This is a genomic window from Pseudomonas sp. EYE_354, from assembly GCF_023148575.1.
Taxonomy (GTDB): domain Bacteria; phylum Pseudomonadota; class Gammaproteobacteria; order Pseudomonadales; family Pseudomonadaceae; genus Aquipseudomonas.
This window is the reverse complement of sequence record NZ_JAHXNQ010000013.1, coordinates 57,672-173,014: the sequence shown is the minus strand read 5'-3', so window position 1 is coordinate 173,014 and position 115,343 is coordinate 57,672. Positions and strand designations below refer to the sequence as shown.

The 115,343-nt window shown below is 60.0% G+C and carries 99 protein-coding genes (1 of these 99 only partly in view); 50 read left to right on the top strand and 49 right to left on the bottom strand.

Annotation, left to right across the window (positions count from 1 at the left end; genetic code table 11):
- A protein-coding gene (locus KZX66_RS18885; protein WP_248082072.1) for an HAD family hydrolase crosses the window boundary here: on the top strand, positions 1–355 show its 3' portion. The gene continues 257 nt to the left of window position 1, outside the view; the window shows 355 of its 612 coding nt (coding positions 258–612); its start codon lies beyond the left edge, outside the window; the stop codon is at positions 353–355.
- A gap of 117 nt (positions 356–472) precedes the next feature.
- Here the strand turns inward: KZX66_RS18885 and KZX66_RS18880 are convergent, their stop codons facing one another.
- The 8 genes from KZX66_RS18880 to dnaA all read right to left on the bottom strand — a co-directional run bounded on the left by KZX66_RS18880 (position 473) and on the right by dnaA (position 13,074).
- Positions 473–2,317: a TniQ family protein gene (locus tag KZX66_RS18880; protein WP_248082070.1), complete on the bottom strand. Its 1,845-nt coding sequence runs from the start codon at positions 2,315–2,317 to the stop codon at positions 473–475.
- 81 nt (positions 2,318–2,398) lie between these two features.
- Positions 2,399–3,340, bottom strand: a complete 942-nt coding sequence (locus tag KZX66_RS18875) for a TniB family NTP-binding protein (RefSeq protein ID WP_248082068.1) — start codon at positions 3,338–3,340, stop codon at positions 2,399–2,401.
- Positions 3,337–5,292, bottom strand: coding sequence for a DDE-type integrase/transposase/recombinase (locus KZX66_RS18870; RefSeq protein ID WP_248082066.1), 1,956 nt, complete (start codon positions 5,290–5,292; stop codon positions 3,337–3,339). The genes KZX66_RS18875 and KZX66_RS18870 overlap by 4 nt, the downstream gene beginning before the upstream one ends.
- Positions 5,273–5,911: a Tn7 transposase TnsA N-terminal domain-containing protein gene (locus tag KZX66_RS18865; RefSeq protein WP_248082064.1), complete on the bottom strand. Its 639-nt coding sequence runs from the start codon at positions 5,909–5,911 to the stop codon at positions 5,273–5,275. Before KZX66_RS18865 ends, KZX66_RS18870 begins: the two co-directional genes overlap by 20 nt.
- Positions 5,912–6,865: 954 nt before the next feature.
- Positions 6,866–9,283, bottom strand: coding sequence for a DNA topoisomerase (ATP-hydrolyzing) subunit B (gene gyrB, locus KZX66_RS18860; protein ID WP_248082062.1), 2,418 nt, complete (start codon positions 9,281–9,283; stop codon positions 6,866–6,868).
- A gap of 4 nt (positions 9,284–9,287) precedes the next feature.
- Positions 9,288–10,391 (bottom strand): DNA replication/repair protein RecF, encoded by a 1,104-nt coding sequence (gene recF / locus KZX66_RS18855; protein WP_248082060.1) that lies wholly within the window; start codon positions 10,389–10,391, stop codon positions 9,288–9,290.
- A gap of 20 nt (positions 10,392–10,411) precedes the next feature.
- On the bottom strand, positions 10,412–11,515 hold the full coding sequence (gene dnaN, locus KZX66_RS18850; RefSeq protein WP_248082058.1) for a DNA polymerase III subunit beta: 1,104 nt from the start codon (positions 11,513–11,515) through the stop codon (positions 10,412–10,414).
- Between the two features lie 38 nt (positions 11,516–11,553).
- Positions 11,554–13,074, bottom strand: coding sequence for a chromosomal replication initiator protein DnaA (dnaA, locus tag KZX66_RS18845; protein WP_248082056.1), 1,521 nt, complete (start codon positions 13,072–13,074; stop codon positions 11,554–11,556).
- Positions 13,075–13,660: 586 nt separating this feature from the next.
- Between dnaA and rpmH the strand changes: the two genes are divergently transcribed.
- From rpmH to glmS, 21 genes are all read left to right on the top strand, one after another.
- A complete protein-coding gene (gene rpmH / locus KZX66_RS18840) occupies positions 13,661–13,795 on the top strand; it encodes a 50S ribosomal protein L34 (RefSeq protein WP_003213577.1) in 135 nt (44 codons plus the stop codon).
- Positions 13,796–13,811: 16 nt separating this feature from the next.
- Positions 13,812–14,216, top strand: a complete 405-nt coding sequence (rnpA, locus tag KZX66_RS18835; RefSeq protein WP_010565857.1) for a ribonuclease P protein component — start codon at positions 13,812–13,814, stop codon at positions 14,214–14,216.
- Positions 14,209–14,454 carry a membrane protein insertion efficiency factor YidD gene (yidD, locus tag KZX66_RS18830; RefSeq protein WP_010207715.1) on the top strand — a complete coding sequence of 82 codons (246 nt, stop codon included), beginning with the start codon at positions 14,209–14,211 and terminating at the stop codon, positions 14,452–14,454. Before rnpA ends, yidD begins: the two co-directional genes overlap by 8 nt.
- A gap of 2 nt (positions 14,455–14,456) precedes the next feature.
- Positions 14,457–16,160, top strand: a complete 1,704-nt coding sequence (gene yidC, locus KZX66_RS18825; protein WP_248082054.1) for a membrane protein insertase YidC — start codon at positions 14,457–14,459, stop codon at positions 16,158–16,160.
- Between the two features lie 79 nt (positions 16,161–16,239).
- Positions 16,240–17,610, top strand: coding sequence for a tRNA uridine-5-carboxymethylaminomethyl(34) synthesis GTPase MnmE (mnmE, locus tag KZX66_RS18820; RefSeq protein ID WP_248082052.1), 1,371 nt, complete (start codon positions 16,240–16,242; stop codon positions 17,608–17,610).
- Positions 17,611–18,163: 553 nt separating this feature from the next.
- Positions 18,164–20,056 (top strand): tRNA uridine-5-carboxymethylaminomethyl(34) synthesis enzyme MnmG, encoded by a 1,893-nt coding sequence (mnmG, locus tag KZX66_RS18815; protein ID WP_248082050.1) that lies wholly within the window; start codon positions 18,164–18,166, stop codon positions 20,054–20,056.
- The gene (gene rsmG / locus KZX66_RS18810) at positions 20,053–20,697 is read left to right on the top strand and encodes a 16S rRNA (guanine(527)-N(7))-methyltransferase RsmG (RefSeq protein WP_248082048.1); all 645 of its coding nucleotides are present in this window, start codon (positions 20,053–20,055) and stop codon (positions 20,695–20,697) included. Before mnmG ends, rsmG begins: the two co-directional genes overlap by 4 nt.
- Before the next feature lie 18 nt (positions 20,698–20,715).
- Positions 20,716–21,513: a ParA family protein gene (locus tag KZX66_RS18805; protein ID WP_150295431.1), complete on the top strand. Its 798-nt coding sequence runs from the start codon at positions 20,716–20,718 to the stop codon at positions 21,511–21,513.
- 9 nt (positions 21,514–21,522) lie between these two features.
- Positions 21,523–22,395: a ParB/RepB/Spo0J family partition protein gene (locus tag KZX66_RS18800; RefSeq protein WP_248082046.1), complete on the top strand. Its 873-nt coding sequence runs from the start codon at positions 21,523–21,525 to the stop codon at positions 22,393–22,395.
- Between the two features lie 148 nt (positions 22,396–22,543).
- Positions 22,544–22,951, top strand: a complete 408-nt coding sequence (locus tag KZX66_RS18795) for a F0F1 ATP synthase subunit I (RefSeq protein ID WP_248082044.1) — start codon at positions 22,544–22,546, stop codon at positions 22,949–22,951.
- 16 nt (positions 22,952–22,967) lie between these two features.
- Positions 22,968–23,837 (top strand): F0F1 ATP synthase subunit A, encoded by an 870-nt coding sequence (atpB, locus tag KZX66_RS18790; protein ID WP_248082042.1) that lies wholly within the window; start codon positions 22,968–22,970, stop codon positions 23,835–23,837.
- Between the two features lie 133 nt (positions 23,838–23,970).
- Positions 23,971–24,228 carry a F0F1 ATP synthase subunit C gene (gene atpE, locus KZX66_RS18785; protein ID WP_002555987.1) on the top strand — a complete coding sequence of 86 codons (258 nt, stop codon included), beginning with the start codon at positions 23,971–23,973 and terminating at the stop codon, positions 24,226–24,228.
- A gap of 57 nt (positions 24,229–24,285) precedes the next feature.
- Positions 24,286–24,756, top strand: a complete 471-nt coding sequence (locus KZX66_RS18780; RefSeq protein ID WP_015886647.1) for a F0F1 ATP synthase subunit B — start codon at positions 24,286–24,288, stop codon at positions 24,754–24,756.
- 12 nt (positions 24,757–24,768) lie between these two features.
- Positions 24,769–25,305: a F0F1 ATP synthase subunit delta gene (locus KZX66_RS18775; RefSeq protein ID WP_248082040.1), complete on the top strand. Its 537-nt coding sequence runs from the start codon at positions 24,769–24,771 to the stop codon at positions 25,303–25,305.
- Between the two features lie 21 nt (positions 25,306–25,326).
- Positions 25,327–26,871, top strand: coding sequence for a F0F1 ATP synthase subunit alpha (atpA, locus tag KZX66_RS18770; protein ID WP_065953332.1), 1,545 nt, complete (start codon positions 25,327–25,329; stop codon positions 26,869–26,871).
- 50 nt (positions 26,872–26,921) lie between these two features.
- Complete coding sequence (gene atpG, locus KZX66_RS18765; RefSeq protein ID WP_003195829.1) at positions 26,922–27,782, top strand: F0F1 ATP synthase subunit gamma; 861 nt, start codon at positions 26,922–26,924, stop codon at positions 27,780–27,782.
- A gap of 27 nt (positions 27,783–27,809) precedes the next feature.
- The gene (gene atpD, locus KZX66_RS18760; protein ID WP_003177062.1) at positions 27,810–29,186 is read left to right on the top strand and encodes a F0F1 ATP synthase subunit beta; all 1,377 of its coding nucleotides are present in this window, start codon (positions 27,810–27,812) and stop codon (positions 29,184–29,186) included.
- Positions 29,187–29,230: 44 nt separating this feature from the next.
- Positions 29,231–29,647 carry a F0F1 ATP synthase subunit epsilon gene (locus KZX66_RS18755; protein ID WP_248082038.1) on the top strand — a complete coding sequence of 139 codons (417 nt, stop codon included), beginning with the start codon at positions 29,231–29,233 and terminating at the stop codon, positions 29,645–29,647.
- Positions 29,648–29,770: 123 nt separating this feature from the next.
- Entirely contained in the window at positions 29,771–31,138 is a 1,368-nt protein-coding gene (glmU, locus tag KZX66_RS18750) for a bifunctional UDP-N-acetylglucosamine diphosphorylase/glucosamine-1-phosphate N-acetyltransferase GlmU (protein ID WP_248082036.1), read from the top strand.
- A gap of 162 nt (positions 31,139–31,300) precedes the next feature.
- On the top strand, positions 31,301–32,071 hold the full coding sequence (locus KZX66_RS18745; RefSeq protein ID WP_248082115.1) for a DeoR family transcriptional regulator: 771 nt from the start codon (positions 31,301–31,303) through the stop codon (positions 32,069–32,071).
- Between the two features lie 10 nt (positions 32,072–32,081).
- Positions 32,082–33,914, top strand: coding sequence for a glutamine--fructose-6-phosphate transaminase (isomerizing) (gene glmS, locus KZX66_RS18740; protein ID WP_248082034.1), 1,833 nt, complete (start codon positions 32,082–32,084; stop codon positions 33,912–33,914).
- Between the two features lie 51 nt (positions 33,915–33,965).
- On the opposite strand, the gene pbpC is transcribed toward glmS, so the two are convergent.
- From pbpC to KZX66_RS18695, 9 genes are all read right to left on the bottom strand, one after another.
- A complete protein-coding gene (gene pbpC / locus KZX66_RS18735) occupies positions 33,966–36,263 on the bottom strand; it encodes a penicillin-binding protein 1C (protein ID WP_248082032.1) in 2,298 nt (765 codons plus the stop codon).
- Complete coding sequence (locus KZX66_RS18730; protein WP_248082023.1) at positions 36,244–42,051, bottom strand: alpha-2-macroglobulin; 5,808 nt, start codon at positions 42,049–42,051, stop codon at positions 36,244–36,246. Before KZX66_RS18730 ends, pbpC begins: the two co-directional genes overlap by 20 nt.
- A gap of 93 nt (positions 42,052–42,144) precedes the next feature.
- Positions 42,145–42,345 (bottom strand): DUF3077 domain-containing protein, encoded by a 201-nt coding sequence (locus KZX66_RS18725; RefSeq protein ID WP_248082021.1) that lies wholly within the window; start codon positions 42,343–42,345, stop codon positions 42,145–42,147.
- A gap of 406 nt (positions 42,346–42,751) precedes the next feature.
- On the bottom strand, positions 42,752–43,684 hold the full coding sequence (locus KZX66_RS18720) for a phosphatidate cytidylyltransferase (RefSeq protein WP_248082019.1): 933 nt from the start codon (positions 43,682–43,684) through the stop codon (positions 42,752–42,754).
- A gap of 1 nt (position 43,685) precedes the next feature.
- Positions 43,686–44,306 (bottom strand): lysophospholipid acyltransferase family protein, encoded by a 621-nt coding sequence (locus KZX66_RS18715; protein WP_248082017.1) that lies wholly within the window; start codon positions 44,304–44,306, stop codon positions 43,686–43,688.
- A gap of 9 nt (positions 44,307–44,315) precedes the next feature.
- Positions 44,316–44,759, bottom strand: coding sequence for a hypothetical protein (locus KZX66_RS18710; RefSeq protein WP_248082015.1), 444 nt, complete (start codon positions 44,757–44,759; stop codon positions 44,316–44,318).
- Positions 44,749–46,047 carry a phosphatase PAP2/dual specificity phosphatase family protein gene (locus KZX66_RS18705; protein ID WP_248082013.1) on the bottom strand — a complete coding sequence of 433 codons (1,299 nt, stop codon included), beginning with the start codon at positions 46,045–46,047 and terminating at the stop codon, positions 44,749–44,751. The genes KZX66_RS18710 and KZX66_RS18705 overlap by 11 nt, the downstream gene beginning before the upstream one ends.
- A 2-nt stretch (positions 46,048–46,049) precedes the next feature.
- A complete protein-coding gene (locus KZX66_RS18700) occupies positions 46,050–47,804 on the bottom strand; it encodes a bifunctional alpha/beta hydrolase/class I SAM-dependent methyltransferase (RefSeq protein WP_248082011.1) in 1,755 nt (584 codons plus the stop codon).
- Positions 47,805–47,814: 10 nt separating this feature from the next.
- A complete protein-coding gene (locus KZX66_RS18695; protein WP_248082009.1) occupies positions 47,815–48,432 on the bottom strand; it encodes a CDP-alcohol phosphatidyltransferase family protein in 618 nt (205 codons plus the stop codon).
- Positions 48,433–48,617: 185 nt separating this feature from the next.
- On the opposite strand from KZX66_RS18695, the gene KZX66_RS18690 reads away from it, so the two are divergent.
- From KZX66_RS18690 to cfaB, 8 genes are all read left to right on the top strand, one after another.
- Positions 48,618–50,543, top strand: coding sequence for a protease modulator HflK (locus tag KZX66_RS18690; protein WP_248082007.1), 1,926 nt, complete (start codon positions 48,618–48,620; stop codon positions 50,541–50,543).
- 9 nt (positions 50,544–50,552) lie between these two features.
- Positions 50,553–51,542, top strand: a complete 990-nt coding sequence (locus KZX66_RS18685; RefSeq protein WP_248082106.1) for a protease modulator HflC — start codon at positions 50,553–50,555, stop codon at positions 51,540–51,542.
- A complete protein-coding gene (locus KZX66_RS18680; RefSeq protein WP_248082006.1) occupies positions 51,539–52,573 on the top strand; it encodes a protease modulator HflK in 1,035 nt (344 codons plus the stop codon). The genes KZX66_RS18685 and KZX66_RS18680 overlap by 4 nt, the downstream gene beginning before the upstream one ends.
- Positions 52,570–54,456 carry a cation-translocating P-type ATPase gene (locus KZX66_RS18675; RefSeq protein WP_248082004.1) on the top strand — a complete coding sequence of 629 codons (1,887 nt, stop codon included), beginning with the start codon at positions 52,570–52,572 and terminating at the stop codon, positions 54,454–54,456. Before KZX66_RS18680 ends, KZX66_RS18675 begins: the two co-directional genes overlap by 4 nt.
- A 117-nt stretch (positions 54,457–54,573) precedes the next feature.
- Complete coding sequence (locus KZX66_RS18670) at positions 54,574–54,825, top strand: hypothetical protein (RefSeq protein WP_248082002.1); 252 nt, start codon at positions 54,574–54,576, stop codon at positions 54,823–54,825.
- Positions 54,826–54,889: 64 nt separating this feature from the next.
- A complete protein-coding gene (locus tag KZX66_RS18665; RefSeq protein WP_248082001.1) occupies positions 54,890–55,735 on the top strand; it encodes a DUF692 domain-containing protein in 846 nt (281 codons plus the stop codon).
- Positions 55,726–56,514: a DNA-binding domain-containing protein gene (locus KZX66_RS18660; protein WP_248081999.1), complete on the top strand. Its 789-nt coding sequence runs from the start codon at positions 55,726–55,728 to the stop codon at positions 56,512–56,514. The genes KZX66_RS18665 and KZX66_RS18660 overlap by 10 nt, the downstream gene beginning before the upstream one ends.
- A gap of 87 nt (positions 56,515–56,601) precedes the next feature.
- Positions 56,602–57,786, top strand: a complete 1,185-nt coding sequence (gene cfaB, locus KZX66_RS18655) for a C17 cyclopropane fatty acid synthase CfaB (protein ID WP_248081997.1) — start codon at positions 56,602–56,604, stop codon at positions 57,784–57,786.
- A 60-nt stretch (positions 57,787–57,846) separates the two neighbouring features.
- On the opposite strand, the gene cls is transcribed toward cfaB, so the two are convergent.
- Positions 57,847–59,286, bottom strand: a complete 1,440-nt coding sequence (gene cls, locus KZX66_RS18650) for a cardiolipin synthase (protein ID WP_248081995.1) — start codon at positions 59,284–59,286, stop codon at positions 57,847–57,849.
- 130 nt (positions 59,287–59,416) lie between these two features.
- On the opposite strand from cls, the gene KZX66_RS18645 reads away from it, so the two are divergent.
- Positions 59,417–59,938, top strand: coding sequence for a DUF3617 domain-containing protein (locus tag KZX66_RS18645; protein WP_065886672.1), 522 nt, complete (start codon positions 59,417–59,419; stop codon positions 59,936–59,938).
- On the opposite strand, the gene KZX66_RS18640 is transcribed toward KZX66_RS18645, so the two are convergent.
- From KZX66_RS18640 to folE2, 7 genes are read right to left on the bottom strand one after another with little or no spacing between them, the layout of a single operon-like run.
- A complete protein-coding gene (locus tag KZX66_RS18640) occupies positions 59,935–61,272 on the bottom strand; it encodes a dihydroorotase (protein WP_248081993.1) in 1,338 nt (445 codons plus the stop codon). The two genes, KZX66_RS18645 and KZX66_RS18640, sit on opposite strands and share 4 nt — an antisense overlap.
- 3 nt (positions 61,273–61,275) lie before the next feature.
- The gene (locus tag KZX66_RS18635; RefSeq protein WP_003231797.1) at positions 61,276–61,836 is read right to left on the bottom strand and encodes a DapH/DapD/GlmU-related protein; all 561 of its coding nucleotides are present in this window, start codon (positions 61,834–61,836) and stop codon (positions 61,276–61,278) included.
- Complete coding sequence (gene hisI / locus KZX66_RS18630; protein WP_017528642.1) at positions 61,833–62,246, bottom strand: phosphoribosyl-AMP cyclohydrolase; 414 nt, start codon at positions 62,244–62,246, stop codon at positions 61,833–61,835. The genes KZX66_RS18635 and hisI overlap by 4 nt, the downstream gene beginning before the upstream one ends.
- Positions 62,243–63,121 (bottom strand): metal ABC transporter substrate-binding protein, encoded by an 879-nt coding sequence (locus KZX66_RS18625; protein ID WP_248081991.1) that lies wholly within the window; start codon positions 63,119–63,121, stop codon positions 62,243–62,245. Before KZX66_RS18625 ends, hisI begins: the two co-directional genes overlap by 4 nt.
- A gap of 11 nt (positions 63,122–63,132) precedes the next feature.
- Positions 63,133–63,999, bottom strand: a complete 867-nt coding sequence (locus KZX66_RS18620) for a metal ABC transporter permease (RefSeq protein WP_248081989.1) — start codon at positions 63,997–63,999, stop codon at positions 63,133–63,135.
- A complete protein-coding gene (locus KZX66_RS18615; RefSeq protein WP_248081987.1) occupies positions 63,999–64,667 on the bottom strand; it encodes an ATP-binding cassette domain-containing protein in 669 nt (222 codons plus the stop codon). The genes KZX66_RS18620 and KZX66_RS18615 overlap by 1 nt, the downstream gene beginning before the upstream one ends.
- Entirely contained in the window at positions 64,664–65,554 is an 891-nt protein-coding gene (folE2, locus tag KZX66_RS18610; RefSeq protein WP_248081979.1) for a GTP cyclohydrolase FolE2, read from the bottom strand. The genes KZX66_RS18615 and folE2 overlap by 4 nt, the downstream gene beginning before the upstream one ends.
- 129 nt (positions 65,555–65,683) lie before the next feature.
- Here folE2 and KZX66_RS18605 point away from each other — a divergent pair, with 129 nt between their 5' ends.
- The gene (locus tag KZX66_RS18605; protein ID WP_248081977.1) at positions 65,684–66,895 is read left to right on the top strand and encodes an N-acetylmuramoyl-L-alanine amidase; all 1,212 of its coding nucleotides are present in this window, start codon (positions 65,684–65,686) and stop codon (positions 66,893–66,895) included.
- On the opposite strand, the gene KZX66_RS18600 is transcribed toward KZX66_RS18605, so the two are convergent.
- A complete protein-coding gene (locus tag KZX66_RS18600; RefSeq protein ID WP_248081976.1) occupies positions 66,892–67,260 on the bottom strand; it encodes a glutamine synthetase in 369 nt (122 codons plus the stop codon). The two genes, KZX66_RS18605 and KZX66_RS18600, sit on opposite strands and share 4 nt — an antisense overlap.
- A 126-nt stretch (positions 67,261–67,386) precedes the next feature.
- On the opposite strand from KZX66_RS18600, the gene dksA reads away from it, so the two are divergent.
- From dksA to KZX66_RS18580, 4 genes are read left to right on the top strand one after another with little or no spacing between them, the layout of a single operon-like run.
- Complete coding sequence (dksA, locus tag KZX66_RS18595; protein WP_248081974.1) at positions 67,387–67,791, top strand: RNA polymerase-binding protein DksA; 405 nt, start codon at positions 67,387–67,389, stop codon at positions 67,789–67,791.
- 27 nt (positions 67,792–67,818) lie between these two features.
- Positions 67,819–69,024, top strand: coding sequence for a zinc metallochaperone GTPase ZigA (zigA, locus tag KZX66_RS18590; protein ID WP_248081972.1), 1,206 nt, complete (start codon positions 67,819–67,821; stop codon positions 69,022–69,024).
- The gene (locus KZX66_RS18585; RefSeq protein ID WP_248081970.1) at positions 69,024–69,668 is read left to right on the top strand and encodes a DUF1826 domain-containing protein; all 645 of its coding nucleotides are present in this window, start codon (positions 69,024–69,026) and stop codon (positions 69,666–69,668) included. The genes zigA and KZX66_RS18585 overlap by 1 nt, the downstream gene beginning before the upstream one ends.
- 44 nt (positions 69,669–69,712) lie before the next feature.
- Positions 69,713–70,675: a CobW family GTP-binding protein gene (locus KZX66_RS18580; RefSeq protein ID WP_248081968.1), complete on the top strand. Its 963-nt coding sequence runs from the start codon at positions 69,713–69,715 to the stop codon at positions 70,673–70,675.
- Here the strand turns inward: KZX66_RS18580 and KZX66_RS18575 are convergent.
- Positions 70,669–71,064, bottom strand: a complete 396-nt coding sequence (locus KZX66_RS18575; protein ID WP_248081966.1) for a DUF3301 domain-containing protein — start codon at positions 71,062–71,064, stop codon at positions 70,669–70,671. The two genes, KZX66_RS18580 and KZX66_RS18575, sit on opposite strands and share 7 nt — an antisense overlap.
- A gap of 117 nt (positions 71,065–71,181) precedes the next feature.
- On the opposite strand from KZX66_RS18575, the gene pdxY reads away from it, so the two are divergent.
- Positions 71,182–72,054, top strand: a complete 873-nt coding sequence (gene pdxY, locus KZX66_RS18570) for a pyridoxal kinase PdxY (RefSeq protein ID WP_248081964.1) — start codon at positions 71,182–71,184, stop codon at positions 72,052–72,054.
- A gap of 36 nt (positions 72,055–72,090) precedes the next feature.
- Here pdxY and KZX66_RS18565 read toward each other — a convergent pair whose 3' ends face one another.
- On the bottom strand, positions 72,091–72,576 hold the full coding sequence (locus tag KZX66_RS18565) for an acyl-CoA thioesterase (RefSeq protein ID WP_248081962.1): 486 nt from the start codon (positions 72,574–72,576) through the stop codon (positions 72,091–72,093).
- A 290-nt stretch (positions 72,577–72,866) separates the two neighbouring features.
- Between KZX66_RS18565 and KZX66_RS18560 the strand changes: the two genes are divergently transcribed.
- Positions 72,867–74,630, top strand: a complete 1,764-nt coding sequence (locus KZX66_RS18560) for a cation:proton antiporter (RefSeq protein ID WP_248081960.1) — start codon at positions 72,867–72,869, stop codon at positions 74,628–74,630.
- A gap of 20 nt (positions 74,631–74,650) precedes the next feature.
- Here the strand turns inward: KZX66_RS18560 and KZX66_RS18555 are convergent, their stop codons facing one another.
- The 3 genes from KZX66_RS18555 to uvrD form a co-directional block, all read right to left on the bottom strand.
- A complete protein-coding gene (locus tag KZX66_RS18555) occupies positions 74,651–75,058 on the bottom strand; it encodes an SMI1/KNR4 family protein (protein ID WP_248081958.1) in 408 nt (135 codons plus the stop codon).
- A gap of 135 nt (positions 75,059–75,193) precedes the next feature.
- Positions 75,194–76,063, bottom strand: a complete 870-nt coding sequence (locus KZX66_RS18550) for a Tim44 domain-containing protein (RefSeq protein WP_248081956.1) — start codon at positions 76,061–76,063, stop codon at positions 75,194–75,196.
- A gap of 189 nt (positions 76,064–76,252) precedes the next feature.
- On the bottom strand, positions 76,253–78,436 hold the full coding sequence (gene uvrD, locus KZX66_RS18545; protein ID WP_248081948.1) for a DNA helicase II: 2,184 nt from the start codon (positions 78,434–78,436) through the stop codon (positions 76,253–76,255).
- Between the two features lie 277 nt (positions 78,437–78,713).
- Between uvrD and KZX66_RS18540 the strand changes: the two genes are divergently transcribed.
- The 3 genes from KZX66_RS18540 (at position 78,714) to KZX66_RS18530 (ending at position 82,946) form a co-directional block, all read left to right on the top strand.
- On the top strand, positions 78,714–81,587 hold the full coding sequence (locus KZX66_RS18540; RefSeq protein ID WP_248081946.1) for a GGDEF domain-containing phosphodiesterase: 2,874 nt from the start codon (positions 78,714–78,716) through the stop codon (positions 81,585–81,587).
- 162 nt (positions 81,588–81,749) lie between these two features.
- On the top strand, positions 81,750–82,616 hold the full coding sequence (gene hexR / locus KZX66_RS18535) for a transcriptional regulator HexR (RefSeq protein WP_003177007.1): 867 nt from the start codon (positions 81,750–81,752) through the stop codon (positions 82,614–82,616).
- Between the two features lie 132 nt (positions 82,617–82,748).
- The gene (locus KZX66_RS18530) at positions 82,749–82,946 is read left to right on the top strand and encodes a hypothetical protein (RefSeq protein ID WP_248081939.1); all 198 of its coding nucleotides are present in this window, start codon (positions 82,749–82,751) and stop codon (positions 82,944–82,946) included.
- On the opposite strand, the gene KZX66_RS18525 is transcribed toward KZX66_RS18530, so the two are convergent.
- Positions 82,876–83,850, bottom strand: a complete 975-nt coding sequence (locus tag KZX66_RS18525) for a LysR family transcriptional regulator (RefSeq protein WP_248081938.1) — start codon at positions 83,848–83,850, stop codon at positions 82,876–82,878. The genes KZX66_RS18530 and KZX66_RS18525 overlap by 71 nt on opposite strands.
- Positions 83,851–84,046: 196 nt before the next feature.
- Here KZX66_RS18525 and KZX66_RS18520 point away from each other — a divergent pair, with 196 nt between their 5' ends.
- A complete protein-coding gene (locus KZX66_RS18520) occupies positions 84,047–85,462 on the top strand; it encodes an acetyl-CoA carboxylase biotin carboxylase subunit (protein WP_010565910.1) in 1,416 nt (471 codons plus the stop codon).
- Between the two features lie 11 nt (positions 85,463–85,473).
- Positions 85,474–87,282, top strand: a complete 1,809-nt coding sequence (oadA, locus tag KZX66_RS18515; protein WP_248081937.1) for a sodium-extruding oxaloacetate decarboxylase subunit alpha — start codon at positions 85,474–85,476, stop codon at positions 87,280–87,282.
- Between the two features lie 81 nt (positions 87,283–87,363).
- Here the strand turns inward: oadA and KZX66_RS18510 are convergent, their stop codons facing one another.
- The 3 genes from KZX66_RS18510 to KZX66_RS18500 form a co-directional block, all read right to left on the bottom strand.
- Positions 87,364–88,674, bottom strand: a complete 1,311-nt coding sequence (locus KZX66_RS18510) for an autotransporter outer membrane beta-barrel domain-containing protein (protein ID WP_248081936.1) — start codon at positions 88,672–88,674, stop codon at positions 87,364–87,366.
- Between the two features lie 159 nt (positions 88,675–88,833).
- A complete protein-coding gene (locus KZX66_RS18505; protein ID WP_248082104.1) occupies positions 88,834–89,604 on the bottom strand; it encodes an amino acid ABC transporter permease in 771 nt (256 codons plus the stop codon).
- Between the two features lie 32 nt (positions 89,605–89,636).
- Positions 89,637–90,458, bottom strand: a complete 822-nt coding sequence (locus KZX66_RS18500; protein ID WP_248081935.1) for an ABC transporter substrate-binding protein — start codon at positions 90,456–90,458, stop codon at positions 89,637–89,639.
- A gap of 112 nt (positions 90,459–90,570) precedes the next feature.
- Here KZX66_RS18500 and KZX66_RS18495 point away from each other — a divergent pair, with 112 nt between their 5' ends.
- Positions 90,571–91,467: a homocysteine S-methyltransferase family protein gene (locus tag KZX66_RS18495; RefSeq protein ID WP_248081934.1), complete on the top strand. Its 897-nt coding sequence runs from the start codon at positions 90,571–90,573 to the stop codon at positions 91,465–91,467.
- A 3-nt stretch (positions 91,468–91,470) separates the two neighbouring features.
- Here KZX66_RS18495 and KZX66_RS18490 read toward each other — a convergent pair whose 3' ends face one another.
- From KZX66_RS18490 to KZX66_RS18480, 3 genes are read right to left on the bottom strand one after another with little or no spacing between them, the layout of a single operon-like run.
- Positions 91,471–92,148 (bottom strand): GNAT family protein, encoded by a 678-nt coding sequence (locus tag KZX66_RS18490; protein WP_248081933.1) that lies wholly within the window; start codon positions 92,146–92,148, stop codon positions 91,471–91,473.
- A 10-nt stretch (positions 92,149–92,158) separates the two neighbouring features.
- Positions 92,159–92,605, bottom strand: coding sequence for a GNAT family N-acetyltransferase (locus tag KZX66_RS18485; RefSeq protein WP_248081932.1), 447 nt, complete (start codon positions 92,603–92,605; stop codon positions 92,159–92,161).
- The gene (locus KZX66_RS18480; protein ID WP_248081931.1) at positions 92,602–93,240 is read right to left on the bottom strand and encodes an FMN-binding negative transcriptional regulator; all 639 of its coding nucleotides are present in this window, start codon (positions 93,238–93,240) and stop codon (positions 92,602–92,604) included. The genes KZX66_RS18485 and KZX66_RS18480 overlap by 4 nt, the downstream gene beginning before the upstream one ends.
- Before the next feature lie 90 nt (positions 93,241–93,330).
- On the opposite strand from KZX66_RS18480, the gene KZX66_RS18475 reads away from it, so the two are divergent.
- Entirely contained in the window at positions 93,331–94,881 is a 1,551-nt protein-coding gene (locus tag KZX66_RS18475; protein WP_248081930.1) for a PLP-dependent aminotransferase family protein, read from the top strand.
- Positions 94,882–94,896: 15 nt separating this feature from the next.
- Here KZX66_RS18475 and KZX66_RS18470 read toward each other — a convergent pair whose 3' ends face one another.
- The 9 genes from KZX66_RS18470 to aspA form a co-directional block, all read right to left on the bottom strand.
- On the bottom strand, positions 94,897–99,429 hold the full coding sequence (locus KZX66_RS18470; RefSeq protein WP_248081929.1) for a hypothetical protein: 4,533 nt from the start codon (positions 99,427–99,429) through the stop codon (positions 94,897–94,899).
- Between the two features lie 137 nt (positions 99,430–99,566).
- Complete coding sequence (locus KZX66_RS18465) at positions 99,567–100,658, bottom strand: polyamine ABC transporter substrate-binding protein (RefSeq protein ID WP_248081928.1); 1,092 nt, start codon at positions 100,656–100,658, stop codon at positions 99,567–99,569.
- Complete coding sequence (locus KZX66_RS18460) at positions 100,655–101,689, bottom strand: histone deacetylase family protein (protein WP_248081927.1); 1,035 nt, start codon at positions 101,687–101,689, stop codon at positions 100,655–100,657. Before KZX66_RS18460 ends, KZX66_RS18465 begins: the two co-directional genes overlap by 4 nt.
- A gap of 128 nt (positions 101,690–101,817) precedes the next feature.
- Positions 101,818–102,810 carry an AraC family transcriptional regulator gene (locus KZX66_RS18455; RefSeq protein ID WP_248081926.1) on the bottom strand — a complete coding sequence of 331 codons (993 nt, stop codon included), beginning with the start codon at positions 102,808–102,810 and terminating at the stop codon, positions 101,818–101,820.
- Positions 102,811–102,849: 39 nt separating this feature from the next.
- Entirely contained in the window at positions 102,850–103,815 is a 966-nt protein-coding gene (locus KZX66_RS18450; protein WP_248081925.1) for a DUF6396 domain-containing protein, read from the bottom strand.
- A gap of 86 nt (positions 103,816–103,901) precedes the next feature.
- Positions 103,902–105,329: a hypothetical protein gene (locus tag KZX66_RS18445; RefSeq protein WP_248081924.1), complete on the bottom strand. Its 1,428-nt coding sequence runs from the start codon at positions 105,327–105,329 to the stop codon at positions 103,902–103,904.
- A 157-nt stretch (positions 105,330–105,486) separates the two neighbouring features.
- Positions 105,487–106,464, bottom strand: coding sequence for an asparaginase (locus tag KZX66_RS18440; RefSeq protein ID WP_248081923.1), 978 nt, complete (start codon positions 106,462–106,464; stop codon positions 105,487–105,489).
- Between the two features lie 85 nt (positions 106,465–106,549).
- Positions 106,550–107,995 carry an alanine/glycine:cation symporter family protein gene (locus KZX66_RS18435; protein WP_248081922.1) on the bottom strand — a complete coding sequence of 482 codons (1,446 nt, stop codon included), beginning with the start codon at positions 107,993–107,995 and terminating at the stop codon, positions 106,550–106,552.
- A gap of 392 nt (positions 107,996–108,387) precedes the next feature.
- A complete protein-coding gene (gene aspA / locus KZX66_RS18430; RefSeq protein ID WP_017528608.1) occupies positions 108,388–109,812 on the bottom strand; it encodes an aspartate ammonia-lyase in 1,425 nt (474 codons plus the stop codon).
- Between the two features lie 182 nt (positions 109,813–109,994).
- On the opposite strand from aspA, the gene KZX66_RS18425 reads away from it, so the two are divergent.
- The 5 genes from KZX66_RS18425 (at position 109,995) to KZX66_RS18405 (ending at position 113,672) form a co-directional block, all read left to right on the top strand.
- On the top strand, positions 109,995–110,915 hold the full coding sequence (locus KZX66_RS18425; RefSeq protein ID WP_248081921.1) for a LysR substrate-binding domain-containing protein: 921 nt from the start codon (positions 109,995–109,997) through the stop codon (positions 110,913–110,915).
- Between the two features lie 203 nt (positions 110,916–111,118).
- Positions 111,119–111,610, top strand: coding sequence for a 5-(carboxyamino)imidazole ribonucleotide mutase (gene purE, locus KZX66_RS18420; protein WP_003176980.1), 492 nt, complete (start codon positions 111,119–111,121; stop codon positions 111,608–111,610).
- 11 nt (positions 111,611–111,621) lie between these two features.
- Positions 111,622–112,707 (top strand): 5-(carboxyamino)imidazole ribonucleotide synthase, encoded by a 1,086-nt coding sequence (locus KZX66_RS18415; RefSeq protein WP_248081920.1) that lies wholly within the window; start codon positions 111,622–111,624, stop codon positions 112,705–112,707.
- 105 nt (positions 112,708–112,812) lie between these two features.
- A complete protein-coding gene (locus tag KZX66_RS18410; RefSeq protein ID WP_005792540.1) occupies positions 112,813–113,058 on the top strand; it encodes a GlsB/YeaQ/YmgE family stress response membrane protein in 246 nt (81 codons plus the stop codon).
- A gap of 77 nt (positions 113,059–113,135) precedes the next feature.
- The gene (locus KZX66_RS18405; protein WP_041161056.1) at positions 113,136–113,672 is read left to right on the top strand and encodes a DUF3299 domain-containing protein; all 537 of its coding nucleotides are present in this window, start codon (positions 113,136–113,138) and stop codon (positions 113,670–113,672) included.
- 24 nt (positions 113,673–113,696) lie between these two features.
- On the opposite strand, the gene KZX66_RS18400 is transcribed toward KZX66_RS18405, so the two are convergent.
- On the bottom strand, positions 113,697–114,596 hold the full coding sequence (locus tag KZX66_RS18400; protein WP_248081919.1) for a D-hexose-6-phosphate mutarotase: 900 nt from the start codon (positions 114,594–114,596) through the stop codon (positions 113,697–113,699).
- Between the two features lie 57 nt (positions 114,597–114,653).
- Complete coding sequence (locus tag KZX66_RS18395) at positions 114,654–115,058, bottom strand: acyl-CoA thioesterase (protein ID WP_003176975.1); 405 nt, start codon at positions 115,056–115,058, stop codon at positions 114,654–114,656.
- Between the last annotated feature and the right edge of the window lie 285 nt (positions 115,059–115,343).

Sequence of the window (115,343 nt, the reverse complement as noted above, 5' to 3'; positions counted from 1 at the left end):
TCCTGACGGAATTGCTGCTGTGGCGACCCTCCAAGCAGCAGGATTAAAAGTGGCGGTTTGCTCCAATCTCGCTCAACCATATGCATCGGCCATCGAAAGGCTGTATCCGAATCTGGATGGTTACGCCTACAGCTTTTCAGTGGGAGCTATCAAACCATCATTCAAAATCTACCAGCATGTGACGCAGCTCATCGGTACCATGCCTCATGAAACATGGATGATTGGTGATTCGCAAAGGTGCGATTGTGATGGTCCCCTTGGGTTCGGTATGCACGGCTTTTACCTGGATCGGAAAGGTGGAGGTAGCTACACGACCTTGCAAGTATTTGCAGAAGACATCCTCCGCAAAAGCTAATGGCTCTAGCAATGCGATATAAAGTAGCGATTAATCGACCAGAACCAACGAAATGCTACCTAGCCGGGTTAGCGGCATATCGGCACCACGTGCAATACGGCTTAGGCAGTAACCAGCTTACTCAGGTAACCCATACAGCCTTGCAAAAGAAGCAAGATAGGCTGTCAGCTTTTTGCTCCTTCGCCATGCATACTGTCGGCATTTCGCGTGTAATAACGTAGGGCCAACTACAGGAGAAAATCCTTCGTCTCGCAATTGCAGTAAAACATTTCCTCGTGGTATTTCCAAAAGCCGTGCGACTTCAGGGGACAGAATATAATTACGTTTGAAATGTTTTATTGCTGTGGGACTTATAATCTGTGCTGACCGTCTAGAGCATTGAACTTTTTCACTACTAAGACGGCCATGACGTACAAGTGCGTAAGCCACTTCCTCCTTCACGCCCAGCTCTTTTGCTGCATCCGCGACTGACAGTCCTTTGTCCTGCGATGATGAGTGAAGTGTTATTTTCCTCAATAAAAGTTCGCTTTTACTCACTAACCACTCACCAACACACACCGCTTCTGACTCAGCTCTGCAAAATACAGGTATTTCACCATCCTTAATTGCAACAACCAATTCTGTTAAGCCATTTGAAGTAGGAAGGTAGTGCTTTGCGACTTGAGAAATTGTTATGAAATCCACACCGCAGCTTTTCAAAAAAATATTAGGTACTAAAGCCCCTATTGAAGAGTAGTCAATTAACCATCTCTCACCAGCATGCGGGCAACCACCAACGAATTTCAATATACCTGCCTCTATTAATTGCTCGATACGCTTCTTACTCAGGCAAAGCAAACGAGATGTTTCACGTAAGTTAATCGGTTCATGCCGCGATGAGGTGAGCCTGCGAGCGTCTTCTAGATCTACCACTGTGGCAGTTTTACCACAGGTGTAAGTAAACTCTCTCGTGGCAAGCTCGCCGTACATATGCATCCTTCGGAGAAAACTTTCGGGAAGCCCAACTGTTCTCGCTGCCTTTTTGTATGGGAGCCATCGATGGGCAAGTAATGTACACTCACTTAAGCGCCGATTCCTCATAGCCAATGGACCCTCCCAGTATAGAACAACGTATCGTTCAAACTCATCACGAACAAAGTCGTAGCATTCGTCTGTTAACGACAAATACACATCATTGTAAATTCTTCCAAATGCAGAGCCTAACCTCCAAGAAAGGCTAGACTCTCTAAGATCCATAAGATCGTTAAGCAAATCATGAAAGGTTTTTGGCCAACCTAAGAGTATTTTACCCGCAGCAGCAGCCAAGTCAGGAACCACGTTTTTATAAGACTTCGAGGCGATAATCATGTTCATATCATGTGTGCAGCTCAATGCCCTTACAGCAACTCGAATGGCAAAAAAATGAAACTGGGCCAAAGTTAGCGAATCAACTCCTGGCGATAAATTCTTACTACAACCGCGGATTCGCTGCTCGAGTTCGACAGAAATCCACAGTTTTGATTCATCCACCGTCGGCAAGCTTGAACATGCCGTAATAATGGGATGGCCACAGCTGTCGCAGCTCTCCCTAAATAGAATCTTTTGCGTCGCTTTTGCTTGGCAACCGGGACATCTGTACAGGAGCTCACGTTTATGTACAGTGCACACTGTATATAGAGTTAGGTCCCACAACTCTCGCCAATAAAATTCTGAAGCCATACAAACTGGGCAATACTTTGCATTTATTATGGACCATACCTTCTGATTATTAAATTTAGGCGCTCGAATTTCCGCACTCACATCACGCCAACTTGCATGCCTAGCATGCTCACTTAGCCAGTCATATACCAGCTCATCAGAGAGATCTTTGAAAAGCTTAATAACCTCGCCATTCCAGAGACCATTACATCCTCCCAAGCGATGTAGATAACCCGCCAAGCTCTCATCATATTTAGGCGCAGGGTTTACTACTAAACCGAACATAAAACTGTTCCCTCGGAAAACATCGCAACCGTTTAGATTTAAATAATAAAAACCCGATGATTACACCGGGTTTGAATAGCTTTAAGCCGCAATAATGTCGAAGCTTTCAAACGGCTCATGATCTCTGATCAAAGGTTTGAAATCGAACATATCACTAAACGGATTTCGCTCATCAGGTGCTGCACTCCAGACCTCGTCCTTAAAGGCCTCACGAAGTATTTCAAGATTGATGCCTTCGGCTCCTAGATTCTGTACCAACCAAACGGCGCGATCAACAATCTTGATTAGATAGTCAATTAAACCGAATGAGGCCAAATAAAAGCGACGAATCATTTCCTTATCTGTAAAAGTAATGGAAAGGACCGGCAGTAGTTCACGGACGCTTTGAAGCAACATAGCGAACTGTGTCCAACTGGCCTCATTTAGCGTGAATCTGTTGTAATCAACCGTTGCAGAGAATCTTCGTCGCAACTGTTCGTTGGCCCAAAGCAGACCTTCAGTCCGCTTTAGGCCAACGAGGACGAACATAATGCGAGTTTCGTTCATCAGACTTTTGACCCAGTCAGCGGCCTCGTAGGCATCATTACGCTTGTAATCCACGAGATGCTGCGCTTCGTCTAGAACAACAACTTCGACGTTGAGGTTGCTCAAAAGCAAAATGATCCTCGCAAATTTCGTTTCGGCAGAATGGCTACGTGAGTCTGCATAGGGATCTTTCATCGCGGTTAGCATGGCTGTTGCGAGATTTTTTTTAGTAGGCGACGAGGGAATCTCCACAACGAGAACAGAGCGTTTTACCTCCTCGGTTTCTTTCGCAGACTCCAAGCCCCTAACGTACTCTTTGATCAACGTGCTTTTCCCCACACCGCTTGGTCCTTGTATAACAAGCCCCTTGCTAGAGCCTGTGCGTCGTGTGTCTCCATGCACTTCAATTAATCGAGTCAGTGCTCGCTCCGCCTGCGGACTGAGGATGAAGTGGTGACGTAGGGAGAATTGCGCTTGGTTTTCTTGATAACTGCTCATGATTTATTGTCTCCGCTCGGGTCACGAAAAGTTACCTTGTATGGAGTCGCCGTATCTATCGTCATCTCCATATCAAAACAATCCATATCGGCGGATACAACTTGATGCTTCGCTGGTTGAATCTTCCAACCGTTCTTATCTAACTTGGCACGGGCCACCTCCCGACGCTTACGCATCATCTGAGAGCGGCGAGCCTCGTTGATATCCTCGGTTATATCGCGATGCGATTGATGAACTTGTTCGAAACTAGGATTAATGACTCCGCTATCTTTTAGCGCTTTATTAGCTGCTTTCAATACATCACGGCTCAACCCAAGCATGCGCTTGTCTTTTATAGGTACCTGCAAAAATATATTTCTGAAACGATCATGCACCCAAACATGGCCGACCTCATCACGATACCGAACGCTTACTTTTTCTTTAGGTTGCAGCCGCGCTCTCAGCTCGGATAGTTCAGGAGAGTGGTATCCATAGCCTCCTACTTCTATACCGTAGTGATGTATCTGCGCCATACTTCGGCGTGCAAGGATACATTCGAGTGCGTCAAGATCAACGGGAAGCCTAAGCTGTCGGCCTGCCTCGTGGGCGGCCCACACTTGCGCAGGAGTCCTTTTGTTAAGCCCTCGGTGGGATGTTTGGTGGTACACGTCAACAACCCACTTCACAACGCTGGCTTCAAGCTGAGTCAACGTGAAGCAAGCGTGTTTCTCCGATTTGTAATCCCCCTTCTCTTGGATATTGGAAAAAGTTGTTCCTGGTAACTTATGAATCAATCCAATATTCAGGGTACGGAAAAACCTCTCAACTGAACCTTTCATTTCCGGCCCTCGGGATCGAGGGTACATAATCTCGATACCAAGCTCGTTGAAGCCAGCGATCATATCGTCCGCATGGAATTCAGCGGCGTTGTCAGGGACGAGCCGTGCGGGCATTCCATGACAACGCCACTCGTTCTGGACGTTAGGAAAGCGCGCCAAAAGCGCTGCTTTAGGCCGAATGCCGCGCTCGATTACACGAAGCACAGTTTCGGTATTTGGTGCAGATAAATGGAGTAGGTAGCCCATGATCATGCGGGAAAACTTGTCAAGCACTACCGTAATATAGGGGCGCCCAATAACGAATCCTGTTTCTTCGTCAACCAACAACACGTCCAACAGAGTATGGTCAATCTCCCAACGATCCAATATGCTATCAACAACAAGTACTCCGTCCGCGACCCGATGTTTCTTTTTGGCAGCATGTTTACCTATACGATGTACATCAACCTCATACGGATCAAGCTTAGCTATATATCTCCTAATAGTCATTCCACATGGTTTTATTAACTGATCGGAACCCAGACGTGTAGCATTTATCTCTTCCAAGCGCTTTAAATATTCGCCGACTACTACCGAAATTTTTTGACGTTCTAACTGAAGGTATACTCGATTTATAACATCTAGCAACACCTCTTCTAGCTCACCAGATATTACGTTGACCCTTCCTTTAGAAGAATGTTTCGGTACGAGCCTTACAACATTGTTACCCAGAAACTTCGAGCACCACCTCCTAACTGTTGAAATCGAGGGAGTACGCGACTCTCCTAGCGCCTCAGAAATCAATTTTAATTTAGCTCGTAGAGTTTCCTTACTGGGTATCCTTGTATTACCTTCCATTACGCCAGTTATATAGTAACGCCGGCGTAAAGCTTCATCACTGTGCTTTTTTGGAAAACAAGTTAAATCCGGGCTTGCGTTCCTCGCGTAGGGAATTTCACCAAGGAACGGCTGTTCCGCACAGATTTCGATCTCCCGCCGTTCGTAACCGAGATAAAACTCAGACTCAGTTAACTTAGTCGGCTCTCCTAGCTGATCATAAAACAGCAAGCTCCCATTAATGATTCTCCGGTGAAGTGACATCGTTACCCCATTTATAACAACAACGAGTTTCGACTTAAGCAAAAATGTTTGCATGGCGATGTCCTCCGGTTAGAAAGATCGGTGATTTATAACCTAGTGAAACATCAAGGTTGACGCCAATAATGCACAGAGCTAAAAAACGCCAAGCTTCCATCTCTCCAAAAATCGATACCGCTTCCTCAAAACTATGAGGTTGATATTTATTTAATTCGGAACAGGCGTCTGCTTTATCCGATGAAGAAAGCAAAGGGCCACGTCGGTGATATAGAATCTTTTGTAAATTATTTGCTAGTGGCTCCCTCCATATCAAATGATCCGTAACGACAGAAAAATTCCGATTGGTAGCAATGAAATGCATTTTTGCTGCATCAAGTTTTAACTTAACGCTGTTAATTAACAGTCTTTTTTCTGGCTTCACTTCGAACCACCACTCACAACCGTTTTCAAGAAAAACGCGGAGATCGGGAACGTAATCTACAAATGAATCACCTAGTGGAACTCTTTCCCGAGAAGGCTGCACTTCATAACGAACAACGGTCGGGGAGAGCTCCAGGAGCCGAAAAAAACCACCTTCCAACTGGGATTCCCAAGGCACAGAATGGCCATTTTTTAAAGAGGGGAAGTACCCCCGGAAATGACATGAGCTTCGGGTAACTACCTTACGTACTGCCATCGCACACCTCCATAGACGTGCACCGTCGCTGCACCAGGAAGCCTGGTGCAGAGCGGTAATCGAGGGCTACAATCGACAGGCAACACTTTCCCGTCGAGCAGCCTCGATAAAGTCGAAATGATGGGAGGGGATTGACAAGTACTGAAAAAAAGCTGAAATTGCTGACACCACATCTGCAACTCTGCTTCAAATCAGCGCGGTCAAAGCCCCTAGGTTTTGGTCGCGTTTTTACATTTCACACCTCCCGCCTTTCATTTTTCACCCTCTGACTTAATAGATAAACACAATCTAAGTACTGCTTGGTTATACGGACCTGATCTAAACGCGTTAACCTATCCACCTTCTAATTAAAGAGTTTGCTTGAATCACCTTCAGCAACCTTTTGATTTCACTAACGGAATAGTCCAGCGCTCAAAAACTAGATATTAAATAGTATTCCAGCACGTTAGGAAAATCCATGACTTACAGATAAAAATCGACCAATTTTTTTACTTCTCAGCAGCGTATCCGGCAAATTTTTAGAGATAACTAGGTATAATATATTTATACTTATTGAACACTCAGAATATAAATATTAATACCTCCCCTATTACTCTGCTTCACGCTCCAACCATCTAATTACTCTATTTTTTTTTACTCAATCAGATGTCAGGCTCGCCCTATTAGGCGTTCCGTTCCGATTAACTTTCTTGCCTCTCGGGTTGCTGAAGGTATAGATCCACAAGGGTTTCGGTTATTTAACCGTCCAAAAATCCCAACCTAATTAGCACCAATAAATTTTTATTATAGATTCGCTCTCCTGTGCCAAAGTCACCGTCGCGTATCCCACCGTTTTACGAGCAAAAAAAAGCCCGCTATCAGCGGGCCCTCTTCTAAAATGACTGCCTAACCCTAGGGGCTAGTCGAACCATTTATTTGTGAAACGTCGCAACTATTCTGTGAACCTACACCGGATCAGAAGTCCAGGTTGGAAACCGCCAGGGCGTTGCTTTCGATGAAGTCACGGCGAGGCTCGACCGCATCACCCATCAGGGTGTTGAAGATCTGGTCCGCGCCAATGGCGTCTTCGATGGTTACACGCAGCATGCGACGCTGAGCCGGGTCCATAGTGGTTTCCCACAGCTGATCGGGGTTCATCTCGCCCAGACCTTTGTATCGCTGAATGGTATGGCGCTTGGTGCTTTCTGCCATCAGCCAGTCGAGGGCTTCTTTGAATTCCTTGACTTGCTTCTTGCGTTCGCCACGCTGAATGTAAGCACCGTCGTCCAGCAGGGTGCTCAGTTGCGCGCCCAAAGTCACCACGGTCTTGTAGTCATTGCTGCCGAAGAAATCTCGGTTGAACGTGACGTAGTTCGACAGGCCGTGCGAGATCAATTCGACCTCTGGCAGCCATACGTTACGTTCACGGTCTTCACGCAGACTCGCTTTATAGACGAGGCCGGATTTCTCGACGGTACGCAGACGCACTTCGTACTGGGCCAGCCAGTCCTGCATTGCTGCATGATCACTCAGTTGCTCCAGGCTCACCGCCGGCAGGTAGATGAAGTGCTCGGTCAGTTCCTGAGGGTACAGACGCGACAGGCGCTTGAGAGTCTTCATCACCATGCGGAAGTCGTTAACCAGCCGCTCCAGCGCTTCGCCGGAGATGCCTGGTGCTTCGTCGTTCAGGTGCAGGCTCGCATCTTCCAGGGCCGACTGCGTCATGTACTCTTCCATGGCGTCGTCGTCTTTGATGTATTGCTCTTGCTTGCCTTTTTTCACTTTGTACAACGGCGGCTGAGCGATATAGATGTAGCCACGCTCGATCAGCTCCGGCAACTGACGGAAGAAGAAGGTCAGCAGCAGGGTACGGATGTGCGAACCGTCGACGTCAGCATCGGTCATGATGATGATGTTGTGGTAGCGCAACTTCTCAATGTTGTACTCGTCACGGCCGATACCGCAGCCCAACGCCGTAATCAAGGTGCCGACTTCCTGGGAGGAAATCATCTTGTCGAAGCGCGCCTTCTCGACGTTGAGGATCTTACCCTTCAACGGCAGGATGGCCTGGGTGCGACGGTTACGACCCTGCTTGGCGGAGCCGCCAGCAGAGTCACCTTCCACCAGGTAAAGTTCAGAGAGGGCAGGGTCCTTCTCCTGGCAGTCAGCCAGTTTGCCCGGCAGCCCAGCAATATCCAGCGCGCCTTTGCGACGGGTCATCTCACGAGCCTTACGCGCCGCTTCACGGGCGCGCGCAGCGTCGATCATCTTGCCAACAACCAACTTGGCTTCGTTCGGGTTTTCCAACAGGAAGTCGGAGAAGTACTTGCCCATCTCCTGTTCCACCGCAGTCTTCACTTCGGAAGACACCAGCTTGTCTTTGGTCTGGGAGCTGAATTTCGGGTCCGGCACTTTCACCGAAATAATCGCAGTGAGGCCTTCACGGGCATCGTCACCGGTGGTGGCGACCTTATGCTTCTTGGCCAGGCCTTCGGCTTCGATGTAGGTGTTGAGATTACGCGTCAGTGCGGAACGGAAACCCACCAGGTGAGTACCACCGTCGCGCTGAGGAATGTTGTTGGTGAAGCACAACAGGTTCTCGTTGAAGCTGTCGTTCCACTGCAGGGCGATTTCCACGCCGATGCCGTCTTCACGCTGGATGTTGAAGTGAAACACCTGGTTGACCGCAGTTTTGTTGGTGTTCAGGTATTCAACAAACGCACGCAGGCCGCCTTCGTACTTGAACAACTCTTCTTTGCCGCTGCGCTCGTCTTTGAGGACGATACCCACACCGGAGTTGAGAAACGACAGTTCACGAATACGCTTGGCCAGGATGTCCCAGCTGAAATGAATATTCTTGAAGGTATCAGCCGAAGGCTTGAAGTGGATCTGAGTACCGGTGGTTTCGCTGTCGCCGACGATTTTCATCGGCTCTTGCGGAACGCCGTGGACGTAGGTCTGTTCCCAGATCTTGCCGCTGCGGCGGACGGTCAGGATCAACTCTTCGGACAGAGCGTTTACCACCGACACACCCACACCGTGCAAGCCGCCGGAGACTTTATAGGAGTTGTCGTCGAACTTACCGCCGGCGTGGAGCACAGTCATGATGACCTCTGCCGCCGAAACGCCTTCTTCTTTATGCACGTCTACCGGGATACCACGGCCGTTGTCGCGCACGGTAATGGATTCGTCCGGGTGGATGATGATGCTGATGTCGTCGCAGTGACCGGCCAAAGCTTCGTCGATGGAGTTGTCGACCACCTCGAACACCATGTGGTGCAGACCGCTACCGTCATCAGTGTCGCCAATGTACATACCGGGACGTTTGCGTACGGCATCCAAACCTTTCAGCACTTTAATGCTGGTCGAGTCGTACGTGTTTTCTTCGCTCATGCCTTCACTCCCGATGGTCGTGGGTCTGGGTGATACGGCCTTGTTCCACGTGGAACAAAGCAACTGGCGTTTCCGTCTGCCAGCCTTCCCTCAATAATTCGTGGTCTACACAGGTAATAAACACCTGGCAGCGTAAGTCTTCCAATAAGCGGCATAACGCACGGCGGTGTTGCTCGTCGAGTTCGGACGGCAAGTCATCCACCAGATAAATACACTGCCCGCGTCGGGCTTGGCTAACCAGATGGCCCTGGGCGATACGCAATGCGCACACCACCAACTTCTGCTGACCGCGGGACAATATATCCGCAGCATTGTGAGCGCCTAATCTAAGACGCAAATCAGCCCGTTGGGGTCCGGCCTGGGTATGGCCGATTTGCTGATCCCGCTGCAAGGACGTGGCGAGCACTGCACTCAGTTCTCGCTCTTTGTCCCAACCTCGGTAGTAGCTCAGCGTCAGGCCCTCAAGATCCAATAACTCACTCAAGGTCTGCTCAAAGACTGGTTTCAAGGCTTTGATATAGGCGCGGCGGTATTCATCTATTTCGTCGCTGGCCAGGCACAGTTCCCGGTCCCAGGCCGCTTGCGAAGCGGCGTCAAGTGTACCATGCCGCAGCCACGAGTTCCGCTGCCGCAGGGCCTTCTGCAGCCGCTGCCAGGTGGCCATAAAACGTGGTTCCACGTGGAACACTCCCCAATCGAGGAATTGCCTGCGGATTTTCGGTGCGCCTTCCAACAGGCGGAAGCTGTCGGGGTTGATCAATTGCAGGGGCAGAATTTCGGCCAACTGAGCAGCACTGCGAGCGTTCTGCCCATCAATCCGAATTTGAAACTCGCCACCGCGATCACGGGATATCCCCAGGCTGCTATGCCCACCTTCCGCGAGCTCAACTTGGCCGAAGACCGTAGCTGCCAGTTGTTCGTACTGGATAACCGGTAACAGGCGAGCACTTCGAAAGGAACGAGCAAGCCCCAGCAAGTGGATGGCTTCCAGCACGCTGGTTTTGCCACTGCCGTTGGCGCCGTAGAGGATATTGATGCGGGGGGAGGGGGAGAAGGTCACCGGGTGCAGATTGCGCACCGCGGTGACCGAGACGCGACTGAGGGACATCTAGCTTCTGCTGAGCATGATTACAGGCGCATCGGCATGACAACGTAAGCCGAGTCGTCGTTATCGGATTCCTGTACCAGGGCGCTGCTGTTGGAGTCTGACAGGATCAGGCGAACCTGTTCGGTGGTCATCACACCCAGCACGTCCAACAAGTAGCTTACGTTGAAGCCGATTTCCAACGAGCCGCCATTGTAGTCGACGCCCACTTCTTCTTCTGCTTCTTCCTGCTCAGGGTTGTTGGCCTGGATTTTCAGCTGCCCGTTGGCCAGTTGCAGACGGATACCACGGTACTTTTCATTGGACAGAATCGCCGTACGGCTGAACGCCTCACGTAGAGCCTGACGATCACCAATCACCAGCTTGTCACCACCTTTGGGCAATACGCGCTCGTAATCCGGGAACTTGCCGTCAACCAACTTCGAGGTGAAGGTGAACTCGCCGGTGGTAGCGCGGATGTGATGCTGGCCAAGAACAATGCTGACATTGCCATCCGGTTCAGTGAGCAGGCGCGCCAGTTCGAGGATACCTTTGCGCGGCACGATCACCTGGTGACGGTCCGGTTGGCCAATTTCCGCACGCATCGAGCACATGGCCAAACGGTGACCGTCAGTGGCTACGGCGCGGATGATGCCTTCGGATACTTCCAACAACATGCCGTTGAGGTAGTAACGCACATCCTGCTGAGCCATGGCGAAGCTGGTGCGCTCGATAAGACGGCGCAGCTTGCTTTGTTCCAGGCTACAGGTCAGGGAACCTGGACCTTCTTCTACCGTAGGGAAGTCATTGGCCGGCAACGTCGACAGCGTGAAACGACTGCGCCCGGCCTTGACCACCAGCTTTTGCTCATCGACTTTGATGTCGATCAACGCGTCATTCGGCAGGCTTTTGCAGATATCCATCAGCTTGCGCGCCGGTACGGTGATCTCGCCCGGTTCAGCAGGCTCTTCCAGCTGCACACGCCCCACCAGTTCGACTTCCAGGTCGGTACCGGTCAAAGACAATTGCTGGCCTTCGACAACCAGTAATACGTTGGATAGCACCGGCAAGGTCTGTCGGCGCTCGACGACGCCTGCGACCAGTTGCAGGGGTTTCAACAGGGCTTCGCGTTGAATGGTGAAATGCATGGTCTAGTCCCTTGCCTTAATAAGCTGCACTGGTGTCATTACGTAGTCAGTGTACGCAGCAGGTTCTTGTAGTCCTCGCGAATGTCCGCGTCGGATTCCTTAAGTTCGTTGATCTTGCGGCATGCGTGCAAGACCGTAGTGTGATCGCGGCCGCCGAACACATCGCCGATTTCCGGCAGACTGTGATTGGTCAACTCTTTGGAGAGGGCCATGGCCACCTGACGCGGACGTGCTACCGAACGCGAACGGCGCTTGGACAGCAGGTCGGAAATCTTGATTTTGTAGTACTCGGCCACGGTGCGCTGGATGTTATCCACACTCACCAGCTTGTCCTGCAGCGCCAACAAGTCTTTCAGGGATTCGCGAATCAACTCGATGGTGATGTCGCGGCCCATGAAGTGCGAATGCGCGATGACCCGCTTGAGCGCGCCTTCAAGCTCACGCACGTTGGAACGAATACGTTGGGCAATAAAGAATGCGGCATCGTGCGGCAAGTCGACCTTGGCCTGGTCGGCTTTTTTCATCAGGATCGCCACGCGTGTTTCCAGCTCCGGCGGCTCGACCGCAACGGTGAGACCCCAGCCGAAGCGCGACTTCAGACGCTCTTCCAGGCCTTCGATTTCCTTCGGGTAACGGTCACTGGTCAAGATGACCTGCTGGCCGCCTTCGAGCAGGGCGTTGAACGTGTGGAAAAACTCTTCCTGGGAACGTTCCTTGCGCGCGAAGAATTGAATGTCATCAATCAGCAAGGCGTCCACAGAGCGGTAGAACCGCTTGAACTCGTTGATGGCGTTGAGCTGCAAGGCCTTGACCATGTCAGCCACGAAGCGTTCCGAGTGCAGGTACACGACCTTGGCATTCGGGTTCTTCTTTAATAAGTGGTTACCCACAGCATGCATCAAGTGGGTCTTACCCAAACCAACACCGCCGTAAAGGAAGAGCGGGTTGTAACCATGCTTGGGGTTATCTGCGACCTGCCAGGCAGCGGCACGAGCCAACTGGTTGGATTTGCCTTCGACAAAGTTCTCGAAGGTAAAGGTACGGTTCAGATAGCTGGTGTGCTTGAGCGCACCCTCGACCTGCACGGTGCGCTGTTCGGCGCGTACCGGCGCTTGCTGGGAACTGGCACCGGCCATCGGATCAAAACTGTCGCGGGACGGCTCTTCATTTATAGGCGCATTTTTTGGCGACGTAGATTTGGAAGGCGTCTGGGCAACCGGCGCGGTCGAATGATTAACGGGTGCCGCTGCGGCCTGTGCCTGCGAGACGCTTGCCGCCAACGGGGCGTTCGGCGCAGCACGCGGGGCAGAGCTACGTTTGCTGCCTATTAACAAGGAAAGCACAGGGGCGAGGCCATTGCCGTGTTCATCGAGTAACTCGAGAACGCGACTCAGGTACTTCTCGTTGACCCAGTCGAGAACAAAACGATTAGGTGCGTAGACACGCAACTCGTCGCCTTCGGCTTCGACCTGTAGCGGACGGATCCAGGTGTTGAATTGCTGGGCAGGCAGCTCATCGCGCAAAAGCTCCACGCACTGCTGCCAAAGTTCCACTGACACGGATATCCCCTAAGTTGAAAGCCGGTGAGGCAAAAACAGCCGCCATTGTAGCGACCGGCAGCCCACTTATCCACATGTAGGTTGCTCACAGGCCAGCCAAAATCAACGTCTTATCTGTAAAAAAGGCGACCAATGGTCTGTGCATAAGCTCTGTGGATAAGCGCACCTGAGCTCGTTGCACAAGTGGGGGAGAAAGTCTGTGGGTAACCCGCCTGTGGATAAAATGTCATTCCACGCACAGGTTATCCGACAGCGCAGCACAGGCAGAACACCGTTTCTCCCCCGTGTTGTCATCCTCTGTACACAACGTAAAACAAGGCCTTAAGGCAGTTATCCACAGAGGAATGGCTGCCTAGCTTTTATAAGCTTTACAGAAAAGCTTTAAATAACTTCCTTCTTTATTTTTATATCTATGGCATTGCCCATGGAAGGTAGGCTGATAGAAACGGTCGCTTTCACCTGTAGAGATCTAATTGAAGGAAAAGCTGGTTGGAAATTGACCTAGAGGCTTGCTTTCTCTAGAATCGCCGGTCTCTTAAAACGGGGGCCATTCCGGCCCGTTGTGGACGAACCAGGTAACAACGCCATGAAACGTACTTTCCAACCAAGCACCATCAAACGCGCCCGTACTCACGGCTTCCGTGCTCGCATGGCTACCAAGAACGGCCGTGCTGTCCTGTCGCGTCGTCGCGCCAAAGGTCGTGCGCGTCTGGCAGTTTGATAATCCGGTACTGGTGGTGAGTCAGGACTTCAGTCGGGAAAAGCGTCTGCTAACCCCCCGGCATTTCAAGGCAGTCTTTGACTCCCCCACCGGCAAGGTTCCGGGGAAAAATCTCCTGCTCCTTGCGCGTAACAACGATCTTGATCACCCCCGTCTCGGACTGGTGATCGGCAAGAAGAGCGTAAAGCTCTCCGTTGAGCGCAATCGCCTCAAGCGTCTGATGCGCGAATCGTTTCGCCTCCACCAGGACACTCTGGTTGGTTGGGATATTGTTATCGTCGCGCGCAAAGGCTTGGGGGATGTAGAAAACCCCGAATTGATTCAGCATTTCGGCAAGCTCTGGAAACGTTTGGCGCGTACCAACAAGCCAGCACCAGCAGTCAGCACCGAAACTGTAGGGGTAGACAGCCTTGATGCGTAAACTGGCCCTCGTTCCGATCCAGTTTTATCGCTATGCCATTAGTCCTCTGATGGCCAGCCACTGTCGTTTCTACCCCAGTTGTTCCTGCTACGCGTTAGAGGCCATAGAAAATCATGGTCTTCTGCGCGGTGGCTGGCTGACCTTTCGTCGTTTAGGTCGCTGTCATCCGTGGAATCCCGGTGGTTATGACCCGGTTCCGCCTATCCCTACCTCCCGTTCTTCTTCGATGGCCGAGTAATCATGGATATTAAACGCACGATCCTGATCGTCGCCCTGGCAATCGTGTCCTACGTCATGGTCCTTAAATGGAACCAGGACTACGGCCAAGCTGCCCTGCCGACTCAGAATGTTGCTGCCAATGCTGTTCCAGCGGGGCTTCCCGATACAGTAAGTGGCACCAATACTGCCGCCAGTGATGACATTCCACGCGCAGCGGGCGAAACAAAAGCACCTGCCGAAGTTGCAGTGGCCACAAGCACCGACCTCATCCAGATCAAGACGGATGTGTTGGACTTGGCGATCGACCCGCAAGGTGGCGATGTTGCCAAACTGACACTGCCGCTCTATCCGCGCCGTCAGGACCATCCGGAAATTCCTTTCCAGTTGTTCGATAACGGTGGCGAACGTGTTTACCAGGCGCAAAGCGGCCTGATCGGCACCAACGGTCCCGATGCAAGCGCAACCGGTCGTCCGATTTTCTCTTCGGAAAAGAAGAGTTATCAACTGGCTGAAGGCCAGGACCAATTGGTCGTGGACTTGAAGTTCAGCAAGGACGGCGTCAATTACATCAAGCGCTTCACACTCAAGCGTGGCCTGTACGACATCGTTGTCACCTATCTGATCGACAACCAGAGCGCTCAACCTTGGACCGGTGCAATGTTTGCCCAGCTCAAGCGTGATGCCAGCTCTGATCCTTCGTCCAGCACCGCGACCGGCACCGCGACTTACCTGGGCGCAGCCCTGTGGACAAGTTCGGAGCCGTACAAAAAAGTATCCATGAAAGACATGGATAAAGTGGCCGAAGATAAAACCAAGGCGCCGATCACTTATAACGTGAACGGTGGCTGGGTAGCTTGGCTGCAGCACTACTTCGTGACCGCCTGGATTCCTCAGCCAGGCCAGAACAATGCAGTACTGGCGCGCAAAGACAGCAAAGGTAACTACATCATCGGCTACACCGGCCCGGCGTTGACCGTTGCGCCAGGCGCCAAGGCTGAAACCAGCGCTACCCTGTACGCCGGCCCAAAAAGCCAGGCCGTGCTGAAAGAGTTGTCCCCAGGTCTGGAACTGACTGTGGATTACGGGATTCTGTGGTTCATTGCCCAGCCGATCTTCTGGTTGCTGCAACATATCCACAGCATTGTGGGTAACTGGGGCTGGTCGATCATCTTCCTGACCATGCTGATCAAGGGGATCTTCTTCCCACTGTCGGCTGCCAGCTATAAGTCGATGGCGCGCATGCGTGCCGTAGCACCGAAACTGGCCGCTCTTAAAGAGCAACATGGCGACGACCGGCAAAAAATGTCGCAAGCCATGATGGAGCTGTACAAGAAAGAGAAGATCAACCCGCTGGGTGGATGCTTGCCGATTCTGGTACAGATGCCAGTATTCCTGTCGCTGTACTGGGTGCTCCTGGAAAGCGTAGAAATGCGCCAGGCACCGTTCATGCTGTGGATAACTGACCTGTCGATCAAAGACCCGTTCTTTATCCTGCCGATCATCATGGGCGCGACCATGTTTATCCAGCAGCGTCTGAACCCGACTCCGCCGGATCCGATGCAGGCTAAAGTGATGAAAATGATGCCAATCATCTTCACCTTCTTCTTCCTGTGGTTCCCAGCTGGTCTGGTGCTGTACTGGGTGGTCAACAACGTATTGTCGATCTCTCAACAGTGGTACATCACACGTAAAATCGAAGCGACTACCAAAAAAGCCGAGGCGTAATTTACTCTGTGGGTAACCACTCAAGACGCCCCCTAGTGGGGCGTTTTGCTTTCCGTCACTTTTGTCCTGGAACCTGCTGATGAGTGCTCCTCGTGAAACCATCGCCGCTGTCGCAACCGCTCAAGGTCGCGGCGGGGTCGGTATTGTGCGTATTTCCGGACCGCTCGCAGGCCACGCGGCGAAGGCCATCAGCGGCCGTGAGTTAAAGCCGCGTTACGCCCATTACGGCCAATTTCTGGATGCGGATGAAAGCGTGTTGGACGAAGGGCTGGCCATCTACTTCCCAGGGCCAAACTCGTTCACCGGTGAGGATGTGCTGGAGTTGCAAGGGCACGGTGGCCCAGTGGTGTTGGATATGTTGCTGCAACGCTGCCTGCAGTTGGGTTGCCGTCTGGCCCGCCCAGGAGAATTCAGCGAACGTGCCTTCCTCAACGACAAACTCGACCTGGCCCAGGCCGAGGCCATTGCCGACTTGATCGAGGCCAGTTCTGCGCAGGCTGCGCGCAATGCACTGCGCTCGTTGCAGGGTGCTTTTTCCCTGCGTGTGCATAACTTGACCGAGCAACTGATCAGCCTGCGTATCTACGTTGAAGCGGCGATTGATTTTCCGGAGGAAGAAATCGACTTCCTCGCCGATGGCCATGTATTGGCGATGTTGGACAAAGTCCGCGATGAGTTATCCACAGTGCTGCGTGAGGCCGGGCAGGGTGCCTTGCTGCGTGACGGTATGACAGTGGTCATCGCAGGGCGTCCCAATGCTGGTAAGTCCAGCCTGCTCAATGCCCTGGCAGGGCGTGAAGCGGCCATCGTCACTGAGATTGCCGGCACCACACGGGACATCCTGCGCGAACATATCCACATTGATGGTATGCCGTTGCACGTGGTTGACACCGCGGGCCTACGCGACACCGATGACCAGGTGGAAAAAATTGGCGTTGAGCGTGCGCTCAAGGCCATCAGCGAAGCAGACCGAGTACTGCTGGTGGTAGATGCAACAGCGCCGGAAGCTGCGGATCCGTTTGCTCTGTGGCCGGAATTCCTCGAGCAACGGCCGGACCCGGCCAAAGTCACGTTAATCCGCAATAAAGCTGACCTGACGGGTGACGATATCGCCTTGGAAACCAGCGGCGATGGCCACGTGACTATCAGCCTGAGCGCCAAATCGGCCGGAGAGGGTCTGGAACTGCTGCGCGATCATCTCAAAGCCTGCATGGGCTACGAGCAAACCTCGGAGAGCAGCTTCAGTGCGCGTCGCAGGCACTTGGAGGCCTTGCGCCATGCAAGTGCTGCCTTGGAGCACGGTAGAGCCCAACTGACCCTGGCAGGCGCAGGAGAGCTGCTGGCTGAAGATTTACGTCAGGCTCAGCAGTTGTTAGGAGAAATCACCGGTGCATTCAGCTCGGATGATCTGCTGGGACGGATCTTCTCCAGTTTTTGCATCGGTAAATAGCCCTTTGCTGATCCCAGGCAGGCCATTCGCGCCTGCCTGTTCTGTTCGTTTCAGAGCATTCGAACACCTCACCTGAGAAATCACATCGATCGATACGGCTTTTCCGTGGGCGGCTTTGGCGCCTACGGACGCTTTTCTGTGGATTAAGCCCTGTGAATAACCCCCCGTAGGCTCGGTTGATAACAAGGCTCGAAACCTGAGTAAAAACCTGCCTGTGGATAAGCAGTCATTTAATCCACAGGCTTAAAGCACTTATCCAACGGCCTCATTGGCACATGACCACAGACTTTTGAATCTCTGTACAATCCGTAAAATAAGGCCTGTAGAGATCTATCCACAGAAACGTGGCTCAGTAGAAATAAACATAAAAACAAAGATCTTATAAATTTCTTTCTTTTTAATTTCTATTGTCCGTGATTCGTCCACAGCTGGTTAAATTTTGTGCAAAGGGTTCTTTAGGAAGGGCTAAGTCCCTATACTTGCCGCCAAAGCTCTAAAACCAGCTCAACCAATCAATTCCTAATTACCTACATAAGCAGGCACGAGGTGCGTGGTGGATTTCCCTTCCCGTTTTGAAGTGATCGTCATCGGCGGCGGTCATGCCGGTACCGAGGCAGCACTGGCGTCAGCACGAATGGGTGTAAAAACCCTGTTGCTGACGCACAACGTGGAAACCCTCGGCGCCATGAGTTGCAACCCCGCTATTGGCGGGATCGGCAAAAGCCACTTGGTCAAGGAAATCGATGCCCTCGGCGGCGTCATGGCCATGGCTACTGACAAGGGTGGCATTCAATTTCGCGTGCTCAACAGCCGCAAAGGCCCGGCCGTACGTGCAACTCGGGCACAAGCCGACCGCATCCTGTACAAGGCGGCGGTGCGTGAAACCCTGGAAAACCAGCCGAACCTGTGGATATTTCAGCAAGCAGCGGATGACCTGATCGTTGAGCAAGACGAGGTACGCGGTGTTGTCACCCAAATGGGTCTGCGTTTCTTCGCAGAATCCGTGGTGCTGACCACCGGCACCTTCCTTGGCGGACTTATCCACATCGGGATGCAGAACTATTCCGGCGGCCGCGCTGGCGATCCGCCGTCGATTGCCCTGGCAAACCGTCTGCGTGAATTGCCGCTGCGTGTCGGCCGCCTGAAAACCGGGACCCCTCCGCGTATCGACGGACGTTCTGTGGATTTCTCGGTGATGACCGAACAGGCCGGTGATACACCGATTCCCGTCATGTCGTTCATGGGCTCCAAAGAGCAACACCCTAAGCAGGTGAGCTGCTGGATTACGCACACCAATGCCCGCACCCACGAAATCATTGCGGCCAATCTCGACCGTTCGCCCATGTATTCCGGGGTGATCGAAGGCATTGGCCCGCGTTATTGCCCATCGATCGAAGACAAGATCCACCGCTTTGCCGACAAGGAAAGTCACCAGGTCTTTATCGAGCCCGAAGGACTGACTACTCACGAGCTTTACCCGAACGGGATTTCTACTTCCCTGCCGTTCGACGTGCAGATCCAGATCGTGCAGTCGATCCGCGGCATGGAAAACGCGCATATCGTGCGCCCTGGTTACGCCATCGAGTACGACTACTTCGACCCGCGCGACCTGAAATACAGCCTGGAAACCAAAGTGATCGGCGGCTTGTTTTTCGCCGGCCAGATCAACGGCACTACCGGTTACGAAGAGGCCGGCGCGCAAGGTTTACTGGCTGGGACCAACGCGGCATTGCGTGCACAGGGCAAAGACAGCTGGTGCCCGCGCCGTGATGAGGCGTACATCGGGGTATTGGTCGACGACCTGATTACCCTGGGTACCCAGGAACCGTATCGGATGTTCACTTCGAGGGCGGAATACCGCCTGATCCTGCGTGAAGACAATGCCGACCTGCGTTTGACCGAAAAAGGTCGCGAGCTGGGTCTTGTCGACGACGCGCGCTGGGAAGCCTTCTGCAAAAAACGCGAGAGCATCGCGCTGGAAGAACAGCGTCTGAAAAGCACGTGGGTTCGTCCAGGCACCGAACAGGGCGACGCAATCGCTGAAAAATTCGGCACGCCGCTGACCCACGAGTACAACTTGCTCAACCTGCTGTCCCGTCCGGAAATCGACTACGCAGGTTTGGTCGAAGTGACGGGCGGCGGCGCAGAAGATCCCCAGGTCGCCGAGCAGGTTGAAATCAAGACCAAATATGCCGGTTACATTGACCGTCAGCAGGACGAAATCGCCCGGCTGCGCGCCAGTGAAGACACCAAGCTGCCTGTGGATATCGACTACACCGGTATTTCCGGGCTGTCGAAAGAAATTCAAAGCAAGCTGGGGATAACTCGTCCGGAAACCCTTGGCCAGGCGTCACGTATCCCTGGTGTGACCCCGGCAGCCATCTCGCTGTTGATGATTCATTTGAAAAAACGCGGCGCGGGCCGTCAGTTGGAGCAAAGCGCTTGAGTTCGTCTGTCACCTCGCAACACGCCGAAGAGTTATCCACAGGTGCACGCCAGTTGGGCGTCGACCTGACCGCCGCCCAGCACGACCTGCTGTTGGGCTACCTGGCCCTGTTGATCAAATGGAACAAGGCTTACAACCTGACGGCGGTGCGTAATCCGGACGAGATGGTGTCGCGGCATTTGCTCGACAGTTTGAGCGTAATGCCCTTCGTCGATAATGGTCGCTGGTTGGACGTTGGCAGTGGCGGCGGCATGCCGGGTATACCCCTGGCTATCCTGTTTCCCGAGTCGCAAGTGACCTGTCTGGACAGTAACGGCAAGAAAACCCGCTTCCTGACCCAGGTCAAGCTCGAGCTCAAGCTCGATAACTTGCAGGTTATCCACAGCCGGGTCGAAGAATTCACACCTGAACAGCCGTTCAACGGAATTGTTTCCCGGGCGTTCAGCAGCATGGATAACTTCAGCAACTGGACCCGCCATCTGGGCGACTGCGATACCCGCTGGCTGGCAATGAAGGGCGTCCATCCAAGCGATGAGCTGTTAGCATTGCCGGCAGACTTCCACCTCGATAGCGAACACGCCTTGGCCGTACCCGGTTGCCAAGGCCAACGCCATCTGCTGATACTGCGCCGCACGGCATGATTGGGAACACAAGCAAGAATGGCTAAGGTATTCGCGATAGCGAACCAGAAAGGTGGCGTGGGTAAAACCACCACCTGCATCAACCTCGCAGCATCCCTGGTCGCCACTAAGCGCCGGGTGCTGTTGATCGATCTCGATCCACAGGGCAACGCCACCATGGGTAGCGGTGTGGATAAACACGGTTTGGAAAACTCGGTCTACGACTTGCTGATAGGCGAGTGTGACCTGGCCCAGGCCATGCATTACTCCGAGCATGGCGGCTACCAATTGCTGCCGGCCAACCGCGATTTGACCGCGGCTGAAGTGGTGCTGCTGGAAATGCAGATGAAAGAAAGCCGTCTGCGCAGCGCCCTGGCGCCGATTCGCGAGAACTACGACTACATTTTGATCGACTGCCCACCGTCGCTGTCGATGCTCACGCTGAACGCATTGGTGGCCGCTGATGGGGTGATTATCCCCATGCAGTGCGAGTACTACGCGTTGGAAGGTTTGAGCGACCTTGTGGATAACATCAAGCGTATCGCCGAATTGCTCAACCCGAACCTGCAGATCGAAGGCCTGCTGCGAACCATGTTCGATCCGCGCCTGAGCCTGATGAACGATGTGTCCGCGCAGCTCAAGGAACACTTTGGTGAGCAGTTGTACGACACGGTAATCCCGCGCAACATCCGCTTGGCCGAAGCGCCAAGCTACGGCATGCCGGCCCTGGCCTACGACAAGACTTCGCGTGGCGCCATTGCCTACCTGGCTCTGGCCGGCGAGATGGTTCGCCGTCAACGCCGCAACCCACGCACCGCTGCAGCCCAGCCAACTTAAGGAATTCCCATGGCCGTCAAGAAACGAGGTCTCGGACGTGGACTGGATGCACTGTTGAGTGGTCCGACCGTCACATCGCTTGAAGAACAAGCGGTGCAGGCCGATGAACGCGAGCTGCAACACCTGCCCCTGGACCTTATCCAGCGCGGCAAATACCAGCCACGCCGCGACATGGACCCCCAGGCGCTGGAAGAACTGGCCAACTCGATCAAGGCCCAGGGTGTGATGCAGCCGATCGTGGTTCGCCCGATCGATGGCGGACGCTTTGAAATCATCGCCGGTGAACGCCGCTGGCGCGCCAGCCAGCAGGCCGGCAAAGAGACCATCCCGGCGATGGTGCGCGATGTGCCGGATGAAACCGCTATCGCCATGGCGTTGATCGAGAACATCCAGCGTGAAGATCTCAATCCGATCGAAGAAGCGATCGCCTTGCAGCGCCTGCAGCAGGAATTCCAGCTGACCCAGCAACAAGTGGCCGAGGCCGTGGGGAAATCCCGCGTGACCGTCTCCAACTTGCTGCGCCTGATTGCGCTGCCCGAAGTGATCAAGACCATGTTGTCCCACGGAGACCTCGAAATGGGTCATGCCCGTGCGTTGCTCGGTCTGCCCGAAAATCAACAGGTTGAAGGGGCGCGACACGTTGTCGCACGAGGGCTCACCGTTCGTCAGACCGAAGCCCTGGTTCGCCAATGGCTCAGCGGCAAACCTGCACCGGTCGAAACCGTCAAACCTGACCCGGATATCGCGCGGCTCGAGCAGCGACTGGCCGAGCGCCTGGGCTCTGCGGTGCAAATTCGCCATGGCAAGAAAGGTAAAGGTCAATTGGTCATCGGATATAACTCGCTCGATGAGCTTCAGGGCGTCCTTGCCCACATCCGCTGAAACATTTGCTTATGTAGCGTGTGATCGGAAATGACTACCTGACAGTTGAATAGGGGCAGAACCGCCCCTATACTCTGCGCGCATTTTGTCGGCACAAATTATGCCAAGTTATTGATTTCCGGCAGCCGACCATTGAGGAGCAAGAGTGATGGAAACCCGCACGCCAAACACGTTGCCGTTCCATCGCTTGGCCGTTTTCCCGGTTTTATTGGCTCAATTTGTCACGTTGCTGATTGCCGCATTGGCGCTTTGGTACGGGCATGGAGTCGTAGCCGGATATTCAGGACTCTGCGGAGGCCTGATAGCCTTGCTGCCCAATATGTATTTTGCTCACAGGGCCTTTCGGTTTTCCGGCGCCCGGGCAGCCCAGGCTATCGTCCGGTCTTTTTATGCCGGTGAGGCAGGGAAACTGATTTTGACGGCAGTGCTGTTTGCACTGACCTTTGCAGGTGTGAAGCCATTGGCGCCGCTGGCTGTATTCGGCGTCTTCGTGTTGACCCAACTGGTCAGCTGGTTCGCTCCCCTGCTAATGAAAACAAGACTTTCGAAACCTTAGGGCGTTTGAGGCAACCATGGCAGAAACAACCGCTTCGGGCTATATCCAGCACCACTTGCAGAACCTGACCTTCGGTCAGCTTCCCAACGGCGGCTGGGGCTTTGCCCACACCGCAGCAGAAGCCAAAGAAATGGGCTTCTGGGCCTTCCACCTGGATACTTTGGGTTGGTCGGTCGCATTGGGTCTGATCTTCGTCCTGATTTTCCGCATGGCGGCAAAGAAGGCGACTTCCGGTCAACCAGGCGCCCTGCAGAACTTCGTTGAAGTACTGGTCGAATTCGTCGATGGCAGCGTGAAAGACAGCTTCCATGGTCGCAGCCCGGTGATTGCGCCGCTGGCACTGACCATCTTCGTCTGGGTGTTCCTGATGAACGCCGTCGACCTGGTACCGGTCGACTGGATTCCTCAACTGGCCATCCTGATCTCCGGCGATCAGCACATTCCATTCCGTGCGGTTTCCACCACGGACCCTAACGCCACCCTGGGCATGGCCTTGTCGGTGTTCGCGTTGATCATTTTCTACAGCATCAAGGTCAAGGGCATCGGCGGCTTCATCGGCGAACTGACCCTGCACCCGTTCGGCAGCAAGAACATTTTCGTTCAAGCCCTGCTGATCCCGGTGAACTTCCTGCTGGAATTCGTCACTCTCATCGCCAAGCCGATTTCCCTGGCTCTGCGACTGTTCGGCAACATGTATGCCGGTGAGCTGGTGTTCATTCTGATCGCTGTGATGTTCGGCAGTGGTCTGCTCTGGCTTAGCGGCCTGGGCGTAGTTCTGCAGTGGGCGTGGGCGGTGTTCCACATCCTGATCATTACCCTGCAGGCGTTTATCTTCATGATGCTGACCATCGTCTACCTGTCGATGGCGCACGAAGAGAACCATTAAGACCAGTCTCGACTAGTCTGATGTCCTTCCCGGTGAAACGGGAAGGTGGCCTGAAAGGGCTATGAAACGATTTGTTTTACCGCTTTAAAATCTAAAAAACCTAAACCATACGACGTAAAAGTCGGGAGGAAAGATGGAAACTGTAGTTGGTCTAACCGCTATCGCTGTTGCACTGTTGATCGGCCTGGGCGCCCTGGGTACTGCCATTGGTTTCGGCCTGCTGGGCGGCAAATTCCTGGAAGGCGCAGCGCGTCAGCCAGAAATGGTCCCAATGCTGCAAGTTAAAATGTTCATCGTTGCCGGCCTGCTCGACGCCGTAACCATGATCGGCGTTGGTATCGCTCTGTTCTTCACCTTCGCGAACCCCTTCGTTGGTCAACTCGCTGGCTAATCACTCGAATTTTCGAGTTGATTGGGGTGATGGACAACGAATGAGCGAGGTGTTGGCGTGAACATTAATGCAACCCTGATTGGCCAATCCGTTGCGTTCTTCATTTTTGTAGTGTTTTGCATGAAGTTCGTGTGGCCTCCGGTCATCGCGGCTTTGCACGAACGTCAGAAGAAGATCGCAGACGGTTTGGACGCTGCCAGCCGTGCAGCTCGCGACCTGGAGCTGGCCCAAGAAAAAGTGGGTCATCAACTGCGCGATGCTAAAGCACAGGCAGCTGAAATCATTGAGCAAGCCAAGAAACGCGGTAACCAGATCGTCGAAGAGGCTGTTGAAAAAGCCCGCGTCGAAGCTGACCGTGTGAAGGCTTCGGCTCATGCCGAGATCGAACAGGAACTGAACGGCGTCAAAGACGCGCTGCGTGCCCAACTGGGTGCTCTGGCGGTCGGCGGTGCTGAGAAGATCCTCGGTGCCACTATCGATCAAAACGCGCACGCGGAGCTGGTTAATAAACTGGCTGCTGAAATTTAAGCGAGGGCGATCATGGCAGAACTGACCACGTTGGCCCGACCTTACGCTAAGGCAGCCTTCGAGCACGCCCAGGCCCACCAGCAACTGGCCTCTTGGTCAGCCATGCTCGGCCTGGCTGCAGCAGTGTCGCAAGATGACACCATGCAGCGCGTGCTCAAGGCCCCGCGCCTGACGAGCGCAGACAAGGCCGCCACTTTTATTGAAGTGTGCGGCGACAAGTTTGATGTGAAAGTGCAGAACTTCATCAACGTCGTTGCCGAAAACGACCGTCTCCAGCTGTTGCCGGAGATCGCCGCTCTGTTCGACCTGTACAAGGCCGAAGCAGAGAAATCGGTAGACGTTGAAGTGACCAGTGCTTTTGCATTGAACCAAGAACAGCAAGACAAACTCGCCAAGGTTCTCAGTGCACGACTCAATCGGGAAGTGCGCCTGCAAGCTTCGGAGGACGCATCCCTGATTGGTGGTGTTGTTATCCGTGCCGGCGACCTGGTTATCGATGGCTCGATTCGCGGCAAAATCGCGAAACTTGCCGAAGCATTGAAATCTTGAGTTTGAAGGGGCAGCAGAGCAATGCAGCAACTCAATCCTTCCGAAATAAGTGAAATTATCAAGGGCCGCATCGACAAGCTCGATGTGACCTCCCAAGCCCGTAACGAAGGCACTGTCGTCAGCGTATCTGACGGCATCGTGCGGATTCACGGTCTGGCCGACGTAATGTACGGCGAGATGATCGAGTTTCCGGGCGGCGTCTACGGTATGGCCCTCAACCTGGAGCAAGACTCCGTAGGTGCCGTTGTATTGGGCGCTTACACCAGTCTGGCTGAAGGCATGAGCGCCAAGTGCACAGGCCGCATCCTGGAAGTTCCGGTTGGTAAGGAACTGCTGGGTCGCGTAGTCGATGCACTGGGTAACCCTGTTGACGGCAAAGGTCCACTGGGCAACACCGAGACCGACGCGGTCGAGAAAGTTGCTCCAGGCGTGATCTGGCGTAAGTCGGTAGACCAGCCTGTACAGACTGGCTACAAGGCTGTCGATGCCATGATCCCAGTCGGCCGTGGCCAGCGTGAGCTGATCATCGGTGACCGTCAGATCGGTAAAACCGCTCTGGCGATCGACGCGATCATCAACCAGAAGAACAGCGGCATTTTCTGCGTCTACGTAGCCATTGGTCAGAAGCAATCGACCATCGCCAACGTGGTTCGCAAGCTGGAAGAAAACGGCGCCCTGGCCAACACGATCATCGTGGCTGCCAGTGCTTCGGAATCTCCTGCGCTGCAATTCCTGGCACCGTATTCCGGTTGCACCATGGGTGAATTCTTCCGCGACCGCGGTGAAGACGCGCTGATCGTTTATGACGATCTGTCCAAGCAGGCAGTGGCTTATCGCCAAATCTCCCTGCTGCTGCGCCGTCCACCAGGCCGTGAAGCTTACCCAGGCGACGTGTTCTATCTCCACTCCCGTCTGCTGGAGCGCGCATCCCGCGTTTCGGAAGAGTACGTCGAGAAGTTCACCAACGGCGCAGTGACCGGCAAAACCGGTTCCCTGACCGCACTGCCGATCATCGAAACCCAGGCTGGCGACGTTTCCGCGTTCGTTCCGACCAACGTGATTTCCATCACTGACGGTCAGATCTTCCTGGAATCGGCCATGTTCAACTCGGGCATCCGCCCAGCAGTGAACGCCGGTGTTTCGGTATCCCGTGTGGGTGGTGCCGCTCAGACCAAGATCATCAAGAAGCTCTCCGGTGGTATCCGTACCGCTCTGGCTCAGTACCGTGAACTGGCGGCATTCGCCCAGTTCGCTTCTGACCTGGACGAAGCGACCCGTAAGCAACTTGAGCATGGTCAGCGCGTTACCGAGCTGATGAAGCAGAAGCAATACGCCCCAATGTCGATCGCTGACATGGCGTTGTCGCTGTATGCCGCTGAGCGTGGGTTCCTGACCGACGTTGAAATCACCAAGGTCGGCAGCTTCGAACAAGCGCTGATTGCTTACTTCAACCGCGATCACGCCGAATTGATGGCGAAGATCAACGTGAAGGGTGACTTCAATGACGATATCGACGCTGGCATGAAAGCCGGTATCGAGAAGTTCAAGGCCACCCAAACCTGGTAAGCCGCAGCGGGAGCCGCAAGGCTCCCGCTTGCTAACCTGATAGGTGTTACATGGCAGGCGCAAAAGAGATTCGCAGTAAGATTGCGAGCATCAAAAGCACGCAAAAAATTACCAGCGCCATGGAAAAAGTGGCGGTCAGCAAAATGCGCAAGGCACAAATGCGCATGGCTGCTAGCCGTCCTTATGCGGAACGTATCCGCCAGGTAATTGGGCATCTGGCCAACGCCAACCCGGAATACCGCCACCCGTTCATGATCGAGCGCGCCGTCAAGCGTGTAGGTTATGTGGTAGTGAGCAGTGACCGTGGTTTGTGCGGTGGCCTGAATACCAACCTGTTCAAGGCCCTGGTCAAGGACATGGCGGTAAACCGCGAAAACGGCGTCGAGATCGATCTGTGTGTTGTCGGTAGCAAGGGTGCGGCCTTTTTCCGTAACTTCGGCGGTAACGTCGTTGCAGCTATCAGCCACCTGGGTGAAGAGCCGTCGATCAATGATTTGATCGGCAGTGTGAAGGTGATGCTGGATGCGTACCTGGAAGGCCGGATTGACCGCCTGTCCGTGGTATCCAACAAGTTCATCAACACCATGACCCAGCAGCCAACCGTGGAGCAATTGATTCCACTGGTGGCGACCCCGGATCAGGAACTCAAGCACCACTGGGACTACCTCTACGAACCAGACGCCAAAGAGCTGCTTGACGGCTTGATGGTGCGCTACGTGGAGTCGCAGGTGTACCAGGCGGTGGTCGAGAACAACGCAGCTGAACAAGCGGCGCGGATGATCGCGATGAAAAACGCTACCGACAACGCCGGTGATCTGATCAGCGATTTGCAGCTGATCTACAACAAGGCGCGTCAGGCTGCGATCACCCAAGAGATCTCGGAAATCGTCGGCGGCGCTGCCGCGGTTTAACGGTTCAAATATTCAGAGGATCCAGCTATGAGTAGCGGACGTATCGTTCAAATCATCGGCGCCGTTATCGACGTGGAATTCCCACGCGACAGCGTACCGAGCATCTACAACGCGCTGAAAGTACAAGGCGCGGAAACTACTCTGGAAGTTCAGCAGCAGCTGGGCGACGGCGTAGTTCGTACCATTGCGATGGGTTCCACCGAAGGCTTGAAGCGCGGTCTGGACGTTATCGACTCTGGCGCAGCCATCTCCGTACCGGTCGGTAAAGCGACCCTGGGCCGGATCATGGACGTACTGGGCAATCCGATTGACGAAGCCGGTCCGATCGACACCGAAGAGCGTTGGGGCATTCACCGCCCAGCACCTTCGTTCGCCGAGCAAGCGGGCGGCAACGATCTGCTGGAAACCGGCATCAAGGTTATCGACCTGGTTTGCCCGTTCGCCAAAGGCGGTAAAGTCGGTCTGTTCGGTGGTGCCGGTGTAGGCAAGACCGTAAACATGATGGAACTGATCCGTAACATCGCCATCGAGCACAGCGGTTATTCCGTGTTCGCCGGTGTGGGTGAGCGTACTCGTGAGGGTAACGACTTCTACCACGAGATGAAGGACTCCAACGTTCTGGACAAAGTGGCACTGGTTTACGGTCAGATGAACGAGCCGCCGGGAAACCGTCTGCGCGTGGCACTGACCGGCCTGACCATGGCCGAGAAGTTCCGTGACGAAGGTAACGACGTTCTGCTGTTCGTCGACAACATCTATCGTTACACCCTGGCCGGTACTGAAGTATCCGCACTGCTGGGCCGTATGCCTTCTGCAGTAGGTTATCAGCCGACCCTGGCTGAAGAGATGGGCGTTCTGCAAGAACGTATCACTTCGACCAAGGAAGGTTCGATCACTTCGATCCAAGCGGTATACGTACCTGCGGATGACTTGACCGACCCGTCGCCTGCGACCACCTTCGCCCACTTGGACGCAACCGTCGTACTGTCCCGTGACATCGCTTCCCTGGGTATCTACCCAGCGGTCGATCCACTCGACTCGACTTCGCGCCAGCTGGACCCGAACGTGATCGGCCAGGAGCACTACGACACCGCTCGCGGCGTTCAGTACGTGCTGCAGCGTTACAAAGAACTGAAGGACATCATCGCGATTCTGGGTATGGACGAGCTGTCGGAAGCCGACAAGCAGTTGGTAAACCGTGCTCGTAAGATCCAGCGCTTCTTGTCGCAGCCGTTCTTCGTGGCTGAAGTCTTCACCGGTGCTTCGGGTAAATACGTTTCCCTGAAAGACACCATTGCTGGCTTCAAAGGCATCCTCAACGGTGACTACGACCACCTGCCAGAACAAGCGTTCTACATGGTCGGCGGCATCGAAGAAGCGATCGAGAAAGCCAAGAAACTGTAATCCAAGCGCCCGGAAACGGGCGCTCATCAGGTTGAGGCAATCAGATGGCTATGACAGTCCATTGCGATATCGTCAGCGCGGAAGGGGAAATCTTCTCCGGTCTGGTAGAAATGGTGATTGCACACGGCGAACTCGGTGACCTGGGTATTGCCATGGGCCACGCGCCGTTGATCACCAGCTTGAAGCCAGGTCCGATCACGTTGACCAAGCAAGGCGGGGACAAGGAGGTGTTTTACATCTCCGGTGGTTTCCTCGAGGTTCAGCCGAACATGGTCAAGGTACTTGCCGACACCGTGCAACGTGCTAGCGACCTGGATGAAGCCTCCGCTCAGGAAGCCGTCAAGGCTGCTGAGAAGGCCCTGAACGAAAAGGGAGCGGACTTCGACTACAGCGCTGCTGCTGTACGTCTGGCCGAGGCTGCAGCCCAGCTGCGCACGCTCCAGCAGATCCGCAAGAAGTAAGCGGCCATGCCGTCATGCTTCAAGCGCGATTGATTAAAAAGGGTAGCCTCGGCTACCCTTTTTCTTTTTTTGCAAAACACTTCTCTGGTCTGAACCCGGACCGCCCAGGATTGGTAGCCATTCATGTCTCTTGAAATCGTCATTCTCGCCGCAGGCCAGGGCACCCGCATGCGTTCGGCCCTGCCCAAGGTGCTGCACCCGGTGGCCGGTAATTCCATGCTTGGCCATGTTATCCACAGCGCCCGGCAGCTGAGTCCGCAACGTATCCACGTGGTCATCGGCCACGGTGCCGATGTGGTGCGTGAGCGTCTGGCGGCGGATGACCTGAATTTCGTCCTGCAGGACAAGCAACTGGGCACCGGCCACGCCACCGCACAAGCCGTGCCGTTCATCATCGCTGACACCGTGCTGATCCTCTACGGCGACGTGCCGCTGATCGAAGTGGAAACCCTGCAACGCCTGCTCAAGCACGTGGTCCCAGGCCAAATGGGCCTGCTGACCGTCGAACTGGATGACCCCACCGGCTACGGCCGCATCGTGCGCAACGCCGACGGCAAGGTCGCTGCCATCGTCGAGCACAAAGACGCCAGTGAAGCCCAGCGTGCCATCACCGAGGGCAACACCGGGATTCTCGCGGTGCCTGCCAACAAGCTTGCCGACTGGATGAGCCGCCTGTCGAACAACAACGCCCAAGGCGAGTACTACCTCACCGACGTGATCGAGATGGCCGTGAGTGACGGTTTGCTGGTCGCCACCGAGCAGCCCCACGACCCAATGGAAGTGCAGGGCGCCAACGACCGCAAGCAATTGGCCGAGCTGGAGCGTCACTACCAACTGCGTGAAGGCCGTCGCCTGATGGCCCAGGGCGTAACCCTGCGCGATCCTGCCCGCTTCGATGTACGCGGTGAAGTCAGCGTGGGCCGCGATGTGCTGATCGACATCAACGTAATCCTCGAAGGCCGCGTGATCATCGAAGATGACGTGGTCATCGGTCCCAACTGCGTGATCAAGGACAGCACCCTGCGCAAAGGCGTGGTGATCAAGGCCAACAGTCACATTGACGGTGCGGTGATGGGCGAGGGCAGCGATGCCGGGCCGTTTGCGCGGTTGCGTCCTGGCAGCGTGCTGGAAGCCAAGGCCCATGTGGGTAACTTCGTCGAACTGAAAAACGCCCACTTGGGCGAGGGCGCCAAGGCGGGTCACCTTACCTATTTGGGCGATGCCACTGTCGGTGCACGTACCAACATCGGCGCCGGCACCATCACCTGCAACTACGATGGCGCCAACAAGCACCAGACTGTCTTGGGTGAAGACGTGTTTATCGGCTCCAACAATTCGTTGGTGGCGCCGGTGAGCGTAGGCGACGGTGCCACAACGGCGGCCGGCTCCACCATCAACCAGGATGTGGATAACTTGCAGTTGGGTGTCGCCCGCGCCCGCCAACGCAACATCGACGGCTGGAAACGCCCGGTTAAAATCAAAAAGACCTGAGTTATCCACAGCTTCACGACCAGCAAATCTCCAATGTGGGAGGGGGGAAGCCCCCTCCCACGCTTGTTATGTAACGTATAAAAAATGAAGCCCACCGCTTGACGATCTTTCGCCAATAGGTTTTGATTGCCTTCGTTATCTTTCGAAACGAAACTTATCAATATCATGTCGAAACGAAATACCCCCCAACGACGCCACAACATTCTGACCCTGCTCAACGAGCAGGGCGAAGTCAGCGTGGACGAATTGGCCAAGCGTTTCGAAACTTCGGAAGTCACCATTCGCAAAGACCTGGCCGCCCTCGAAAGCAACGGCCTGTTGCTGCGCCGCTACGGTGGCGCAATCACCATGCCCCAGGAACTGGTCGGCGACGCCGCGCAGCCGATCTCGGCCTACAAGCGTGCCATCGCCCGTGCCGCCGTACAGCGCTTGCGCGAACACGCACGCATCATCATCGACAGCGGCAGCACCACCGCCGCCATGATCCCCGAACTGGGCCACCAGCCTGGTCTGGTGGTGATGACCAACTCCCTGCACGTGGCCAGCGCCTTGAGCGAACTGGAACACGAGCCGGTGCTGCTAATGACCGGTGGCACCTGGGACCCGCATTCGGACTCGTTCCAGGGCCAGGTCGCCGAGCAAGTGCTGCGTTCCTACGACTTTGATCAACTGTTCATCGGCGCCGACGGCATCGATCTGCAGCGCGGTACCACCACCTTCAACGAACTGCTGGGCCTGAGCCGCGTGATGGCCGAGGTCGCTCGCGAAGTGGTGGTGATGGTCGAATCCGACAAAATCGGCCGCAAGATTCCCAACCTGGAACTGCCCTGGAGCAGCGTCCATACCCTTATCACCGATGATCGCCTGCCGCTTGAGGCCCGCGACCAGATCCAAGCCCGCGGCATTACGCTGATATGCGCGGCAATCATCTAGGAGAAACACCATGTGTGGCATCGTAGGCGCAGTCGCTGAACGCAACATTACCCCTATCCTCATCGAAGGCCTCAAGCGCCTGGAATACCGCGGCTATGACAGCGCCGGCGTAGCCGTCTTCACCAATGCCGGCAAGCTTGAACGCGTGCGGCGCCCAGGTAAGGTCAGTGAGTTGGATCAGGCCCTGGCCGGCGAGCCGTTGGTCGGTCGCCTCGGCATTGCCCACACCCGCTGGGCCACCCACGGTGCGCCGTGTGAACGTAACGCCCACCCCCACTTCTCCGGCGACCTGGCGGTGGTGCACAACGGCATCATCGAAAACCACGAAGCGCTGCGCGAACAACTCAAAAGCCTGGGCTACGTGTTCACCTCCGACACCGACACCGAAGTCATCGCCCACCTGCTCAACCACAAACTCAAGGACCACAGCGACCTGACCACCGCGCTCAAAGCCACGGTCAAGGAACTGCATGGCGCCTACGGCCTGGCGGTAATCAGCGCCAGCCAGCCTGACCGTGTGGTCGCCGCCCGCAGTGGCAGCCCGCTGGTGATCGGCCTGGGCCTGGGTGAGAACTTCCTCGCCTCCGACCAACTGGCCCTGCGCCAGGTCACTGACCGCTTCATGTACCTGGAAGAAGGCGATATTGCCGACATCCGCCGTGAAAGCGTGGCGATCTGGGACGTAAACGGCAATTCCGTCGAACGCGAAGCGGTGCAATATCGCGACGGCGCTGAAGCGGCCGACAAGGGCGAATACCGCCACTTCATGCTCAAGGAAATCCACGAGCAACCGGCCGTGGTGCAACGCACCCTGGAAGGTCGCCTTGGCGACAAGCACGTGCTGGTCAACGCGTTCGGCCCACAAGCCGCCGAACTGTTCGCCAAAGTGCGCAATGTGCAGATCGTTGCTTGCGGCACCAGCTACCACGCCGGCATGGTTGCCCGTTACTGGCTCGAAGAGCTGGCCGGCATCCCGTGCCAGGTCGAAGTGGCCAGCGAATTTCGCTACCGCAAAGTGGTGGTGCAGCCCGACACCCTGTTCGTGACCATCTCCCAGTCCGGCGAAACCGCCGACACCCTGGCCGCCCTGCGCAACGCCAAAGAGCTGGGCTTCCTCGCCAGCCTGGCGATCTGCAACGTCAGCATCAGCTCGCTGGTGCGTGAGTCCGACCTCACCCTGCTGACCCAGGCCGGTCGCGAAATCGGTGTGGCCTCCACCAAAGCGTTCACCACCCAACTGGTTGGTCTGTTGTTGCTGACCCTGTCCCTGGGCCAAGTGCGCGGCACCCTGGCCGACGGCGTCGAAGCGACCCTGGTTGAAGAACTGCGTCGCCTGCCGACCCGCCTGGGCGAAGCCCTGGCCATGGACAGCGTGGTGGAAAAAGTCGCCGAACTGTTCGCCGACAAGAACCACACCCTGTTCCTCGGCCGTGGCGCGCAGTACCCGGTGGCGATGGAAGGCTCCCTCAAGCTCAAGGAAATCTCCTACATCCACGCCGAAGCCTACCCGGCCGGCGAGCTCAAACACGGCCCACTGGCCCTGGTGGATGACGACATGCCGGTAGTCACCGTCGCGCCGAACAACGAACTGCTGGAAAAGCTCAAGTCCAACCTGCAGGAAGTGCGCGCCCGTGGCGGCCAACTGGTGGTATTCGCCGACGAGAAAGCCGGCATGACCAACGGCGAAGGCACCCACGTCATCAACATGCCGCACATCAACGACACCCTGTCGCCGATCCTCTACACCATCCCGCTGCAGTTGCTGTCGTACTACGTAGCGGTGTTGAAGGGCACCGACGTTGATCAGCCGCGTAACTTGGCTAAGTCGGTGACGGTGGAGTAATCGGGAGCCCGGCCACTGCCCAAGCAGGTAATGGCCGGGTCATCTGTTCACTCACGGCACAAACTCCACCCTCAACCCCCGACTCGCACTGCGCCCCTGATCATCGCTCACCCGCAACCGATACTCCCCGGACTTGCCCGGCCGCCAGTTCAGTGTGGTTTGCGGCGGGCCCTGGCCGATCAAGGTTTGATCAGCAAACCAATACAGCGTCGCTGCATCGCTGGCCGCATTCGCGGTCAGCGGGATGCTTTCCTGGGGCTGGGAGAGGCGCAACTGATAACTCACCTGCGTCAGCGGAGAGCTAATCTGCGGGGCTTCGCTCTGGTCGGTGATGCGGTTGGGCTGGCAGTTTTTCATCACGCTGGGTGGCGTTCGGCGCGGCAGGCCGGCGGCTCGGTACAGGCGTTGGACGTCACTGGGCCAGAACTCAAAGACTTCTTCGCGGGTGTACTGCGCCTCGAAGGGCGGGCACGCGGCCTTGCCGGTGCGGGTGTCGATCAGCACCGGGCGGTGCAGGTTGGACACGCGAATCGGTGAAACGCCGGGGATGTACCAGGTCTTGCGGGTTTGCGGACACCAGCGGTTGGGCAGCTCGCCCGACGCCGCGCAGACGTCGATGCGCACCAGCCCGGCCGGCGGTTTGTCGGCTTTGATCGCGACGGTGGGCAGGGCCAGGGGCAGGGCGTCGGCGATGCGGAAAAACAGCGGCGCAGCGGTTTTGGCGCCGATAAACGCCGGGTTCGGCCGCCCATCGAAGTTACCCACCCACACCACCAGCACATACGGGCCGACCAGGCCTGCGCTCCACGCATCGTGAAACCCCCACGAGGTGCCGGTTTTCCACGCCGTACGCCAGTGACGGCCCGGCAGCCCGTCCGGGCGCGGGTTGCGGCGCAGCATGTCACGCACCATAAACGCGGCCTGGGGCGTGAGCAGCGCCGCGCCGGTGGTTTGCGGCTGTTCCTGCACATAGCGCAACGGCCGCAGGTGCCCGTCGCCGGCCAGCATCACATACAGCCGCGCCAGCTCCTCGGGGGTCATCTCACCACCGCCAAGCGCCAGGGCCAGGCCGTAATGGCTTTCATCGCGCAGGCCTTTGATACCGGCGCGTTGCAGCAACCCATACAAGGACGGCGATTTAACCTGGCTGGCCAGCCACACCGCCGGGATATTGCGGCTACGGATCAACGCATCGCGCGCCGTCAGGGGCCCGACAAAACTGCCGTCGAAATTTTCCGGCTGGAAGTAGCCGAAGTTACTCGGTAAGTCCTTGAGGATGCTCATGGGGTGGATCAGCCCCTGATCCAGCGCCAGCCCATAGAGAAACGGTTTGAGCGTCGAGCCCGGCGAACGCCGCGACAGCACGCCATTGACCTGGCCCTGGATGCCTGTGGATAAGTAATCGGCCGAACCCACCAGGGCCTTGACGCTCTGGTCACGGCTGTCGATCAGGATCGCCGTGGCGTTTTCCACGCCGGTGCTGCGGCGCTCGGCAATAAAGCCGGTGATCAGGCGTTCGAGCAATTGCTGCAAGGGCAGGTTAAGGGTGCTGTGGAGTTCGTTGCCGGCCTGGGACGCCAGCAGCTGTTCACTCAGGTGCGGCGCCAGGAACGGGATCTGCTGGCGGTTGCGTGCTTCGAGGGGCAAGTCGAGCAAACTGGCATTGCGCGGGTCGTGTGGATAAGTCTCACGCCAATCTTTCATCAGGCGCAGCCGCGCGTTTTGCAGTGAGGGTCCGAAGCGCGCGCGCCGGCCCGGTTGTTGCGGGATCACCGCCAGCGCCAGGGCCTCGGACAATGACAACTGCGCCGCCGCCTTGCCGAAGTAAATACGGCTGGCCGCCTCGGCACCTTCGATATTGCCGCCCATGGGCGCCAGGTTCAGGTAGGCCTCGAGGATGTCGTGCTTGCTGTAACGCGCCTCCAGCCACAGCGCCAACGCCATCTGCTGCAATTTGCCCGGGACCTGCCGGGTGTTCAGGTCCCACAGGCGGCGCGCCAGCTGCATGCTCAAAGTTGAGCCACCCTGGCGCTGGCCACCGCTGTAGGTGGCCAGCGCCGCGCGCAGCAACGCCGGGGGATTGATCCCCGGGTGCCAGTAGAAATTGCGGTCTTCCTTGAGCAACAACGCTTCGACCAGCGAAGGCGAAATGCGCTCCAGCGGCAGCCACAGGCGGTATTGGCCGTCCTGCGCCAGGGTCATGCGCAGCAACGCGCCGTCGTCGGCCAGCACCACCCTGGAGGAGGTCGCTGCCTGCTCCAGCGGGGCATGGGGCCACACGCGCAGCCCCACGAGCACCACCACTGCCGCCAGCAGCGGCGTCAGGCGTTTAAGGCTTGGTAATTTCAAGCTGGCCTACTTTGCCACGGCCTTGCAGGGTGGTTTCGTACATGCCTTCGGCGTAGGCCGGTGGCGTATTGAAGGTCCCGGCGTTGGTGGCGCGCACGCGGTACACGAAGGTGCCTACATCGCGCAGCGCAGTGCCGTACAACACCACGCGGTCATCGCGCACATCCACGTAGTCCGGCTGCCAGTTGCTCAGTTCGGTTTCGCCGATGGGCGCTTGCCAGGTGTCGGCTTCTTCACTGTCTGCGGTTTCCACGTACTCAGAGTCATCACCTTCACTGTTCTCGGTGCTGGCCGCTTCCGGCTCCGGCGGCAAGTTATACACAGGCTCGACGCCACCGGGCAGCAAATCGACCACGGCCACTTGCTGCACCTGATCACGGTCGGTGGCGCGCAGGCGCAGGCGCACCAGGAACTCATCGCCCACCGCAACCTTGCTCACGGGCTCGCCTTTGAGGTCGAGGTATTCGTGGATGATTTCCAGGCCATTGTTGATGGCCTTGAGCTTGGCGCCTTTATCAAACCCGGCCTCACTGAGCATGTAGAACGCGGACGGGCCGTCGGATTTCTCCATCACCAGCTTTTGCGTGCCACCCGGTACGGCGGCGCGCGGTGGCTGGCCGGCCATGTCCAACAGTTGTTGCTGTTTGTCACCCAGCCAGGCGGTGGCCTTGAGGGTCATGTCGCTCTGCGCGCGCTGGCCATAATTGTCCAGGGCACGCAGCAACAGCGCCGCCGACAGCGAGTTGTAGCGTTGCTCGTTGAGGCGTTTGCCGAGCTTATCCAGCAGCGCCGCAGGGACGTCGTCCATCAGCTCAGGGAAGTGGCGCGCCAGCAGGTGCAAATGTTCGGCATCGTGCACCAGCGGGTCGTAGTACAGGCCGTCGCTGTCCCACTTATCCACAAGCGAGCGCCATGGGATTTTGCGGAACAGGCTATCGGCCTGGCGATCCTGCTTGAGCAGCTTGTAACTGGCGGCCAGGTAAGCGGCGCCCAGGTCATTCTGCCAACTGTCCTTGAAGTAGCTTTCGTAGCGTTCGCGAATATCGCTCAAGGCGCCGCTTACCAGAATCCCCTGACGGCTCAGCAAGTAACTGGCGTAGGCGCGGTTGCGCAATTCCGACAAGCCTTCGCTCGGGCCGTTGGCCAGGTCGGTCAGATAGGTATTGGCGCGCACCAACAGGTCTTCCGGTACCGGCAGCCCGCGTTCCTTGGCTTCGATCAGGAAGTCGGTGGCGTACAGGCTGGCGTAGGGCGCCACGTCCGGGTTGGCCGCCCACAAACCAAAGCCACCGGCCGGGTTCTGGCGCTGGCGCAACATGCGCACCGCGTTGCCGAACGCCTGCTCGGCCTCGGGTGCGGTGCCGCCCCAGATCAACGCCGGCATCGCCTTGGACACCAATTGCTCGGTGCACGCATAACCGTAGTCATCCAGGTAATGCTTGAGGCCGTTGGCCCAGACCAGTGGCGAAGCGGCCACGCCCAGTTGCACGTCGCGCAGTTGGCTGTACAGCTCGCGCGCGGGTTTGAGCTCTTTGCTGGCGTTGTCGAAACGGCCCAGGCTCAAGGCGACGCGGTGCTCGCTCAGCGGTCGGATCGAGGTGGTTTCCGCCACCTGGACCCGCTTGCCATCCGGCAGCACCGCGACAAAACGCAGGTCTGCCGAACCGAGGGTGTCACCGACCTTGATCTTGAATTCGGCGGCGCCTTCCTTGCGCGGTTGCAGCGACAAGGTACTGCCCTTGTCGGCCTGCACAACAAGGCCATTGCTGGTTTGCACTTCAAATTTCACGTCCGCCGCCGCGTCGAGGTTGCTGAACACCCCGGCGCTGACCGTGAACACATCCCCCGGTGCGACGAAGGCCGGTACGTTGGGCGTGATCACAATCGGCCCACGCACGTCGGTCGTGGCCTCGCTGACGCCGACGCTGTCGGCATCCACCGCCACCGCGAACAGGTGCAACTTGCCGTTGAAGCTGTCCGGCACCTGGTAATGCAACACGGTTTCGCCGGCCGGCAAATCCACCAACCCGGACCACCAGGCCACCGGTGGCTGGTGTTTACGCTTGAACGGGTTGAGGTGGTTGGCCAAGGCGCCTTCCGTATCGCCACCGGGCGCCGCCCCACTGAGCAGGCGGGAAAACTCCGGCAGGATCAGGTCAAGGATCTGACTGGTGCCGACCTCCAGCGCGCGTTTCTGGAAGAAGAAACCCAGCGGATCCGGCGTCTGGTAGCGCGCCACCTGCAGGATGCCTTCGTCCACGGCGTACACCACGGCGCGGCCCGGTCGGTCGGCGTTGAGCTTGATGTCCAGCGTCTGCCCCGGCTCGATCTTCGCCGGGCCTTCGACCGTCAGCGCCATGCGTCGCGCATCCAGGTTGATGCTGAACGGCACCACGCCGTAGGACAGCGGGCTCATGTAGACCTCAGCCGAGCCGATGTCGCGCACGAACTGCACGTTGACGTAGGCATTGCCCTCAAGGCCTGCCGGCACGCGGATATGTTGCACGCTGTTGGTGCTGTCGGCCTTGAACCACTGCTGGGTGTAGACCTTGTCGCGCTCAATGGTGATCAAGCCCGCGCCGGTGTACGGCGCGCGCAGACTGATGGCGATCTCATCGCCGGTGGCGTAGCTGTGTTTATCCAGGCGCAGTTGCAGTTCGGCGTTGCGCTCCAGGGAGCGCGAGGTGTTGCCGCGCCCGGCCACGCTGTAGTCGATCTGGTTGAGCAGGTTGCCGTTGGCGTCTTTCAGTTGCAGGGTGAAATCCCCCGGCGTAGCGGTGTTCAGGCTCTGCTTGGCGCCGTCCTTGGTCATCACCAGCGGCGTGGCCGGTTGGCTGATGTTCTTGATGCGCGACTCGTACTTGTAGGTGCCGTTGGACTGCTTCACCAGCACCGACACATAACGGTGCTCGACCACCTCACTGGTCAGGCCGTCCACCGCCAGCGGCGTCAGGTCCGGTGCGACGGTCAGCCAGTGCACCTGGCGCGGCGCATCCTTGGCGACGTACGACAGCGAGTCCTGACTTTTCACACCCACCAGGTACGGCGCGGACGACACCAGCAATGCACTTTGCGCCGCCACATTGCGGCCGCCTTCGGCTTCGAACACCTGCGTCATCACCTGCAAGCGATAGGTGCTGTTGGCGAAGCGTTGCAGGTTGAGGTCGAGTACGGCCTGCCCATTATCGTCAAGGCTGGTTTCAGCCAGGTCTTCGCTGCTGGCGTCTTCCAGGGCGTCGTTAAGGCGGAAGCGGTAATCGGGGTAGCGCTCGAATGCCGCCAGCGTCGGGCTCAGAGACATCTTCGCCGTGACACGACGGCCTGATGCCGGGGCGCCGAACAAGTGCATCGCGGTGACATTGGCCACCACCTGGTCCGGGGCAATCCAGCCCTGCACCGGGGTGTTGTGCAGGCTCAGGCTGACCTTCATGCGGTCCGGTTCGAAGTCGCGCACCTTGAAGCTGACACTGCCCAGGTCGGTGCGGGTCTGCTTTTGGCCAATCAACTGCAACGTCGCGGTGTATTCCCCGGCGGGGGCCACGTCGCTGCTGGGGAAATCGAAGGTCTCAAAGCCGCTGGCCGACAACTTCAGCGGCTGGCGGATCACTTCCAGGCCCCGCGGGTCGGTGATTTGCAGCTCAACCGGCAGGCCCTGCAAGGCACCTTTCCAGTTGCCACTGCGTACGATCATGCCCAGGTGTGCGGTCTCGCCGGGCCGGTACAGGCCACGATCGGTGAACAGGTAGGCGCTGAGGCGATCAATCGCACCGTCTTCTTCCAAGCCGCCTACATCGAAGCGCGACAAATCCAACTGCTGGGACTGGCGGGCAATCGGCAGGAACGACTGATCGTTACCGCGACTGACGACGTACATCAGCGGCGTTTTCTCACGGCGCAGTTCATCCAGCTTGGCGAAATGCACATGGCCTTCGCCGTCGGTGCGGCCGCTGCTCACCGGCAGGCCGTTGCGACCGATGATGTCGACCTGCGCGTCGGCCACCGGCGAACCGTTGCCGATGGACTGCACATACACGTCATGGCTGCCGTCGCTGGAACGCTTGGCGATGATGCCCAGGTCGGTGACCACGATAAACCGCAGGTCGCTGGTGCTGCTGCGGTTGTAGTCGAAGGTGCGTTCGGCCGGCTCATCCTGGGGGCTGAGCTTGAGCACGAAAATACCGCGCCGGCCGCCGTTGGCGGTGAGGTAGTGGCTCAGCTCCATGTTGTCGTAGACGGTTTTGGCCGGGTCATTGGACGACAGCGGGATATCCAGCGTCTGGCGCTCGACCATGCGATCGAAGTATTCATTGCCGAAGTTGGGCCGGGCAAAGCTGCCGCTGCTCTGGTCCACCAAGTGTTGCAACTGGTTGGGCAGCAGGCGGGCGATTTCCACATGGGCGCCGGGCACGCCACGGGCCATGAAGCCCAGGCGTTTTTCGCCATTGAGGCTAAGCAGGGCGCCGTCGGACAGGAACTGCAACGTCCGCGGATACGCCGGCATGCTCACCAGGGACGCCGTGGGATGCTTCGCCAGATAGCCGCCGATGGCTTCCAGGTTGGCGGGCACGCGCACATACAGCGCGCGACCGGCCGGAGCCTTGAACTTGAAGGCGTGCAGGGTATTCAGTGGTTCGACGCTGGGCACGTGGGTCAGGTTGACCTTGGTGCTGCGGGCCAGCAGGGCGTCGTCGATGTCGTTGGCGGAGTAAGGACGGGTGTCGTCCTCGGCTTTTTCCGGCAACAGCCAGGCCTGGACCTTACCGGCGATGGTTTCATCGGCCACGGCGCTGGAGCTGCTGAACATCAGGACCGGCTCGGGCTCGCCGCGGGCGTTATCCACAAAGCTGACTTCGGCTCCCGTAAAGGTCAGGCGGTAGCGGCCGGGCACGGTGACTTGCGCCACCAATGGCGCGTTGCTGGCATTGCCGCCATCGTGCGCCTGCACGCCTTCGTCCAGCCTGGCGCTGACCGGCGTGCTTTCCAGTGGCGTGGCCAGTGCGGCGGAGCGCACGTAGGCGTTGAGTTTTTTCTCGTCGAAGGTGATTTCCGGGCGGTTGGGTAACTGGGCGTCGCGGTAGGCCAAGCCTTTGCCCAGGGTCACGGAAACGCGCTTGCGCAGGCTGTCTTCATCGACCGGGTGGGAAAAATGGAAGGTCGCCACCAGCTGTTTCAGCGTTGGGTTGGACGGGTCCTGATACAGCTCGTTTTGCGCCAGCGTGGCGCGGAACGGTTGGGTGGAGAACTGAGTGCTGTACTGGTCCAGCAGCACACCGTCGGCCAGCAGGTTTTTCTTGGCCAGGTCGAGGGTGTAATGGGCGTCGATGGGCCAGTCTTTGTCCGGCACGAACAGCAGGCTGCGGTCATCCGCCCAGCGCCAGGTGCCTGCAACCTCGGGTTTGAGAGTGATGCCCTCGGTTACCGGTTTACCGATGGCCGCCAGTGGCGCCACGGATTCGCTGAAACGCACCTGCACGTTATCCACAACCGGCGTTGGCTGGCTGTAGTCGGTCAGGTTGGGTTTATGCAGGGAGTAGCTCGCGGTATGCGGCTGCGGCAGGTTGGAAGACCAGTGCCAGCCGTAGACACCCGCACCGGCGAGCAGCGCGAGGCCGAGCACACCGGCTCCGGTCTGACGCGGATAAGCGCGTGCTTTACCCCCCAGGTTCGCCACGCCACGGCCAACGGCACGCAGCCATGACGGCGGCTGCCATTGGCCGAAAACGGCGCCCACCACGGTCAGAAACACGCCGGCAACACGACGGCTGATGGCTTTGAGCGAATCGAACATGGTGAGCATCCCTGGCTAAGTGCGGCGTATCTTACACGCGTCTTTGCTACAAAAGATGTCGTCGATACGCCGCACCGTGGGAGGTTGGCGGGGTTAGTGAGCGCCCATGCATTCCAGTGAACGATCCACCATCACTTTGGCCATTTCCATGAGGTGTCCGGCGGCCTTGGGTGAGTCGCGCAACTGTTCGGCACAGTGGAGCAGGTCTGAGGCGTAGACCAGTGCGTCTTCGAAGCTGATGTCGGGGTGGGGGATGAAAAAGGGCTGGGGTGGACCGGGTTTCACTTTGCTCATTGCGGTAACTCCAATGTCGGTAATTGGAGCTGACAGCCATCGCTGCTAAACAATGGGTGGCAGCTGTACGCAGGTTAGCAGGCCGGAACATTGGGAATCCGGCGCACCCGAAGGTGCCCTGCGCACAGCCACCATAAAGCGTTGGCGAAAAAAAAACGCCAGGCTTGCGATGGCGCTTGTGCGCCCAATGTTCAACGTTCGAGCTGCTAAACCCGGTCACTGAATTGGCAGTGACGAACGCAGACTAGCCATCGAAAAGGCAGGGCACAAGCGGCTGGGATTCTCTCGGAAATGTCCTGCGAAAGAAAGGGACGCGGGATGTAGGAGCGGTAGTTTCAGACTTTGCCTCAGCACCAAGGCATAGGCTGTTACTGACTCGCTTCATTGGGTTTTGGGGCGGTGTGGGTCAGGTCCACCAGTACCGCACCAGATGAAAGAAAATCGGTGCCGCAAAACACACCGAATCCAGCCGATCCAGCATGCCGCCGTGCCCTTCGATCATGTGCCCCCAGTCCTTCACGCCCCGGTCGCGCTTGATCGCCGACATTACAATGCCACCGGCAAACCCCAGCAGGTTGATCAACAGCGCAATCAAAAACGACTGCCACGGGTTGAACGGTGTGGTCCACCACAGCGCCGCGCCGATCAGCGATGACAGCAAGATCCCGCCGACAAAGCCTTCCACGGTTTTCGACGGCGACAGGTTGGGCGCGATCTTGTGTTTGCCGAACAGTTTGCCGCACACGTACTGCAACACGTCCGACAGCTGCACCACGATCACCAGGTAGGCGATGAGCAGCAGGTTGCGGCCTTCGTAGCCGGGGATGTCCAGGGTCAGCAGCGCGGGGACGAACGACACGCAGAACACCGCGATCATCAAGCCCCATTGCACCTTGGAAGCGCGCTCGAGGAAGTGCGTACTGTCGCCGCCCAGTGAGGCGAGGATCGGCAGCAGCAGGAACACGTACACCGGGATAAAGATCGAGAACAGCCCGTACCAGTCGGCATAGATCAGCACGTATTGCAGCGGCAAGGCCAGGTAGAACGCGGCCACCAGCGCCGGGTAGTCGCTGCGGCGGGTTGGCGTGAGGGTGAGAAATTCACGCAGGGCGTAGAACGACACCGCGTAGAACAGCAGGATCACCGCACCGGTGCCGAGCCAGAACGCAATGCCGATCACCACCACCATGACCCACCAGGCGTTGATGCGCGCGTTGAGGTTGTCGATCACCGCATTCGGCGTGCCACGGGTGCGCAGTTTGAGGATCAGGCCGATCAGCGAGGCCAGTACCAGGATCGCGCCGATCCCGCCGAACAACATCAGGGTTTGGCTATCCATGTCAGAAATGCTCCGGGGCGAGGGCGAGCAGGGCGTCGCGGGTACGGGCGAGGAACAGCGCCTTGTCTTCACCTTCTTCCAACTGCAGCGGTGCGCCGAAGCTGGTGGTGCATAACAAGGGCAACGGCAATACGCGGCCCTTGGGCATCACACGGTTGAGGTTGGCGATCCACACGGGGATCAACTCGGCCTGTGGGTAACTTTTTGCCAAGTGATACAGCCCGCTTTTGAACGGCAGCAAGCCGTCTTCCAGATTGCGCGTGCCTTCGGGGAAGATGATCAGCGAATCGCCACCCTCCAACGCCGCGAGCATGGGCTGCAACGGGTTATCCACAGGCTCTTTGCGTTCGCGGTCGATCAGTACGCCGTTGAACACCCGGTTGATGATGTAGCGGCGCAGCGCACTTTTGTTCCAGTAATCGCTGCCGGCCACCGGGCGCGTGAACTTGCGCAGGTTTTGCGGCAGCGATGCCCACAGCAGGACGAAGTCGCCGTGACTGCTGTGGTTGGCAAAGTAGATGCGTTGCACCGGCACCGGCGCGCACCCCAGCCACAGGCTGCGGGCGCCGGTGACAGTGCGGGCCATGGAGGTAATCAGCGTGGCAACCACGGGTTCGAACATGGGGATTCCTTATCCGGCGAAAGGCAGCCAAGGGCTGGCGAGGACCACGCCCAGGGTCAGCAGCGCTTGCGCGCTCAGCAGCAGGGCTTGTTTGCGCAGCAGTTTAAGAGCGCCGCGACGGCGTTCGGTCCAGGGCCGGCCCGCGCGTTTGGGCGATTGCAGGCCGAGGGATTGCAGGGCCTGGTCCAGGTCTGCGGTGCGCTCGATGTCGCGGGCCAATAAGGCGAACAGGTCGGCGTCGAAGGCCACCCGCAGCGCCCAGTACTTTTGCAGCAGCCCGAGGATAATCATCCACAGGCTGAGCAGCAGGCAGATCGGCGCAATGCTCGGCATCAACAACTGCGCGAGGCCGAACAACACGCCGAGTAACGTCAGGCCTGTGGATAACTGATCCAGCGAGCGACCACGGCGCAGCAGGCTGGCGACCACCTGAAGTTCCATGTCAGCGGGCATGGGGCAAACCCTCCAGCGCTTCACAATGAGCAGGATGCAGGACCACATCGGCCCGCGCTGTACGAATAATAGCCAGCGCCTCGTCCACCGTCGCCGCGCGCCCGCTGTGCAACAGCCAGGCGGCCACGGCGGTGGCGCTGCGCGAGTAGCCGAGGGCGCAGCACACCAGCAGTGGGCCGCTTGCGCGCAGGCGCTCAATGGCCTCCGCGGCGTGCAGGCATTCGGCGGGCGTGGGGGCGATCAGGTCCAGCACCGGCACGCAGCAATATTCGCGGCCCTGTGGATTAATCGGCAGTTCGGCACACAGATCGACAATGCCCTTGAAGGCACTCTGCTCGCTCGTGGTGGGAAGCCGCCCGAGCCAAACGTTATCCACAATCCGATCCGGCTGGGGATGCGTGCGTGTCCACAACCGCGAATTGACCCATGCCCCCGCCAGATAAGGCGCATACAGCCAGCGTGCGGCGGGCGTCAGCCGGCCATCGGCGCGCTTCTGAAAGCCCGCCGCACCGAGTGCGATGTAATTGGCCATGATCAAGCCCAGGGACACCGCCGGCCACAGCAGCCATAACCACCCGCCGCCCAAGCTCAACGCCAGCAGGGCCAGCGCCAGCGCGCCGACGCCGTAGCGCACACCCAACCGCCAGCGCTTGGCGTCTCGTGTAAACCGTGCGCTGAGCAGCGGGCTCGGGTGCTCCATCGGCCACAACCACACGCACAGCCAGCCAGCGAGGGCACCTGTGGGTAAGTCGACAAAGTGATGTTGATAAGTGGTCAGCACCGAAACGCCGATCAACGCGAACCAGCCATGCACCAGCCATCGCCATACGCCCCTGGTATGCCGTTGGTACATGACCCACAGGATCACCAGCAGTGCGATATGCAGCGACGGCGCCTGGTTGAAGGGCTTGTCGAAGCCCGCCAGCACCGCAAACAACCAGCCGAACACGCCATCGAGCTCCGGCCGCTCGAAGGTGAACCGCAGCGGCCAGACCAGAAAGCAGCTCACGGCGATCAACTGGGCGCTCAGCAGGCGCAGCGCATGGCGCTTGAGTTCATGCCGGGTGCCGGGCAGCAACAGCGAGAACCCATAGAGCAGGTCGATGGACCAGTAGGGCACGATGGTCCAGGCCAGGAACGGTATGTGGGTTTCCCAGCCGAACACCAGGGTGCCGACATCGCTGCGCTGACTGGTGACCCAGGTGGCGAAGCCGTAGGTGCCGAAAAACAACGGCGCCAACAGCAGCAGCCACAGCACGGCGGGCTTCAATAAACCGGGTTCGCGCATGGTCAGATCTTCTGCGCCAGGGACACGGTGAAGATGCCCCACTCATCCACACGCTGGGTGATCTTGCGGAAACCCGCGGCTTCCACCAGTTGATCCATTTCCGCCTGGCTGCGACGGCGCATCACCCAGGCTTGGCCCTGGCGATGGCTGGTGAGGGCACGGGCGATCAGCTCCAACTGGGGGTGCCACGGCTGGCCGGTATACACCAGGTACCCGCCGGGTTCGACGGCTTCGGCCAGGCCCGCCAGCGAACCGCCGACCATGCCGTTATCGGCAAACAACTCATACAGCCCCGACACCACCGCCAGCGTCGGCTTGGGCGCGAGCGCGGCCAGGTCGGCGCGGTCAAACGCGTCGGCTTTGACGAATTGCGCAATGTCCCCCACGCCTTTCTCGCGGATCAGCGCACTGCCGTCGCGCACGTTGATGTCGCTGTAGTCGCGCAGCAGGATCGACTCCGGCAGCGGCGTCACGCCCTGCAAGGCTTCCAGGATGTAACGCCCGTGGCCGGCGGCAATGTCGACGATGCGCACTTCACGCGCATCCGCACGTAACTGGGCCATGGCCAGGCGCAGCAGTTCTTCGACGTTCAGCTTGCGTTGGCGGATGCCGCGCCAGCCGATGGAGTTGAGGTAGTTGGTGTCGATCATCCGGCCAAGCGCGCCTTTGCCGGTCGGGGTGTTGCGGTACACGTAGTCCAGGGTGCTGCCGGAGTCGAAGCCGGTGTCGAAACCCAGTTTCACGCCGGCCGACAGGTTCTTGCCCAGGCCCATGCTGGCGCGGGTCATGCGCCAGTACAGGTCGCGCAGGGAATTGTGCGGCAGCGGCGCGGCAAGGGACTCGGACTCGGCGCAGGTGGCACCCAGTTTGTCGGCGTCCAGCAAGGAGGCGCGGTCCAGCGGGTGCGCAAAGTTTTGCAGGATAAAGCGCCGGGCGCTGTTCACGGCCACCGCACGGTCGCGCTCGCCAAGGGTGTCGTGGAAGAAGCCGGGAAGAACGTGCAGTTCTTTTTTCAGGCTGCCGAGGCGGTCAAAAAATTGCTGCTGGGGTTTGCGGTGCACCACGAAATCGGAGCCTGAGATCAACAGTTGCGTCGGCACCTGGATCGCCTGGGCATCGGCGACCACGCGGTCGGCGGCTTCGTACAGGCCCAGCAGCACATTCACCGAGATCGCCTTGGTGATCAACGGGTCGCTGTCGTAGGAGGCCACGCGCTCCGGGTCATGGCTGAGGAACTTGGCCTTGACGTAGCTGTTGACGAAAAAATTGCCGCGAAACTTGCGCATCAGCGCCAGGCCGGGGCGGGCGAACGGCACGTACAGCTTGACCTTGAAGGCCGGCGAGGCGAGCACCAGCGCGCGGATTTTCGGCGCGTAATCGTGTACCCAGGTGGCGGCGATCACCGCACCGACGCTTTGGGCGATGACGGCCAGGTTCTGTTCTTCGATGCCGTAGGCGGCGCCGATGTGGTCGCAGAAAGTCTGCACATCGCGGGCGCTGGTGGCGAAGCTTGGGCTGTCACCGCGCGCGCCGGGGGACTGGCCGTGGCCACGGGCGTCCCAAGCGAAAAAGTCGAACTGCGGCAGGTTCAGCTCATCGACCAGGTGGGCGATGCGCCCGGAATGCTCGTGGCCGCGATGGAACAGCACGATGGCTTGGCGCGCTTCGTCGTTCGCCGAAACGGTGGCCGGCCAATGTCGGTAAAAAAGCTCGACGCCGTCATGCGTACTGAAGGTGTGTGCTTGCTGTTCGCGCATCGCAAAATCCTTATGCAGAAGGGGAGGTGGTTTCGTTCAGGCCTTGGCGAACGCGGTTGACCAGGGTGTAAGCGAGCAGGGCGGCGACCAGCCACATTATCGTGTCGACCCAGGCGGCGCCGAGCCAGCCCAGCGCTACGCCGGTGGCCAGCACGCCAAGCACGAAGGCGCGATCACTCTTGCCCATCGGCCCGTCGTAGCGCCGCGAAGCGCCGACCATGGGGCCGAGCACACCGGCGTATTCGCTGAACACCGCGAGCAAGGCCACCAACAGCACCGGCGCCAGGCTGACGCCGGGAATCAGCGCAAACGGCAGGATCAGCGCGCTGTCGGCGATCACGTCGCACAGTTCATTGAGGTAGGCGCCCAGGCGTGACTGCTGGCCGAACTCCCGGGCGAGCATGCCGTCGATGGCGTTGAGGGCCATGCGCACGATCATCCACAGCGGGATCAGCGCAAACACCCACAGGTGTTGGGCAAAGCTGGCGATCAACAGGCCCACCAGCAGGGAAATCACCCCCGCCAGCACGGTGATTTGGTTGGCGGTGGTGCCATTGTCGTAGAGGCGCTGCACGAGGGGGCGCAGCAGGTTTTGAAAACGCGGCTTGAGCTGATAGATCGAAATCATGGGGGTGACGCTTCCTTGTCCGTGAGCCCGCGAAAAACTGCTCTGGAGTGTGCCGATTAATCACGGCCTGCACCAGTGATGGCGCGTGTTTATGGGGGTTTTGTCACGGTGTGGTGCTCTGCGAACAAAAATTTCACGCCGTGTGTTATATCGTAACTAATTGTGTGTGCGCGGGCGTTGAGTCGATGCAAGTGGATCTGGAAGCTGACGGCGCTTCGGTTGAAGGCCTTCCGCGTTTTCAACAGGGTGTGTTCCATGCCCGTCGGCTGCGTCAGGCCGGTATCGGCCTGACGGTGCTGGGTGTGGGCGGTTGGGTGTTGGCGCTGTTTGTCGCTTTGTTTGCGCCGTTGTCGATCTGGCCGGTGGTGTTGATCAACTGCGCCTCGGCAGTGCTGGTGCTGGTGGCCGGTTTGCAATCGGCGTGGTGGGTGGCCGATTGGCGTGCCCAGGCGTTGGAAGCGCCGACGGTTGAGTTGCTTGCGCCGCGGGTTGAAGCCACTGGCTGGTATGCGCGCCTGGTCGGGCGGGTGGGCAGCGGCATGTTGGCGCAGATTGGCACGCCGGTGCTGTGGCTCGCAGGTTGGTCGCTGCTGGCGTTGTTCAGCATTATCGAATTCTGGAACCTGAGGTTGCCGGCTGCGCCTGTAGGCCAATCCGCCAGTATCGGTGCAGCGCTGGCCTTGGCACTGGCCTTTGGTGTCCTGGTGTTCGAACGCCGCCTGGCCCAGGAAACCACTGCACAGTGGCCGGAAGCCTCGCCGTTGGCGCAGTTGAGCCGGGTGGCGATTGCTTGCTTGCTGGTCAGCGCCATTTGCCTGCTGTTTGCCGGCGCCGAATCGGTGTGGCCATTGCGTGTGGCGGTGCTGATGGGCGTGCTGCCGGCCTTGGTGGCGGTGGAGTTTCTGCTCAGGGCCGCGCTGTCGCTGTTCAGCCCCCGCCAGCCGCTGCTCGAACCGCGCCTGATGGCGCAGAGTTTCATCGCCGGGCTGCTGCGTTGGCCGCCACAACCCTTGTTGGCGTTGCAGCACGAATTGCATAACCGCTTCGGCATCGACCTGCGTCAGATCTGGGCATTTACCTACATGCGCCGCGCGTTTTTGCCGGTGCTGCTGGTGGTATTGGCGGTCGGCTGGGCGCTGACCGGCGTGCACGAAGTGCCCCTGCAAGGCCGTGGGATTTATGAGCGCTTTGGCAAACCGGTGCAGGTGTTCGGGCCGGGCCTGCACGCCGGGCTGCCGTGGCCGCTGGGCCGTGTGATCAAAGTGGAAAATGGCGTGGTGCATGAACTTGCCACCAGCGTCAGTGAAGCCGCCACCCTGCAATTGGCCCCCGCCGAAGGCCCGCCGCCCGCCATCGCCAACCGCTTGTGGGACGCCAGCCATGTGAATGACAAGTCGCAGGTGATCGCCAGCAGCAGCGGCGACAAACAGGGCTTCCAAATCGTCAATATGGACGTGCGCTTCGTCTACCGCATCGGCCTGACCGACCACGCCGCGCTGGCCGCCACCTATCACAGTGCGGATGTGCCGAGCCTGATCCGCAGCACCGCCAGCCGTGTCCTGGTGCACGACTTCGCCTCGCGCACCCTCGACGAACTGCTTGGCGAACAACGCACCAGCCTGGCTGACGAGATTGGTCGCAGGGTGCAAGCCGACCTGCACACACTCGACAGTGGCGTGGAGATTCTTGCCACCGTGGTAGAAGCCATCCACCCACCGGCCGGCGCCGCCAATGCCTACCACGGCGTACAAGCCGCACAGATCGGCGCCCAGGCCCTGATTTCCCGCGAGCGCGGCGCCGCCAGCGAGCAAACCAACCAGGCGTTGCTGCAAGCCAGTACCGCCCGCGATCAGGCCATGGCCACCGCGCGTGAGGTGAATGCCGGCGCCCAAGCGGCGAACCTGCGTTTTGTTGCCGAACAAAAGGCCTACGCCAGCGCGGGCCAGGCCTTTGTGCTTGAGCAATACCTCGGTCAATTGAGCCAGGGCCTGGCCCACGCCAAATTGCTGATTCTGGATCATCGCCTGGGTGCCGACGGTGCACCGACGATCGATCTGCGTTCTTTTACCTTGCCGGCCGATCCGTCGATGCCGCGTAAAGCCGTTCAATAAGGAGTCGGTCTGTTGAGCGCTCATTCTCACGATCACGGTCATCACGGCCACCACCATCATCACCACCACGGCGATGCGCACGCGGCCGGCCCCTTCCCGTGGCGGCGTATGGGCTGGGCTGTGTTGCTGGTGCTGTTTGCGGTTGCAGCGGCGAGCCTGGTGCAGGTGCGTTCCGGTGAAGCCACGGTGATTACGCGGTTCGGCAACCCGTCGCGGGTGTTGCTGGAACCGGGCCTGGGCTGGCGTTGGCCGGCACCGTTCGAAGCGGCGATCCCGGTGGACCTGCGCCTGCGCACCACCTCCAGCGGCTTGCAGGACGTGGGCACCCGCGATGGCCTGCGCATCATCGTGCAGGCCTATGTGGCGTGGCAGGTGCAGGGCGATGCCGACAATGTGCAGCGCTTTATGCGCGCCGTGCAGAACCAGCCGGATGAAGCGGCGCGCCAGATTCGCACCTTTGTCGGCTCGGCGCTGGAAACCACGGCGGCCAGTTTCGACCTGTCGAGCCTGATCAACACCGACGCCAGCCAGGTGCGCATCGCCGATTTCGAAGCGCAATTGCGTCAACAGATCGATCAACAATTGCTCACGACCTACGGCGTGCGCGTGGCCCAAGTGGGCATCGAGCGGCTGACCCTGCCCTCGGTGACCCTCACCGCCACCGTCGACCGTATGCGTGCCGAGCGCGAGACCATTGCCACTGAACGCACCGCCGTGGGCAAGCGCGAAGCGGCGCAGATCCGCTCGGCCGCCGAGCGCGACGCACGCATCGTGCAGGCCGACGCCACGGTCAAAGCGGCCGATATCGAAGCGCAATCGCGGGTCGAGGCGGCGCAGATTTACGGACGTGCCTACGCCGGCAACCCGCAGCTGTATAACCTGCTGCGTTCGCTGGATACGTTGGGCACGGTGGTGACGCCGGGCACCAAGATCATCCTGCGCACCGACGCCGCACCGTTCCGTGCGTTGGTGGACGGGCCCAAGGACATCCAGCCATGACCGAGCGTGACAGCCCGGACAGCCCGTGGATCCAGGCCGGACGCCTGACGTTCATGGCGCTCTACGCGGTGACGGTGTTGGCGGCGCTGGCCTGGGCGTTTTCCAATGTGCGCCAGATCGACCCGCAAAACCGTGCCGTGGTCCTGCATTTTGGCGCCCTGGACCGTATCCAGAACGCCGGGCTGTTAGTGGCCTGGCCGCAACCGTTCGAGCAGGTGGTGCTGCTGCCCGCCGCCGACCGCGTGATCGAGCGTCGGGTGGAGAACCTGCTGCGCTCGGAGGCGGCGGTGCAGGCCGACCGCGTGGCCAGCTTTGCCACGCCCCTGAGCGATGCCCTGGCTGGCTCCGGCTACCTGCTGACGGGCGACGCCGGGGTGGTGCAACTGGATGTGCGGGTGTTTTACAAAGTCACCGAACCCTATTCCTTTGTGTTGCAGGGCGAGCATGTCTTGCCGGCCCTGGATCGCCTAGTGACGCGCAGCGCGGTGGCCCTGACGGCCGCGCGCGACCTGGACACGATCCTGGTGGCGCGGCCCGAGCTGATCGGCCGCGACAACGGCGCCGCTGAACGCCGCGAACGGCTGCGCGGTGACTTGGTGCAGGGCATCAACAAACGCCTGTCGGACCTGACCTCCAGCGGCCTCGGTTTGGGCATCGAAGTCACGCGCGTGGACGTGCAGTCGAGCCTGCCGAGCCCGGCGGTGAATGCGTTCAACGCGGTACTCACCGCCAGCCAGCAGGCCGACAAAGCGGTGGCCAACGCGCGCACCGACGCGGAAAAACTCACCCAGACCGCCACTCAACAGGCCGACCGCCTGGTACAGGTGGCCCACGCCCAGGCCAGCGAACGCCTGGCCAATGCCAGGGCGCAAACCGCCACGGTCGCCAGCCTCGCCCAGGTCAAAGACCCGGGCTTGCTGCTGCGGCTGTACCGCGAGCGCCTGCCGAAGATCCTCGGCCAGGCGGGCTCCGTGACCACGGTCGACCCTAAAGACGACTCCCGTTTGATCATCCAGGGAGCCGAACAATGAGCGCACCCATGCTGACTTCCGTCGAGCAGCGCAGCGCTGCCCGGCAATTGACCCTGGCCATGCTGGCGTTGGGCTTGCTCGTGTTGGGCCTGGTGTGGCGCTGGCTGGCGCCGGACCAGAGTGGTGTCAGCCAGTTGCTGCTGGGTGTGGCGTCGTTGTTGGTGGCCGTGCCGGTGATGCGTTCGGCGTGGTACAGCCTGCGCTTTCCCAGCCTGCATGGCATCACCGACCAACTGATCGCCCTGGCCATGCTTGGCGCCTGGGCGACGGGCGATCTGCTGACCGCCGCGTTGCTGCCGATCATCATGATCTTTGGGCATGTGCTGGAAGAACGCAGCGTGATCGGTTCCCAGGAGGCGATTCACGCTCTGGGCAAACTGACCCGCAGCCACGCGCGCCTGGTTCAGGCCGACGGCAGCGTTGTCGAGGTGGACAACGGCACGCTGAACCCCGGCGATATCGTCGAAGTGCGCGCCGGTGACCGCGTGCCGGCAGATGGTGTGGTGGTGTCGGGCCAGGCGAGCCTGGACACGGCGCCGATCACCGGTGAGTCGGTGCCGTTGGAAGCCAGTGCGGGTGTGCAGGTGTTTGGCGGGGCGATCAACCTCGACGGTCTGCTGCGCCTTGAAGTGACGCGCACCGGCAATGAGTCGACCCTGGGCAAAGTGATTGCCCTGATGCAGAACGCCGAGCGTTCCAAGCCGCCGATCACTCGCCTGCTGGAACGCTACGCGGGCAGTTATATGGTGCTGGTGCTGCTGCTGGCGGCGGTGACCTGGTTTGTGACCAATGACGCCCAGGCGATGCTCGCCGTGCTCGTGGCGGCGTGCCCGTGTGCGTTGGTGTTGTCGGCGCCGGCCACGGCGATTGCCGGGATTGCAGTGGCGGCGCGCCACGGGATTCTGATTCGCAGCTCGGCGTTCCTCGAAGAGCTGGCGGACTTGACCTCGCTGGTGGTCGACAAGACCGGCACCCTGACCTTTGGCACCCTGCGTTTGCAGTCCATCGAAACCTCGTCCAGCGATCGCCAAGCGCTGCTCAACCTGGCGGCCAGCCTGGGTTCGGCCAGCAGCCACCCGGTCAGCCGCGCGTTGGCTGGTTTGGCTGCTCAGGAGCAGCGGCCGGCGTTGACCGACATTCGCGAACGCCAGGGCCTGGGTGTGGTGGCGCAGACCGAGCAGGGCGAAGCGGCGTTGGGCCGGCCGGAGTTGTTCGAACAGTTGGGCATTGTTACCAGCGCGGTTCCGACCCATGACGGCCCGATTGCCGGGCTGGCGCTGAACGGGCAATTTCTCGCCTGGCTGTTGCTGGCCGACAGCGTCAAACCCGAAGCGCGCCAGGCCCTGCAGGCGCTGCGTGACTTGGGGCTGGGCCGCCAATTGCTGCTGACGGGCGACCGGCAAAGCGTGGCCGACAGCCTGGCCCGGGACGTGGGCATCAGCGATGTCCACGCCCAGGCGTTGCCCGAGGACAAGCTCAACCGCGTGCTGGGGGAAATCGCCAGCGGTTTCCGGCCCATGGTGGTGGGCGACGGGATCAACGACTCGCTGGCGCTCAAGGCCGGTGTGGTAGGCGTGGCCATGGGCGCGGGCGGTGCGGATATCGCCCTGGCGTCGGCGGACGTGGTGTTGATCGGCAGCGATCTGCGTCGCCTGGGCACTTGCGTGCGCTTGAGTCGCCAATGCCGGCACACGTTGCAGGTCAACGTGATCATCGGTTTGGGATGGACGTTGGCGATCGTGGTGTTCGCCGCATTCGGTTGGCTGGGCGCGGCCGGGGCGATGATTGCGGCGGTGTTGCACAACCTTAGTACGTTGCTGGTGCTGGGCAATGCCGGGCGTTTGCTGCGCTTTCAGGAGCCCCTGTCGAAGCTCGACGATTGAATTTCAAAAATAAGTGTTCACGGCTGTAACGCCATGGGCAGGCCTCACTCTAGTGGTGTGTCGAGACTGAGCAATCCGTTCAGAACGACGCCACTACCGATCATGAGGACTACAACAATGAACATTAAATCCGCTGCTGCTGGTGCCGCGCTTGCGATGGCTGCTGCCACGATGTTTGCCGGTGTCGCCACCCAGGTACAGGCCGCTGACGCACAAGTGCATTGCTACGGCGTGACCTCCTGCAAAGGCATGAACGACTGCAAGACCGCTGAAAACGCCTGTAAAGGCCAGGCTGTCTGCAAGGGCCACGGTTTCAAGGCGATGACCAAGGCTGAGTGCGCCAAGGCCGGCGGCACAGTCGGCGAATAACCGGCGAACGAGTGCCACCGCAGCGCGACACCGGCGCTGCGGACACTTTCCCCAGGAGTCAGGCATGTCCGCTTCCCTTCCGAGTCTGGGTTACGGCCTGGGTTTACGCAGCGAGTACTACCCGCAGATCCTCGAACAATCGCCGGCCGTGGATTGGTTCGAAGTGATCTCCGAAAATTATCTGGTGCAGGGCGGTAAAGCCTTGTACTTCCTGGACGCGATCGCCGAGCGCTACCCCTTGGTGATGCACGGCGTGTCCTTGTCCATCGGCGGCCCCCACGCCCTTGATAGGGACTACCTCAAACAGCTCAAACAGCTTGCCGAGCGTATTGCGCCGGCGTGGGTGTCCGACCATCTGTGCTGGAGCCGGGGCAATGCGCACCAGTTGCACGACCTGCTGCCGCTGCCTTACACCGAAGAAAGCCTCTATCACGTCGCCGGCCGGGTTCGTCAGGTGCAGGATGTGTTGCAACGCCCGCTGGTGCTGGAAAACGTCTCCAGCTACGTGCGCGCCAGGGCAGATGAGTTTACCGAGTGGGAGTACCTCAATGCCCTGACCCACCTTACCGGCTGCCAGTTGTTGCTGGACGTGAACAACGTGTATGTCAGCTCGCGTAACCATGGGTTCGATGCCTGGACCTTTATCCGCAACCTGCCGCCCCAGAGCATCCGTCAACTGCACCTGGCGGGGCATATGGACTATGGCGACTACGTGGTCGATACCCATGACCAGCCGGTGTGTGACCCGGTGTGGGCGTTGTATCAGCAGACGCTGGAGCACTTGGGCCCGGTCTCGACGCTGCTGGAGCGCGATGACCATTTTCCGCCGTTCCAAGCGCTGCTCACCGAGTTGGACAAGGCCCGCGAACTGGGGGCCGGTGCCCTGGCCAGGAGGACGTCATGCGCCTGACCGATTGGCAATTGGCCTTTGAGCAGCACCTGCTCTGCGAAACGTCGGTTGCCGACAGCCGCTTTGCCGCCAGTTTGCTGGGTGGACCGACACTGGACGTGGACACCGGCCTGGCGATTTATCACAACGCCTACAGGGCACGGTTGCAGGAGGTCTTGCGGCATGACTTCGGCGCGCTGCTGTACTGGCTGGGAGATGACGCGTTCGCCGCGCTGGCCGACGCCTATATACGTCGCTACCCGTCGGCCCACTACAGCTTGCGCTGGCTGGGGCAGCGGTTGCCGGCGTTTATCCTCGAGCATTTCGTGGCACAACACAGTGCGCCGTTGGCCGAGTTGGCGCGCCTGGAATGGGCTTTTACCCTGGCGTTCGACGCTCCCGAGGGCGTGCCACTGACCCTGGATGACATGGCGGCGCTACCACCTGAGGATTGGCCCGGCTTGCAGGTCACGCTGGTGCCGTCGGTGCAGCAATTGCTCTGCCGATTCAACACCCTGGCGATCTGGCGGGCGAGCAAGGCGAAGTCGACTTTCCCCGGCAGCCAGGACCTGGACCCGGCGCAGATCTGTCTGGTCTGGCGCCATCAGCAGGTGTGCAATTACCGCAGCCTGGAACCCGGCGAGGCGTGCGCCATGGCCGGCATGGTGACGACCGGTTGGACCTTCGCAGAACTGTGCGCGCAACTGGCAGTCACTTATGCAGAGGGTGCGCCACTGCAGGCTGTTACGTGGCTCAAGCAGTGGCTCCAGGAGGGCTTGCTGCAGCGGCGGGCGCCATAGTGGCGGGCGATCAAATCGATAGCCTCCTACTTTGTCTGGGGATGGTCTACCCTCTCAGCAGACGTCTGAAACAAGGGGGGACTACTCATGCTCGCGCAACTTCCACCGGCCTTACAGAATCTACAGCTACCGCTGCGTCTACGACTCTGGGACGGCCATGAATTCAACTTGGGCCCCGAGCCCAGTGTGACCATCGTGGTGAAGGACCCCACGGTCGTCTCGCAACTGACCCATCCCACGCTCGATTCACTGGGCGAAGCCTTCGTCGAAGGCAAACTGGAGCTGGAAGGCTCCATCACCGAAGTGATCCGGGTGTGTGATGAGTTGAGTCATGCCCTGGTCGAGGACGATGAAGGCAGTCGCCCGGTGCGTTCGATCCACGACAAGGCCACCGACGCGGCGGCGATTTCCTACCATTACGACCTGTCCAACGCGTTCTACCAGCTGTGGCTGGACCAGGACATGGCCTACTCCTGCGGTTATTTCGAAACCGGCAGCGAGTCGATCGACCAGGCGCAACAAGACAAATTTCGACACCTGTGCCGCAAGCTGCGCTTGCAGCCTGGCGAGTATCTGCTGGACGTCGGCTGCGGCTGGGGTGGATTGGCGCGTTACGCGGCACGGGAATTCGGGGTGAACGTATTTGGCATCACCCTGAGCAAGGAGCAATTGGAGCTGGCGAAGGAGCGGGTGAAAGCCGAGGGCCTGGAAGGCCAGGTCGACCTGCAACTGCTCGACTACCGCGACCTGCCCCAGGACGGTCGTTTCGACAAAGTGGTCAGCGTGGGGATGTTCGAACACGTCGGCCACGCCAACCTGGCGCAGTACTGCCAGACCCTGTTTGGCGCCGTGCGTGAAGGCGGCCTGGTGATGAACCACGGGATTACCGCCAAGCACACCGATGGCCGCCCGGTGGGCCGTGGTGCGGGCGAGTTTATCGAGCGTTACGTGTTCCCCAACGGCGAGCTGCCGCACCTGGCGATGATGACCGCCGAGATCAGCGAAGTCGGGCTCGAAGTGGTCGACGTCGAAAGCCTGCGCCTGCATTACGCGCGTACGCTGGACCATTGGAGCGAGCGCCTGGAAGACAATCTGGAAGCGGCGGCGAAGAAGGTGCCGGAGCAGGCGTTGCGGATCTGGCGCCTGTATTTGGCGGGCTGCGCCTACGCGTTTGCGCGGGGCTGGATCAACCTGCACCAGATATTGGCGGTGAAACCGCATGCCGATGGCAGCCATGAACTGCCGTGGACGCGGGAAGACATCTACCGCTGAGGCTGTTTTGCAACACACTGAAGATCACCTGTGGGAGGTGGGCAAGCCCCTCCCACGGTGTCAAAGAATCGGTGAAATCAAACGCGCCACGCGCATGCCCAAGTGTTGCAAACGCCGCGTCTCACGGCTTTCTTCCTGACTGACTTCATGGGCCAGGGCGAAATCGCCCAGCAACATATGCTCGACCTCCTTGGCGAAGGCTTCGTCAACGGTCAGCAGCATCACTTCGAAATTGAGCCGGAACGAGCGGTTGTCCATGTTCGCACTGCCGATGGCGCTGATTTCGCTGTCCACCAGCACCACCTTCTGATGCAGAAAGCCCGGCGTGTAGCGGAACACCCGTACGCCGGCGCGCACCGCTTCGATCGCGTAGAGGCTGGAGGCGGCATACACGATGCGGTGGTCGGGCCGCGACGGCAGCAGCAGGCGCACGTCGACGCCGCGCAGCACCGCCAGACGCAGGGCGGCGAATACCGCTTCATCGGGGATGAAATACGGGCTGGTGATCCACACGCGTTTCGTCGCCGCGTGGATGGCCTCGACAAAAAACAATGAGCAGGTTTCATAGGAGTCGGCGGGGCCGCTGGCGAGCAATTGGCAGAGCACACCGTCCTCGGGGTAGGCGTCCGGCAAAATCAGTGGCGGCAATTGCCGCGCGGCCCAGAACCAGTCTTCGGCAAACGACTCTTGCAGGCACGCCACCACCGGGCCGGTGACTTGCACGTGGGTATCGCGCCACGGCGCCAGCGGCGGTTTTTTACCCAGGTATTCATCGCCCACGTTATGCCCGCCGACAAACCCGGTTATCCCATCCACCACCACGATCTTGCGGTGGTTGCGGAAGTTGACCTGGAACCGGTTGAGCCAGCCGCTGCGCGTGGCGAACGCCTTGATCTGCACCCCGGCGTCACGCAGCGATTGCACGTAACGATGGGGCAGGGCGTGGCTGCCGATGCGGTCGTAGAGCACGTAGATGCTGACGCCTTGTGCGGCTTTTTCCTTGAGCAGGGCGTGCAGTTGGCGGCCCAGGTCATCGTCGTGAATGATGAAAAACTGGAACAGCACCGCGGTTCTGGCGGCGCGGATGGCCTCGAAAATCGCGCTGAAGGTGGCGTCGCCATTGATCAGCAGGCGTACCTGGTTATTCGCCAGGCAGGGCATGCGCCCCAGTTTGGGCATGGCGCGCAGCGAGGTGTATGCGCTGGAATTGCGTGCGGCCAGGGCCTCTTCGACCCAGGGGCGCCAGTTCAGCTCGGTAATGGCGGTGTGCATTTCCTGGTTGGCCTGACGGCGTGCCTGGATGTAAGCGTCGAACGTGCTGCGGCCGAAGATCAGGTAAGGGATCAGCGTGAGGTAGGGCATGAACATCAGTGACAGCGCCCAGGCGATCGAGCCTTGGGCGGTTCTGACGGTCAGCACCGCGTGAATCGCGGCGAGGGTCCCGAGCACGTGCAGCGTGGCGATGAAGTAGGCGAGCAGGTGCGGGCCAAAGAAATCCATGGACGACGTTACTCCAGACGAACCAATGCCTAACAGACCATGTCTGGCTACGAATGTCGCTATTTTATTTGCCGTGCAACACTGGCGTCTTTGCGGCGTCTAACGGCCACAATTACCCAGGAGTTACCCGATGAATGCTCGTCTGCTCTGTTTATCCATGGTTGTTGGTTTGTCGTTGCCCGTGGCCGCGCAGGCGCAGATGCTGGCGCCGGGGTTGTGGGAGTTGACCACCAGCAATATGAAAGTCGATAACCAGGACTTGCCGGACTTGTCGCTGATTCTCGGTCAGCTCAAGCAACAGATGACCCCCGAACAGCGCGCCATGCTGGAAAAACAGGGCATCACCATGGCCGGCAAGGGCGTGCAGGTGTGCCTCACGCCGGCGCAGGTGGCTTCGGACTCGATCCCCCTGACCGACCCGCAATCGGGTTGCAAACAGCAAGTGACCGACAAGACCGGCAACCAGTGGAAATTCCGTTTCAGTTGCCCGAAAGCCCAGGGCACCGGCGTCGCCACCTTCCAGAGCCAGAAAGAGTTCACCACCACCGTCAACGGCACGTTCAATGCGACCGGCATTCAGCAGAAAGGCAGCCTGGACACCCATGCCCAATGGCTGGGCAACGACTGCGGTACAGTCAAACCGCGCGCTTAACGCGCAAACTGCAGCGGCAGGCCCTGGCAGCTTTCGACCACCTGGCCGTTGTGCCACGCCAGGTGGCCCGACACCAGGGTGGTGCTGACGCTATGGCGAAAGCGGCGTTCGGCGAACGGCGTCCAACCGCAGCGGGCCAGGACCGGTTCATCGCACACTGGCTTGCCTTGAGGCTCGGGGTTGATCAGCACAAGATCGGCCCAATAGCCTTCGCGCAGGTAACCGCGGTCCGCGATCGCAAACAGGTCGGCGACACGGTGGCTGGTTTTGGCCACCAGCGTGGTCAGCGGTAAATGCCCGTCCGCCACCAGTTCCAACAGTGCCGGCAGCGCGTGTTGCACCAGCGGTAAACCGGACGGTGCTTCGCGATAGGCCAGCTGTTTTTGCGCCCAGGTATGCGGCGCATGGTCAGTGCCGATCACGTCCAGACGATCACTCAATAACGCCAGGCGCAGCGCGTCGCGGTCGGCGCGTGTCTTGATCGCCGGGTTGCATTTGATCTGGTGGCCCAGGCGGTGATAGTCGCGGTCATCGAACAGCAGGTGGTGCACGCAGACCTCGGCGGTGATGCGTTTTTCGGCCAGGGGTTTGTCGTCGAACAGCGCCAGCTCGCGGGCGCTGGTGAGGTGCAGCACATGCAGGCGCGTGCCGTGACGCTTGGCCAATTCCACCGCGAAAGACGATGAGCGATAGCACGCTTCGGCGTCACGGATCAGCGGGTGGGCGACGGCGGGGATCTGGTCGCCAAAGCGCTCGCGCAGACGCGCTTCGTTGGCCTGGATGCTTGGCGTGTGCTCGCAGTGGGCCAGCAGGATGGTCGGCACTTGCGCGAACAGGCGCTCCAGGATGCGTGGGTCGTCCACCAGCATGTTGCCGGTGGAGGCGCCCATGAACACTTTGACTCCGGCCACCTCCCGCGGGTCGAGGGCGGCGACGGTGTCGAGGTTGTCGTTGCTCACCCCGAAGTGAAAACCATAATTGGCCACCGAATGCAGGGCCGCGCGGCGCTTTTTGTCGGCCAGCTCTTGCAGGTTCAGCGTGGCCGGGTGGGTGTTGGGCATGTCCATGAAACTGGTGATCCCGCCCGCCACCGCTGCCCGGGACTCACTGTAGAAGCTGCCTTTTTCCGGTGCGCCGGGCTCGCGAAAGTGCACTTGGTCATCGATCATGCCCGGCAACAGCCACTGGCCTTTGGCATCGATGGACAGCGGGGCGTTACAGCTCTGGATGCTGCTCGCGATCTTCTCGATACGGCCATTGGCGATCAGGACGTCGGCGTCGAACATCCGGCCTTCGTTGATCAGACGGGCATTGCGGATCAGCAGGCGGCTCATGGCTCAGAACTCGTTTTGCAGGGCTTTGTAACCGCGCACCAGGTCGACATTGGTGCGCGCTACGTCTTCGGAAAACTCCGAAGCGCTGACGCTCACCGGCGGGAATTGCGACAGGTCGGTGTTGGGACCGATGCGGGTGGTGGAGGGCACGTAGAACGCATCCGGCAAGTCGCGGCCGTCGACCACTGAGTTGTGGCGCACCACGCAGCCGTCGCCCACCACGCAGTTGAACAGCACGCTGTTGAACCCGATGAACACCCGGTCACCCACGGTGCAGGGGCCGTGGACGATGGAACGGTGGGCGATGGAGGTGAATTCGCCGATGGTCACCGCCGCGCCGGATTTGGAGTGGATGACCACGCCGTCCTGGATATTGGAGTTGGCGCCGATGGTGATGGGGTCCATGGCGCCGCTGGCGTCGACTTCGTCGGCACGGATCACGGCGTAGGGCCCGACGAAAACGTTCTCGCCGATGATGACCTTGCCGCAGATGATGGCGGTCTTGTCGACATAGGCCGATTCGGCAATCACCGGCAGATCGCCGGAAGGGTTCTTGCGGATCATTCAGCAGGCTCCGTAATGATGTGTACGTGGTCGCCGTCGATGGCGTTGTAGAAACAGGTCGGGCGGCCGGTATGACAGGCAGGGCCCAATTGGTTGACGATCAGCAGCACCGCATCGCCGTCGCAATCCAGGCGTGCTTCGACCAATTGTTGCCAGTGGCCGGACGTCTCGCCTTTGCGCCACAGCTGCCGGCGCGAGCGTGACCAATAGCAGACGTGCCCGGTGGCCAGGGTCTCGTTGAGGGCCTGGCGGTTCATCCAGGCCAGCATCAACACCTGGCCGTTGCCATGTTGCTGGGCGATGGCGGCGATCAGGCCATCGCTGTTCCACGGCAGGGCGTCGAGCACGGCGTCGAGTGGAAAGCGGCTGCCGAGGGCAGCGCTTTCCAGGTCGAGCATGCTCAGGTTCATGGCTTGCTCAGGGCGGCGCACAGGGTGTTGAGGTTGTATTCGAACAGGCCGGTAAAGGTGCTGGCCGGGCCTTCGGCGGCGAGGGCATCGGAGTACAGCGTGCCGCCGATCTGCGCGCCGCTTTCATCAGCGATCTGCTTGAGCAGGCGCGAGTCTTTGATGTTTTCCATGAACACGGCCTTGACCTTGTCTTTGCGGATCTGGGTGATCAGCGCGGCGACTTCGGCAGCCGAAGGCTCGCGTTCGGTGGACAGGCCCTGAGGCGCCAGGAACTGAATGCCATAGGCCTGGCCGAGGTAGCCGAAGGCATCATGGGAAGTGACGATGCGACGGTTGCCCGCCGGCAGGGCGCCGAACTTGGCCTTGGCTTCAGCCAGCAGGCGGTAGATTTCTTTGAGGTAGGCCTGGCTGTTGCGCTGGTAGTCGGCAGTGTTGGACGGGTCGGCGGCGATCAGCGCTTTGGTGATGTTGTTCACATAGATTTCGGCGTTGGCCAGATTGTGCCAGGCGTGAGGATCGGGGATGGTCTCGCCGTCTTCGTCCATGGTGTGGGAGATCACGCCCTTGCTGGCGGTGACCACCGTGGCCTTGGTTTCGGTGCTGGCCACCAGCCGGTCCAGCCATGGTTCGAAGCCGAGGCCGTTTTTGATGATGAGTCGGGCCTTGAGCAGCGCCTTGGCGTCATCCGGCGTGGGCTCGTAGGTATGGGCGTCGGCGTCGGGGCCGACCATGTTGCTGATCTGGATGTGGTCACCACCGATCTGGTGGGTGATGTCATCGAGAATACTGAAGCTGGTGACAACCTGGAGTTTGTCGGCAGCCTGGGCCATCGACAACGGCAGCAGCAGACTGAACAGCACGAATAGAGCGCGCATCGGGAAACACCTCATTGGGATGACATTAAGGGCGGGCGGCGCAGCAAACCGTGCACCGGACCGAAGACCACGGACAGCAGGTACCCACCGCCAGCCACCAGCACAATCGCCGGGCCGCTGGGCAGTGAGTAGTAGAACGACAGCAACAGACCCAGCCATACCGACAGGCATCCCAGCACCGCCGAGACTGCGATCAACACCGGCAAGCGCCGGCTCCAGAAGCGTGAAGCGATGGCCGGCAGCATCATCAGCCCCACCACCATCAGCGCGCCGATCGCCTGGAAGCCGATCACCAGGTTCAGCACCACCAGCGTCAGAAACAGACCGTGGGCCAGCGGACCCAGACGGCTGACGGTTTGCAGGAACAGAGGGTCTAGGGTGTCCAGCAACAGCGGTTTGTAGATCAGCCCCATGGCGATCAGGCTGAAACCCGTAACCCAGAGCATGCCGGTGAGGGTGGTTTCATCGACCGCCAGGGCGGAGCCGAACAGCAGGTGGAGCAGGTCCAGGCGTTTGCCGGCGATGCCGAGTATCAGCACCCCGGCAGCGAGGGAGATGGGGTAGATGGCGGCGAGGCTGGCGTCTTCGCGCAAGCCGGTGCGGCGGGTGATCCACGCCGACAGCCCGGCCATGCTCAGGCCGGCGCCCAGGCCACCGATGGTCAGCGCCGGCAGGCTTAGCCCGGCGAACCAAAAGCCCAGGGCGGCGCCGGGGAGGATGCCGTGGGCCACGGCGTCACCGATCAGGCTCATGCGCCGCAGGATCAGGAATACGCCCAGCGGTGCGGTACTGCAGGCGAGCACCAGCCCGCCGATCAGGGCGCGGCGCATAAAAACGAAGTCGACGAAGGGCATCCATAGGTGCGCGGTGAAGTGCATCAAGCCACCTGCATCTGTGGCTGTGGACGGATCAGCGCTTTGCTGGGGCCGAACACGCAGCCATTGCTTTTGACCTGCAGCACCTGCTCGGTGTGCTGGCGCACAGAGGCGAGGTCATGACACACCACCATCAGCGTGCGGCCTTCGGCGTGCCAGGCGTGGATATGTTTCCAGCACAGCGCCTGGCCGTCTTCGTCGAGGGCGGCGTGGGGTTCGTCGAGCAGCAACACGGGCGAATCCGTCAGGCTCATGCGGGCGAGCAGGGCGCGTTGCAATTGCCCGCCGGACAAGGCCATTAATGGGCGCTGTTCCAGGCCGCTGAGGCACCAGTCCTCCAGCACGGCTTGCAGGCGGTGGCTGCGTTGTTGCGGGGTGAACTGGGAGCCCCAGAAACCGGCCGCCACCAACTCTTGCAGGCTGATAGGAAACTGGCGGTCGAGGTGTTGTTGCTGGGGGAGGAAGGCCAGGCCGCCACGGCGGGGAACCTCCACGGTGACTTTCCCGGCCAATGGCTTTTGAAGGCCCGCGATGACTTTGAGCAGGCTGCTTTTACCGCAGCCGTTGGGGCCGATCACCCCGGTGAGGCTGCCTTTAGTGAGGGTCAAATCCAGGGCTGGCGTGAGCGGTTGGCCGGGGGCGCCCCAGCGCAAAGTGGTGCAGGTGATCATGCAGAGTGTCTCGTCCAGCGGCTTTCAGCCACGGCATCGTGCGCGTGCAGGCTTTCGGCGTGGATCACTTTGAGGTGGAAGGCTTTGACGGCATCCGAGCGTTTCAAGGCGAGGTTCAGACGGCGGGCGGCGTCTTCGCAGAACATCAGGTTCTGCCCGTTGGCCAGGGCGAAGGCTTGTTCGTCCGCACGTTTCACAGCGGTTTGTACAGCGGTGCCGAGGGCGGCTTCGGCGTCGTTGATCAGGTCGGTAAGTGCCAGGTGATCGCCTTGCAGATGCACATGCAACTGCGCGCTGCTGCGCTGGCTGTGGGGCGTGGCGACAATGCCGTTGGCGCTGCCGAGCCAGTTCAGCACCGCGTCATGCTGCAATGGCTTGTCGCCGAAGTCGTCGAGAAATTGCTGCTGAATCAATTGCCTGGCAAGGGCAGCAGAGCATGGGCAGGTTGATGAATAGGTCACGTCAATTTTTTGTTCCACGTGGAACATCTGGTTTTCAAGGCGGGCCTCAATGGTCACTGGGTAGGTTTTCCAGCCCGTCAAAGGACTGACCAACGCCGGACGCTTGAGCAGCAGGTGTGTGTGGATACGCAGGTAGGCGTTCTTAGATAAATCTTCATGACTGTCGAGAAAGCGCTGCAGTACATTGCGCAGAAGTGCAGGTGTGAGGGACTGCTCATCGAGCATTTCCAGCGCCAGGTACAGACGTGACATATGAATGCCACGGGCGCTGCCGTCGTCGAGGCTGACGCCCGCATCTGCGGTGGCGGTCAGGCGCTGCCCATCGATCAGAACAGGCAGGGCAATGCCGCACATGCCCACCCAGTCAAGTGGCAAGGCTTGGCGTGAAGCCTGCGCGGCAATATCCGGCAGAGTCAGCGCATTCATAAGCAGGTCCATCGTTGGAAATAATTCGACATGTTATAGTATAACAATAAGGTCGACGATGAATTTTCTGCTCCAGCCTTTTTTCAGTCATGTCGAGTACGGACGCTCCTTCTCTTCGCGGTATTTGTCATGCACAGACGTCAGCTTCTCAACCTGCTCCTGGCCAGCCCGCTGTTCGCATTACCGTTCGCCGCGCACGCCACGCAGATTCGCAATGCCCGCTTGTGGCGCTCGGACGACAAGCTGCGTCTGGTGTTCGACCTCAGCGGACCGGTTCAGTACAAGACGTTTTCCCTGACCGCGCCGGAACGCGTGATCATCGACCTGAGCGGCGCGGGGCTCAGTGGCGATTTTTCTCAGCTTGAGTTGAAAAACAGCGGCATTACCTCGATTCGCTCGGGGCATTTCGGCAAGGCGGATACGCGCATCGTGCTCGACCTGGCCGCGCCGATGCAGCTCAACAGCTTTGTATTGCCGCCTCAGGACGGGCAGGGGCACCGCCTGGTGCTGGACCTGACCAGTGCCACCCACGCGCCGCGTCAAATCGCGGCGGAACCTGCACCCTTAGTGGCGCCGGTGGATAAAACCCACCCCAAGCGCGACATCATTGTGGTGGTCGACCCCGGTCACGGCGGCAAGGATCCAGGCGCGGTCGGGTCCAAGGGCCAGCGCGAGAAAGACGTGGTGCTGTCCATTGCCCAGTTGCTGGCCAAACGCCTGAAACGCGAGAAGGGCTTTGACGTGAAACTGGTGCGCAACGACGACTTTTTCGTGCCGCTGCGCAAGCGCGTGGACATCGCCCGCCAGCACAAAGCCGACATGTTTATCTCGGTGCATGCGGATGCGGCGCCACGGCTCACGGCGTCGGGGGCGTCTGTGTATGCGCTGTCCGAAGGCGGTGCCACCTCGGCCACGGCGCGTTTTATGGCGCAGCGCGAAAACGGCGCCGACCTGTTGGGCGCCACCACGTTGCTCAATCTCAAGGACAAGGACCCGATGTTGGCCGGTGTGATTCTCGACATGTCGATGAACGCCACCATCGCCTCCAGCCTGCAACTGGGCAGCTCGGTATTGGGCAGCCTGCAAAACATCACCAGCCTGCATCAGAAGCGTGTTGAGCAGGCCGGGTTTGCGGTGCTCAAATCACCGGATGTGCCGTCGATCCTGGTGGAAACGGGCTTCATCTCCAATGCCCAGGACGCCCAGCGGCTGGTCACGGCGCGTCACCAACAGGCTGTGGCGGACGGTTTGTTTGAAGGCCTGAAAAAGTACTTCCAGAAGAACCCACCGATGAACAGCTACATGGCCTGGGTGCAGGAACAGAAGAGCGAGCAGGCCTAACAGCCGGTGATGCGGCTGCAGGTGAACTTGGCGCTGGCGCCCCCGGAGCTGGAAAACCGGTTGATCGTGGTCCATCCCACACGCCGCGTATAACCGACCCATGCCTCACCGTCCGACGCCAACCCGGTAAAGAACGTCAGCTGCCCATAGCGGCTGTTGGTCTGGGCCCAGTAGCGTTTGCCGATCACCTCGAAACCGCGCAGATAGGTGGTGCTGCCGAGGGTCGCCACGCTGTAGCTATTGCCCAGCGGGTCGGCACAGGCCAGCACATTGGCGCTGCGCGTGCAGTTGGCCAGCAGGCTCGGCGCCTGGGCGCAGGCAGGTCCTGCGGCTGCCAATAACAGGGCGCACACCAGGTATTTCATAGGGTTTCTCGGGCTGGGGAGGTGTTCAAGCATTGCGCCCTTCGTCGCAGGGAGCAAGGGGGATTGGCTTATTTGTATTGTTATACTATAACATAAACGAACAGCCTGACCCGTGATCCCGTTGCCATGACCGAACAAGACCTGCTGGCCCAACCGCCTGCCGATTACATGAATGACGCCCAACGAGGGTTCTTTCGTGCGCTGTTGCTGACCCACCGCAATGAGTTGCAAGCGCGCATCGAAGGCGAATTCCTGGTACTGCGCGAGCAGGAACCCAATAGCGACCCGGCCGATGTGGGCAGTGCTGAAGAGCAGCGCCAATGGCAACTGCGCCTGCTGGAGCGGGAAAAGAAGCTCTTGGACAAGATCGATGAGGCCCTCGAATTGCTCGCCCGTGGTGAATACGGCTGGTGCCGCGAAACCGGCGAGCCCATTGGTCTGCAACGCCTGCTGCTGCGCCCGACCGCCACCCTGTGTATTGAAGCCAAAGAACGTGAAGAGCTGCGCGAACGCCATAAACGGGCGATTTGACCGGCCACCCCTGATGAGGACTCCCTGATGCCCAACCGTCTACCCGTTACTGTGTTGTCCGGCTTTCTCGGCGCCGGTAAAAGCACGCTGCTCAACTACGTTCTGCGCAATCGCGAAAACCTGCGCGTGGCCGTGATCGTCAACGACATGAGCGAAATCAATATCGATGGCAGCGAGGTGCAACGCGACGTCACCCTCAACCGCGCCGAAGAAAAACTGGTGGAGATGAGCAATGGCTGCATCTGCTGCACCTTGCGTGAAGACCTGTTGGAAGAGGTCGGAAAACTCGCCAAGGAGGGTCGCTTCGATTACCTGCTGATCGAATCCACCGGCATTTCCGAACCCTTGCCGGTGGCCGAAACCTTCACCTTCCGCGATGAAAACGAGCAAAGCCTGGCGGATATCGCGCGCCTGGACACCATGGTCACCGTGGTCGACGGCATGAATTTTTTGCTCGACTACCAGGCCGCCGAAAGCCTTGCCTCACGGGGCGAAACCCTGGGTGAAGAAGACGAGCGTTCCATCACTGACCTGTTGATCGAGCAAATCGAATTCGCCGACGTGATTTTGATCAGCAAGATCGACCTGATCAGCAGCCGCGAGCGCGAAGAGTTGATGGCCATCCTTGAGCGTCTCAATGCCCAGGCGGAAATTATCCCAATGGTCATGGGCGAAGTACCGCTGAACAAAATCCTCAACACCGGGCGCTTTGACTTCGAGCGCGCGGCACAGGCGCCGGGCTGGCTGCAGGAGTTGCGCGGCGAGCATGTGCCGGAAACCGAAGAATACGGCATCGCCTCCACGGCCTATCGCGCACGCCGCCCGTTCCACCCGCAACGTTTTTTCGACTTTATCGACCGGCCCTGGGTTAACGGCAAATTACTGCGTTCCAAGGGTTTTTTCTGGCTGGCCAGCAAGCATCAGGATGCGGGCAGTTGGTCCCAGGCCGGTGGTTTGATGCGCCACGGGTTCGCCGGGCGCTGGTGGCGTTTCGTGCCGAAAAGCCAGTGGCCGCAGGACGAAGAAAGCGTCGCGGCGATCATGGGCAACTGGCAGCTGAGCACCGGCGACTGTCGCCAGGAGCTGGTGTTTATCGGGCAGAACATCGACTTCGCCCAGATGCGCGCTGAGTTGGATGCGTGCTTGCTTACCGATGAAGAAATGGCCCTGGGTGTTGAAGGTTGGCGCCTGTTGGCTGATCCATTTGGTCCCTGGTATGAAGAGGCAGCCTGATGCTGGCACCCGTTATCCCCCTGCGCCCGGTGATTCGCCAGACCCGCGGCGAAACCCCGCTGGCGCTGTCCGACATTCTCGAAGACGGCGTGAACCTGGCGTTGTGGCAGCGCCAATTGCCACTGCACATCGCCGAATTCGGTGCCTTGCTGGTGGCACTCAACGAGCCATTGGCCGATTCGATGGTCATTGAGCTCGACCGCGAAGATGCTGAGCCGAATTTGCGCGGATTGGCGTCCAGTTGTCGCGATCTTGAGGGCTACGAAGGCTTTATCGCCGATGTCGCATGGCTGGTCAGCGCCTTTGCCTGCCTGCTCGGCGCCAAGCGTATCGGCGTGCGCCTGCGGTTGCTGGATAAAGCCATGTGCCCGCGCTTTCACGTCGACCACGTGCCGGTGCGGCTGATTACCACCTATGCCGGGGTCGGCAGCCAGTGGCTGCGTGAAGGGGTGATGGATCGGCGCAAGCTCAGCCAGGCGGAGGCCGAACCCCACGAGCGCATCGAGCAGATCCAGTGTGGTGAAGTGGCGCTGCTCAAGGGCACCAAATGGCACGGCAACGAGGCGCACGGTCTGATCCATCGGTCACCTGCCCTGAAAGCTAATGAGCGCCGATTGATTCTGACGCTGGATTGGCTGGCGTAACCGCGTAGGATCAAATGCTCTACATGGCCTGAATGATGCCCCTGATGCTGCAGAACATTCCCACCCACGTGATTGCCGGGCCCCTGGGTGCCGGCAAGACCAGCCTGATCAAGCACCTGCTCGCCCAACGGCCGGCCAACGAGCGCTGGGCGGTGTTGATCAACGAGTTCGGCCAGATCGGCCTGGATGCGGCGCTGCTGACACAGGACGATGACGGTATTGCCCTCGGCGAAGTCGCGGGTGGCTGCCTGTGCTGTGTGAATGGCGCGCCGTTCCAGGTCGGCCTGGGTCGCCTGTTGCGTAAGGCCACGCCCGATCGATTATTCATCGAACCGTCAGGGCTGGGCCATCCCGCGCAATTGCTCAAACAGTTGCGTGAAGCACCATGGCAGACGGTGTTGGCGGTGCAGCCTTGTGTATTGGTGTTGGACGTCCAGGCCCTGGCGGCGGGCAAACCCTTGCCGCCTGCACAGCAGCAGGCCCTGGCGAGCGCCGGCCTTTTGGTGTTGAACAAGGATGAGGCGCTGGACACGGCGCAGCGCCAGGCGATCGAACAGCAGTTACCCGACTGCCCGCGCTATTGGACCCATCAGGCGCAGTTGCCGTTGGCACAGCTGCCGGGCCTGTACGCCAAAGCGGGTGCGGCTGTGGATAACGTCGACATGCCCAAAGGCTTGGCGCAGATGCCGGCGGTCTGGAGCGATTCCGCGTTGCCCATCTGCTTGAGCCAATCCCAGGAGGACGGTTGGAGCATTGGTTGGCGCTGGCACCCCAGCCAGTCGTTCGATCCCGAGCGTCTGGCGCAATGGCTCACGCACCTTGAGTGGCGCCGCGCTAAGCTGGTTATCCACAGCCGGGACGCATGGGTGTCCGCCAACGCTGTGGATAACAGCCCGTTCACCTGGCTGCCCAGCGAATGGCGTCGCGATACCCGGATTGAATTGATCTTCAGCGCACCACAGGACGTGGCTGCGCTGCAGGTCGAGCTGGCAGCCTGCCGCTACTGACGGTTCTTGGCCGCGTGGTCCTGGCGCCACTGGCTCAGCTCGATCACTTCGGCGCTGGGCAGCGCTTCCTTGGCCTCGAACGGGTAGGGCGCCAGTTCGATCTGCGCGCTATGGGCGCCGAATTGGGTGATGGTGCCACTGTGCCGGGACTCGCCCGTGACAGTGAATTCAAAGTTGTAGACCCGCGCCAGACGCCGGCGCCCGTTGGCATCCTTCACAAAACCAATGCGCTTGAGCGCCACTGCACCGTCGAGCAACTCGATATCGAGCTTGGCGCAATGCTGCTTGACCCGCGCCAGCGCCCGCTCGCGCAGGCCGTGGTTGTGCCATACCCAGGCGGCACCGGTCGCCAGCAGCATCAACACGAAGATGTTTCCCAGGGTCAGCATGTGAAAAACTCCAACAAAGTGAGCGCAGCTTAACTGTGTCGCCGGTCTGTCGTACAGGCTGCGTTTAGTCGCATACTGCGCGGCCAGAATTTCAATGGCTTTACGGAAATCCCCTGCATGAAACGCACCCCTCATCTGCTTGCGATCCAGTCTCATGTGGTCTTCGGCCACGCCGGAAACAGTGCCGCCGTGTTCCCCATGCAGCGGGTGGGGGTGAACGTCTGGCCACTGAACACGGTGCAGTTCTCCAACCACACCCAGTATGGTCAGTGGGCGGGCGAGGTGCTGGCGCCGCAGCAGATTCCTGCGTTGGTGGAAGGCATTGCCGCCATCGGAGAGCTGGGCAATTGTGACGCGGTGCTGTCCGGCTACCTGGGCAGTGCGGACCAGGGACGGGCGATACTTACCGGTGTGGCGCGGATCAAGGCCATCAACCCCAAGGTCCTTTACCTGTGCGACCCGGTGATGGGGCATCCGGAAAAGGGCTGCATCGTGCCGCAGGAAGTCAGCGATTTCCTGCTCGACGAAGCCGCCGCCATGGCCGACTTCCTGTGCCCCAACCAGCTGGAACTGGACAGCTTTGCCGGGCGCAAGCCGCAGTCACTGTTCGATTGCCTGGCCATGGCCAAGGCCTTGCTGGCCCGCGGGCCGAAGGCCGTGCTGGTCAAACATTTGGATTACCCCGGCAAGCTGCCGGATGGCTTCGAGATGCTGCTGGTCACCGCCAACGGCAGCTGGCACCTGCGTCGGCCGCTGCTGGCGTTCCCGCGCCAGCCGGTGGGCGTGGGCGACCTGACCTCCGGGCTGTTTCTGGCGCGGGTGTTGTTGGGCGACAGCCTGCTGGCGGCATTTGAGTTCACCGCCGCCGCCGTGCATGAAGTGCTGCTGGAAACCCAGGCTTGTGCCAGTTATGAACTGGAACTGGTGCGGGCGCAGGATCGGATTGCCCATCCGCGTGTGCGGTTCGAAGCGACGCCGATCGGCCTCTAAGTACGCAGGACCCAATGTGGGTCTGCAGCGTGGAAATTAAAGCGCGTCCGCCTTGATCTCCTGATAGCGCTTCTCCAGCTCCTGGCGGATCTGCCGGCGTTGCTGGGCCTGTACGAACCGGCGCTTGTCTTCGCTGTTACGGGGTTGCAGCGGTGGCACGGCGGCCGGTTTGCGCTGGTCGTCCACGGCCACCATGGTGAAGAAGCAGCTGTTGGTATGACGCACCGAGCGCTCGCGGATGTTCTCGGTCACTACCTTGATCCCCACTTCCATCGAGGTATTGCCGGTGTAGTTGACCGACGCCAGGAACGTCACCAACTCGCCGACATGGATCGGCTCGCGAAAAATCACTTGGTCCACCGACAACGTCACCACATAGCGACCGGCATAACGGCTCGCGCAGGCGTAGGCCACTTCGTCGAGGTACTTGAGCAGGGTGCCGCCGTGGACATTGCCAGAGAAGTTGGCCATATCAGGGGTCATCAATACCGTCATCGACAGCTGGGCGTTTCCGGGTTCCATAGCACACTCACGGGTTGTAGGCATTGGTTGGGGGGCACCTCTGCGGGTGCTGGAGTCGTTGCAGCGCGACCCTTTACGGGACGCCGGCGGGCGGCTTGCCGTCACGCGCCGGCCGATCTGTTTCCATATATTGCACCGGCTTTTCGGTGGAAGTCGCGGTGTTAACCTTCAAAAGCCCATCCCAGGGCATTTCTTACGATTAAGGCAGACTTTTCCTTCCGTATTTTGCGACTTTTCATATGCGCGAGCGGAAGTGGAAAAGCGCCAGCACCCTCAAGGAGCCCCTCGCCATGCACGCCATCAGCTTTATCCAGGACTTGGCCGTGATCATGTTGGTGGCAGGGGTGGTCACCGTGCTGTTTCACCGCCTCAAGCAGCCGGTGGTGCTGGGTTACATCGTCGCCGGTTTTATCATTGGGCCCCACACGCCGCCGTTCGGCCTGATCCACGACGAAGACACCATCAAGACCCTGGCCGAGTTGGGGGTGATCTTCCTGATGTTCTGTCTGGGCCTGGAGTTCAGTCTGCGCAAGCTGTTCAAGGTGGGCGCCACGGCGTTTATCGCGGCCTTCCTGGAAATCATCCTGATGATCTGGATCGGCTACGAAATCGGCCGCTGGTTCGACTGGAACACCATGGACTCGCTGTTCCTCGGCGCCATCCTGGCGATCTCCTCGACCACCATCATCGTCAAGGCGCTCAACGACCTGAAGATGAAAGACCAGCGCTTCGCCCAGCTGATTTTCGGCGTGTTGATTGTCGAAGACATCCTGGGGATCGGCATCATTGCCTTGCTGTCGAGCATCGCCGTGAGCGGTACGGTGAGCTCCGGCGAGGTGTTTTCCACCGTCGGCAAACTCTCGCTGTTTATGATCGTGGCATTGGTCATCGGTATTCTGCTGGTACCGCGGCTGTTGGCCTACGTGGCCAAGTTCGAAAGCAATGAGATGCTGCTGATCACGGTACTGGGCCTGTGCTTCGGTTTCTGCCTGTTGGTGGTCAAGCTGGAATACAGCATGGTGCTGGGGGCGTTCCTGATCGGCGCGATCATGGCCGAGTCCCGACAGTTGATTAAGATCGAGCGCCTGATCGAGCCGGTTCGCGACATGTTCAGTGCGATCTTCTTTGTGGCGATCGGTTTGATGATCGACCCGCAGATTCTGCTGCAGTACGCCTGGCCGATTGCGGTGATCACCGTGGCGGTGGTTCTGGGCAAAATGTTGTCCTGCGGATTGGGGGCGTTTATCGCAGGTAATGACGGCCGTACCTCACTGCGGGTGGGCATGGGGCTGTCACAGATTGGCGAATTTTCTTTCATCATCGCCGCGTTGGGCATGACCTTGCAGGTGACCAGCGACTTTCTTTATCCGGTGGCGGTCGCGGTGTCGGCGATTACCACGCTGCTCACGCCTTACTTGATTCGCGGTGCCGACCCATTGTCATTGAAGCTTGCCGCCGTGATGCCCCAGCGCATGAGCCGGGTATTCGGTATGTATGGTGAGTGGCTGCGCAGCATTCAGCCCCAGGGCGAGGGCGCAATGCTGGCGTCAATGATCCGCAAGATCATCCTGCAAGTGGGGGTCAATCTGGCGCTGGTGATCGCGATCTTCTTCGCCGGCAGCTTTTTTGCGGCGCGCATCGGTGGGTATCTGGAAGGTTGGATCAGCGACCCCAGCTGGCAGAAGGCGTTGATCTGGGGTGGGGCGTTGTTGCTGTCGCTGCCGTTCTTGATCGCGGCCTACCGCAAGCTCAAGGCGCTGTCGATGTTGCTGGCTGAGATGAGCGTGAAGCCGGAGATGGCTGGGCGGCATACGCAGCGGGTGCGACGGGTGATTGCGGAGCTGATCCCCATTTTGTCGTTGCTGGTGATCTTCCTGCTATTGGCAGCCTTGTCGGCCAGTATCTTGCCGACCAACAAGTTGCTGGTGCTGATCGCCGTGGTCGCGGCGGCGGTAGCGGCGGTGCTCTGGCGCTGGTTCATCCGCGTGCATACGCGGATGCAGGTCGCCTTGCTGGAGACCCTGGATAACCACAAGGATACGCCGGAGCACTAGGGGGGGACTGGGTGCAGGACTCAGCTTTCCAACCACACGTCCCGCGCCCAGTGCCACACCGATTCCCAGGTTTCTTCCTGGACGAGTTCTTCTTCGCCGGACCACAGCACCACAGTGCCGTCTTCTTCGACGCAGTAGTAGTCGTCGCCGTCCTGGCAGATCGGGATCATGCTGCGATTTACACCGGCATCCCAGGCATTGGCGGCCACGTCGGGCAGGTAGGTGTGGGATTGCGGGTCGGTGACGGTCACCGGTTCGAGGCTGCCGTACACCACGTCGCTGACGGTCAGCAGGAATTCGCGGAACACAAACGGGATGTCGATGAACAGCTGTTCTTCGATCTCTACGATTTGGTCTTCGTCAGGCAGTTCCAGAGGAACCGGGACCGGTTCGTTGGCTTCACGCAATTGTTCGATGATTTCTTCCACGGCCGGGATCCTCTTGCTGATGGCGCGGTTTATAGGGGCGTTTTATACAGTAGCTCGCTATAAGTGCAACCGTGAAATAGAAAACCCCGGACAGGTCCGGGGTTTTTTGTTACGACTTGCTCAAGCGTGCAGGGATCAGCCGTTCTGGCGGATACCGGCAACCAGCCATGGCTGGTTGTCGCCTTGGGCACGTTCCATGTTCCAGCTTTCGCTGAACACTTCGCCCTGGTCGAAACGCGAAGTCTTCGACACGCCGCTGAAGGTCAGGGTGGCGATGGTCTTGTCAGCGCGATCATCCACACCTTCCAGTTGGACGCGCAGGTCGTCGATGAAGGTTGACTGGAAGCCGTCGCCCAGGTCGGCGCGTTCACGCTTGAGGAACTCCAGCAGTTGTGGGGTCACGAACTCGGAGATCTTATCCATTTCGTTGGCGTCCCAGTGTTGCTGCAGGGACTGGAAGTGGCTGCGCGCCGCTTCGACGAAACGCTCTTCGTTGAACCAGGCCGGTGCGTTGATCACCGGACGGGCAGCGGCAGGTGCCGCCGAACCACCGAAGATCGAACCCATGGCAGGTTTTTGCTCGAACACTTCACGCTGCATCGGCGCACCGGCTGGAGCCATTTGCTCCTGCTGCTTGCGGCGACGGGCGGCGATAAAGCGGAAGACCAGGAAGGCAATGACGCCCATGATCAGGATGTCGAAGATCTGCATACCCTCGAAGCCACCGCCCATGAACATGGAGGCGAGCAGGCCACCGGCCGCGATACCGGCCAGAGGGCCCAACCAGCGCGAAGCACCGCCAGCCTTGGCAGCGGCGCCAGCAGCACCGGCTGCGCCTGCGGTAGCCGCAGCACCACCCGCACCGGCGGCTGGAGCCATTTGGCTGGTCTGGTGGGTCGGTGCCGCGCCCGAGCTTTTGCCGCCACCGAAGCGTTTGGCGTTGGCGTCGAGGCTCATCGTCAGGCCGATGCACAACGCCATGGCGATGCTAAGAAAACGTTTCATAAAGGGAATTCCCATTTGTGGATTGCACGCGCGCCATGTTGCACAGGTGTAGTGGCAGTGGCTAGCGGCATAATGTTTCGGGCTTTTGCGTAAGACCGATTCCGAAGGGTCTGTAGGACTAATTACAGATATTGGCCCGCGCTTCTTAAATACAAGGGCGGGCCAATAACCTTCATGTAGGCAAATGTTTCAGACGGCTTCGAGTTTCGCGTAACCCATCATCAGCCACTTGCTGCCTTCGGCGAAGTTCACCTGCACGCGCGCCTGGGCACCGGCGCCTTCGAAGTTGAGGATCACCCCTTCGCCGAAGATTGCATGCTTGACCTGTTGGCCAAGGCTGAACGGGGTTTCCGGAATCTCGGAGCCGGCGAACATGCTGCTGGAGTTCTGCTGCTGGCCGCCACCGAAAGGCCGGCTGACGCTGTTGGACAGGCGCACTTCCTGGATCAGGCCCTTCGGCACTTCGCGTACGAAGCGCGACACCTTGTTGTAGGTCTCGCTGCCATACAGGCGTCGGGTTTCGGCGTAGGTCATCACCAGGTTCTGCATGGCGCGGGTAATGCCTACGTAGGCCAGGCGGCGTTCTTCCTCAAGACGGCCAGGCTCTTCCAGGCTCATCTTGTGGGGGAACAGGCCTTCCTCCATGCCCACCAGGAACACATACGGAAATTCCAGGCCCTTGGCGCTGTGCAGTGTCATCAGTTGGATGCTGTCTTCATGCTCATCAGCCTGGGTATCGCCGGCTTCCAGCGAGGCATGACCCAGGAAGGCGGCAAGCGGCGTCAGTTCTTCATCTTCCTCGGTGTTTTCGAACGCCCGGGCAGCGCTGACCAGTTCTTCAAGGTTTTCTACCCGGGCCTGGCCTTTCTCGCCTTTTTCCGCTTCGTAATAGGCGATCAGCCCGGACTGCTCGATCACGGTCTGGGTCATCAAGTGCAGGGGCATTTCCGCGCATTTGGCGGCGAGGTTCTCGATCAGCTCGACAAACACACCCAGAGCGCCTGCCGCACGACCGGTCAGGCCTTTATTGGCGATGAGCAGGCGCATGGCTTCCCACATCGACACATCGGCATGGCGCGCATGGTCGCGAATCGCCTCAACGGTTTTCTCACCGATGCCACGGGCGGGGATATTGATCACCCGTTCCAGCGCCGCATCGTTGCCCCGGCCTTCCAGCAACCGCAGGTAAGCCATGGCGTTCTTGATTTCCGCACGCTCGAAGAAGCGCTGGCCGCCGTAGATGCGGTAAGGGATGCGCTCGCGCAGCAAGGCTTCTTCCAGTACCCGCGACTGGGCGTTGGAACGGTACAAAATCGCAATGTCGCTGCGCGCCAGGCCGGTCTTCAGCGCGCTTTCGATGGTTTCCACCACGTAACGCGCTTCATCGTGCTCGTTGAACGCGGCGTACAGGTTGATGGCCTCGCCTTCGCCGCCGTCGGTCCACAACTCTTTGCCCAGGCGCCCGGTGTTATTGGCGATCAAGGCGTTGGCGGCCTTGAGGATGCCGGCGGTGGAGCGGTAGTTCTGCTCCAGGCGGATGGTGATCGCGTCCGGGAAGTCTTCGGAGTACTGGTAGATGTTCTCGATTTTCGCGCCACGCCAGCCGTAGATCGACTGGTCGTCGTCGCCCACCACCATCAGGCTGTCGCCGCCCTTGGCCAGCAGGCGCAACCAGGCGTACTGCACGGCGTTGGTGTCCTGGAACTCGTCCACCAGGATGTGGCGGAAGCGTTTCTGGTAGTGAGCCAGCAAGCCTGGGTTATCACGCCACAGGTCGAGGGCGCGCAGCAGCAGCTCGGAGAAGTCGATCACACCGGCGCGCGCGCAGGCGGCCTCGTAGGCTTCATAAATGCTGCGCATGGTAGCCAGGAACAAATCGCCGCTGGCCTGGATATGTTGCGGGCGCAGGCCTTCGTCTTTCTGACCGTTGATAAACCACTGGGCCTGACGCGCCGGCCAGCGTTGTTCATCGAGGCCCAGTTCGCGGATCACGCGTTTGACCAGGCGTTGCTGGTCATCGCTGTCGAGGATCTGGAAGGTCTGGGCCAGGCCCGCTTCCTGCCAATGGGCCCGCAAAAGGCGGTGCGCCAGGCCGTGGAAGGTGCCCACCCACATGCCGGCCGGGCTGATGCCCATCAACTGTTCGATGCGGTGGCGCATCTCGGCAGCGGCCTTGTTGGTGAAGGTCACCGACAGGATGGAGTGCGGGGAGGCGTTTTCGACCTGGATCAACCAGGCGATACGGTGCACCAGCACTCGGGTTTTACCGGAGCCAGCACCGGCCAGGACCAACTGACGGCCAACGGGGGCCGCTACGGCCTGGCGTTGGGCATCGTTGAGGGAGTTCAGCAAAAGAGAGAGATCATCGCGCATCGGCGCATTCTAGGGTGCTGGGGGGTGTCGGGCAAATCCCAATGCCGGGTGGTCGATGCAAAAGGTCCGGGACGCTCTGACCCGCGTTGACATTGCGTCAGGCTGATGACCGGTCGGTCAATGGTCGCAGGCCGCGCAGGCTCTCGCTCAAGCCGTCTGGCCTCGCGCTTTGCGCTGGGTGACCGCGCAGTTTTATGACGTGGAGCAGTTTGGCCCGAGCGCTTGCTTGTGTATGCTCCGTCGACGTTTCGGGCTCACCATTATAAGAACACTGCCTATGACCCTCAGTACCGACCTGCTTGGCCCCTCGATGGCGCCCGCGCAGGTTATCCGTAAACACTACGCCACTGAGATGGCGGTCGAGCGTACGCGCCTGCTGTATCAAGGCTCGCTGCTGCCGACCCTATTGATGTTGGTGAACGGTCTGGTCTGCGCCTGGCTGCTGTGGAACCCCAAGCAATATCTGTTGGACAGCATCTGGTTGGTGTGGCTGCTGGCGCTGGTGGCCCTGCGCGTGATCCAAGTGGCGGCCTTTGATTCAGCCATGCCCAGCCGCCAGGCCCAGCCGGTGTGGCGACGCATGTTCATGTTGGGGTCGGCGGTCAGCGGTTTGACCCTGGCGACCGCGGCCATCGCCCTGGCCCCGGTCAATAGCTTCATGCAGCAAGCCTGGGTGTTTGGTCTGATCGGCGCGGCGACGTTATCAGCCAGTGTGGCCTACGCCGTCAGCCTGCCGGCGTTTCTATCCTTTGCCGTACCGTGCCTGGTGCCGTCCATTGTCTACCTGCTGTGGGCGGGCAGCCCGCAGCAACAAGGCTGGGGCGTGCTTGGCCTGATCCTGCTGCTGTCGCTGAACCTGGTGGCCTGGCAGGTTAACCGCTTGATCCAGCGCGAACTCTTGCGTCGTTTCCAGAACCAGGCGTTGATCGAGCATCTACAACAGGCACAGCAGCGCAGCGAACAGTTAAACCAGGACCTTACGCGCGAAGTGGAGCAGCGGCGTCAGGTCGAGGAGGAGCTGCGTGAAGCGCAGATCGGCCTGCAAGACCGCATGGCTCAACGCAGCCAGGAGCTGGACGCCACCAGCCTGGCCTTGAATAAGAGCGAAGCGCGCCTGGCCATGGCCCTGCAAGCCAGCGAACTCGGGCTGTGGGATTGGAACCTGCAAACCGACGAAGTCCACCACACCCAACTCAAAGAACTGTTCGGCCTGGAGCCGGAGTACGTCACGGCGATGCTTGGCCACCTCAAGCCGCGCCTGCACCCCGACGACCTGCCGCTGCTCAAGCGCGCGCTGGTGGAGCATCTGAAGGGGCGCACTGAGGATTATCAGGTGGAATACCGCGTGCGCCATGGCGATGGGCACTGGGTATGGATCGAAGACCGTGGCCGTGCCGTGGAGCGTGCGCCGAATGGCCGCGTGATTCGAATGCTCGGTACCCGTCGTGACATCAGTGCGGGCAAGGCCCTTGAAGAACAGCAGCGGCTGGCCTCGACCGTCTTCGAAGCCGCCAGCGAAGGCATCGTGATCCTCGACCCTGACTACGCGTTGATTGCCGTCAACCAGGCGTTCAGCCGTGTCACCGGCTTTGATATCGACGACATGCTCGGCCGCAACGTGGTGGAGCTGCCCAGCAGCCGCGATGCCCGGCGTCACTTCCCGGTGATCCGCCAAGCGTTGCTCAGCCATGGCACCTGGCAAGGTGAGCTGGTGGAAACCCGCAAAAACGGCGAGCTCTACCCGCAGTGGCTGCAGCTGAACGTGGTGCGTGATGTTCGCGGAAACGTCAGCCATATCGTGGGCTTCTTCGCCGATTTGTCGGCCAGGCGCGAATCCGAGGAGCGCATGCGCTACCTCACCCACTATGACGAGCTGACCGGCCTGGCCAACCGCTCACTCTTCCGCGAACGGCTGCGCGAAGCCCATCAGCGTGTGCGCCTGGGAGGGCGTAGCCTGGCGTTGCTGCACATCAATCTCGACCGTTTCAAACTGCTCAACGACAGCCTGGGCCATGAAGTGGCGGACCAGTTGCTGCAGAAAATGGCGCGGCGCCTGATCAACGCCTTGCCGGAGGCGGACACCATTGCGCGCCTGTCCGGCGATGAGTTTGCCGTACTGTTCGATGCTTACGGCAACCTGTCGAGCCTGGCGCGGGTGGCGACGCGCTTGCTGGCCAAGCTGCGGGTGCCCGTGACAGTGGAGGGGCACGAACTGGTGGTCAGCGCCTCGATGGGCGTGAGTTTGCTGCCGGATAATGCGCGGGAAATTTCCGCGCTGGTCAGTCAATCGAACATGGCCATGCAACACGCCAAGCACCTGGGCGGAAACAACTTCCAGTTCTACACCGACAGTTTGCAGGCCAGCACCCTTGAGCGTCTGCAGCTGGAGAACCACCTGCGCAAAGCCATCGAAGAGCGCCAGCTCACCGTGTTCTACCAGCCAAAATTGTGCTTGGCGACCGGCAAGCTCAATGCCGCCGAAGCGCTGATTCGTTGGGAGCATCCACAATGGGGCATGGTGCCACCGGCCGACTTTATCGGCCTGGCTGAAGAAACCGGTCTGATCGTACCGCTGGGCGAATTTGTCCTGCGTGAAGCCTGTTGGCAGGCCTGTGAATGGCAGTGCCAGGGGCTGGCGCCGATCCGCGTGTCGGTGAACCTGTCGGTGCATCAACTGCGTCAGGGCAAGCTGGTCAGCCTGGTGCGCCAGGTGCTGGAGGAAACCGGCCTGGACCCGCAATACCTTGAGCTGGAACTGACCGAAAGTCAGTTGCTCGACAGTGTGGAGCACATCATCGTCACCTTTGAGCAACTGCGGAATCTGGGGGTCAAGCTGGCCATCGACGACTTTGGCACCGGCTATTCCTCCCTCAGCTACCTCAAGCGCATTCCCGTGGATTACGTGAAAATCGATCAGACCTTTATCCGGGGTCTGGGGCAGGGGCGCGAAGACGCTGCCATCACCCGCGCGATCATCGCCATGGCGCATGGCCTGGCGCTCAAAGTCGTTGCCGAAGGGGTGGAAGATCAGCAGCAGTTGGATTTTCTGCGTGCGGAGCGTTGTGACGAAGTGCAGGGCTATCTGATCAGCCGGCCGATGCAGGCGGACGGGTTGGCAGATTTGTTACGGAAAAATGCAGATTTTCCTTAGGTGGGCCACGACCGCCTTTGTGGCTACAAAGCGCGTGCCCTTTGAATCAGAGGGCAGCAGGGCGATTTAGTGACGCGTCGGACGGGCAAAACAGCAATTCTTGTAGTATAACTACAAGCTTGCTACATCCCCTGGCCCTGCCAATAACAAGAGTCCTGCCCTTTGAACCTGTTGCAACATATCGCCCAGTCGCGCCACCTGTTACGCAAATCGGAACTCAAGGTTGCCGATCACGTGCTGCTTGATCCTGCGGCTGTGATGCACAGTTCCATGGCCGACCTGGCCCACAGCGTGGGCATCAGCGAGCCGACCATCGTGCGCTTCTGCCGCGCCATCGGTTGCTCCGGGTTCCAGGACTTGAAACTCAAATTGGCGCAGAGCCTGGCCGCCGGCGCCAGCTTCGGGCAGTTCGCAATTCACGAAGACGACTCCGTCGCTGACTACAGCCTGAAAATCTTCGACACCACCCTGCACACCCTTATGGAAGTGCGCGAGAAGCTCGACCCGGTGGAGCTGCAAAAGGCCGTGACAGCCATGTCCCAGGCCCAGCGTGTCGAGTTCTACGGCTTCGGTGCGTCCGGCGCGGTGGCGGCGGATGCCCAGCACAAATTTTTCCGCTTGCTGCTTACGGCGGCGGCCTACAGCGACCCCCACATGCAGGCGATGTCGGCGGTGACGCTCAAGCCCACCGACGTGGCCATTTGCATTTCCCAGTCGGGCCGCTCCAAAGACCTGCTGATCACCGCGAACCTGGTGCGGGAAAGCGGTGCATCGTTGATTACCTTGTGCCCGAGCCAGACGCCCTTGGCGGAACTGTCCACGGTCAACCTGGCGATCGACGTGCACGAAGACACCGAGATCTACACCCCGTTGACCTCGCGCATCGCCCACCTGGTGGTGATCGATGTGCTGGCGATGGGCGTAGCCATGGCGCGCGGGCCGAGCCTGGTCAACCACCTCAAGAGCGTCAAGCGCAGCTTGCGCAGCCTGCGGCTGTCGCCCAAATCGGTCAAAGCCCTCGACGACTGACAGGTTGTACGCGCAGCCGCATCGTCACCGGCGTCGACTTCAGAAGATTCATCGTCCTGTAACGCTTGCGCCGCCAAACCGTCATCCCTCAGGGCCATCCTGAACTCCCGTACTCGCATTGGGAGACTCCAAATGGCCCGTCCCTACGAAGACTGCAACAGCGCCGTAAAGACCCGTCGTCAGCAGGAAGACCAGCGCCGCATGGCGTTCCGTCGCGCCATCGAAGACCGCTGTCAGGAGCGCCAGTTGCTCCAGAGCATCAGTGACTACCCGGAACTGCACTGGCAGGCAACCGCGGCCGGCCAGCGAAGCGCTCAGCCAGCGCGCTGATCTGCACTCGCTCGCTGCGGATAAAGCCCAGGAACGCATGGGCCACCGGTGACAGGCGCTTGGCTTTGGCCTGCACCAGACACCAACTGCGGTAGAGCGGCAGTTCTTCCACCGGCAGCTCTATGAGCCCGCCGGTGGCCAGTTCCATGTTGACCGCATGGCGCGTCAACAGGGCCACACCCAGCCCGGCGCAGACACACTCACGCTGTGCCTCCGCCGAGGCCACTTCCACCGTTTGGGTGAAGTGCACGCGTTTGTCCTTGAAATACTCCTCGCAGGCCATTCGCGTGCCGGAGCCCGGTTCGCGGGTGAGCAGGGTGTAGGGTTCCAGATCCTGCAGGCGCAACAGTCCTTGCAGGCTCAAGGGATGATCCGGCAGGGCCACGGCCACAATCGGGTTGTTGAGAAACGGCAGGAACTCCAGGCCCATGTCCTGGGGCACCATGGACATGATCACCAGGTCGTCACGGTTGTCGGAGAGGCGCCGGATCACTTGGGCGCGATTGACTACCGTCAGGTGCAGTTGCACGTCAGGGTGCTGGCGCTTGAAAGCGGCAAATAAGTGCGGCACGAAGTACTTGGCGCTGGACTCAATCGCGAGTTTCAACTGGCCCTGCAACGAACCCTGCATGTCCGACAGCTGCATATCCAGGTTTTCCAGGCGCCCGAAGATGTCGCGGCTGGCCCGTTGCAGGGCTTCGGCGGCCTCGGTCATGTAGAGTTTTTTGCCGACATAATCGAACAGCGGCTGGCCGATCAGCTCTTCCAGCTGACGAATTTGCAGGCTCACGGCCGGCTGGGTGAGGGACATTTCTTCGGCCGCGCGGCTGTAAGAGCGCAAATCGCACACTTCATTGAAGATTTGCAATTGACGCAATGTCATACGCATCAATGACTTACGCATTACTCGTTTGCTCCCGCCCCAGGCTGACCGGCCAACTATAAGTCTTTACTTATGCCCAACCCAATAATTATTGATTTTTGTTAATCCCTCTGCAGGCTTAGTGTGTGTCTCGCGACTGTCATGAAACATTTAGTCACGCGTCGACCCGGGTTCAGTGGGTCGAAGCACGCAGCAATCGGCTCAAGGGAATTTCCAAGTGATAAAAAAGATCCTGATCGCCAACCGTGGTGAGATTGCCGTACGAATCGTGCGTGCCTGCGCCGAGATGGGCATCCGCTCGGTCGCGGTGTATTCCGACGCCGACCGTCACGCGTTGCACGTTAAACGTGCCGACGAAGCCCACAGCATTGGTGCCGAGCCCCTGGCCGGTTACCTGAACCCGCGCAAGCTGGTGAACCTGGCGGTGGAAACCGGTTGCGATGCGCTGCACCCCGGTTACGGTTTCTTATCGGAAAACGCCGAACTGGCAGACATCTGTGCCGAACGCGGGATCAAATTCATCGGCCCGGCTGCTGAAGTGATCCGCCGCATGGGCGACAAGACCGAAGCGCGTCGCAGCATGATCAAGGCTGGCGTTCCGGTGACCCCCGGCACCGAAGGCAACGTCGCCGACATCGCCGAAGCCCTGACCGAAGGCGACCGTATCGGTTACCCGGTCATGCTCAAGGCCACCTCCGGTGGCGGCGGTCGCGGTATTCGTCGTTGCAACAGTCGCGAAGAACTCGAGCAAGCTTTCCCCCGCGTCATTTCAGAAGCCACCAAGGCCTTCGGTTCGGCGGAAGTGTTCCTGGAAAAATGCATCGTCAATCCCAAACACATCGAAGCGCAGATCCTCGGTGACAGCTTTGGCAATGTGGTGCACCTGTTTGAGCGCGACTGCTCGATCCAGCGCCGTAACCAGAAGCTCATCGAAATCGCCCCCAGCCCGCAACTGACCCCTGAACAGCGCGCCTACATCGGCGACCTGTCGGTGCGCGCCGCCAAGGCTGTGGGCTACGAAAACGCCGGCACCGTGGAGTTCCTGCTCGCCGAGGGCGAGGTGTACTTCATGGAGATGAACACCCGGGTGCAGGTGGAACACACCATCACCGAAGAAATCACCGGTATCGACATCGTTCGCGAGCAGATCCGCATCGCCTCCGGCCTGCCGTTGTCGGTGAAACAGGAAGACATCCAGCACCGTGGCTTTGCGTTGCAATTTCGTATCAACGCCGAAGACCCGAAGAACAACTTCCTGCCCAGCTTCGGCAAGATCACCCGTTACTACGCCCCCGGCGGCCCCGGCGTGCGGACCGACACGGCGATCTACACCGGCTACACCATCCCGCCGTTCTACGACTCCATGTGCCTGAAACTGGTGGTGTGGGCGTTGACCTGGGAAGAAGCCATGGATCGCGGCCTGCGTGCCCTGGACGACATGCGCCTGCAAGGCGTGAAGACCACCGCCGCCTACTACCAGGAAATCCTGCGCAATCCGGAATTCCGCAGCGGCCAGTTCAACACCAGTTTTGTGGAAAGCCACCCTGAACTGACCAACTACTCGATCAAGCGCAAACCCGAAGAGCTGGCCCTGGCCATCGCCGCCGCCATCGCCGCCCACGCAGGCCTGTGAGGAATATAAGAATGAGCAAGAAGATCTTCGTAACCGACACCATCCTGCGCGACGCTCACCAATCGTTGCTGGCCACCCGCATGCGCACCGACGACATGCTGCCGATCTGCGACAAGCTCGACAAAGTGGGCTACTGGTCGCTGGAAGTCTGGGGCGGCGCGACCTTCGACGCCTGTGTGCGCTTCCTTAAGGAAGACCCGTGGGAGCGCCTGCGCCAACTGCGCGCCGCATTGCCCAACACGCGCCTGCAAATGCTGCTGCGTGGCCAGAACCTGCTGGGCTACCGCCATTACAGCGACGATGTGGTCAAAGCCTTCGTTGCCAAGGCCGCCGTCAACGGTATCGACGTGTTCCGTATCTTCGATGCGATGAATGACGTGCGTAACCTGCGCGTGGCCATCGAAGCGGTCAAAGCCGCGGGCAAACATGCCCAGGGCACCATCGCTTACACCACCAGCCCGGTGCACACCGTCGAGGCCTTCGTGGCGCAGGCCAAGCAACTGGAATCCATGGGTTGCGACTCCATCGCGATCAAGGACATGGCCGGCCTGCTGACCCCGTACGCCACCGGTGAGCTGGTCAAGGCGCTGAAGGCCGAGCAGAGCCTGCCGATCTTTATCCACTCCCACGACACCGCGGGCCTGGCTGCGATGTGCCAACTCAAGGCCATCGAAAACGGCGCCGACCACATCGACACCGCGATCTCCAGCTTTGCCTGGGGCACCAGCCACCCGGGGACCGAGTCGATGGTCGCTGCCCTTAAAGGCAGCGAGTTCGACACCGGCCTGGACCTGGAACTGCTGCAGGAGATCGGCCTGTACTTCTACGCCGTGCGCAAGAAGTACCACCAGTTCGAAAGCGAGTTCACTGCGGTCGACACCCGTGTGCAAGTCAACCAGGTGCCGGGCGGGATGATCTCCAACCTGGCCAACCAGCTTAAAGAGCAGGGCGCCCTCAACCGCATGAGCGAAGTGCTCGCCGAAATCCCACGGGTGCGTGAAGACCTCGGCTTCCCGCCGCTGGTGACGCCAACGTCGCAGATCGTCGGCACCCAGGCCTTCTTCAACGTGCTGGCCGGTGAGCGCTACAAGACCATCACCAACGAAGTGAAGCTTTACCTGCAAGGCGGTTACGGCAAGGCGCCGGGCACGGTGAACGAGAAGCTGCGTCGTCAGGCCATCGGCAGCATCGATGCGATCGACGTACGCCCAGCCGATCTGCTCAAACCGGAAATGACCAAGCTGCGCGGTGAAATCGGTGCGTTGGCCAAGTCCGAAGAAGACGTGCTGACCTACGCCATGTTCCCGGATATCGGCCGCAAGTTCCTCGAAGAACGCGACGCCGGCACCCTGACGCCTGAAGTGCTCCTGCCCATCCCTGAAGCGGGCGGCGTTGCCCGTGCCGCTGGTGAAGGCGTGCCGACCGAGTTCGTGATCGACGTGCACGGCGAGAGCTACCGCGTGGATATCACCGGCGTCGGCGTGAAGGCTGAAGGCAAGCGTCACTTCTACCTGTCCATCGACGGCATGCCCGAAGAAGTGGTGTTCGAACCGCTCAACGAATTTGTCGGCGGCGGCAGCAGCAAGCGCAAGCAGGCCAGCGAGCCGGGTCACGTCAGCACCGCGATGCCGGGCAATATCGTCGATGTATTGGTCAAGGAAGGCGACATGGTCAAAGCCGGCCAGGCCGTGCTGATTACCGAAGCCATGAAGATGGAAACCGAAGTGCCGGCAGCGATTGCCGGCAAGGTGACCGTTGTGCACGTGGCCAAGGGCGACCGGGTGAACCCTGGCGAAATCCTGATTGAAATCGAAGGCTGATACTCAGCCTTCGACACTACCGCTTAAACCTCGGGGGGGCATGTGCCCCCTTTTTTTGTCTGCGAATCAGACCGCTTCAGGTCAGAACGCCATCGCCCACTGCCCCACCAAACCCTGATTGCGACTTTGGCTGCCGAACTCGGCGGTGTAGGTCAGGCCCACGCTGTGTTCGGCCGACAACGCCAGGTCCAGGCCGGTGCGCAGTGCCAGGCTATTACGGTCCAGGGAGGTACCTTCGATGGTGAAGTCGCTGTTGAAGTCTGCGCGCCTTTCCCACGCAGAGGACTGGCGCACGCGGCTGGTGACATCGCCGTACAGGTGTTTCCAGTCGGCGCTCAGGTGCGGTTTGAGGCTCATCCGATTGTCCAGGGCAAAGGCGTGGGCCACGCGAAGACCGAACGTGCTGCTGAGGTTCTGCTGACGTTGTGCACCGACGTTCAAAGCGCTGTAGCCGCCTTTCTCCTGGAAACGGTCGCGCTGGTAACGCTGCACGCCAACACCGGCATAGGGCTCCAGGTGCAAGCCGGCGGTGCCCAATTGATAACCCAGTTCGGCGAAAGCGTTTTGGCTCTGGGCGGTGTACTTGCCTGTGAGGTTTTCGCGGTGGTCGATGAAATCGAAATCGACCGTGCGCCTGTTTTTCCCGGCATGGCTGCTGTAGAGCGCGCCCAGGCGTAACGCCAGTGGTCCGTCCAGACGCGCGGCGTAAGCGCCCAGATGCCAGCTGTCCAGTTCACCCTTGAAACCTTTAGCGTTCAGCGCGCTGCTGGATTTGCCGCCGACCACACCGGCCCGCCAGGCGTGGTCGAGCGACCAATCGGCACCCAGCAACAGGCCTTGGCTGCGTTGGTTCAAGCCGGCACTGCCGTGTTGCGCCTCGAGTCTGCCGCTGTTGCCCAGGCCCTGGAACCACACGCGGCCCGTGTCAGCGGTGTCCTTGTCCAACTGACGTATGGCCGACAACAGGCTGGCGTTCAATGGCTTCATGCTGTTTTGGGTGGCGCTGCCCAGGTTGGCGTTCTGGCTGCCGGCCAATTGCTCCAGCACCGCGCCTATCCGGCCTGGCTCCAGGGTGCTCAGGTACAGGCCATAACGGTCAAGTCTGTCTTTGTCCCATTCGCTCAGATCGTCCGAGGCCATGAGTGCGTCCACCGCCGAGTCCAGCATGCGGGCAATGCTCCGGCCGTTGCGACTGGTGGCATGGTCGCTGAAGTAGAAGTCTTCAGGGGTTGGAATGGCCGGTTCGAACTCACTTTTGCCACTGTTCACCGGCACCCGCTCAAGCCATTCGCTGTCGGGATCACTGTCGGCCCGTGCCTGTGCGTATTGCGCGCCGATAAGCCCCAACGCCAGGGTGATGGCCAGTGCGAGTTGTTTGTGTATGAGCGGCATGTAAACCCACCTCTTGATGTATGAGGTGGGGAATTTAGCGGCGTATCGGGGGGATAAATGTCAGGCCCCGGGCCGCTCGTTTGCGGGAGATGTCGCTTGTCGGCAGCGATTAAAAACGCCGGTGGATAGGGCAAACGGCAGTTGTCAGTGTGCTGCCCGTTACCCGCGCCTGACATACCCCTTGCCATAGTGACGTTCCATCCGCGCCTGGATCAGCTCCAGCCCCAGGGACATCACCCAGTAAATGATTGCGGCTGTGGTGAGCATCTCGATATAGCGGTAGCTCGAGCGACCGTAGGACTGCGCCAGGAACATCACTTCCCACACGCCCATCACCGAGATCAGCGACGAGTCCTTGAGCATGGAGATGAACTGGTTGGTAGCGGGCGGAACAATGGTGCGCATGGCCTGGGGCAGGGTGACGTGCCAGAAGATCGCACTGTCGCGCATGCCAAGGGCCAGGGCGGCCTCGCGTTGGCCGTGGGGCACGCCAAGGATACCGGCGCGGAAGATTTCGCTCAGGTACGCGCCATAGTTCAGCGACAGCGCGATGATGCCGGCTACGATCGCCCCCGGCACCAGGCCCAGTTGCGGCAGGCCCAGGTAGATCAGCAGGATCTGTATCAGCAGCGGCGTGCCGCGAAAGAACGAGGCGTAGAAGCTGGCAACCCCAAACGCCACGGCACTTTTCGACAGGCGCCCCAACGCGGTGATAAAGCCCAGCACCGACGAGGCCAGCATCGAGCACAGGCACAAGAACACCGTCAATGCCGCACCTTGCAGGAAGCCATTGGGCGCCAGGTGCAGGCCGACGAGGTTGGGCAGCTTGTCGAGGATAATCGAGAGCTTCAGGTCAAAGCTCAGGAAGAAGCTGGCAAACAGGGCGAACAGGGCCGCCCAGGTCAGGTACAGCCGCGCACGAAAGCCCAGCAGGCGTTGCAGCAAAGGGGGTCTGGACGGTGTCATCGGCTGATATCGGCGCCGATCCATTTTTGCGACAGTTTGCTCAAGGTGCCGTCCTGTTTGAGTTGAGCAAATACCTCACACACTTTGCTGTCCCACGCCGCGTCGCCTTTTTCGATGGCCACCGAGTTGGGTTCCGAGTACAGCGGCTCGCCGGCGAGCTTGAAGCGTTTGTCTTCTTTCAGGCGCGGTTGCGCGGTCACCAGGTTGGTGAGGATCGCGTCCAGGCGTACGCCGGCACCCAGGCCGAGGTCTTGGAACGCTACGTTATCGGTGTCGTAGGGGGCGATCTGCACGTCCTCGAACGGGTACTGCAGCTGCGTGTCTTCGGCGCCTTCGATCACCAGGTTCTTGTTCAGGTAACTTTCATAGCTGGAGGCGCTGGTGAGCCCGACTTTCTTGCCGCTCAGGTCCTTTGCGCTGTGGATACGGTCGTCCTTGGCGTTGACCACGATCACGGCAGGTGAGGCGTAATACTCCACGGGGAAGTCGAACACTTCGGCGCGGGCCTTGCTCGGGGTCATCGAGCAGATGCAGATGTCATAGCGTCCGCTCCAGCGGCCGGCGGCGATCACGTCCCAGGACGGCGTTTCCAGGCGCAACTTGACCCCCAGCTTTTGCGCCACGGCTTTGGCCACGTCGACGTCGAAGCCGTCGAGCTGGTTCTGGTCGTTGAGGAACGAGAACGGCGGGTAGCTTTCCATTAGCACGCCCACCAATTCTTTTTTCTGTTCGATGCGCTCCAGTGTCGTGCCGCCGAAGGCCTGGGTGGAGGCAGCCAGTGTCATCAGGCCCAAGGCCAGCAGGGGTTTAAATTTCACGAAGGACACCTTTAGAAAAAAGAGTTGTTATGTGCGGAATTGAACGTATTAAATAGTTATAAGAACGACTCTCATAGTGAGTTATTTTCATAAGCTTATGAGTAAAAAGCATATGGGTGCAGAAACAGTAATTCTTGATGGCGGCATGGGCCGTGAACTGCAACGCCGTGGCGCGCCGTTTCGCCAGCCGGAATGGTCGGCCTTGGCCTTGAGCGAGGCGCCGCAGGCGGTGGAGGCGGTGCACGCGGCCTATATCGACAGCGGTGCCGATGTGATCACCAGCAACAGTTACGCAGTGGTGCCGTTTCATATCGGTGAGGCGCGGTTTGCGGCCGAAGGCCAGGCCCTGGCGGCGTTAGCGGGGGAGTTGGCGCGCCGTGCGGTGACAGCCTCAGGCAAACACGTACGGGTGGCCGGCTCATTGCCGCCGTTGTTTGGCTCTTATCGTCCGGATCTGTTTGAAGCGCAACGCGTATCTGAGCTGCTCACCCCGCTGGTGCAAGGCCTCGCGCCCTATGTTGACCTGTGGCTCGCCGAAACCCAGAGTTCGATCGTTGAAGCGCAAGCGATCAAGGCCGGCCTGCCTCAGGATGGCAAGCCGTTCTGGCTGTCGTTTACCTTGAAAGACGAAGACACCGACGACGTCCCGCGCCTGCGCTCCGGCGAGCCGGTGGCGGACGCGGCCGAGGCCGCAGCACAGTTGGGCGTGCAGGTGTTGCTGTTCAACTGCAGCCAGCCGGAAGTGATTGGCGCTGCCATTGATGCCGCGCGCCAAACCTTCGAGCGACTGGGTGTTGCAATCCAGATCGGCGCCTACGCCAACGCGTTCCCGCCGCAACCGAAGGAGGCCACGGCCAACGATGGCCTGGACCCGCTGCGCGAAGACCTCGACCCGCCCGGCTACCTGCACTGGGCGGCCGATTGGCACAAGCGCGGCGCCAGCCATTTGGGCGGCTGCTGCGGGATCGGGCCGGAGCATATCGCGGTGCTGGCCCAGACGCTGAGCTGACCCTCAAAGCGCCTGGCGGCACTCCGCCAGGCTCTTGAGCTGCCCCGAAGCCGTCTGATTCGCCTCCGATAACCACTGCTCGAAAGCCGCGCCTACCTGCGGCCATTCCCCGTCCAAAATCGAATACCAGGCCGTGTCGCGGTTCTGCCCCTTGACCACCATGTGCTGGCGGAACACCCCCTCAAAACTGAACCCCAACCGCTCGGCCGCGTATTTGGAACGGGCGTTGCCGTTGTTGCACTTCCATTCCAGGCGGCGGTAGCCCTGATCGAACGCGTACTTGGCCAGCAGGTACACCGCTTCAGTGCTTTTTGGCGAACGCTGCATCGGCGCGCCGAAGGTAACGTGGCCGATTTCGATACGGCCTTGTGCCGGCACGATCGACATCAGGCTGAGAATGCCCTGCACCTGGCCGCTGGCGCGGTCGACCACGCTGAAGAAATACGGGTCGCTGTTGGCCGCGTGGTTGTTTAACCAGGCATCGAACGCCGCGCGTTCGGCAAACGGCCCGTAGGGTAAATAATCCCAGAGCTTGGGGTCGGCACCGGGGCCTTCGAGGGCCTGCCACAGTTGATCGGCGTGGCGGGCCGGATCGAGTTTTTCCAGGCGAATGAAACGCCCTTCGAGCACCTGGGCACTGGGTGCCGGGGCACCTTTCCAGTCGGCGGGGGAGGTGGACATGCTGCGCTCCTTAAAGACCTTTGCGAAATTGGATGAAGCCTGGGCGTTCGGCAATGCGTTCGTACAACTGGATCGCGGTGGCATTGGTTTCGTGGGTCAGCCAATGGACCTTGCAGCAACCGTCCGCCTTGGCGGTGGCGTAAACGAATTCGATCAGTTTGCGGCCCACGCCGGTGCCACGTTGGGCGGGATCCACCAACAGGTCCTGCAGGTAACAGGAGTTCTCGATGCTCCAATTGGAGCGATGGTAGATGAAGTTGACCATACCCACGGCCTTGCCGTCTTGCCAGGCCAGGGCCGAGTGAGTTGGCTCGTTGGCGTCGATCAGGCGTTGCCAGGTGCTTCGGCTCACCGCCTCCGACAGTTCGGTGTTGTAGAACGTCAAATACGCCTGCCACAGGGGCAGCCAGGCGGCGTGGTCGGCGGCGGTGACCGGGCGGATGTCGAGCTGGCTCATGCTGAATCTCCTCTGGGAATAAAGCGCGCCAGGGTCTGGTCGCGCACGTCGGTGCTGGCGGCCAGGCCCTCGCGCACACCGGCCATATCCGCCGCGCTGCGGTTCTGGCTGAGTTTGCGTTTGCCAATCACACGATCAATGGGCAAGGCAAAGCCGACAATGGCCTTGAGCATGCCGTCGATGTAGTCCGCCGGTGCGTCGCTGACGGCCCAGGGCTGGGCGCGACCGGCTTCGTGGCGGTCGGTCAGGGCGCTGACCAGCCTGAGCAATCGCTCGGCATCGGTGAACACCTCGGCTTTGCCGTAGGCGTGGACGGCGATGTAGTTCCAGGTTGGCACGACTTTGCCGTGCTCCGCCTTGGCCGGATAAAACGCCGGGCTGATATAGGCCTCGGCCCCTGCGAAAATCACCAGCGCATCGCTGCCGTTTTGCAGGTCGCGCCACTGCGGGTTGGCCTTGGCCAGGTGTCCGTAGAGCGTGCCATAGGGGCCTTCGTCGGGGTTGAGCAGCAGCGGCAAATGGCTGGCCTGCAAGCCTTGCTCACCGAAGGTCACCACCTGCGCCAAGCGCGTGTGCTGGATCAGTTGCTGGATTTCAGGCAGATCGTCGAGGGCAAAAGCGCGAGGTGTGTACATAAAGATTTTCCTTGGCGAATGCCTGCATCGTAGGCACGCTAATGGTTCGTTGTAAGAGCCATCTAACGCTCATTTTATAGGTCCAATTTCATGGCCCCCGCCCAACCTCCGTTGTCATTCAACCCCGCCGGCATTGAGCTGGATCGCCGTCTGGGGCTCGCGCGCCAGCTGTACCAGGCGTTGCGCCAAAGGGTGTTGGACGGGCGTCTGGTCAGTGGCACGCGGTTGCCGGCCAGTCGCGATCTGGCGGCGGCGTTGGCGATTTCCCGTAACAGCGTGGTGCGGGCCTACGATCAACTCTATGCCGAGGGCTTTATCGAGGGGCGGGTCGGTGATGGTACTTACGTGGCTAATTTGCCCACGGCCGGCACCGCAGCAAAAAAACTATCCACAAAAGTATCCACAGGGTTTTCAACAGGCTTATCCCCAGGTTTATCCACAAAACGCTCATTTTCAGCTGAAGATTGCGCGGCGGAAGTTATCCACAGTGCGGCCGTCGGCCGTCTGGAAAGCAATCATTTGCCCGTGCCGCCCAGTGGTCCGCCACGGGCTTTCAGGGTGGGCGTACCGGCCTTCGATCTGTTCCCGTTCGAGGTGTGGGCCAAGCTGAATGCGGCTTTCTGGCGTAAGCCGGACTTGCAACAGCTGTGTTACGGCGACCCGGCAGGGGATGAGCGTTTACGTGGCTTGATCGCCGCCTATTTGCGCAGTTCCAGGGGTATGCAGTGCACCGCTGAGCAAATAGTGATCACCAGCGGCGCTCAGCAAGCGATTAGCCTTTGTGCACAGCTGCTGGTGGCACCGGGAGACACAGTGGCTGTGGAAAACCCTGGCTATCGAGCGGCCGGGCATGCGTTCGCGATTGCTGGCGCGCAACTGCAGGGGGTTGCGGTGGACCACGACGGCATCGACTGCGCGGCCCTCAATGGGCTCAATGATTGCCGCCTGGCCTATGTGACACCGTCGCACCAGTACCCCACCGGTGTGGTCATGAGCCTGGCGCGGCGCCTGGAGTTGCTGGCGTGGGCTGAACGCACGGGCGGCTGGATCATTGAAGACGACTACGACGGCGAGTATCGCTACAGCGGCGCGCCTCTGGCGCCGTTGGCCGCCCTGGACCGCAGTGGGCGGGTGTTGTACGTCGGCACCTTCGGCAAGGTCGCCTTTCCGGCGCTGCGCCTGGGCTATCTGGTGTTGCCTGCGGGCTGCGTCGAAGCTTTCACCCGGCGCCGCGCCGTGGATGTCAGGCACTCAGAGGTCAGTACTCAGGTGGTGATGGCGGAATTTATGGCGGCGGGGCATTTCCAGCGCCACATCCGACGTATGCGCCGCGCTGCGTTGAACCGGCGTAACACGTTGCTTGCCGGTTGGCCCGTGGACGTTCCCGGTGTGGGTTGCTTGCCGAATGTTGCGGCGGGGCTGCACCTCACGGTGAGGGTGGACAGTATGGCCCGCGAGCAACAGCTGCTGGCCCAGGCCCGCGCGGTCGACGTCGAGATCAATGGCTTGAGCAGCTATTGGTTGCCGGGCTCGGCCACTGTGCCGGATCAGCGCGCCGGTCTGGTGCTGGGGTTCGCGGCCGTGCCGGAGGCGACTATCGGTGAGGCCTTGGCGCGCCTGCGCCTGGCCTGGCAGGTCTGAGCCCGCCGCGCCGGATCACGACGTGGTCGGCTCCAGTTTCAGACATTCGGCCTGCAGCAGTGGGTCAGTGAGCTTGCGCAGGTGGTTGTCCCAGGGCGTACGCGTGGACAGCGCTTGCCTGGTCTCGTCGGAGAACTGCTGCAAGTGTTGCTCGGCGATTTTCAGGTGTGCAGCGCTAAACCGCGAGGCCGGCGTGGTGAGCGTCGGATAGTGAAAATGCGCGAGCCATAAGGGTTGATCATGGTTGGCCGTGTCGAGAATCTGGTACTCCTGGAAATAGTCCTGGTATTGGCGGGTCTTGATCCGACCGACAGCGTTGCGCACCAGCCGAACCTGGCCGTGCTCGAGCAACCATTGAAAATCCGCCTGACGCGGCTTGCGCGCCTTGAGCAGCTTGGCGCGCAGGGCGATGCCCGCGCGGCGCATACGGGTGGCGCCGTCACGCAATTCAGTCGGCAATAACGCGATCGGCAGCCGCTTGTTTTGCCGTTGAGCGTCGGCGTCCAGTCGGTCGATGATGTCGGCGGCTTGCTCCAGTCGCGTGGCTTGCTGCTCCAGAATGTCCTGCATGTCCGCCGGAACCCGCTTGGGCCTCAGCGCGTCCTGCTGAGTTCGCTGGATAAACCCATTAATGTCCATGCTCAGCTCGAGCGCCACGCCCACTGCCTCGGTGTAGTCATTGCCGGGTATCACTGGGCGCGCGGTTCGCGGCTGGATCACGCCCAAGGGTTCCTGCACGGGGACGTCGCTGGGCTTGACCGGCAAGTCGCGCGGTCGGGTTTTGCTGATGCTGATCCTGGGGCGTGACCGCGACGGCCCCGCCACCCCTGGTTTTTCGGCTTTGCTGATCGGTTGCTCGGTTTCAGCCAGCAACTGCGTGAGTGTCGTCTGCGCCAAACCCTGGAACTCGCCCACCAGGGTTTTGAGGTGCAGCAGTTGGTCGGGGACGACCAGTTCGGGAAAATCTCCAGGCAGCTCATCGATACGCTGACTGACGCTGACGTACTCATCGACGATAGTGAGCAAGCGCTCGCCACGTTCTTCGGGGGCCGTCCGTACCGGGGTTTCACGCACCATCAACGCCAATTCCTTGCTGACCTGCGCCGCGCGTTCCACCACAAAACCCACGGCGTCCCGTGCCTTTTCCATGTCGGCTGCGGCTTGTTCCTGCACACAGAACTCGAACATCGTCGATATCTCGTTGGTCTTGAAATCCCACTGAGTGAAGCGCGGTCCCAGGGCGCTCAACCGCTCGGCCGCAATGATGCCTGCCGCACCCACTGCCGGGAGAAGCTCAAGTGACTGGCTCAAGCCTGAGAGCCGGGGCGTTATGGTATTGCCCAGTTCGGTCATGCGCGTGATGTCGGCCAGCAGCGCCGGCCGCTCCACCGATTCGTCATTCAGGCTGAGCCTGACCTGATTCATGGCCGCTACATAGCGATTGCGCTGGACTGCCAGCCACAGGTTGAGGTGCTTGTGGTGTTCGGCGCTCAGGCGGAACAGTTCCTGGGCATAGCCCAACGTCCCGCCGGCTTCGCGCCATGCCTGCAATTGACTCAGCGATTGCTGGTAAAGCGTCGCCAGTACATCGAGCTGGTCCATGTAGCGCTGTTCGGATGAGGGGTCTTGTCCGGAGGTGAATTGCTCGCGTGCGCTGTTTAACACCTGCTGCGCGGCGGCTTCCTGTTCGCGCAGGGTCTTGAGTTGGTCTTCCAGCACCTGTCGACGTTGCGTCTTGGCCAAGCGTGACGCCCGCAGTTGGCTTTTCAGGCTACGGCCACTGCCCAGCAAACGCAGTTCGGTATTGATATGCCACGCCTGGTTGTCGTGGTGAACTAGCCGCGGGCCGCTGCGTGCCGGGTGTTGAGGGTTGCGGATCAGGATATGTTCATCGGCGTCCTCTAGCACCTCGAACCAGCGCTGCCCGACCTGGGCGAAGGCTTTATCGTGCAACTGATACAGCGGCGGAATGTTCGACGAGGCGACGGCGCTGAGTTGCGGATCGTCCAGCGTCGGTGGCGTGACTTTCAGGGTGTCGAGGAAACGTTCGAGTTGCTCGGGCGTACGCCGCGGCACCGAGCCGTCGATGGCGATGGTCGCGTACTCACTGTGGGGCAGCGAGCCTGCTGCGCTAACGGTGGGCAACACCGTCAGCGCAGGCTTGGCGGGTGGCGGGGCGGGTTCGAGGGCGATGAGCGTCTCGGTGGAGGTCCCGGTCTGGCGGCGCTGGTTGGCGTGATGAATCAGGAGCATCGACAGGGCCATCAGCACATCCCCCACCCGCGTCCATTCCACCAGCGTATTGCCGTGCTGGTGGGCGTCGAGGCCCTGCTGGATTTCATTGATGGTTTGCCAGACCCAGACCGCCGCGCCGGCATAGCCATTCAAAAAACCGGACGCGGCATTAAAAACCGCCCATCCGCTGTCTTCGAGCAGCGCCCAGCGTCGCTCGGCATTCGACAGCGATTGGCGGTCCGCCAGTTCGATCATGGCTTGGGTATTGGCGTCATAGAAGGCGGCGAATACATCGCCGGTCAGTTCCGTGGTCAACAGATACACCGGCCCCGACCACTCCAACAGGTTCAACGGCTCCGACAGGTTTTGCACGGCCAGCCACGGAGACGGCAAGCCGACCGGGAAGACGTATTGAGAGTAGTTGAAGCTCAAGGCTCTGTTCGGTAGCCAGGCGAGGACAGAGTCGCGCAGCTCGCCAGGCTGATGCAGGGCATACAGCAGGTTCTGGAACGATTGGAACTGCAACAGCGGCCGTTCCATCAGGGGGCGGTAGAGCAGGCATGGGCCGTCATCCGGGCTCCTTGGGCCAATCACGAACATATTGAGCACGCTGTCGTTGGCGCTGCTCATGCGGTGTTGGGGGTACAGCGTCAACGGTCTGACCACAATGGGGCGTCGACTGTCCTGGCTGGGATGCAGCAGCTTATTGATATAGCCGTAGCCCTGTTCATCGACATCGCCCAGTTGCCGGACTTTGCATTCCAGCGCCAGCAATGGGAGCAGCGAGCGCAACTGGCGCTGGTACATCTGCTTTTGCAGCGGGGCCTGAACCGGGTCATCGAGCAGTTTGCTTTTGATCAGCCTGGGGTAAGCCTCACCGATGTTCACCTGCTCGGCGATGCCCGTCAGGTACTGCGGCGTCAGCCAGTCGGGAACGCTTTGGCCGTGCGTGAAGTGGATGCTGGCCAGGTATGCAGGCGAGTTGCTCAAGGCGTATTCACCCAGGGTCTGGGTGTGGCGATCAAGGGGGTTGGGCAGCACAAATACGCCCACGGTAAAGCTCTCGGTGCGGGTAATGCGCAGGGTATCGAGTGCCAGGGTGTCGGCGCCGTGCGTGGCTTTGTCGGCAATGATCGCCTCGCACATTTTCTGTTGCGCAAAGGCATTGATCGATGGGATTTCGAACAGATCGCCGTGTGCCGTGTTGCGCAGCACGCTCAGGTCGATCAAGTGACTGCTGTAGGCGTTCAAGTCCTGCACAGAAGCCTCGCGCAACCAGTCCGGAATCGCGGCGCGCAGCTTGTTGGTGCGTGCTTGCTCGACGGTATGGGCGGCACTTGTCCGCGACGGATCGACGCTGAGGGCGGCCTGCGTCGCTTCGGCGAGATCGAGGGTCTCGATGGTCCGCAATTGCAGGTCGACCAGCGCCCATGCCATGTGATCGAAAAAGTTACCCTCGGGCTCAACCAGGCGCCAGGCCAGCGGTTGCGACATCTGCGTGGGCGAAAGCCGCTGCAGGATTTGCTCACTCAAGGCCTGCATGGAATCGAAGGCTTCATAACCGTACTCAACGGTGTACATCAGCAGCACGTCGCGCTCGCGATAACGCCCCGTCAGCACCGCCGCACCGATCAGCAACAGGTGTGTGGGTTGCACCTGACCGGATTGATCGATATCGATCAGGCACACCTTTATGCCGGCCATCTCGGGGTGGTGGATATCACGCTGCTGTTTGTCTGGCCAGGCCCCGACGGCTTGGGCAATCGCGCAGGCATCCGCGTTCCAGTCGCCGAACGGCTCGACATGCATGGCCCGTCTCAGGCCGTCGGACAGCTCATGCCAATGCGGGGTGCCGAGGCTGCTTGCGTTCCAGAACGCCAACTGCTGCTCTTTGAATTCAACGCTGAACACACCGGCCAGATCGTTGAGCAAGTCAGCCACCCGCTCAATGCTGACATCCAGGTGCACCGGCGTTTGCGACAAGGGCGCACGGGCCAGAAAGTGCTCGCCTTCGACGTAGTTGGCCTGGGTTTTTTCCAGAAATTGGCGCAGCAGTGCCTGGGTCAGGGGCTCGTAGGCCATGTCCTGACAAAACAACTCATCCTCGACAAAGGTCCAGATCGGGGTCACCGCCAACGTGGTATCGGGATTGAGGTCCAGATTCGGGTACAGCGCCTTGAGCTCCCGGGTCAACAACCCCCAGGCAACCTCCTGAATACTCGGCCCGCGGCTGCCCAGGGCTTTGAGCAGGGTTTGCTGGCGCAGGGCGGCGGATGATGTGGCGATGGTCGAGGGAGAGGGGCGTACGCTCATGGTCGTTCCTGGCAATGATAGGCGCCAGCGGGCGGCACCTTTGCGAGGGAAACTAACCAGGCGGTGGATACATCGGGTGGTGATTAGATAGCGCCGTGCAGGGGTTGGCAGGGTATAGGCCCGCACGGCGCCGGGGTTCAGGTTCCGGACTTGATCTTGGTCCAGGCCCGGGTTCGAGCGCGTTCGGCCTTGGCGTCCAGTGGCTTCAAGGTATACAGCGTGGCCATGGCCGCTTCGGTCGGGTACAGGTTGGGGTTGTTGCGAATGGCCGGATCAACCTGCGCGGTGGCGTCTTTGTTCGGGTTGGGGTAACCGACGAAATCGCTGATCGGCGCAATCACCTGGGGTTGCAGCAGGTAATTGATAAAGGCGTAGGCGTCCTGCGGGTTTTTCGCGCCCTTGGGAATGGCGAGCATGTCGAACCAGATCGGCGCGCCTTCTTTTGGCAGGCGCATGTCCACGGTCACGCCGTTCTTGGCGTCCCTGGCGCGGTTGGCGGCCTGGGAGAAGCTGCCGGAGTAACCCACCGCCACGCAAATGTCGCCGTTGGCGATGTCGGCCATGTATTTGGAGGAGTGGAAGTACGTGATGTAGGGCCGGATCTTGAGCAGCAACGCTTCAGCTTTTTCATAGTCCTTGGGGTTGTTGCTGTTGGGGTCCAGGCCCAGGTACTGCAGGGCCAGCGGCAGGATTTCCGAGGGTGAGTCGAGCAAGGCCACCCCGCATTGCTTGAGCTTGCTGAGGTTTTCCGGCTTGAAGATCAGGTCCCAGCTGTCCACTGGCGCATTGTCGCCGAGTGCGGCCTTGACCTTGTCCGGGTTGAACCCGATCAGGATGGTGCCGTACATGTAGGGCACGGCGAACCGGTTACCGGGGTCATTGGCCTCGATCAGCTTCATCAGCTTAGGGTCCAGGTGGTTCCAGTTCGGCAACTGGCTGCGGTCCAGGGGTTGGAACACGCCGGCCTCGATCTGCTTGGCCAGAAACACGTTGGAGGGCACCACCACGTCGTAGCCCGAGTTACCGGTCAACAGCTTGGCTTCGAGGGCCTCGTTGGTATCGAAGATGTCGTAGACCAGTTTGGTCTGCGGGTTCTGGGCCTTGAAGTCCTCCAGGGCCTTGGGCGTGATGTAGTCGAACCAGTTGTAGACCCGCAGGGTTTTTTCTTCGGCATGGGCCGCGCCGCCGAGAACGGCTGCACACAGGACGAGCGACTTGAGCATGTTCATGGGGCGTCTCCCTCAAAACCTTCGAGCACGTTGACGGCATTGATGCCGATTTCTGCCACGGCGTAGCCGCCTTCCATCACAAACAGCGTCGGCTTACCCAGGCGCGCGATGCGGGCACCCATCGCCAGATAGTCCGGGCTGTCGAGTTTGAACTGCGAAATGGGGTCGTCCTTGAACGTGTCCACACCCAGAGAGACGACGATGACGTCGGCGTCATAACCCTCGATTTGCCCGCAGGCCTGCTCCAGCGCCGCGCTCCAGCTTTCCCAGCCTGAGCCTGCGGGCAATGGATAGTTGAAGTTGAACCCCTCCCCGGCGCCTTCGCCCAGCTCATCGGCGTAGCCCAGGAAAAACGGAAACTCCGCTGCGGGATCGCCGTGGATCGAGGCAAAGAGCACGTCGCTGCGCTGATAGAAGATCGACTGGGTGCCATTACCGTGGTGGTAATCCACGTCCAGGATCGCCACCCGTTTATGGCCCTGATCGAGAAACGCCTGCGCAGCGATGGCGGCATTGTTGAGGTAGCAATAACCCCCCATCAAATCGCTGGCTGCGTGATGTCCCGGTGGACGACACAAGGCGAAGGCCGCGCGCTCGCCTTGCGTGATTGCCTGTTGCGCGGTCAGCGCAACCTGGGCCGCGCTGTACGCCGCTTGCCAGGTGCCGGCGGTGATCGGGGCGCCGCCGTCGAAGCTGTAATAGCCCAATTGTCCGTGCAGGCTGCGGGGTATCACTTGGCGCAAGGTGCGGGCGGGCCAGGTGTAGGGCAGCAGGTCACCGTCCTGTCCGAAGGTGGTCCAGCGTTCCCAGGCGCCTTGGAAGAACGCCAGGTAGTCTTTGTCGTGAACGCGTTGCAACGGCGCCATGCCGAAGTCCTCCGGAGCCTGCACCACGCCCAGTTGGCGGTCCTTTACGCGCTGCAGAACGTGGTCGGCACGCGACGGCATTTCAAAGCACGGCATCAGTTGCCCGTCCATCAACTCGCATCGGCCGTGGTGCAGATGATGATCATCGGAATAGATCGTCAGCATTTTGTTGTTCTCAAGGCTAGTCGTCCCCCAGTGTTGCGGTACGGGCGCGGCAAGAGAACGGCAGGAGCGGCCAAAAGGGGATAAATAGGGCCAAAGAATGTGACCGCTATTCGCCCCTTTATAGAGCGTCAGGGCCGGAACTGGCTGGGCGCCACCCCGCTCCAGCGCACAAAGGCGTGGCGGAAACTCGCGGTTTCGCTGAAACCCAATTGCTCGGCGATGCGGTGGATGGGCAGTCGATCCTGTGCCAGCCACTGTTTGGCCTGTTCGAAGCGCAACTCATCGAGCAATTCCTGATAGCTGCAACCCAGGCTCTGCAGGTGGCGGCGCAGGGTACGCGGCGAGCAGTTCATCTGCCCGGCCAGGCCATCGAGCCCCGGCGCCGCATGCAATTGCGCGACGAGCAACTGGCGCACGCGATTGAGCCAGGCCTGGCGCCCGGTGAATTCGGTGTTCAGCTTGCGACAACGCTCGGCCATGGCGCGGTGGGTAATGGCGTCGGCCAAGGGTAGCGGTTGTTGCAGCCAGTGTGCGTCGAAGGCAAAGGCGTTGGATGGCGCGTCGAACTGCAACGGGCAGTCGAACTGCTCGGCATAGCGCCTCTGGTAGTCCGGAGCGGGGTAGGCAAATTGTGCTCCCGACAGCGGCAGAGGGTGGCCCAGCAAGTCTTCGCAGATGACCTTCAGCGATACCAGGCAAAACTCGACGTTGAACTGCGCCAGCGCCGGCGCCTCTCGATAGTCGCCGGCGGTGAACCAGATGCATGGCCCGTCCTCTTCAAGGCTCAGCTCGAACAGTGTTCCCAACAGCGCCGGGTAGCGCAGGGCCAAACGCAGAGCGTCACCGAAAGTGGCACTGGTGAGCAGCGCATAGCCGAGCAACCCGTAGGACGACACATGCATGCGCTGGCCCACGTCCAGGCCGATGTCCCGGCGCAGGGCCACGGCATTGGCACAGACCTGCATCTCCTGGTGAGTGGTGATACACGTGTCGGCGTGGTGCAGATCCCGTGCATCTATGCCGCTGCCGGCCAGCAATGCGTCGGATGCAAGACCCTGGGCCTCAAAGGTCGCCAGCAACAGGGATACGGCATTCAGGGTGGTCAGATGTGAGTGCAGCATGGGAGATTCCAGCCAGGCAATGGCTGGAAGTGGAGCAAGTTATATGCCCAGTGGTGCAGTTGAGCCTTGCATCGGGCGCCCGGTGGCCGGGTCGAGAAGTTTGGCCTTGGCCAGTTGGCTGATCAGTGCTTCGCTGGGCTGTTCGGGAGCGATATTGGCTCGATGGGCCTCCAGCCATTGGAGTTTGCCGTCCCACGCCGGGAGGTTGGCGGGGGGCAGTGGGACGATTTCATTGATCTCGGGAACGGTGGGTTTGGCATAGGAGTAGCCGGAGAGTATGGCGCCGATTTTTTTATAACGGTCAGCGCGTTCGAGGTCTTCTTGCTGGCCGAGGTAATGGAGTTCATTGGAGGGAGGCGGGTTGCGAAAACCTTTACTCAAAAAAGAAGCCGAAGTGCTGTCACCAGCAGCTACGCCCAATTGGAGTGCTTCGAGTGCAGCTTGAAAATCGCGATCTATAGAAAAATCAACACCTAACGCTCCCGCCGCATCACCATTGCCTTGTTCTGCCGCACACTGTCGCATCTGTCGAGCGACATGCGGAGCAATATCGATAGGGGCGAGCCTTTCACTTACATAGCGCTGTGACTGGGCGCTCCCATAGTCTGCGGCTTTGCGAAAGTAACGCAGCGACATTTGCTCATCCTGCTTCAATCCAGCTCCGCCTTGCTGAAGAAAAATGGCGATGAAGTAGTATCCTGTCGCGACTTCTGCCTCGATTAACTGTTGGCTCATCCGCAAATATTCAGCACCGCGGAGCTTGAAGCGGCCACGCATTGAACCGTTCTGCAGATTGATATTGGCTTTGTAATGGCCGTTTTCGCTGGCGATGCGATACAGGCGTTCTATCTGCGCATCGACAGTCTTGTCCTGTTTGAGCAGGTTGTTCTTTTGCAACCACCGTGCGTACTGGAACAGTACGTCGACGTCGGCAGCCGCCGTCGGAATCTTTTCATGTACGCAAGTAAAAGCCAGGTCTGCTTTGATCTCGGTCAGCGGGTTCAAGTGCCTATCCTTTTTTGAAGTTGAAAGAGCGCTTCCAGTGCTGCAAGCAGCCATCAACAGGCAGGGCAGTAATAAAAATCTGCGCATTAGTCGAGGTCCGATAGTTTGGCTTCACCGTAAAAAAATTCGACGAGTGGAGCATAAGGCCTCAGTTTTTTTTGGCGTAACTCTTTGTTCCTGCGGGTGATTTCTTGCCAGCTTTCGAACGCACTGTTTGCCTCATCCTGCACACCCATCCCCGCCGTATGCAGCCCCCAAAGCCTGCGTCTTAACGCCTGCGTCACACTCATCCACTCATGCGCAATATTCAGCTCGCTATCCACCTGCATGCTTCGTGTATTGATATTCGCCGAGCCATGGGTGGTGAACACGTCATTGACGATCATCAACTTGGAGTGGATATACACGGGCACCCAATCGTGGCCTGGCGAGTCGGGTGCTACCAGCGAACACACGTGAACTTTAAGCCCCGGTAGTTCGTCCGGACGAAGTACGGTTTCCTTGATGTGTTTAATCTTGCGATCCAAGTCCGCTTGCCATTCGCTCAGTTCTTTCTGTCCAACATGGTCCCGTGGCTCGGACGTTGGCCTGGGTGGGTAGTCCCGATTGGCATCGGCGATCAGTCGCAACTTTGTTACCTCGGGAATGATCTCCCTGCGCCCCAGGCACTCAAGCATGCGCTGGGTGTTCAGCGTGCCCGCGCCGATGCCGCCGTCGGTAGCGTTGGTAATCACGAACAGGTGCAAGCTGTCGTGCTCGCCGGGTTTGCGCCCGCCGCGGGTCTGGTCAGCCGCCGCCTTCTTGATGGCCTCGGCCAGGGGCGGCCAGCGGAAATATTGGTTTTCGATGTAGATAAACTGGGTCGCGTTGTTCACGGCATTTAAATACACCTGCTCAATATCGCGCTTGCCCTCTTGCGGCTGGGTACGTAGCACTTGCGCCATCTGCCGGGTGACGCCGGGGGCACATAGCAATCGTGGCCCGACTTCCATTGCCTTGCGCGAGACGAGCAAGTCTTCACCGGTCTCCTTGCGCCAGCCCTGTGCGAAGTTGTGATGAAGGTGTTCCAGAATCGGCCCGCTGATGCGGCAGGAAACGTCCTGGCGCGGTTCCCGGCCACGCGCACCCAGGTTGGGCGCAGGTTTAGTGTCTTCAGTACGGTTTTGTGCCGAATGCGCGTCGGTATCCCAGTACTCGTCAAGCATGTTATGACCCATGACAAAACCTACGGCCTTGTCAGGCATTTCATAGTCAACCAACACGCTTTTCTGGTGATGGGTTGCCGTACCTGTCAGCGTCATCAGGGTGCGTTTACTGATTCCGGGGTCGATGCTTTTTGTTGCCTGCGCGATGGCTTCATGGACCGCACGAAAGGCTTCCTCGCCGTTGATCAACGGTTCATAAGTGGCGATTGCAGGAGGGTATTCAGTGTGCTGTACGTACCAAGGCGGTGTGCAGGTCGCCGTCTGGGTGTGCTTGAGACAGATTGGTACAACGATGTCGGGATGTTGCATCGGTTTACCCCTGAGCTATGCAAAGGCTCAGAGCGTAAAGAGTGGCTATCCGTATTGAATGTCGGAAGGTTCGTCATTTAACGACGGGCACTTCCCTAAAAAACAAAGAGAGCTTCCAGCCAGCGCATGGCTGGAAGTGAGGCAAGGGGTATGCAGGTCAGCGCAGCTCCCCGCACAGGTCCAGTTCTACGAGGCGGCGCACCTCAGCCGTGTCGAGCCCGGCACCGATCAGGGCATTGAGCTTGCCGAACGCCGCTTCACGGGTCATGCCGCCACCCGACAGCACGCCGACGCCGCGCAGGCGACTGCCGGCCTCATAGACATCCAGCTCCACGCCGCCTTCATGGCATTGCGTGATGGCAACCACCACCACACCGTGATCCTGCGCGCGCTTGAGGCTGGCCAGGAACGCGGGGTTGTCGCTCGGCCCGGTGCCGCTGCCGAAGCACTCGAGCACCAGAGCCTGAATGCCGCTGTCTATCAGGCCGTCCAACTGCGCAGCGCCGATGCCCGGCACTAACGGCAGTACGCCGACATTGGCCAGGCCTTTGTCCTGGCGATAGCCCAGCGCGTGGGGGATCGAATCGGCCTGTGCCGCGCCGCCATTGCGACGCAGCGCGGCAAACGGATGGCGACCGAAACTGCGGATTTTCGCGCAGCGGGTCGGCGCCATCAGCTCGCCGTGGAAATACAACTGCACGCCGGCTTCCAGGCCTTTGCCGAGGGTGACCAGCGCGCCGCTGACGTTTTCCCAGGCATCGCTGTCGGGTACGCCGGCCGGCAACATGGAACCGGTGAACAACACCGGTGCCGGCAGCCCCAGCAATTGGAAGCTCATGGCCGCCGCGCTGTAGGCCAGGGTGTCGGTGCCGTGCAGGATCAGCACGGCGTCGCAGCCCTCGTCCACCGCTTCAACCACCGCGGTGCGCAGACGCTGCCAGTACGCGGGGGTCATGTTGGCGCTGTCGATCAGCGGTGCCATTTCCCGGAAGCGCCAGGCGGGTACCGGCAGGTTGGCAAGCTGTTCGCGCATGCGCGCTTCGAAACCGGATGCGGGGGCCAGGCCGTTGGCGCTGGCCTGCATGCCGATGGTGCCGCCGGTGTAGAGCACCATCACGTTGTCAGCTGGTTGCATCGAAGAATCTCCTGAACGAAAAACGCCGCCGGGCCCAGAGCATGCCCAAGGCCGGGCGGCGTGTCATCTATCTATGTAGCTGCGCTCAGCGTTGCACTTGAGCGTTAAGTTGCGCCGAAGGCACCGCGTCCGGTTTTACCGGGTTGGCCGGCCAGGCCTTGCGGTCCAGGTCCAGGTCAGGGAACTGGCTGGAATCGAACACGGGGGTCTTGATGCCCGCTGCGCGCTGGTTGTCGTAGTCGTTGAGGATGCGCATGGCGATCTTGAACAGGAACGCCAGGGCGAACAGGTTAACGAAGGCCAGCAGGGTCATGGTGATGTCGGCAAAGGCGAACACGGTGCTCAGGTTCTCGATGGAACCCCAGAAAATCAGCGCCAGTACCAGTGCACGGTAGCCCATCAGCACTTTGCGGTTGTTGCCCACCAGGAAGCGCAGGTTGCTCTCGCCGAGGTAGTAGTTGTACATGATCGAAGTGAACACGAACAACGCCAGGGCCACCGAGATGAACATGCGGCCCCAGTCACCCACCACGGCCGCCAGGGAGTTTTGGGTCAGGGCAATGCCATCGCCTTCAAAACCTGGGGTGTAGAAACCCGAGAGCAGGATCAGCAGGGCCGTGCAGGTGCAGATCACGAAGGTGTCGAGGAACACGCTGAACGCCTGGACGACGCCCTGGGCGATCGGGTGTTCAACGGAAGCCACCGCTGCCACGTTAGGCGCACTGCCCAGACCGGCTTCGTTGGCGAACACGCCGCGCTTGACGCCCATGATGATCGCGCTGCCGACCAGGCCACCGAAGGCTTGGTCGAGACCGAACGCACTCTTGACGATGGTCGCGAGCATGGCCGGTACGTGGTCGAATTGCAGCACGATCACGTACAGGGTCACGGCGATGTACACCAGGGTCTTGACCGGTACCAGCAAGTCGGCGATGGAGGCGATGCGCTTGATCCCACCGATGAACACCAGGCCCAGCAAGGCCGCCAGGGCCAGGCCGGTGTAGGTGGTGTCGAGGCCGAAGGCGTTGTTCAGCGAGTGGGTCACGGCGTGGGCTTGCAGGCCGTTGAAGGCGAAGCCAAAGGTCACCAGCAGCAGGAACGCCATGACCATACCCAGCCAGCGTTTGTGCAAACCGTGCTGGATGTAATAGGCCGGGCCGCCACGGTAGGTGCCTTCGGCGTCAGTGCGCTTGTACAACTGACCGAGGGAGCACTCGATAAAGCTCGACGACATGCCCACCAGTGCGGTGACCCACATCCAGAACACGGCGCCAGGGCCACCCAGAGTCACGGCAATGCCGACACCGGCGATGTTACCGGCACCGACGCGCCCGGCCAGGCTGAGCATCAGCGCCTGGAACGAGCTGAGTTGACCGGCGCTGCTTTTGAGGCTGTCGCGAAACACCGAAAACATGTGGAAAAAGTGACGCAATTGAACGAAACGCGAGCGGATCGTGAAATAACCGCCGAGCCCGACAATGAGCACGATCAGTACTTTCCCTGAGAGGAAGTCGTTGATGACTTCGAGCATGGAGTGTTCCTCGCTGATTTTTCTAATGGCAAACGCAGGACGGTTCAAAGCCGTCGCATAGCACCAGGCAGTGCGCGACAGTCAGACCCCAATCCTTTTGCGGGTTGTTATTCATGCGGTTTCGCGTTGTACCCGGGCCTCGTTACCGACGGCCGCAGACGCGAAGAGGGGCGGCACTATACCTAGGCGAGCATGATCCGTCTGCACGGCCTGATTAAAGGTTTCAGCCGGGCGCTGGAGGGCAAGGTGGGTTTGCAGGGCGATATTGGATTTTTTATGGGCGTCATTTCACAACCTTGAGGCAAAAAAAAGGGCCTGAAGAACGAGCCTTCAGGCCCTCAAAAGGTGAGAGGTGTCTAGTCCCTCAACCTGGTGAGCGGTGCAACAAACACTTAGGCCTTCAACGGGACCAAGCGTGGAGCGATCATGTTTTCGGGGCGCAGGATGTCGTCGAGCATGGCGTCGTCGAGCAAGCCTTCTTCGCGCACCAGTTCCAGTACGCCGCGGCCGCTTTCGAGGGCGATACGCGCGATACGGGTGGCGTTTTCATAGCCGATGTAAGGGTTCAGTGCGGTGACCAGGCCGATGGAGTGCTCCACCAGCTCGCGGCAGCGTGCTTCGTTGGCGGTGATGCCGACGATGCAGTGTTCGCGCAGCATGTCCATGGCGCGCTGCAGCAAACGGATCGAGTCGAAGATCTTGAACGCGATCAGCGGCTCCATCACGTTCAACTGCAGTTGGCCGCCTTCGGCCGCCATGGTCAGGGCCAGGTCGTTGCCGATGACTTGGAACGCGACCTGATTCACGGCCTCGGGGATTACCGGGTTGACCTTGCCGGGCATGATCGAGCTGCCCGGCTGACGCGCCGGCAGGTTGATCTCGTTGATGCCGGTGCGCGGGCCGCTGGACAGCAAGCGCAGGTCGTTGCAGATCTTCGACAGTTTCACCGCGGTACGCTTGAGCATGCCGGAGAACAGCACGAAGGCGCCCATGTCGGAGGTGGCTTCGATCAGGTCGGCTGCCGGGACCACCGGCTGGCCGCTGATGACTGCCAAGCGTTGTACGGCCAGGGCCTGGTAACGCGGGTCGGCGTTGATGCCGGTGCCGATGGCGGTGCCGCCCAGGTTGACTTCGGTCAGCAGCTCCGGGGCCAGGGTTTTCAGGCGCGCCAGGTCTTCACCCAGGGTGGTGGCGAACGCGCGGAATTCCTGGCCGAGGGTCATCGGCACGGCGTCTTGCAGTTGGGTACGGCCCATTTTCAACACATGACCGAACTCGACACCTTTGGCGGCGAAGGCTTGGATCAGGCTGTCGAGGCTGGCCAGCAGCGCGTCGTGGCCCAGCAGCAGACCCAGGCGGATCGCGGTGGGGTAGGCGTCGTTGGTCGACTGCGCCATGTTCACGTCGTTGTTGGGGTGCAGGTATTGGTATTCGCCCTTCTGGTGACCCATGGCCTCCAGCGCGATGTTGGCGATGACTTCGTTGGCATTCATGTTGGTTGAAGTGCCGGCGCCGCCCTGAATCATGTCCACCACGAACTCTTCGTGGAAATCGCCGCGGATCAGGCGGGCACAGGCTTCGCTGATGGCAGCGTGCTTGGCTTCGCTGAGCTGGCCCAACTCGCGGTTGGCATCGGCGGCTGCTTGCTTGACCATTGCCAGACCGACCACCAATTTCGGGTAATGCGAAATCGGAACGCCCGAGAGGCGGAAGTTGTTCACCGCTCGCAGGGTCTGGATGCCGTAATACGCTTGAGCAGGTACTTCGAGTACGCCAAGCAGGTCTTTTTCGGTACGGAAAGATGCAGCAGAGGACATGACGGAAATCATCTCGATAGGGACCCGGAACTGGCCGGAACGCTGTGAATGCTAGGCGTCTACGAATTTTTGGGCCAATGCTGTTAAACACTGGCCTATGCATAAACGGCATAATGCAGGTGTGACCCGGCTATCATGGCGGGCGTGTGTGCCAAAATGGTGCGTACCCCTGGGAGGAAGTGATGAACCTTGAGAGCAAATGGCTGGAAGACTTCAGCGCCCTGGCAGCCACGCGCAGCTTTTCCCAGGCGGCGGAGCGGCGTTTCGTGACCCAGCCGGCGTTCAGTCGACGTATCCGCAGTCTTGAGGCCGCACTGGGCCTGACCCTGGTCAACCGCTCGCGCACGCCGGTCGAGCTGACGGCGGCGGGGCAGTTGTTCCTGGTGACCGCGCGCACCGTGGTCGAGCAACTCGGCGAAGTGCTGCGCCATTTGCATCATCTGGAAGGCGGTCAGGGCGAAGTCATGCAAGTGGCGGCCGCTCACTCCCTGGCGTTGGGCTTCTTCCCGCGCTGGATCGCGCAATTGCGTAACGAAGGCTTGAACATTGCGACGCGTCTGGTCGCTACCAACGTGGGCGACGCGGTGCACGCCCTGCGCGAAGGCGGTTGCGACCTGATGCTGGCCTTCTACGACCCGGACGCCGCGATGCAAATGGACGCCGAAATTTTCCCCTCGCTGCACCTGGGCAACACCGAAATGCTCCCGGTGTGCGCCGCCGATGCGGACGGCAAGCCGCTGTTCGACCTCGAAGGCGAGGGCAGCGTGCCGTTGCTGGCCTACAGCGCCGGCGCGTTTCTTGGGCGTTCGGTGCACCTGCTGCTGCGCCAGCGCGCGCTACGCTTTACCACCGTGTACGAAACTGCCATGGCCGACAGCCTCAAGAGCATGGCCCTGGAAGGCCTGGGCATTGCCTGGGTGCCGCAACTGAGCGTGCGCGCGGAATTGGCCCGGGGGGAGTTGGTGGTGTGCGGCGGTCCGCAATGGCATGTGCCGCTGGAGATTCGCCTGTATCGCTGTGCGTTGGTGCGCAAGGCGAATGTGCGGTTGTTATGGCGAAAACTCGAAGGTGGGGCGGTGCAGAATCCTGCCGCCGAACGCTGACCTCAGAGTCAATAAAACCGCCACTTTGCACCGCTGGACAGATGGTCATTCCAGGGGCTGTTTATCTGGATTATTACGGTATACTGCGCGGCCTTCGGCCGGTCCAACCGGCCAAATTTCGTACAACAAGCCACGCCGGACTTCCTGCGTGGCTTGTTGTTTTTTGACGCGCCTGCGGGCGCCCAGAGAGAAGAGGCACGACGATGAGTGCATTGGTTGGCGTGATCATGGGCTCCAAGTCCGATTGGTCCACCCTTAGCCACACCGCCGATATGCTGGAAAAACTCGGCATTCCGTATGAAGTGAAAGTGGTCTCTGCCCACCGCACCCCGGACTTGCTGTTCCAGTATGCCGATGAAGCAGAATCCCGTGGCATCGAGGTGATCATCGCCGGTGCCGGCGGTGCAGCGCACCTGCCAGGCATGTGTGCGGCCAAGACCCACCTGCCCGTGCTGGGCGTACCGGTGCAGTCGGCGATGCTCTCGGGCGTGGATTCGCTGTTGTCCATCGTGCAGATGCCGGCCGGTATTCCGGTGGCCACCCTGGCGATCGGCAAGGCCGGCGCGATTAACGCAGCGCTGCTGTCCGCCAGCATCCTGGGCGCCAAGCACCCGCAGTTCCATGCGGTGCTGAAAAAATTCCGTGCTGAACAGACAGACAGCGTGCTGGACAATCCAGACCCACGTATCGCCTGAGGTTGTTGACGATGAAAATCGGTGTAATCGGTGGCGGCCAACTGGGCCGCATGCTGGCGCTGGCGGGAACCCCGCTGGGAATGAACTTCGCTTTCCTGGACCCGGCGCCGGACGCGTGTGCGGCTGCCCTGGGTGAACACCTGCGGGCTGACTACAGCGACCCGGACCACCTGCGCCAATTGGCCGACGAAGTCGACCTGGTGACCTTCGAGTTCGAAAGTGTCCCGGCTGAAACCGTGGCGTTCCTGTCGCAGTTCGTGCCGGTGTACCCGAGCGCCGAGGCCCTGCGCATCGCCCGTGATCGCTGGTTCGAGAAGAGCATGTTCCAGGACCTGGGCATCCCGACTCCGGCGTTCGCCGATATCCAGTCCCAGGCGGACCTGGACGCTGCGGTAGCCAGCATTGGCCTGCCGGCCGTGCTCAAAACCCGCACCCTGGGTTACGACGGCAAGGGCCAGAAAGTGCTGCGCACCGCCGCCGATGTAGTCGGCACTTTCGCCGAGCTGGGCAGTGTTGCCTGCTTGCTGGAAGGCTTCGTGCCGTTCACCGGTGAAGTCTCGCTGATCGCCGTGCGTGCACGGGATGGCGAGATCCGCTTCTACCCGTTGGTGCACAACACGCATGTGAACGGCATCCTCAAGCTGTCCGTGGCCAGCACCGACCATCCGCTGCAGGCCCTGGCCGAAGATTATTCCAGCCGTGTGCTCAAGCAACTGGATTATGTCGGCGTGATGGCGTTCGAGTTCTTTGAAGTCGACGGTGGCCTCAAGGCCAACGAAATCGCCCCGCGTGTGCACAACTCCGGGCACTGGACCGCCGAAGGCGCCGAGTGCAGCCAGTTCGAAAACCACCTGCGTGCTATCGCGGGTTTGCCACTGGGCTCCACGGCCAAGGTCGGCGAGAGCGCCATGCTCAACTTCATCGGCGTGGTACCGCCGGTGGAGCGCGTGATGGCGATCGATGACTGCCACCTGCATCACTACGGCAAGGCTTTCAAGGCCGGGCGCAAGGTCGGCCACGCCAACCTGCGCTGCAAAGACCGCGCGACGCTGCAAGCGCAGATTCTCAAGGTCGAAGCGCTGATCGCCGAGCAATAAGGCAAGTCCGACGGGAACCATTGGTGGCCGTCGTCCCTCTGATTGCAGGATGCCAAAGCCTGTCTAGGCTTTGGCATGGCTCACATTCATTCAGAGGTAAATGCCATGGGTATCATCGGAACCATCTTTATCGGCCTGATCGTCGGTCTGCTCGCGCGTTTCCTCAAGCCTGGCGACGACAGCATGGGCTGGATCATGACCATCCTGCTGGGTATCGCCGGTTCGCTGGCGGCGACCTACGGTGGTCAGGCGCTGGGTATCTACCAGGCCGGCCAAGGTGCGGGTTTCATCGGCGCGCTGGTGGGTGCCATTGTGTTGCTGGTGATCTACGGCCTGATCAAAAAGAAGTAATCAGCCGACGAAGTCCTCTGCGCTGCGCAGGCGCAGAGGGCTAGAATGCTCGGCACTTGTACTTGCCGAGCCTCTCCATGCGCCGTTTTCTGTTGACTCTCCTCCTGCTGGGCTCTGGCCTGGCGCACGCCGGTGAATTGCCGGAAACCGACTGGCTCGACCTGATGCCGCTGTCGGACCAAAAAGCCCTCGAGGCCATGCCCGAGATCGACCACAACTCCCCGGAAGCCCAAGGCACCTTTACCGACAAGGGTGGTTTGAAGCAGAGCAAAGGCTTGCCGGCGGTGATGTATTCGACCAAGACCGTTGCCGCGATGAACGGCAAAAACATCCGCATCGGTGGTTACCCCGTACCGCTGGAAACCGACGCCAAGGGCCGCAGCACCTTGTTCTTCCTGGTGCCGTACCCCGGCGCATGCATCCACGTGCCACCACCGCCGCCTAACCAGTTGGTGCTGGTGCGTTATCCCAAGGGTTTGAAGCTCGATGATATCTATACGCCGCTATGGGTCACCGGCACCTTGAAGGTGGAAAAGGTGAACAACGATCTGGCGGATGCGGCGTATGCGCTCGATGCAGGGAAGGTGCGGGTAGTGAAGGAGTCGGATCTCTAAGCCTCCTCCACCTTTCGCTTGGGTTTACACAGTCGTACTGGTAATGGTCACACCCAGGGTGTGGCTTTCACCGGGCACCAATGTCACTACATCATCCAGTACATTCGCCGTTTCGATACACAACATGCCCTGCCAACCATCGTCGGCCATGTCATCGAAGGCCTTGGCGCGTTCGGTCCAAGGGTTCCAGATCACGGTCGATTTGGAGCCTTGGCTGATGAGCCGGATGCCGCGCTGCCAGTCGTTATCGACGATGTTCAACTGAGCGGGCGTATCGAGGTAGATACGGTCGGTCTCGGCCGTGAAGTGCAGCAGGCCCGCTTGCGTCTTTTCGCTCCAGCCATCGGCGGTATCGACATACGCCGCGCCGTCCAGGCCTTCGACCTGCACGTTGCGTACATCGCTCACGGCAAAATAGGTATGCAGCGCCTGGCTGAGGGTGACGGCATGGGTATCGCGGTTGTGGCTGGTCAGGCGGATATGCAGGTGCTCGTCCAGTAGCAGGCTGAGGGTCAGGTCGACCTGATGGGGCCAGCCGGGAAAGCCGTCTGCGGGCATCGGCAGCGTCAGGTCGACACGCAGCGTTTGGCCTTCAAGCGCGGTCCCGGCCAATTCCCACAGCGCGGTGCGCGCAAAACCGTGGGCGCCGGCTGGCTGATCGCTCTGGCGCATTGCCTTGACGCTCTGCGGGTTGCGGTCGAACACGCCAAACCACGGCCAGCATACGGGTACGCCGGTGCGGATGCCCTTGCCGCGCTTGAAGACCGCCTCAGGGTTCGGCCAGATCAGCGGCTGTTCGCCCTCGCGCTGGTAACTGAAGATATGCGCGCCTTGTCTGGCGACCATCAGTTCGGCGCCGTTGTGGCGGAAGCGCCAGCAGTCCAGCTCGTCGATTTTCACGGTTTCCACGTGGGGCGTAGGCATACACAGCACTCTTGATGGCAGGCAATGGGGCAATTGACCGTCAAAACCCCGCGAGGTTTAACGCGCGCGCGACGGTACCGAACGCGTGCGGCCGCTGCCATCGATGGCGACGAAGACAAAGACCGCCTCGGTCACCTTGCGCCATTCGCTGGACAGCGGGTCGTCACTCCACACCTCGACCATCATCTGGATCGAGCTGCGGCCGATTTCCAGGGCCTGGGTATAAAAGGACAACTGCGCCCCCACCGCAACCGGCACCAGGAACGCCATGCGATCAATAGCCACGGTGGCGACACGGCCGCCAGCGACTTTGCTGGCCATCGCGGTACCGGCCAGGTCCATCTGCGCTACCAGCCAGCCGCCGAAGATATCGCCAAAACCGTTGGTTTCACGCGGGAGCGCGGTGATTTGCAGGGCGAGATCGCCTTGCGGGATAGGATCTTCTTGTTCGAGTTCGATCATGCCGGGGGTGCCTCTGACCCGTAACGCTTCATGGGTATTTCAAGTGGATAGCCGTCTCAGGGAAAAACGTTTCAGCACCAACGTACACCGCTCGATGCGTTTCTCTTAAGGCGTGCTAAAAGGGAAACTCTGCCAAATCGGCTGGATGGCCACCCAACGACGGTTTGGCACAGCAGCCCCTCAAGACTGCGGGTCTTGCGCGTGCAAGGGCCGAGTATATCGGGACCCTGGCGTCACGACGACCTTCCAAGGTTCATTTGGTCGGTAAATAGACGCTGTATCGGG

Bases quoted from the DNA above. Each gene is read 5' to 3' on its own strand.
- KZX66_RS18880 (WP_248082070.1), bottom strand. From the start codon at position 2,317: ATGTTCGGTTTAGTAGTAAACCCTGCGCCTAAATATGATGAGAGCTTG.
- KZX66_RS18875 (WP_248082068.1), bottom strand. From the start codon at position 3,340: ATGAGCAGTTATCAAGAAAACCAAGCGCAATTCTCCCTACGTCACCAC.
- KZX66_RS18870 (WP_248082066.1), bottom strand. From the start codon at position 5,292: ATGCAAACATTTTTGCTTAAGTCGAAACTCGTTGTTGTTATAAATGGG.
- KZX66_RS18865 (WP_248082064.1), bottom strand. From the start codon at position 5,911: ATGGCAGTACGTAAGGTAGTTACCCGAAGCTCATGTCATTTCCGGGGG.
- gyrB (WP_248082062.1), bottom strand. From the start codon at position 9,283: ATGAGCGAAGAAAACACGTACGACTCGACCAGCATTAAAGTGCTGAAA.
- recF (WP_248082060.1), bottom strand. From the start codon at position 10,391: ATGTCCCTCAGTCGCGTCTCGGTCACCGCGGTGCGCAATCTGCACCCG.
- dnaN (WP_248082058.1), bottom strand. From the start codon at position 11,515: ATGCATTTCACCATTCAACGCGAAGCCCTGTTGAAACCCCTGCAACTG.
- rpmH (WP_003213577.1), top strand. From the start codon at position 13,661: ATGAAACGTACTTTCCAACCAAGCACCATCAAACGCGCCCGTACTCAC.
- yidD (WP_010207715.1), top strand. From the start codon at position 14,209: ATGCGTAAACTGGCCCTCGTTCCGATCCAGTTTTATCGCTATGCCATT.
- yidC (WP_248082054.1), top strand. From the start codon at position 14,457: ATGGATATTAAACGCACGATCCTGATCGTCGCCCTGGCAATCGTGTCC.
- mnmE (WP_248082052.1), top strand. From the start codon at position 16,240: ATGAGTGCTCCTCGTGAAACCATCGCCGCTGTCGCAACCGCTCAAGGT.
- KZX66_RS18805 (WP_150295431.1), top strand. From the start codon at position 20,716: ATGGCTAAGGTATTCGCGATAGCGAACCAGAAAGGTGGCGTGGGTAAA.
- KZX66_RS18800 (WP_248082046.1), top strand. From the start codon at position 21,523: ATGGCCGTCAAGAAACGAGGTCTCGGACGTGGACTGGATGCACTGTTG.
- KZX66_RS18795 (WP_248082044.1), top strand. From the start codon at position 22,544: ATGGAAACCCGCACGCCAAACACGTTGCCGTTCCATCGCTTGGCCGTT.
- atpB (WP_248082042.1), top strand. From the start codon at position 22,968: ATGGCAGAAACAACCGCTTCGGGCTATATCCAGCACCACTTGCAGAAC.
- atpE (WP_002555987.1), top strand. From the start codon at position 23,971: ATGGAAACTGTAGTTGGTCTAACCGCTATCGCTGTTGCACTGTTGATC.
- KZX66_RS18775 (WP_248082040.1), top strand. From the start codon at position 24,769: ATGGCAGAACTGACCACGTTGGCCCGACCTTACGCTAAGGCAGCCTTC.
- atpA (WP_065953332.1), top strand. From the start codon at position 25,327: ATGCAGCAACTCAATCCTTCCGAAATAAGTGAAATTATCAAGGGCCGC.
- atpG (WP_003195829.1), top strand. From the start codon at position 26,922: ATGGCAGGCGCAAAAGAGATTCGCAGTAAGATTGCGAGCATCAAAAGC.
- atpD (WP_003177062.1), top strand. From the start codon at position 27,810: ATGAGTAGCGGACGTATCGTTCAAATCATCGGCGCCGTTATCGACGTG.
- KZX66_RS18755 (WP_248082038.1), top strand. From the start codon at position 29,231: ATGGCTATGACAGTCCATTGCGATATCGTCAGCGCGGAAGGGGAAATC.
- glmU (WP_248082036.1), top strand. From the start codon at position 29,771: ATGTCTCTTGAAATCGTCATTCTCGCCGCAGGCCAGGGCACCCGCATG.
- glmS (WP_248082034.1), top strand. From the start codon at position 32,082: ATGTGTGGCATCGTAGGCGCAGTCGCTGAACGCAACATTACCCCTATC.
- KZX66_RS18730 (WP_248082023.1), bottom strand. From the start codon at position 42,051: ATGTTCGATTCGCTCAAAGCCATCAGCCGTCGTGTTGCCGGCGTGTTT.
- KZX66_RS18725 (WP_248082021.1), bottom strand. From the start codon at position 42,345: ATGAGCAAAGTGAAACCCGGTCCACCCCAGCCCTTTTTCATCCCCCAC.
- KZX66_RS18720 (WP_248082019.1), bottom strand. From the start codon at position 43,684: ATGGATAGCCAAACCCTGATGTTGTTCGGCGGGATCGGCGCGATCCTG.
- KZX66_RS18715 (WP_248082017.1), bottom strand. From the start codon at position 44,306: ATGTTCGAACCCGTGGTTGCCACGCTGATTACCTCCATGGCCCGCACT.
- KZX66_RS18710 (WP_248082015.1), bottom strand. From the start codon at position 44,759: ATGCCCGCTGACATGGAACTTCAGGTGGTCGCCAGCCTGCTGCGCCGT.
- KZX66_RS18705 (WP_248082013.1), bottom strand. From the start codon at position 46,047: ATGCGCGAACCCGGTTTATTGAAGCCCGCCGTGCTGTGGCTGCTGCTG.
- KZX66_RS18700 (WP_248082011.1), bottom strand. From the start codon at position 47,804: ATGCGCGAACAGCAAGCACACACCTTCAGTACGCATGACGGCGTCGAG.
- KZX66_RS18695 (WP_248082009.1), bottom strand. From the start codon at position 48,432: ATGATTTCGATCTATCAGCTCAAGCCGCGTTTTCAAAACCTGCTGCGC.
- KZX66_RS18690 (WP_248082007.1), top strand. From the start codon at position 48,618: ATGCAAGTGGATCTGGAAGCTGACGGCGCTTCGGTTGAAGGCCTTCCG.
- KZX66_RS18680 (WP_248082006.1), top strand. From the start codon at position 51,539: ATGACCGAGCGTGACAGCCCGGACAGCCCGTGGATCCAGGCCGGACGC.
- KZX66_RS18675 (WP_248082004.1), top strand. From the start codon at position 52,570: ATGAGCGCACCCATGCTGACTTCCGTCGAGCAGCGCAGCGCTGCCCGG.
- KZX66_RS18670 (WP_248082002.1), top strand. From the start codon at position 54,574: ATGAACATTAAATCCGCTGCTGCTGGTGCCGCGCTTGCGATGGCTGCT.
- KZX66_RS18665 (WP_248082001.1), top strand. From the start codon at position 54,890: ATGTCCGCTTCCCTTCCGAGTCTGGGTTACGGCCTGGGTTTACGCAGC.
- KZX66_RS18660 (WP_248081999.1), top strand. From the start codon at position 55,726: ATGCGCCTGACCGATTGGCAATTGGCCTTTGAGCAGCACCTGCTCTGC.
- cfaB (WP_248081997.1), top strand. From the start codon at position 56,602: ATGCTCGCGCAACTTCCACCGGCCTTACAGAATCTACAGCTACCGCTG.
- cls (WP_248081995.1), bottom strand. From the start codon at position 59,286: ATGGATTTCTTTGGCCCGCACCTGCTCGCCTACTTCATCGCCACGCTG.
- KZX66_RS18645 (WP_065886672.1), top strand. From the start codon at position 59,417: ATGAATGCTCGTCTGCTCTGTTTATCCATGGTTGTTGGTTTGTCGTTG.
- KZX66_RS18640 (WP_248081993.1), bottom strand. From the start codon at position 61,272: ATGAGCCGCCTGCTGATCCGCAATGCCCGTCTGATCAACGAAGGCCGG.
- KZX66_RS18635 (WP_003231797.1), bottom strand. From the start codon at position 61,836: ATGATCCGCAAGAACCCTTCCGGCGATCTGCCGGTGATTGCCGAATCG.
- hisI (WP_017528642.1), bottom strand. From the start codon at position 62,246: ATGAACCTGAGCATGCTCGACCTGGAAAGCGCTGCCCTCGGCAGCCGC.
- KZX66_RS18625 (WP_248081991.1), bottom strand. From the start codon at position 63,121: ATGCGCGCTCTATTCGTGCTGTTCAGTCTGCTGCTGCCGTTGTCGATG.
- KZX66_RS18620 (WP_248081989.1), bottom strand. From the start codon at position 63,999: ATGCACTTCACCGCGCACCTATGGATGCCCTTCGTCGACTTCGTTTTT.
- KZX66_RS18615 (WP_248081987.1), bottom strand. From the start codon at position 64,667: ATGATCACCTGCACCACTTTGCGCTGGGGCGCCCCCGGCCAACCGCTC.
- folE2 (WP_248081979.1), bottom strand. From the start codon at position 65,554: ATGAATGCGCTGACTCTGCCGGATATTGCCGCGCAGGCTTCACGCCAA.
- KZX66_RS18605 (WP_248081977.1), top strand. From the start codon at position 65,684: ATGCACAGACGTCAGCTTCTCAACCTGCTCCTGGCCAGCCCGCTGTTC.
- KZX66_RS18600 (WP_248081976.1), bottom strand. From the start codon at position 67,260: ATGAAATACCTGGTGTGCGCCCTGTTATTGGCAGCCGCAGGACCTGCC.
- dksA (WP_248081974.1), top strand. From the start codon at position 67,387: ATGACCGAACAAGACCTGCTGGCCCAACCGCCTGCCGATTACATGAAT.
- zigA (WP_248081972.1), top strand. From the start codon at position 67,819: ATGCCCAACCGTCTACCCGTTACTGTGTTGTCCGGCTTTCTCGGCGCC.
- KZX66_RS18585 (WP_248081970.1), top strand. From the start codon at position 69,024: ATGCTGGCACCCGTTATCCCCCTGCGCCCGGTGATTCGCCAGACCCGC.
- KZX66_RS18580 (WP_248081968.1), top strand. From the start codon at position 69,713: ATGCTGCAGAACATTCCCACCCACGTGATTGCCGGGCCCCTGGGTGCC.
- KZX66_RS18575 (WP_248081966.1), bottom strand. From the start codon at position 71,064: ATGCTGACCCTGGGAAACATCTTCGTGTTGATGCTGCTGGCGACCGGT.
- pdxY (WP_248081964.1), top strand. From the start codon at position 71,182: ATGAAACGCACCCCTCATCTGCTTGCGATCCAGTCTCATGTGGTCTTC.
- KZX66_RS18565 (WP_248081962.1), bottom strand. From the start codon at position 72,576: ATGGAACCCGGAAACGCCCAGCTGTCGATGACGGTATTGATGACCCCT.
- KZX66_RS18560 (WP_248081960.1), top strand. From the start codon at position 72,867: ATGCACGCCATCAGCTTTATCCAGGACTTGGCCGTGATCATGTTGGTG.
- KZX66_RS18550 (WP_248081956.1), bottom strand. From the start codon at position 76,063: ATGAAACGTTTTCTTAGCATCGCCATGGCGTTGTGCATCGGCCTGACG.
- uvrD (WP_248081948.1), bottom strand. From the start codon at position 78,436: ATGCGCGATGATCTCTCTCTTTTGCTGAACTCCCTCAACGATGCCCAA.
- KZX66_RS18540 (WP_248081946.1), top strand. From the start codon at position 78,714: ATGACCCTCAGTACCGACCTGCTTGGCCCCTCGATGGCGCCCGCGCAG.
- KZX66_RS18530 (WP_248081939.1), top strand. From the start codon at position 82,749: ATGGCCCGTCCCTACGAAGACTGCAACAGCGCCGTAAAGACCCGTCGT.
- KZX66_RS18525 (WP_248081938.1), bottom strand. From the start codon at position 83,850: ATGCGTAAGTCATTGATGCGTATGACATTGCGTCAATTGCAAATCTTC.
- oadA (WP_248081937.1), top strand. From the start codon at position 85,474: ATGAGCAAGAAGATCTTCGTAACCGACACCATCCTGCGCGACGCTCAC.
- KZX66_RS18510 (WP_248081936.1), bottom strand. From the start codon at position 88,674: ATGCCGCTCATACACAAACAACTCGCACTGGCCATCACCCTGGCGTTG.
- KZX66_RS18495 (WP_248081934.1), top strand. From the start codon at position 90,571: ATGGGTGCAGAAACAGTAATTCTTGATGGCGGCATGGGCCGTGAACTG.
- KZX66_RS18490 (WP_248081933.1), bottom strand. From the start codon at position 92,148: ATGTCCACCTCCCCCGCCGACTGGAAAGGTGCCCCGGCACCCAGTGCC.
- KZX66_RS18485 (WP_248081932.1), bottom strand. From the start codon at position 92,605: ATGAGCCAGCTCGACATCCGCCCGGTCACCGCCGCCGACCACGCCGCC.
- KZX66_RS18480 (WP_248081931.1), bottom strand. From the start codon at position 93,240: ATGTACACACCTCGCGCTTTTGCCCTCGACGATCTGCCTGAAATCCAG.
- KZX66_RS18475 (WP_248081930.1), top strand. From the start codon at position 93,331: ATGGCCCCCGCCCAACCTCCGTTGTCATTCAACCCCGCCGGCATTGAG.
- KZX66_RS18470 (WP_248081929.1), bottom strand. From the start codon at position 99,429: ATGAGCGTACGCCCCTCTCCCTCGACCATCGCCACATCATCCGCCGCC.
- KZX66_RS18465 (WP_248081928.1), bottom strand. From the start codon at position 100,658: ATGAACATGCTCAAGTCGCTCGTCCTGTGTGCAGCCGTTCTCGGCGGC.
- KZX66_RS18460 (WP_248081927.1), bottom strand. From the start codon at position 101,689: ATGCTGACGATCTATTCCGATGATCATCATCTGCACCACGGCCGATGC.
- KZX66_RS18455 (WP_248081926.1), bottom strand. From the start codon at position 102,810: ATGCTGCACTCACATCTGACCACCCTGAATGCCGTATCCCTGTTGCTG.
- KZX66_RS18445 (WP_248081924.1), bottom strand. From the start codon at position 105,329: ATGCAACATCCCGACATCGTTGTACCAATCTGTCTCAAGCACACCCAG.
- KZX66_RS18440 (WP_248081923.1), bottom strand. From the start codon at position 106,464: ATGCAACCAGCTGACAACGTGATGGTGCTCTACACCGGCGGCACCATC.
- KZX66_RS18435 (WP_248081922.1), bottom strand. From the start codon at position 107,995: ATGCTCGAAGTCATCAACGACTTCCTCTCAGGGAAAGTACTGATCGTG.
- aspA (WP_017528608.1), bottom strand. From the start codon at position 109,812: ATGTCCTCTGCTGCATCTTTCCGTACCGAAAAAGACCTGCTTGGCGTA.
- KZX66_RS18425 (WP_248081921.1), top strand. From the start codon at position 109,995: ATGAACCTTGAGAGCAAATGGCTGGAAGACTTCAGCGCCCTGGCAGCC.
- purE (WP_003176980.1), top strand. From the start codon at position 111,119: ATGAGTGCATTGGTTGGCGTGATCATGGGCTCCAAGTCCGATTGGTCC.
- KZX66_RS18415 (WP_248081920.1), top strand. From the start codon at position 111,622: ATGAAAATCGGTGTAATCGGTGGCGGCCAACTGGGCCGCATGCTGGCG.
- KZX66_RS18410 (WP_005792540.1), top strand. From the start codon at position 112,813: ATGGGTATCATCGGAACCATCTTTATCGGCCTGATCGTCGGTCTGCTC.
- KZX66_RS18405 (WP_041161056.1), top strand. From the start codon at position 113,136: ATGCGCCGTTTTCTGTTGACTCTCCTCCTGCTGGGCTCTGGCCTGGCG.
- KZX66_RS18400 (WP_248081919.1), bottom strand. From the start codon at position 114,596: ATGCCTACGCCCCACGTGGAAACCGTGAAAATCGACGAGCTGGACTGC.
- KZX66_RS18395 (WP_003176975.1), bottom strand. From the start codon at position 115,058: ATGATCGAACTCGAACAAGAAGATCCTATCCCGCAAGGCGATCTCGCC.